Genomic DNA, 111604 nt, shown 5'->3' with positions numbered 1-111604 from the left:
CATGCTACGTTTTTCCGCAGGGAGCAGGTCTTTATCGCTCACATCCCTAAACTCTACGGGATATATGCAACCTGAATACGGAGCACCTGATGGTCACCACACATGTTTTTATCGCGGTCAGTCTTGATGGTTATATCGCCCGACAGGATGGCGACATCGAGTGGTTGTTGCAGCGCGATGACCCGACAGAAGATCATGGCTATGCAGCATTTATCGCGGACAAAGATTGGATCGTTATGGGGCGGGGCAGCTATGAGAAGGTGCTGACCTTTGACGAATGGCCTTATGACCGACCCGTGCTGGTGCTCTCCCGACAGCTAAGCGATACTCACGTGCCCGAGAAGCTGGAGGGCAAAGTGCAGTTCTCATGCCGCACGCCAGGGGAGGTGCTTACTGACCTGGCGGCGCAGAACGCGCATCGCGTCTATATCGATGGCGGGCAGGTAATACAGTCGTTCCTGCGCGAAGGTCTGGTCGCCGATATCGTTATCACTACCGTTCCTGTCCTGCTCGGTTCGGGAAAACCGTTGTTCGGAGCCCTGAATGGGGATATAGAGTTGACTCTGTTATCAAGCCGCAGCTTCCCTTCGGGTCTGGTGCAGTCGCACTATCGGCTGACGTCATAAACCGCCTGTAAACTTAGCGGCGACCTCCGCTAAAGCGAGAGTACCGCCCGCTGCCAGCGGTACTGTTTTACTTCAACGACCTTGCCTCAGCTCACTGAAAAGGCGTGCATCATTCAGCGTCAACGCATGGCCATATATAGTGATTATCAACGCCTTCAGTTCGCTCAAACATGAACCCTAGAGCGCGGTAGAAATCATTCGCCGGGCTTGCTTTCAACGCGATCAGTCGGATAGCTTTCCCTGGATGTCTGGCTTTTTGCTGTATGCGCTGCACCACCTCTTTTCCCACGCCCTTACCCTGAAATTGATTTTTGATATAGAAGTGATCCAGATAGAGGTACGTCGGGAAATCCCGCAGCACGTAAAATCCCACGATCTCATGCTGGTAGCAGATGATGAACGTCTCTTTATCCGTAAATGTCGAAAGGAAGCGTTCGCGTGCTCTGATGGGATCGAATCTGTTGATCGCCTCAAGACTCGGGCGCATTGCCTCAACGCGGAGTTCAGCCAGCATTGACGCCTCATCAGCAAGAGCAGGGCGAATATGGAGATTTAAAGGCAAAGTAACCTCGCATAGCGTTGGTGGTTTTCTACACAGAATAACACTCTCTTACCAGACACCAGACACCAGACACCAGACACCAGACACCAGACACCAGACACCAGACACCAGCGCAGCACAGCACAGCGTGAGAATTCGCTCGTGGTTGGGCAATCAACAATAATGCCCTCACAGCGCAGTGCTAAAGCTGTTGCTTAACAAACAGTTATCTCCGGTTAATACCCGAATCGGCTGGTTCAGACAGAGAACCAGCCGGTGGGATAGTGCTCGCAGATAAACTCCACGAAAGCCTTAACTTTGGGGCTCTGAAGGCGACGGGCGGTGTGCAGCACCCAGAGTTCAGTCAATGTATCGGCTTCTCCCCAGCACACCAGCTCACCTTTTTCCAGTTGCTGGCTGACAATGGATTGCGGAAGCATCGCCGCGCCGACACCTGCCAGCACGGCATCGCGCACGGTCAGCAGGGAAGAGAGGCGCATCACCGGTTGCGGCGCGAAACGACGCTCTCCGCTCTGAACGGTCCAGAGCTCGCCGTCCGAATAAGTTGACATCACAATTGCCGGGATCGCAGGCGCGCTTTGCGCATCGCTGAGCGGCATCTCAAGCGCGGGAACCGCCACCAGCGCCAGTCTGTCTCTGGCAAACTGTCTGCCAACCAGCGTGCTGTTTTTGTGCGGATTAATACGGATCGCGACATCAAAATGCTCATCCACCAGGTCGCTGATTCGATTTTCAGAAATCACTTCAACGTAAATGCGAGGATAGCGGCGGCGAAACTCAGCCAGAAGCTGTCCGAGAGCGAGTTGTGAAAAGAGCAGTGGGGCCGCAATACGCAGCCATCCCGCAGGAGTTGCCGACGCTTCCCGCGCGGATTCGACCGCTTCATCAATGTCACGGATTGCGCCAACGGTGCGTGACAAAAGGCGTTCACCCGCCTCAGTGATGTGCAACCTCTGCCCTCCGCGTTCAATAAGACGCACACCGAGCGCCTCTTCAAGATCCGTCAGCCTGCGTGACAGGGTTGCTTTGGGCTTTCCGCTGGCGCGACTGGCCGCGCCGATCCCGCCCGAGGCAGCGATGAGGTGGAAATCTTTAAGGGCATTAATATCCATGGGGTGTCTCATTTATGGAACGAAACATCTAAAAAATAGCATCTTCAAAGCGAAAATGGATCGAGATAGTGTTTGTTTACACCAACCAAACACCACGGAGTAAATACCATGACCATCCTGATCACCGGAGCTACCGGTCGCGTCGGCCGCCATATTGTTAACCAGCTTCTTCGCCGCGGCGCCGATTTCCGCGTGCTGACCCGTGACCCCGCAAAGGCCGGTTTTGCCGAAAATGTGGAGGTTGTGAAAGGCGATATGCTGGATATCGACGCCTTGCGCGCCGCCTTCAGCGGCATCAAGACGCTGTTTTTACTGAATGCGGTCACGAGCGACGAATATACCCAGACGATGATTACCCTCAACATTGCCCGCGAGTGCGGCGTTGAACGTGTGGTTTACCTCTCTGTCTTTGGCGCCGATGTTGCCGTCAATGTGCCGCACTTCGCCGTGAAATATGGGGCCGAGCGCATGCTTAACGCGATGGACTTTAGCGCCACGATCCTGCGGCCAACCTACTTTATCGACAACGAGGCCATGATTAAGGATGTGGTCATGAACCACGGTGTTTATCCGATGCCGATCGGCGGGATTGGCCTGGCAATGGTCGACACCCGCGATATCGCTGAAGTGGCGGCCATTGAACTGATACGACGCGATCGGGCGAGCGAAAAACTGCCTGTCGAGACGATTAATCTTGTCGGCCCCGATACGCTGACCGGCGAGAGCGCCGCCGCCGTATGGAGCGAGGTGCTGGGCCGCGAGATTATTTACGGCGGAGATAATCCGGGTGCATTTGAAGCCAGCATGGCGGAATTTATGCCGAAATGGATGGCCTACGAAATGCGCCTGATGGCTGAGCGCTACGTCAGCCACGGCATGCTTCCGCAGGATGGCGACAGAGAGCGACTGGTCACGCTTCTTGGCCGCCCGCTGCATACTTACCGCGACGTCGTGACGGCACTTGCCGCGCAATAAAATACCCTTCTCGCACGCGGGCGTGGGCTTAAGGAAAAGCCTGCTCCTTGCTTAACGCCGGGGAACGCATTTGCGGGATCTTCTGGCGTCTGAAAACGCCTGGTGGAACGCCCACATAGTGCGTGAATGCCACGTTAAAGGCGCTCGCTGACTGATAGCCGACGTGAAAGGCAATTTGTTCAATTTTCTCTTTGCTGCTGATCAGCGCTTTTTTCGCTAACGACATGCGCCAGAAGAGAAGATATTGCCCCGGCGGCATCCCGACTGTCTCACTGAAAGCGGCAAAAAAAGCCGAGCGGGACATGGCGGCGTGGCGGGCGAGCTGGGCGATTTGCCACTCAACGCCCGGTTTTTCATGGATCAGATGCAGCGCGACGGCGATCTTTTCATGTTGCAGCCCTTTCAGGATGCCCGCCGTTTTCGGCAGATCATCATTACTGCGTAACGACTCGACCAGCAGCAGCTGTAAAAGCCGCATTAATACCTCGTCGCGCCCTGGTCGCCGGGCCCGGCTTTCATCCAGCAGAAGTTCAAGCAAGGTGGCGAAACGCCGTTGCCCTTTAATCAGGATCTCATTTGGCAGCAAAGAGACGATGAGTTGCTTATCCGGCGTATCGAATTCACAGTGGCCGACAGACATGATCAGATCGGCGGGCCCGCTGGTTGCGCCAATCCGCACATGGCCTTCGCTGATAATCGTTGGCGTTGTGATGTCAGTTGAGCCAGCTCCGCCCGCGTTGGTGTTCTCGAAAACGTACGCGGCGGGTATCAGAATAAAATCACCGGCAACCAGCAACGTTGGACCTTTGCCGTTAACAGTGATCAGGCATTCGCCTTCCAGCACGGCGCAGTAAAAGGCCTCTCCGCCAGATTCCCGAACAATACGCCACTGGCCGCGCCCTTCAACGAGTTTTGAATGCGATGGCCTGGGGTTGAGCAGGGCAACAATATCGGTTATCGGATCTGACATTGGACGCTCTCTAAAGTTTACGGGACGTTTGATTATATATTGTCCGGCTGGTGGCCGCTATGATCGCTGCTCTTGCCACCAAAGAGGATCACATATGTCTACTGTACTGATTACCGGTTGCTCTTCAGGTTTTGGTCTTGCCGCAGCAAAACTTTTTTTACAGCAGGGCTGGGATGTGATTGCCACCATGAGAACGCCTGACCCGACCTGTTTGCCTGCAAGCGATAAACTGACGATCCTGCCGCTCGATATTACTTCCGCGCAGAGCATTAACCATGTCGTGAAAGCGGCGGGCGCGATTGATGTTCTGGTGAACAATGCGGGTTTTGGCGCACCTGTACCGGTCGAACTTACGCCGCTTGCCACCGCGCAGCAGTTAATGAACACCAATGTGCTGGGGACGCTGTCATTAACCCAGGCGTTTCTGCCGCTGATGAGAGAGAAAAAATCAGGGGTGATCATTAACGTCTCTTCATCCGTAACGACCCGGGCGATGCCGCTGATTGGCCTTTATCGCGCCAGTAAAGCGGCGCTGAATGCATGGAGCGAGTCACTTGCCATTGAAGTCAGGCCTTTTGGTATTCGTGTTCACGTGGTGTTACCGGGGCGCTCCCCGGAAACGAAGTTTGGCGAGAATGCGCGCGCCTATTTTGCAGGCATCGATGATCCCGCCTATGGGCAAATGGTGCAGGAGTTTATCCAGCGTGTGGGCGATAGCAACGCGCCCGTGACGCATGCGGATGATGTCGCGAATGCCATTTTCGCGGTTGCGCGGGATGCCAGTGCGCCGCTCTATACTGCGGCGGGTGAAGATGCCCAAATGATGCTGAAAGAGGCACAGCATCGTTCCCCCTTCACTTACTAATTGCGCCGAACGAGAACTGCAAAAAAGTCACAGAGGGGATATTCCCCTCTGAGCTTTAGCAAAGTGCGATGGCTGCCGTTTTCCATCTCTTAACCGCATATCAGGCTGGCGAGGATGTTTTGTCTGGCAGCGACAATTAGCTTTTTGATCCCGGAAAAGAGGCCGCGCGGCGTGTACCAGGCGTGGATGCGTGAAGTAACGACGCCTCAGCGACTCCGCTGGTTATTCGCTCAGCCGAGTGGTTTGCTAATTATGTTCTGGCCCCTGTGCTGGTCGAACTGACGCGCCGCCATCCAGCGATTGTGCCGGAAATTATCGCCAGCTACCGCTTACTTAATCTGTCGCGCCGTGATGCCGACATCGCATTTCGCATTGTTCCCCGAACCGGATATTGTTCAGCGCCGGTTGATGAGTATGCCCTACGCGCTGTATGGCACGCCGGAAATCGCGCATCTCGCGGAGCACGACCCGGCCGCAGTGGGGCTTATTCTTATGAATACGGCACAATCCCACTTTTCTGACGTTGCCTGGCTGCTCGACAGATTTCCGCAGTCACGGCGTGTATTTACCAGCACCAGCCGGGCCGTTCAGGCGCAGATGTGCCAGCGGGGAATGGGGATTGCTGTTTTGCCGCGGCCTCTTGGCGATGCCATCCCCGGATTGCAGTGCATTCACATGCCGGAACCGCCGCCATCCAAAGATATCTGGGTGGGGTATCACTATGATCTGCGCCATATGGATCGCCTGCGGGTCATGCTGGATATCGTCGATGCCTTGCTGGCGGATCCCGCCCCGTCCGCAACGTAAGCCTGCTCTTCTGCAGATGCGCCAACTAACCGGTTTTATCCGGGGCCGGGGCAGATGCTTTTGGATCTTCACTGTATTGAGTGCCGCCCCGTTCGCTGAACCGGGGCGGAACGAATGCCTGTTTATTGTCTGTGCGGAGCCATAAGCGGGCGGGAAGCGTGTTGAACAACGATCAGAAACGATATGTCACCAGCAGGCTTCCTGTGGGCGATGTGTTTCGTTGCACAATCGGGCTATTGCGCGCATCACCCGTCAACTGCGTTACGCCTGCAGCGGCAACCACGCTCCAGTCCTGGTTGAATTTGTGGGTCCAGGTAAGATTCGTTGACCAGGCATAAATTCCCGATCCGGCATCATATTGAGTAAACCCCGAGGCGGCCGACTGGGATGCACTGACACCGTAGTAAGTCTGCATGTACTTTTCCGTTCCCCAACTGCCGGTCAGCGCCAGCGTCACGGAGTTGCTCGATGAGACATAGAGCGGGCTATTGATGCCGAAATGCAGGGCCGCGCCATTGCTTCGCTGCGAAACCGGCACCTCGGCCTGCAATTGCACATTAAGCCAGTTGGTCACCCCGTACCCCACGCCAAGCACACCAAGAGCCGAGCCTTTGACGTCGCCCATACCGCGCAGGTAGTCGCTGCCGTCGCTTAGCGAGTCGCTGTCCGCATCGCGATCCTTGCGGCCTGCGCGATAGCTCAGCGCCGCGTTGTAATCGAACTTGCCGAGGTTGTTGCCGTAGCCGATGCCCCGCGTGGTGCTGACGAAGAAACCATTTGCCATTGTGTAATCAAGTACCAGGGCCGTTGTGACGCGGCTTTTATCCGCGCCAGAATAGCGTGGCGTAACATTCGCGCCGCCTCCCAGGGTCAACGCATTGCCCGGATCCTGTTCTGCCGCCAGTATCGGGGTGGCCAGTAACGCCAGGACCGCGCCCGGCAACATTTTTTTCAGGCTGCGCCCCGAAAGTGGAAGGGGGAACTTATGACGCAGTTTGATGTTTCTCATTAAAGAATTCCTTGTGGATTCAAATGATTACGATACAAGCGGGTGTTAAACGCCAGAACGCTCATTTTGCATGCACCCCCTAAAGTTCTCGTGAGCCAAAAATGAAGAAAGGATGAAGCAAGTACAGGTGCTGCAAAGCTGATAGATTTCCTGCTACCGTTTTTTTCTTCAGACGTTCTTCATTCACTGTTGATACCGTAACCATTGTGAAAATTCTCCTAATCGAAGACGACCTGGATCTCGGCAATGGCGTGCGTATTGCTCTTGCAGATCAAGGATTTGATGTCATATGGGTTCGCCGCAAAGAGGATGCGCTGCATCAGCTTGATGCCTGCGTGCCTGAACTTGTGTTACTCGACCTCGGTTTACCCGACGGTGATGGCATGAGCCTGATGGCGCGCTTGCGTCAGCAGCTCAAGGGCATCCCCATCATCATCCTGACGGCGCGTGGCACACTGCACGATCGCCTCTCCGGGCTGGACGCCGGTGCCGACGACTATCTTGTCAAACCGTTTGTTCTCGCCGAGTTGCTGGCCAGAGTGAGAGCGCTTGCGCGCCGCAGTTACGGTTTTGAGAACGAGGCGATAGAGATTCGCGGATTATCGCTTCATGTGCCGACGCGACGCGTGACCGTGAATGCACGGCATGTTGAGTTGACGGCAAGTGAATACGCGCTGCTTGAAACGTTGATGTTGCGCACCGATCGCGTGCTGACCCGCAGTTTTCTGGAAGAACGGATCTTTGGCGCAAAAGAAAATATGAGTAATGCGCTCGATGTGCATATGGGGAATTTGCGTCGCAAAATCGGCGACGGCTATGTGCGAACGGTGAGGGGCGTTGGGTATGTCATTGATACCGTCCCGATCCTGAAGGGGGCAGGTTGATGCGAAATTTTTGGCGCCATCTGAGAACCCCAACGTTCGTACGGCGCATTATGGTAGCTCAAATGCTACTGCTCACACTGCTCTGGTGTCTTTTTCTGACTTACGTTTTGTGGGAGGACTTGCGTAGCCCGCCGATATTAACGGGCAGCAAGACTTACGAAACCATTTTTACTGTCGTTGAGAGTATGGAGGATCGCCCGCAGGAGCGAACGCATGTGCTGGCTGCGCTCAGTAAAGCGGTGCGGGAAGATTACGGTGGCGGTGAAGATCCAGAACTCTCCATCAGCCTTATCGTGCGCAAGAACAAAGCGATAATTTATGCCTCTGATGGCGCACCGACCGGGGTGACAAACACCCGCGATGGGAAAATTGAGCGAGTTCAGAGCGAAGGGCGCGCCTGGACCAGCCGTACCCTGACGTCCGCGAACTCCGACACGGAGGTCACACTCATCACCCCTGCCGGAGGCTGGAACTTCTTTATCTACCTGAATTCGCGTGGCTACTACGTCATGCCGCTACTGGTATGCATTCCTTTTCTTTTGTTTCCCGCGTGGTTGTCCATCCGCATTGCGATGCGCCCGTGGAATCGGGTGGTCAATGAAATTTCCCTACGCACGCCGGACGATCTCTCGCCCTTAAAAGCCGTGCCAAAGCACAGGGAGCTTCGCCAGATGGTCGACGCTGTGAACGGATTTCTTGCCAGGGTGCGGGAAAGTACGGAACGGGAACGCGTTTTCATTGCCGATGCCGCCCACGAGCTGCGCACCCCGCTGGCTGCAATGCGAATCAATGTTGAGGCTTTGCAGTCCTATGTCAGCAGTGACAGTCAAAAAGAGTTACTGGCAGGGATTATTCGCAGCAATAGCCGTGCGGCTCGTCTCGTCAATCAGTTGCTGCTGATGATGCACAGCGAAGCGCGCATTGACACGGTTATGGAGCCTGTGCCGCTGACGACGCTTATACAAGAGCGAATGGCCGGGCTGTCGCCGCTCGCGGCTGAGCGCAGGATAGAGCTTGAATTCTACGCTGAAGATGAAATCTGGATAACAGGTGTCCGCGAACGGTTGATGTCGCTTATCGATAACCTTATTGAAAATGCCGTGAAGTACAGCCCTGAGGGCGGACGGGTCGAGGTGGAGTTACGATCCCTAAATAATTCCACGCAGTTACGTGTTTCAGATGCCGGGCCAGGCATTCCCGTTGAATTGCGGGAGCGCGTGTTCGACCGGTTTTTTCGCGATCCTAATCAGATGCAAAGCGGGAGTGGGCTGGGGCTTGCCATCGTCAAAGCGGTTGCGCAGCAACACAACAGCAGCGTAAGTCTCACTACGTCTGCAGAAGGCGGACTGATGGTTACGGTTGATTTCCCACACCACAAGTCCGCCTGAACGGAAACGCAACGCTGATCCCGACCCGGCGGAGGGCATCTACCTGAACCATGGAGTTAAAAGTGAAATACGTTGCCCTGGCAGGCCTGTTGTGTTCCCTCGCACTCAGTGGGTGCGCCATAACCGTCAGCGAACTTAAAAGCAGCCAGTCCTCTTTTGACGGCAGTTTCATAAGCCACGCAGGGGCTTCTGATGCCTATCGAACCATCAGGCACATGGCAAGGCAGTGCCTCGAATATGAGGCATATTCAGGAAATCCGGTTATCGTATTAAGCGAGTTTGACGTTGAGCGCAAAAAAGGGGAGATCAATCAAAAACTCCTTTCACAAGGGTTATTGATTAATAACACGTTAATTGAGATCGAAAGCCGGAATGGCGACAACGCGCAGGTCAGCCTTTACACCACCAAGAACCTCCTGAGCGCGGGCATCCGCTCGCCAAAGATAAGTGATATTAAGCGCTGGGCTGGCGGCGATAAAACGTGCTAGCACGACACTCGCGTCTCACTCAGCACTACCGTGAAGTGCCCCGGATTGTATGACTTGCGCCACATTGATTAACACACCGCAAATTGCGTAATACCTTCGTCAGGAGGGGAACTACTGCGAACCTCCGCTTCTGGTGATGAGCGGAGATGCCTGCTCATGGCCGACTGCCTGGTGCCTGAAACGTACGTTGGAAACCATCACGCGATTAAATAGAGGATCTCGGTTCCAGGAACGGATACTCATATTCTATCGCTGAAATTAATGATTATGGGCTAAGATAGTGAGATCCGGGATATAGTGGGCCGTAAGCCTTCCCACCAGGAAGTAAAGGATAAAAATTAATGTCTTTTAAATTCTATGAAAAATACCCATCTTTAGATATTTCTCAGGCCTTTTGCGCGCGAATCGATCCCGAAATACGACTGAGTTCGGAATTACTCAAAAGCTTTTATTATTTGCTGTGGTTTCCCGGATATTTTGGATTCAACTGGGATGCATTAAACGATTGTTTATGTGATTTTAGCTGGATTGATAGTAAAAAATAGTCATCATTCATGAGAAAATCCCGGAATTACCTGATGAGGAAAAAGTGATTTATCTCGATATTCTTAACCATGCCATTTTATCCTGGAAAGAGGATAACACTCATGATTTTGAAGTTTATTTTAAGCAGGAAGACAAAAAGAATATCGAAGAGTTGCTTGCGCTTGCAAGGAATAATAAAGAGTCCAAAGGATAATTCAAACATGCCAAAGCTCTCTCCGTTTCAGCTTTAGCGCCGACGTCGTGCTGTATGCCCCAGGTAAAAAGATATTTACCCGTATTCTGGCGCATTACGCTTCGGGTTCCCCTGAATGTCGCAATAAGTCATCGCACATGGTTTGTAACTCATTGATTAGTCTTGATACATGGAAACCATCGCAAACGGCATGATGTACCTGGACGGCGAGAGGTAACAGTATTTTTTCACCTTGTTGGTAATATTTTCCAATCGTGAACATGGGGGCGAAAAAGTTCTGCATATTTGCAATATTAATATTAAAGCCGGTAAAACTTACCCAGGGGTTTGCAGATACAAAAAATACGTTTTCCCGAGACTCTTCTTTAGGCAGATAGGAGAGGTTATTGCCATAGCGTGCGACGTCTTCTGAATAAATATCCAGGAAGTGATGAATATTACCATCGTAGTGACTCCATAATGACGAAAAAGTCTCTGTTTCATCATGGAAAATCGTATAGCATGGGTGAATATCATTCCAGATGACAAGCTCATTGTCTTTTATAGCCATACGAAATTCTGTATGCTTGTTTACTATTTTAGCAATGAGAAAAATTAAAGTAGGATAAATTTTCCAGCCAACCGCCTTTATATGTTTTAACAACGCGGTAATATCTAATTGTACAGTTTGACTAAATGTACACTGAGCAAAGGTCTGAAATGCCTCAAAATGCTCCTTCCTTGCCCAACGAGATAGGTCGACAGTTGTATATTCTGGAGTTGTTTTTTTCATTTTTAGCCTTTGGTCACCAATAATGAATAATGTTTTTCCGGTAGCCTAAGATTTTTCTATAAATTAATCAAGTGCATAGGCCAGGAATCTTCCTGGTAGCGAACGAAATTATTAAGAGTGAGTGTATCTATCTTCATACGGGAAGAAACAGTACGTAAATTTTCCACTATCCAAATAATGAAAGTGGATTGTGCAATATGCAGTATTTTCGTAACGACAAAAAGTCGCCGAATATCCGCTCCTCGCTCAATAGTGCCTGTCATGCTGTAAGCATCCCGGTAAAACGAACCATTCACTTTCAGAGATCTTCCGACATACTGATTATGTCCTCTGAGGAGATCGCCATGCGTAAAGCCCGATTCACCGAACACCAGATCATTGCCGTTCTGAAGTCCGTCGAAGCCGGACGTACCGTCAGGGATGTCTGCCGCGAAGCTGGTATCTCTGAGGCCTCGTATTACAACTGGAAAGCGAAGTTTGGCGGTATGGAAGCGTCTGATATCAAGAAGATGAAAGACCTGGAGGATGAGAACCGGCGATTAAAACAGATGTTTGCGGACCTGAGTCTCGAGTGCCGTGCACTGAAAGACGTTATTGAAAAAAAGCTTTAAAACCAGCGATAAAGCAGGAGCTCGTCAGCTATCTGACGGCACAATTCGCCATGAGCATCCGCCAGGCCTGCAGGACATTATCGCTGAGCAGGACGGTCTATGTTTACCAGCCCGATACCCGGCGCGATGAACCAGTGATCCAGCTGCTGACTGAGCTGGCAGAGCGCTACCCGCGATATGGTTTTAAGAAGTTGTTCCAGTTGCTGCGCAGGCAGGGTAACACCTGGAATCATAAACGTGTTCACCGGATTTATTGCCTGCTGAAACTGAATTTTCGCCGTAAGGGAAAACAGCGCCTGCCGGTGCGTAATCCTGCTCCGCTGGCGACGCCAGAGGCGATGAACCAGAGCTGGTCCATCGATTTTATGCACGATGCGCTGGTGTGCGGCAGACGCTTCCGGACCTTCAACGTAGTGGATGATTTTAACCGCGAAGCACTGGCGATCGAAATTGACCTGAATATCCCGGCGCAACGGGTGGTCAGAGTACTGGACAGGATAGTGGCGAACCGGGGGTATCCGCTGAAACTGCGGATGGACAACGGCCCGGAACTGGTTTCGCTGACACTTGCGCAGTGGGCTGAAGAGCATAGTGTGGCACTGGAATTTATCAAGCCGGGTAAGCCGACGCAGAATGCGTTTATCGAACGGTTCAACCGGACGTACCGGACAGAAATCCTGGATTTTTACCTGTTCAGAACGCTGAATGAAGCAAGGGAAATCACGGAAAGCTGGCTGAATGAATACAACAGCGAGCGTCCCCATGAATCCCAGAATAACCTGACGCCGGAGGAATACCGGCTGATGGCTGAAAAACCGGAACTCTCAAAAAGTGCGTGGAACTAAAACGGGTGCGCTTACAATGCCTGCTCAGGGAGCAGGCTTAGCGGGGCATTTTCGTGATACTGGCGAAGTGAGCGGATCGCTGCCATAACGCCCTACGTCTGCCGGCAGATCTCACGGTGGCACCAGTCACCACGAGATATTTACTGCTGCTGTTTGTGAAGCTCACGCTGTGCAAGCTGTAAGGTGATTGTTTCGATACGCTCGGCCATTTCCCGGGTCATTTCGGTCAACTGAGTATTTTGTTTTAGCAATTCCAGCAGTTGTGCCGACTGCTCCTCGGCGAGGATCTGGCGTTTCGTCATTGCGTCGTCCAGATCTTCGCGGTGTTGTGCATCCGCCAGCGCATGAGCCTGATCTCGCTCCGCCTGCCGGGTTTGCGCCAGCAGGATCAGCGGCGCGGCATAAGCAGCCTGAATGCTGAACGCAAGGTTGAGGAGAATAAAAGGATAGGGATCAAACTTCACGACACCTGCCACGTTCAGAATAATCCAAACGATCACAACGATAGTCTGTCCAATCAGAAATATCGGCGTACCGAAAAAACGAGCGAACGCTTCTGCTTTCAACGCAAACCACTCGTCGCCAAAAGTATGCGTAATGCCTTTCAGGGGGCGATATAACCGAAATTTTTTATCTGTGTGCATATCATAAACTTCCTGCTGGGGGAGGTTGCCAGAATCGCCGAAACTTATTTCATCATTGGGCACTAAAGCCCAAGCGTACAAAAATATACGTTACGGATGTTATACGTCAGGTAAAGCGCCTGCATAAAGCCTATCAACCGGCTCACTCCATCCACATTATCCCATCGCCAACTGGATGGTTCGCGGCCGGCAAGATCGCCCGGAACACCACGAACAATTATTGATGCTCCTCAATGATTAACATGCGCCAGCAACGGTGGGATAAACGGCGAACTCCCGTTTTTCACTCAGAGCGCATATCATCTCTTCCGGCGCTGCCCGCTTCGTGACAGAAACGGATATTAGCGATCCGGGACTTTTAAGCCTGAAAGCAGCGCCAGGGCCCAAAATCAGCTTTGTTATTATGGAATTAACACTTACTCATCAAGGTATATGACATGTCGTTTAAGGTACGTGAAGCTAACGCTAAGGATTACGATGCATGGTTAAGGCTCTGGAACGGATATTTGCAATTTTCTGGCAGTACGCTGAGCGATGACGTTACCTCATCGACCTGGCGTCGGGTGCTGTCTCCAGACTCTGATGTCATCTGCCGGCTTGCGGAAGCCGAACAGGGCGTGGTTGGTTTTGCGATGTGCGTGTTGCATGAGGGAACATGGGTAACACAGCCTCATTGTTACCTTGAAGATCTTTTTGTTGATGAAACTATGCGCGGCCTTGGCGCGGGAAAAGCGCTGATTGAGGCGATATGTGAGGAAGCCCGGACGAAGTCATGGTCGAAAGTCTATTGGGTTACCAGAGAGTCCAATCCGGCCCGGGCACTGTATGATAAGCTTGCCGTGCTGGATAATTTTGTCCGCTATACCGTCAAGTTGTAAATACAGGATTACCTGAACCCAAATTACAACTTCGGGCAAATCGCCGTCCGATGATATTTTCGTGGGCGGCCTTGTGCCAGAGGCGAAAGTCGCTAATCCCCTTGTACTCTTCACCAGTTTGTCGCGCCGTTTATTTATTAAAAATGGCACTAACGGAAAGATGTCATTCAGTCTCCTCATGTATATCTCCATCACACATATCCATTAAGAAAAGGAGGCATGAAGATGCTGAGAGGTAAGATAGCGGTTATTACCGGTGGCGGCGGGGGATTTGGCCGGGCGCTGTGCGTGTGGCTGGCGCGAGAGGGCGTCGAGGTGAATTTTTGCGCGCGGCGGGCTGATGATATGCAAAAAACCTGCAGCATCATTACTGCCGAAGGCGGCATTGCAGAAGGGTATCTCTGTGATTTAACCCGACCTGAGTCCCTTTCTTCGTTTTCTTCACCGTTATTAACTTCAGACAAGCCCATCGACATTTTAATTCTCAATGCCGCTCAGTGGTTGTCAGGGACACTGGACGATCAGCCTGACACAGAAATTATCACTACCATCAGTTCAGGACTTACGGGGTCGATTTTACTGACGCAGGCATTGCTGCCTGGATTAAGACGTTCAGACAGTGCTGATATCGTCTCCATTATATCTTCATGCGCGATCCCGCATTTTACGGATTCAATTGCGCATCCCGCTTTTTTTGCCAGCAAGCATGGGCTTAGCGGGTTTACAACGAAACTGTCACAGCAGTTATCTGAAGAAAATATACGCGTAACCGGGCTGTACCCACCGGATTTCGAACTGACCGGGTTAGATATGGCTGTCGATAATTACTCCGCAATGGGGGAACGTTTACTGACTGGGCGATCGATCTGGGAAACGATTCGTTTTGTACTGACTCAACCGCGCAGTTGCCATATCAGTAGCATCTACTTTCAGGGGCCAACGCGCGAAGATCTTAGTAGCCGGGGCTGAGCCCGCTGATGCTAAACAGAACGGCCACCGTTCACTAAAGGCCGTTTATGTAAAGTAGAGATGCTTCAGTGACTGCAAATCACTTGTCCGTAGTCGCCGTATAAAGTTAAGGTAATAGCATGTAATTATCACTTGCGGCCATAATTCTGATGCGTAGATCTACGGATTATGTTCTTAAAGAGCAACCGCTTTTTCGCGACAAACGTTTTATTTTTCTGGGCGAATCCATACATGGTGTGTCGGAATATACTCAATTAAGAAAGGATATAGCGGAGCGCTATTTTAAAAATTCGGCTGTATTAATTTTTGAAGCGGATAGTAAAGGGATGTTATTTTCGCATCAACATAATGAATCTGCCATTTGCCGACTTCAAAACTTCCCCAGGATATTACGTACGCAGGAAACCTTAAATTTACTGACATGGGCAATATCAAGGCAAATTCCTTGCCTTGGAATAGACGCTATTCCTCGTCGACCTTTAACTGCCTTCCCCCCGGAATGGCAACCCATTCAACAACGAGAAAGGGATGAATATTTCAGGGCCCGATCGGGAAGACATTTTTTTGCATGGCGTGACTTCCGCATGGCTGAAAATTTGATCAACTTCACTTCAGCGTATCCAGAACACCGGATGTTAATTATGCTTCACAATCTTCATATAAAACGGCGCGGTAGCCTTGAGAAGGCAGAATTACAGTTAAAATCCGTCCGAGAATATTTTGAGGATGCATTTCCCTTACAAAGTCATTCTATTGCTCAGCTTGCCCAACGCGGTAGTGCTTTACACAATGATTTAACGCTATTTAATTTTCAAATTACCGATCCACTCTCGGTCGAACTTTTATCCGGTGCGGCGGCATACACTTTGCTTACAGCGCAACAAATACCGGATGTCAGCACTGCCTGGCATCATGCTTTCGAACGTGAAACCGTCACACCCAAAAATCAGTATGAGGGGTGTTTTATCTTTAAAGAGGTGCATCCCCCGATAATTATTTCATTATAAAATTCAGAAGATTATGTATAACCTCGCTTCGCCAGCACCGGATTTCAGGCTTTAGCTAGCGGCTTCATGCGAAAACTGATACCCATACGATTAATGGCATTCATAGTGGCAATAACAATGGTCAGTTCAACCAGATCTTTTTCACCGAATACAGAAAGCGCGGCGGAATAGGCTTTATCGCAAGCGTGTGTTTCACTGATACGGGTAATTTCTTCTGCCCATGCGAGCGCCGCTTGCTCTGTTTCCGAGAATAAATAGGTCGCTTCGCGCCAGACAGGCACCAGAACTATCTTTTCGATGGACATACCAGCCTTGATAAGGTCGCGAGTATGTATATCAATGCAGTGCGCACAACCGTTAATCTGTGAAACGCTTAAAAAAATTAAGTGAATAAGATCAGTGGGTAAATTTGTCCCGGTAGTAGCGTAATGATGGAGCGCTCCGATAGCCTTTCCACCTTCAGCAGAAACCTGAAACCAGTTTGGACGCTTCATACCTATCTCTCCTTTTGAAATTGTTGAGTCACGCTCTGTTTATTATTCCGATGTCATAAAGCGCCATTACGACGAATTTGAACCGGCACGTCTGTTCAGACGTTGTGATATTAGCTATTCATGACATAAATAAAAGAGACAAATATTGTGTAAAATGGTAGGACATGCAGCGCGGGAATTTCTGCCAGTTAAACAGAGAAAACAGTCCGTTGAAGATGATTCCCGGGAATGATAAAACGCACGATTAATATCCGCTCCCCACTCATGACAGACGTTCAATCCGACGCGTTCGACGCCTGCGTGCCCGTAGAGTGCGCCTCCAGCTCATCTGCGTTTTAAAAACAGCTAGTGGTTCGTTATCACTCACGGACGGCTTTTTTCTTTTTCGAAAGTTCTTTCTGAGAAAAGGGTTGACGAGGTAGAACGATCGTTCTACCTTTATCGCATGAACAAGAAAACGACCGATACCCGAGAAAAAATCCTGTCTACCGCAGAGCAATTGATCTATCAAAACGGTATTCATGCCACCGGCATGGATCTTCTGGTCAAGACCTCAGGCGTAGCAAGGAAAAGTATTTATCGCTATTTCGCGACCAAGGATGACGTGGCAGCCGCCGCGTTGAATGAGCGTGATGAACGCTGGATGCACTGGTTCAGAACCGAATCTGATAAAGGCGATACCCCTCAGGATCGCATTTTGAATATGTTCACTGTCCTCAGGGGCTGGTTTGAATCAGAAGGCTTTCGTGGTTGTGCATTTATCAACACAGCCGGAGAAGTGGGAGACCCTGACGATCCCGTTCGCCAGATAGCAAAGCTGCATAAACAAAAATTGCTGGATTACACGCTCGAACTCACTGAGCAATTAAATATCGGGCAACCTGTCGCGCTGGCCAGACAGCTACTGATTCTGCTGGAGGGCGCTATCACCATGTCGTACGTAATGGGCGATTGCAGCGCCGCCGATAGCGCAAAGGACGTGGCGAAAATCTTGCTGGAACAGGCCTCTTCATAACGCCTGCGTATCAAAAAATGATTTCTACTCATATATCCGAATTTACAGGAGGCTTCACCATGTCCGAAACGCAAACCCGCCCGCCACTTCCGCCGTTCACTCGCGAGTCAGCGATTGAAAAAGTGCGTCTCGCTGAAGATGGCTGGAACAGTCGCGATGCTGAAAAAGTTTCACTGGCGTACTCACTGGATACCAAATGGCGTAACCGCGCCGAGTTTGCCAATAATCGTGAAGAGGCCAAAGCATTCCTGGCCCGTAAATGGAAAAAGGAACTTGAGTATCGTCTCATTAAAGAGTTATGGGCGTTTGACGGCAACCGTATCGCGGTCCGGTACGCTTACGAATGGCGTGATGACTCAGGCAACTGGTTCCGCTCTTACGGCAACGAAAACTGGGAATTTGAAGCCGATGGCCTGATGAAACGCCGCTTCGCCTGTATCAATGACATGCCTATCAAAGAGAGTGAACGCAAATTCCACTGGCCGCTGGGACGTCGTCCGGATGATCATCCGGGGTTGTCGGAACTGGGTCTGTAAATTTGTCGCTAAGCCCCCGGATACTGTGGTAGCCAGGGGCTTTTTCTCAACGCAAAGATAACGCCAGATGTTCATTAACATCAGGAGCCGGTTCCGTTGAGGTGAATGTCGTCATGCGTTTGACTGAGCGTAACGCGACGCAAGTTTGTCGAGAAAGATGAATAAGTTTCTGTTCATTTCGCTGTAATCCGTCGCCCGTAGTTCGTCTGCTGACTGAACGAAACGATATTCAGCGGCCCGGCGTAAATCGTTTTCGGAATGAGCAATCAACAGTTCGACGACCTCCGGTGTCAGTTCCATATGGCACTGAAACCCGTAAACCCGATCAGAATACGCGACGATCTGGCGTGGACATCCCTCGCTCCAGGCGATAATTACCGCCTCAGGCGTAAGCCCCGGCATATCGTTATGCCAGTGACCTACGTTAAGGGTATTGCCGAAGTGAGAGAACATCTCGTTCAGCGCTCCCTTCTCAGTCATAAAAATGGGAAACGTGCCAATCTCTTTTTCCGGACTGTGAGCAAAAGGGGCACCCAATGCTTCGCCAATCAGTTGAGCGCCCAGGCAGACACCGATGACGGCTTTACCTGTGTTCACCGCCGAGGCAATCAGCGCCTGCTCAGCGTGAGAGTCAAAATGCGCGCACTCTTCCACACTGACGGAGGGATCCTGGGGGCCGCCCATGACCACCAGCAGATCGATGTCCCGTGCATCTGCGGGAAGTTTTTGACCGGCATAAACGCGGGAAAAGGTGATCTGATGGCCGCGATGCGCGGCCCAGGTTTCGTAAGCGCCGGGCGCTTCGAAACGTTCATGAACAATGAAATGTACTCGCACAGATGTATGCTCCTGTAATACGGGTCATAAAGTTAATTAAGCGCACGTTACCCGCCAACACTATCGCGCGGGTAAGATCAGCCAGGTCATGGTAAACAAGAGGTTCTCATCTGAAATGCCAGTCAGCATTGATAAAAAGCCAAGACATGATGAGGCGACGGGATGGTCAGGCACGGCCATTTCTTACCGCCGTGGAGAGGTCGATCGCCCGCATTACCATCTTGAAGGGCAGCTATTATTTGCTACCAGGGGCGTTATGCTTGTTGAAGCCGCTGACAGACAGTGGGTTATTCCCCCTCAACGCGCCCTCTGGATCCCCCCGTTTATGGTTCACTCTTATAGCGTTCTGTCAGATACGGAATTACGGGCGGTCTATGTCAGCAGTAGCCTGATTGCGGCCTGTACAAACTTCAGCAGGAACAGCCAGGTTCATACCATTAGCGCGACGCCACTGGTGAAAGAACTCATAAATGGCCTTTTTACGGGTGAATATAACGCGCCGATAAAGCGAAAAATGGCGCTTTTACTGCTGGAGATCCTCAGCGAGACCCCCTCCGGGGGCGCAGAACTTCCCATGCCGCGTGATGCGCGTTTATTTCGTGCCGCAAGAGAGCTGGTGTTCAGTCATCGCTGGAGCGCGTCACTGATTGACCTGGCTGACATTGCGAACATGTCGGAACGGACTTTTTCTCGCCAGTTTTTACGGGACACCGGGTTCAGCTTCCGGACATGGAAACAGCGAGCCAGAATATACGCATCCTTAGATCTCCTCGCTGATAACATCCCCGTGAAACAGATCGCCTACCAGCTCGGTTTCTCATGCCCGGCGGCGTTTTCTGCGGCGTTCCGTTCAGTAATGGGGACAACGCCCGGCGAGTTTTAACCAGGCTGCGGCGGGGAAGAGCAATAACAACCAATTATGAATGCCGGTATCAGTCAAAGTAAGGTTTTAACATTTCTTCGGTCCAGTTCATAAACGCTCTTACACGCTGCGACAAGTTGCGCCGGTGAGCGACAACAAAAAACGCAGTGAGCGGCGCGGGGCGAAACTGGGGCAACACTTCAACCAGTGCGCCACTTTTTATATGGGGTAAAAGTGAGGAATAACCTCCCTGAATTAAACCTAACCCCGCCAGCCCCGCCTCATGATAAGCCGGTACGCTGTTGACTCTTATGGTGCCTGGTAACATCACTGAGTGGTAACCCTCGCCTGCCGGATATTCCCATCCGTCAGGTTTCGAACCAAAGTTGCGCATATAGTGAACCATCCTGTGTCCCTGGCTGAGAAGATCATCAATCGTCTGCGGAACACCGAAGCGATCAAGATAGCGCGGACTGGCTGCGTTGATCATGCGCAGATGCCCCAATGGCCGTGCAATAAGCGTTTCATCAACAACGGGGCCGAGGCGCACAACGCAGTCAAATCCTTCCTGAACCAGATCGACACGTCGGTCAGTACTCGAAAGCTCGATTTCCAGTTCAGGATGTGCTTCCAGCAGCTGTGGCAGAGCAGGGATCACCACGCTTTGTGCCAGTACCGCTGGCATATCAACGCGAATCCTCCCTCTTAATGACTGATCGCCGTGAGAGAACATGGATTTCAGTTCCTCAGCCTCCGAGAGAAAGTCGCGGGCGCGCGAATAAAAAACCCGCCCGTCTTCTGTCAACTGTACCGTCCGCGTTGTCCGGTGCAGTAGCGTAGCGCCAATTTCCTGCTCGAGTTCACGGACCACCAGTGAAGCGCGTCCTTTCTGGATGCCCAGACTTTCGGCTGCCTGCGTAAAACTCTTCATTTCCGCCACGCGCGCAAAAATGATCAGTGGCTCCAGATTTTTCATTGTTCACCTTTTGGGTAACAGTACGTTATTTTTTCCGCTATTTATGGCCATGTTAATACTTAATAGACTGCTTTCACACCGCGTAATCGCACAACGCTGTCTGGATGCATTGAAGATCAATCATCCCCTGAAAAGGCTTTTACGTTCTCACCTGTCTATGTACTTACGCTGGCATATCCAGCCGCTAACGAAGGATAAAACCCATGAATAAAGGTTATCTCATCGCTCATGTAACCGTTTCAGACCCCGTTGCCTACGCTGAATATGCCAGAGCGGCGGCGGCGGCCATGCAGAATTTCGATCCGAAGATCATTGCCTGGTCCGGGCAGTACGAAAATCTTGAAGGAGAGTCGCATGAACGGCATGTCGTTTTTGAGTTCGATTCTTTTGCGGAAGCTAAACGCTTTTATGAAAGTCCGGAATACCAGGCCGCAAGAACACTACGTTCAGGGGCTGCCAGCGGAACGTTTGTACTGGTTGAAGGCACCGGGCTTTAACGCGCCGGGTTTCAGGTCCGTGAGTTCATGGATAGAGGCAACGCGCCCCTTAAACAAGGGGGAGGTTAATCCCCCGGTATCCTGATAAACAGGATGGCAGGCTGCCGCGAACATAACCGCAGTCTCCGCGCGGCCGGTGACGCTTCGTTCAGTTCATCGGCACGCTTGCATATGACACCGACTGTGATGGCAAGCCGCTCTTGCTGTCACCGGCTCTCCCGCAGCCAGGAATCCTCCTTCTGCACAAGGCGCACGGGATTATTGCCCTGGCAATGGGCGTCAGCGCTGTTTATTCCGCTGGCCCATGCATGCTGATTAGCGGGTTCTGATTAACCTCCCTCAAACCATCTTTTGAGGGGGAACATTCACATAAATCTGTCTGCGCCACCTGATGCTTCAATGGTCTGCCCGGTAACAAACTGATTCCTTTCGGAGAGCAGAAAGGCGGCAATTGCCGCGATATCTTCAGGCAGCCCAAAGCGGCCTACCGGCGTTTTCTCTTTTCCCAGTAATGCCATGACGTAGTCGTCAGTTTTATCAGCCAGTTCAGGGCGGCGATGGCGGACATTCGGCAGCATATTCTGCGCCCAGTTATCCGTCGCGACAGCACCTACGCCAATCGCATTAACCAGAATGCCATCCGCCGCCACGCTCAGAGCAAGGCTTCGGGTCAGGTTGTTAATAGCGGCGCTCAGTGCATGTGAGACGGTAAGTTGCGGGTTTGGGTAGATGCCGCCAATAGAGGAAATAGTGACAATTCGCCCCCAGTTTCGTTTTTGCATTCCGGGTAACACAGCTTTGCAAAAGCGTCGCATGGCGGAAAATTTTGTCTCGGTCATTAACTGCCAGTCCTCTTCGGTGGTGGTTAATAGCGTGCCTGCATGGGCTTTTCCGGCATTATTCACCAGCAGATCAACGTGCCCAAAACCCTTTTCCGCTTGTTCAACGACCCGCGAAGGCAGGCCGGGATCGGTCACATCCCCGGCAACCGGCAGCGCCGAAACACCATACTTATCGGCGATCTTTTTCGCCGCCAGGATAAGTTCCGGTTCTTGTCTGGAAACCATAACGACATGCACACCATTTGCAGCCAGCTCTTCACAAATACTGAAACCAATCCCGGTTCGCGCTCCGGTTACCAGAGCCACTTTACCTGTCAGTTTTAAATCCATTTTGTTACTCCTCACACTCAGCACCGTTAACAACATGAGAACCATTACTAACTCATCCCGATCTCAGACGCTTGTGCCACATAATTCAGATGTCTGAAAAAAACGCGCCAAGCGTTGGGCGCCGCCTCTGCTTATGCTGCAAAAAAGCGTGAATGTAGAGCGAGGTGTAGTCAGTGCGTACGGAGAACCAGGCGCTTTCATCAGCCAGAATTCTGATGCTGGCGATTATTTGCTGTATTGTGGTCGCGAATATTTATTTTAATCAATCTGTCCTGAACCCGATCGCGGCGACCTTTCCCCATGAATGGGCCGCTGTTTCGTTGATCCCCATGGCCACCCAGTTAGGCTATGCGGCGGGTTTATTCCTGCTGATCCCATTAGGTGATTATATTGAGCGTCAGCGGCTTATCCTGCGTCAGGCGCAGGTGCTCTTCCTCGCGCTGATCGGCATGATGTTAGCCCCAACGGCGACTGTGCTGGTGTGCTTCTCTTTCCTGACGGGGATGGCGGCAACCGTTGCGTTGCCCAACAAATCGTGCCGCTTGCTGCCTCTCTGTCGAAAGTGTCTTCGCGGGGAAAAACGGTAGGCACCGTGATGAGCGGTGTTCTCGCTGGCATTCTTGCTGGCCGGGCTATCGGAGGCCTTATCGATCAGTATTTCGGCTGGCGTGGCGTCTTTTTTTCCGGCGCGGTCATGACATTGCTGGCGCTATTTTTTCATCGCGCGCGTTTTGCCTTCTCAGTCATTGCCGACACCCACGTTTCACTATCCGGCGGTGTTACGTTCATTAGGTGAACTGTGGAAAAGCGAGCCGCCGGTGCGAGATGCAACACTGACACAAGCCATGCTGTTTGCCTCTTTCAGCATGCTGTGGACCGTGCTCCCTTTCTGGTTAGCGCATCGCTACGGTTATGGGGCAGGGGTAACCGGAACCCTGGCCGCTCTGGGATTAATCGGTATTTTGTGTGCGCCTCTGGCAGGCAGTTTCAGCGATCGTCAGGGACCATTCCGGATGGTGGTTTTGGGTGTGTTACTCATGCTGTTTGCCTGGGGTGCTCTCTGGGCCTGGAACAGCATGGCGGGTTTGGTGGTGGGCATTTTACTACTGGATGCAGGTGAGCAATGTGTACTGATAGCGAACCAGCACACAATTTATGCTTTGCGCCCGGATGCCAGAAACCGTCTTAATACACTCTTTATGAGCATCATGTTTCTGGGCGGAGCAGGCGGTTCACTGGCTGCCGCCTGGGTTTGGGAGATCACGCATAGCTGGGCCTGATCTCTTCAGCGGGTGCCGGGCTGGTGATGATGGGGATGTTAATGGCGGTCAGGCGTCAACCTGGTGCATCGTTCCTGGCGGGAAAAACGCTCAAGTTATCCGGTCTTATGCCGTTAGTTATATCGATGTACGATTTCACATCAATAAGCGCGCGTATCTATTCCGCCGTGTTCCGGATTGTGGGGTACTACGGAAAAAAGCGGTATGGACTCACCGGGGATCCACTTTACATCTCAGGTCTTGGGGAAACGGATTTTATGATTATCACGACATCCACAGCGAAATACACACAGACGCAAAGCACCTCTGAGGATATTTCAAAAACCACTCTCCCCCAGCCTGTACAGACGTCAGCGAAGACGCCGGCGGCATCAGGGCAAACGACTCTCAGCGGTATGGGGCTGCTGATGTCCCGTCTGTTCGGCGATACGGACAGCAACCCACCTGTACAAACTCAACTGACGAAAGACAAGATGGGCATGTCTTCGGTTAATTTTCTGACAAATAATGACCGCAATACGCTGGCCGGGTTATATGCGCAGGCAAAGCAACAGGGAACGGATCTGCGCTATGTGGACGATCTCGCCCGCGATTTAGGGGATTACCGTATGTTTAATGGCGTGATGGCAAACCTTAATGACGGGAATATGTATGACACCGGCGGGCACGTACTGACTTACAAATTTATTGCAGAAGATGAGGCAACAGCCTCACGTATCCTCAACGGGGGGAAACTATCTGGCTCCGCGCTGGATGAAGGTTTTTTACGCTATGAACTGGACCCGGGATACTCTCCGACGCATTTGGCAAACTTTAACTTTATTGAAAGCATCGTCAATCAGTCCGGCAAAAATACCGCTGGCATGGAGCAGGTTTCCGACGCACAGTTTTCGGTTTATCAGCAAAAAGGGAATCAAAACTTTATTGTTGAGGCGGCCAGTGAAGTGACGTTGAAAACGCCGGAGCCTGATTTTGGCAGTATAAATGGTAAGTTCTTTGTAACCGCAACCGGACTGAAACATGGCTTTCGTCTGGAAGGCGGGAAAGTGGTGCAGCATCCCGTAAATTTGTTCGAGAACCTGGCAAAAACGCCAAAAACCTTACTGGAATATTTTTTGAAAGCAGATGAGGCTGATAAAAAGACCACCGGTGTTTCACATCCGCTTTTCAATTTCTTTTACGCTGCTGACCCCTTCGGAGAAAATCAGCAATAACAGGTGGTTACTCAGTTGCTGAGCGGGGGAGTGGCGACGTTTATTACTGTTGAACCGGTTTTTGATTGGGTATTAACGATTACCGGCATGCCCGACTTTCCGTTCTGAGAACGGAATAAAAAAATAAAACCGGCAACAGTAATGAGCAATTTAGCATGGTAATTTGAGGGCCAGCCAAATACGGCGGTAATCGCGAATAGAAAAATTATCTCTTCTGGGGAAGGGATAGTTTTGTTTCTGATGATAATGAAGATGGGGTATGGCAATTTCATACATCAATCGGCCGCTTACTGAAGCAGCTGCCGTTCTGATGAGCCTGCAAAATATCGTTATTCTGGATCGCCATGTCATCGTTTTAGCTGCTCTTTCGTTAGAAAGCTGACTGCTTCACTCTGCCTGGGGGGGAATAACGTCGTGATAAATCTCTACGTTTCTATCCGCCGTTGCGCGAGTGCATGTTTTGCCGCGTTTGATGCCCATTCATCGGATTGGTCCTGATGTTCAATCTCTGCTTCGGTTATCGGCGTTACACGGATCAGCGGAACTGAACCGAAGGGCAGCCCCTCAATCCGACGACCATCACGGCTGAGAACGATACGGGTCATTGGCTGATAATCGTCCGTAAGAGAGCAGAACAGAATGGCTTCATATTTTTCAACATCGGCGGCAATCGCATAGCCATTGGCAACGAGATCTCCCAGGTTCATTAACAGATGCGCCCAGTCATCCCTCTGATGGCCGGTAATATCTGAAACATCCAGCTCCATGAAGAGTTCGCATTCTACGCCGTTTTCTGCGGCTGCAACGCCAGCCCATGGCGTCGAGAGGCCATCGGTAGCCAGCGTTAATTTGCTGCTGCTCTTAATGCTGAGCACCCGGCGATGGGGCCCGAACCATTTCGTCTGGTTGTGAATGTTTGCATCCCCGCGTTCAGCAATAAAACCATCCGACACCTCGCCATACTTCTTCCAGAATGCTCGCCTTGCGACAGCGGCAGCCTCATACACCGGACTCTGAGGGCCTCGCGGCACAATGGCCTCATCGAAAATTATGTCAACCGTAACGCGACCCCGCATTAACGGTATTTTAGATTTACTCCAGCGAACAATAACCTTATTAAAGGGCTGTATCCGTGATGCTTCGAGTTTCTCGACAACCTTCTGAACCTTCTGAAAGGCGTGGTCACCAGCAGTAATGTGACTTCCGTCGGCATACCTGTAGCCTCCGGTTTGCGAGGCGACTCCAGCCTGCTCCGTGATAAAGACCCATTCACCGTTAACAGCGCCAGCAGGTGCCTTGTCTAAGGCCGGGCGTAAGTCCTTTGCCGCATCAGAGTTTGAATATGCCGTCATGTCTGTCCTTCAGTTTCATGCCTTATGTATCTTGCCACCGTGCCTGATAAAAAAGTACGAATGAACATGTTGCTGTCCGTACCGTTCAGTTTCATCAGAAAGTACGCATCTTGATGAAAATAATATAGATATCATCAAAATAAATCCCTCTACGGGAAATAACGCATGACGTTGATATTACCTTTTATAGAAACAAGTGGGGAACATTAAAAAATGTGAACGACAGAACGTTTTTTTCTAAAACCTCATTTTGACCAATGAAATGCGCGTTTATATGAAACCATGGCACGATTTAAATTAAAGAATTTCAAATAAATGTCGTTATTACACCTAATTCAACCAGAACGGGTGCTGCTATTATGACATGGAAAAATACTCAGGGCCGAATAGGCCTGTTACTTATAAGCTTTTTCGTTATCTTATTGATAGTTACCTATATTGTTATCAAACAATTCGTTTCCCCGCAGATTATTGAAACCGAGACCAAAAATATTCAGGCGACGGTTGAATTACAAAGTAACGCGATTAAAGAGCAGATGAACCGTGTTAAGGCTCAGCAACGCTCCATCACTGAACTGGTTGTCGGTCTGCAAAGTGAGCAAATCGACGCATTATTACCGCGTCTGGTTAACCAATATGGCGATTTAAACGTATTCGGCGGCGGGATTTGGCCGCTTCCCGGCCAGCGAGATCCGGCTCGGGACAAATTCAGTACCTTCTATGCCCGCGACGCAAGCGGCAACCTGCAGGTCAACACCGTATGGAACCAGCCGGAGTCGGCAAAATACTGGGAACAACCCTGGTATAAAGACGGCATGAATGCGCCGAAAGGCGAGTGTGCGTGGGCGAAAGCTTATCAGGATGCGGCCAGCCCGCAGCCCCGAACGAACTGTGCTATGGCGATCTGGAAAGACGGTAAAGCCTGGGGCGTGGCGACCATCGACGTGACGCTGGGCTTCTTTAACCAGCTGGCTGTTGAGATGGGCAAAGCGGTAAACGGCAGCGTACTGATTGTTGAAGCGGACGGCAAAATCGTCGGGAACGGCTCTTCCGTACAGGATAAACCCGCGCTGTCAAACGTTCGCGATCTCGGTATTCCGGCGGCGGCACCGTTAGTTAGCCTGTTGGGCCAGGGTAAAACAACGGAAGTGCGCGGGAGCTATGACGGTGAAGATGGCGCGCATTCCCTGTTCGTTCTGCCCATCAGCGGCAGTCCATGGTTCATGGCGGTTGATATTCCGAGCAGCCACCTGGTGAGTATGTCTGACGCCATCATGACCAAGCTCACCATCGTACAGGCGATTATCGGCATCCTTATCGTCTTTATCATGATGATTATTGTGCGCAATATTTTCCATAATGTGACGTTGCTCAATCGTAATATTGAAGCGTTATCCAGCGGCGGCGCGGATTTAACGCAGCGTCTTGCGCAAAGTAAGAGCCCGGAATTCAACGCCATTATCAACAACTTCAATAAGTTTATTTCGTTCCTTAATGAGCTGATGCAGCAGGTAGGGAATAGCTCGATGGCGATCTCATCGGCTTCGCGCCAGATTGCCAGCGGTAACCTGAACCTCTCTTCGCGCACCGAAGATCAATCGGCCTCGATCGTGGAAACGGCAGCGTCCATGGAAGAACTGACCAGCACCGTGCGCCTTAACGCAGAGAACGCGTTGCAGGCGAACAAGCTGGCGGAAGAGGCTTCGGCGGTGGCGAAACAAGGAGCCAGTGTGGTTAACAACGTTGTCTCCACAATGAATAGCATCAATGAGTCCTCCTCTAAAGTGGTGGAAATCATCAGTGTGATTGACGGCATCGCCTTCCAGACCAATATTCTCGCGCTTAACGCAGCAGTGGAGGCGGCAAGGGCGGGCGAGCACGGACGCGGGTTCGCTGTGGTGGCCGGTGAAGTTCGTTCGCTGGCGCAGCGCAGTGCCCGCTCCGCTCAGGAGATCAAAAAACTGATTGAAGAGTCGGTGAGCAGCATTGAGCAGGGCAGCGGGCTGGTTCGTCAGGCGGGTACCACGATGGACGGCCTGATGGAGAAAGTCGAAAGCGTGGGCGTGCTGATCTCAGAAATCAGCTCTTCCAGCGATGAACAAAGTCGCGGGATTGCGCAGATCAACATCGCCATCAACCAGCTCGATAGCGCAACGCAGCAGAATGCGGCGCTGGTGGAAGAGGTGGCGGCGGCCGCGCAGTCCATGGAAGAACAAACCGTCCAACTCGAAAACGTGGTTGGCAGCTTCAAGCTCTGACATCCAAAATAGCCGACTCGGCAGAGTCGGCTTTCTTATCTTTTGTGCCTGTCACTTAGCCTTTCCGCCAGGGTCCGCTTCGCATTTCCCTCTGAATCGCCACAGATTCAGTAGCCATATTTCAGTTGTGCAGGTAATGACCAACGGCAGCGCTGTGCCAGCAGCGGAAGTTTAACATTCAAGTAGAAACAGGAGACATATTAAAATTAATAAGTTAAAATAGCCTTAAGTAGCAAGGCTAGGTTTTACCTTTTGACACCTACAAAAATATAATAATGAATAAAACTTATTACTTTGAAAATAAATATAGGAAATGGTCCATTATAGCCATGATGTGCATCATTATGGGTGGATGGTTCTGGTATATGTTGTGGGCATCAAGCATCTCCAATAATACGATTTTACAAAAGTCGGTGCCTGAATGGATAACATATATTTCTTTTGGCGCATTGATTGGAAGTTTTTCTCTTATACGCGCTTTCTATCTTCGCACTTTTAACAAAACATTAAAGTATCTTTGTAATGCATTCTTTGGCGGTTTTTGCCTAGGGTTTGTATTGAGCTTAAACTGTTACGATGTCTATGTTTATCTCTTCCCAGACAAAATCATTAGCTATGAATCTGAATATGAGGTTGTCTTCCCAGGGCCATCGAGAGGTAAGTATGGGCATTGTGAAGCAGGTATCTGGTTAAAAGATTTGAACACCACCAGATGGATACAGCTTTGTACAAACAAAGAATTTCTGCGCAACCACCGTAAGCAAGGAATGACAGGTGTATGGGTAACAGCTCGTGTAAATAAAATAGGAACTTACATCGTGAAATACGAATTTATTTATATATAATTGAATCAACCTGAAGCTATTACAATCGATTTGACCTGCTCCCGGTTGATTATCAGATGCCAATGTTAGTCTTGGTTCCCGGTTTTTATGACAATCGCGAGCTTCCGCTCCTCGCTCGTCGCAGATATGGCTATGCCATGGTTTGCCGCTTCGTGCCAGAAACGATACTTAGATCCGCTCACGAATGCGTGAACAATGTGTGATTAACGCAGCCCTGGCCGATTAAAGTGGTACGCACAGCCTCAATAAGCGGGGTATGAGGTTCGTGGCCTAAGAAAGCGGTCAGTTTTGCATTGTCCATCTGTATTGCCTGTTCCCATAAATAGCGCATCTCCAGCATTTCATACAGTGTGGTGTTGAACGGTGCCATCGCCGTGATGAGCCACCAGGGAAATGATTTTACCTTTGCGTTAACACCCGCAAGCTGTGCGACACGCTGTATGGCTCCGGTCATCGCCGTACCATCGGCGTCCCAGTGTCCCCGCATATGAAAGCAGGCAAAAGGGTCGAGTTGATCCCGACGTGCCAACAGCGCAGCCAGAGTGTCGGCGACATCCGGCAAGTAGGCCCACTGATGGCCTGTCCCGGCTTTGCCAGGGTTTTTAATTATCCGCGGGAGGTGCCCCGGTTTGATCAATCCCTGCGAAAACCAGTTGTTGCCTGCGTCAGGGCCAAAGAAGTCACCGGCCCGCAGAATCAGCACCTTTCCGCCACGCTGCGCGTAAGCGAACAAAGCCTTCTCCATTTGCACCCGTATTGCCCCTTTTCTGGTGACAGGATTTTGGGGAGAGTCTTCGCGCAGAAGTGGAAAGGCGTCCGGGCCGTAGTTATAAACGGTGCCCGGGAGAACGATTAATGCACCATTTCGCTCTGCGGCATTGATTGTGTTCTGTAGCATGGGCAAAACCAGTTGTTCCCAGTTTCGATAACCTGGTGGATTAACAGCATGAACAATCACATCACACTCTGACGCGGCACTCGCAACCTGCTCAGCATTCAGCGCATCACCCTTTATCCACGTCATACTCTCGTGATCTTCATTCTGCGGGGCATTGCGGCGCAACGCATGAACGTCCCATTTTTCGCGGATGAGTTTACGGGCGATTTCACCACCGATTCCGCCTGTTGCGCCCAGTATGAGTACCTTGTTATTGCTGTTCATTGTCTTACCTCTTCCGGATATCTGTTGACATCGTAGTGCCTGTGCAAGCTAAATGTAATTGCATGGCATCAGATAGCAGGTATGCATTTTTGTATGAACATAAATATTCCATGGGAATGGTATCGAACCTTCCTGGCAGTGATGAAAGAAGGTTCCCTGTCGGGAGCGGCACGCATGCTTTCCATCACCCAGCCCACAGCGGGGCGTCACGTAGCGGCACTGGAATCCGCCCTTGGTCTGGTTTTGTTTACACGTTCTCAGACTGGCCTGCAGGCCACGGATGCGGCGGTAGCGATTCTGGGACATGCGCAAGCGATGGAAAACACAGCCAGTATGATTGAGCGTTCGGCTGCCAGCTTCAGTGCCCACTCCGCCGGGTTACATGGCGTGGTTCGCGTATCTGCGAGCGAAATTATCGGCACCGAAGTGCTGCCCCCCCTGATTGCACAAATTAAAGAAGATTATCCTCAACTTACCATTGAACTGGTGTTGTCTAACCGAATACAGGATTTATTGAACCGGGAAGCGGATATTGCGGTACGCATGAGCACACCGGTGCAGGAACAACTGATTGCGCGTCGGTTGGGCTGTATTGAAATTGGTCTGTATGCCTCGCCGTCCTATCTGGCACGCCACGCCGCACCGGAAAGTATTGACGAGTTGTTCACCCATACGCTTGTGGGCTTTGATAAAACGACGCCCTTTATTTTACAGGCACTGAAACACTTTCCTCAGTTAAATCGTGAACGCTTTACCGTGCGCACTGACAGTGATGTCGCGCAACTGCACCTTATCCGCGCAGGCGCGGGCATAGGGATGTGTCAGGTTCAACTGGCCGGTTTCCCTGTTCCGTTAGAGAGGTTGATGCCTGATTTCTTTGCGTTTCATCTCGACACCTGGCTGGTGATGCATGAGGACTTGCGGCACAGTAAGGCCTGTAAAACGGTGTTCGATATTCTCGCAGCAGGCTTACAGGCTTATATCAACAACGTAGGGACATGAAGACGGCCACCTCAACGGCAGCAGGTGACGGAATATCTGGGCAGGTAGGCAGAAATCGCATGTAAATACCCGCGACCTCAATTTGTCAGAAATGTCATTACTGTGAACCTTTTCAGAAGGCAGAATGTCTGCTCCTCGCGCATTGCTGCCGTTCAGATGGATCTGATCGCTGACCAGATGGCTTACGAATGGGGATGCCGTTCACTGAACAATTCTGCAGGCGCTGAGACAGTGAGTTGGCGTTGAAGAGACTGGTGGTGAAGCGCGACGTTAAGGGCTGGTGAAAAAAAATGCCGCTGGCGCGGCGTTATAATCATTTCTGGTTGCGCAATCAGCTGGATCGTAAATTTTCGATTGCGCTGTCACTGAGCGTGAGCACCGATTTAACGCTGAGGCTTATTCTGTCAATAATGGCCTGCCGGGGGCCAAGCCGCCACGCTTCACTATCCATACCTGCTGAACGATGAAGCGGGGCACTCTCCTCGGTCATGATCCGGTGAAACTCTTTCCCGGTGCCGGGTTTGAGAGTGTATAGCAAAAATTCCACTGCTTTCATTTTCGATATCCTTTCTATTTTTTCTTCATTGCGAACTAGTGCGCTCTGGGGCCGTAAAACCAGACTGGCACGGATTTCATCCTGAGCATTTCCTGCGTGCCAACGTGGATACTGCGGTTCATGCCGCGTTGATTATCGCCGCTGGCAGCTAATTTAAAAATGTTTAAGCATATGATCCAGAAACGCACGTACCGCCGGATTGGAACGACGACTTTCGTGCCAGACAGCCGAAATATTACGCCGCGCTACCGTAAAATCTGCGAGTACGGGAACTAACTTTTTATCCCTGACCAGGGATGACACCATAAAATTCGACGCCATACCTATTCCGGCCCCGGCAGTCATTGCGGCTATGACGGCTTCGCTGGCATCAACAATCACCGTTGACGAAGGCACAATTTCAATCTCCCGCTCACCGACACGGAACGGCCAGCGAAAAAGTTGCCCTGTATTTTGGTAACGCAGATTAATCGTTTGGTGGCTGATTAAGTCATCAGGATGTTGCGGTGGAGCGCAACCGGCTAAATATTCAGGCGAGGCATAGCACCCTATCTGATACGGCGGGAGGCGACGCGCCAGCAGGTTTGAATCCGCGAGATCGCCAATCCGAATGGCAATATCAATATTCTCATCAACGATGTTTACCACCTGGTCGCTTAACCGTAAATCAATCGTCACTTTTGGGTGAAGCGCGCAAAATTGCGCAAGCACGGGGGCGATCATGTGGATACCCACCGGTAACGATGCCGCAATCCGCAATGTACCTGCCGGTTCCGCGCGCGCGCGTTTTGCCACCTGTTCGATCTCCTCGGCATCCCGTAGCAATCGCAGCGCACGTTCATGCAGCTCGCGGCCTTCGGCCGTTAACACGAGCGAGCGTGTCGTTCGGGTGAATAACGTGACGCCGAGATGCTTCTCCAGCCGTTGAATACTTTTGCTGATGGCGGAAGGTGAAACGGAGAGCGCACGGGCAGCGGCACTGTAACTGCCCAGAGCGCCGGCACGAGCGAATGCGATGAGACCCGTGAGTCTTTCAAAACCTATTTGTTCCTTCATGGCACAATTAAAGCGAAATACAGCCACATTATCAATCGTGAATATTAGCCGTATGCTCTGTCACCTGAGTGTTTTTTAGCGTGAGACGGTAATGACTGAGATGATGAAAGCTGTACAGCTACATGCGTTTGGTGGGCCAGATAACCTGCGTTATGAAGACGTTCCCCGGCCCCGGGTGGGAAACGACGAGGTTCTGGTTCATGTGCAAGCGGCCAGCCTTAACCCGCCAGACTGGTATCTGCGTGACGGGTATCGGGCACTTCCGCGTGAATGGTGGCCCGAACCCACTTTCCCGCTTATTTTGGGAACGGACATCGCAGGTGTTGTCGCGGCGGTCGGTAAATATGTTACCGGGTTCAGCATCGGGGATGAGGTCTATTCGATGGTGCGTTTTCCTGAAAAGGTGATGGAGGGCAGTGGCGCTTACGCAGAATATGTCAGTGTTCCTTCGTCGGAACTGGCGCTGAAACCGCAGGGAATTGGGCATGTTCAGGCTGCCGGTGCCCCGATGTCACTGCTCACGGCCTGGCAGTTTCTTATCGAAACCGGGCATGACGCGCCGAATCCTTTCCAGTCTTTTCCACATAAAGCCGTTCCATTAAAAGGGCGAACCGTGTTGGTCAATGGTGCCGGCGGCGGCGTGGGACACCTTGCTGTTCAGCTTGCCCGCTGGAAAGGTGCGCAGGTCATCGCCGTGGCTTCCTCCCACAATGAAGCGCTTTTACGCGAGCTGGGGGCAGACGAGTTTATCGACTACACCAAAACCGCAGCCGAGAACGCAGTAAAAAATGTTGATCTCGTTTTTGATGCGGTAGGTGGCGCAACTATGGCGCGCTTTCTGCGCTGTATCAGACCTGGCGGCGCACTCTTTCTGGTTAATCCTTTGGGCTTTTCCGCACATCATGAAGCCGCGCAAAAAGCGGTGACGGTGTCATCCACGCAAGTGCGCTCCAGCGGTGCGCAATTAGCGCAAGCAGGCCGTCTTCTGGAAGAAGGTGTGGTTCGGGTGGTGATTGATAGCACCTATCCGCTCGCAATGGCATCTGCTGCCCACCAGCGCGCAGCAATGGGAAGGATTCAGGGCAAAATTGTGCTGACAAACTTTTGATAATCACGATCCCCGATCGGCCAGCCATGGCGATCGGGAATAGCAGATAAAAGGCGACGATATGCTCATCATTTGTGGCTATGTGAAGATCAACCCCTCTGATTTATCGCTTTTTATGGCCGATATGAAAGTGCTTGCTCAAACCGTGCGAAAACGTGCAGGAAACCTCTCGTATGACGTGGCCGTAGAGGATCACCTGGCGGGAAACGTGCTCATATTGGAACGCTGGAAAGATCAGGATGCGCTGACCGCGCATCTGGCCGCTCCCCACACCCGGGCATTTATCACCCGGTGGCAGCAACGAATGACCGCCGAAATCCTGAAATATGATGCGCTTAACGAAAGAGGGCTACTGGATAGGGAATGACAATGTAGGGGCGAGGATATTTGACGAGCGGTTGTTCCAAAACGTTGCCGTTTTTTTGTGCGGGCAGGTTTATCGCAGGCTCGTCATCTGTCCAGCTGGCTGCGCCAGTTGTCGACCCCCTGGTCGGGGCTTCTCATCCCCCTGGTGGAGTGCGACAGGCGAAAAAAAAGCCCGCATTTGCATGCGAGCTCTTCTTTGAATGATGGCGGTGAGGGGGGGATTGATTCGCTGCGCTCACCCTGCGGGCAGCCCATTCACGGCGTTCATGGTCTGTCCAGCTGGCTGCGCCAGTTGTCGACCCCCGGTCGGGGCTTCTCATCCCCCTTGGGGGAGTGCGATATGAGAAAAAAAAGTCCGCATTTGCCTGCGAGCTCTTCTTTGAATGATGGCGGTGAGGGGGGGATTGATTCGCTGCGCTCACCCTGCGGGCAGCCCATTCACTGCGTTCATGGTCTGTCCAACTGGCTGCGCCAGTTGTCGACCCCCGGTCGGGGCTTCTCATCCCTCCTGGGGAGTGCGATATGCGAAAAAAAAGCCCGCATTTGCCTGCGAGCTCTTCTTTGAATGATGGCGGTGAGGGGGATTGATTCGCTGCGCTCACCCTACGGGCAGCCCATTCACGGCGTTCATGGTCTGTCCAACTGGCTGCGCCAGTTGTCGACCCCGGTCGGGGCTTCTCATCCCCCCTAGTGGAGTGCGACAGGCGAAAAAAAAGCCCGCATTTGCCTGCGAGCTCTTCTTTGAATGATGGCGGTGAGGGGGGGATTCGAACCCCCGATACGTTGCCGTATACACACTTTCCAGGCGTGCTCCTTCAGCCACTCGGACACCTCACCACATTGTCTTCCCGGTGTTACCGGGACGGGCGCTAATGTAGGGAAAACCCGGAACGCCGTCAATCCTCTTTTTCAATAAATTAGCGCGTTTAGACAAACTTCAAACAACCTGCTTCTTAAACGTTCTGAAATCGCTTTTTTTCTCGGCACGGCACTTTATCCGCGTGGTATGAGAGAAATTTGTTATGCTGAGCGGCCTTCGCGAAAAAGCATAATTGTTCCGGAAAATAACCGGATACATCACATCAGGTTCTGGAGTTGATATGGAAATTATCTTTTATCACCCCTCATTCAATAACAATGACTGGATCCACGCATTGCGGCAGGCGCTGCCACAGGCAAATATCCGTGCGTGGACGCCGGACGATAATGCCCATGCCGATTATGCGCTGGTCTGGCATCCACCGGTTGCGATGCTCAAAGGCCGACAATTAAAAGGCGTGTTTGCACTGGGGGCGGGAGTTGACTCGATTCTTAGCCAGTTGCAGGCTCATCCTGAGATGCTTCCCGAGTCTATTCCGCTGTTTCGCCTGGAGGATACCGGCATGGGGCTGCAAATGCAGGAGTATGCCGTGAGCCAGGTGCTGCACTGGTTCAGGCGCTTTGATGATTACCAGGCGCTAAAACTGCAGGCGAAATGGCAACCGCTGGATGAATACGAACGTGAAGACTTCACCATTGGCATCCTCGGCGCGGGTGTGCTCGGCACGAAAGTAGCCGAAAGTCTGCTTCAGTGGGGGTTCCCGCTGCGTAGCTGGAGTCGCAGCCGTAAAAACATGCCCGGCGTGACCAGCTTTGCGGGTGGCGAGGAGTTGCCCGACTTTCTTCATGGCACACGAGTGTTGATCAATCTGCTGCCGAATACCCCAGAAACGGCTGGCATTATTAACTCTGCGTTGCTCAATCAGCTGGCTGACAACAGCTATGTGATAAATCTTGCGCGCGGTGTGCATGTTGTCGAGCGTGATTTGCTTGCTGCTCTGGAGAGCGGCAAGCTGAAAGGCGCCATGCTTGATGTTTTTAGCCAGGAGCCACTCCCATCTGATAATCCGTTGTGGGCGCATCCACGTGTGGCGATGACGCCGCATATGGCGGCGACGACACGCCGCAGTGAAGCCGTGGCTTTTATTGCGCAGGCTATTCAGGCTATTGAGCGGGGCGAAGCGGTGAGCGGGCAGGTAGACAGAGCTCGTGGTTATTGACAGACGCCCGGCATCGCCGGGTTTTGTCATTAAACTCGCGAACGATAACTGCTATCCTTTGCAGAAATAACTACAGGAGTGAGTCATGTATCCCGTTGACCTGCATATGCATACCGTCGCCAGCACCCACGCTTACAGTACGCTTCACGATTATATTGCCGAGGCAAAACGCAAAGGGATTAAGCTCTTTGCCATTACCGACCACGGGCCGGATATGGCGGATGCGCCGCACTACTGGCACTTTGTGAATATGCGCATCTGGCCACGGCTGGTCGATGGCGTGGGTATTTTGCGCGGTATCGAAGCCAATATTAAAAACACCGAGGGTGAAATCGACTGCACCGGACCGATGTTGACGTCGCTGGATCTGATCATTGCAGGTTTCCATGAGCCGGTGTTTCCGCCGCAGGATAAAGCCACCCATACTCAGGCCATGATTGCGACTATCGCCAGCGGCAATGTCCATATTATTAGCCATCCCGGTAACCCGAAATTTGACATTGATATTCCGGCCGTTGCCGCTGCCGCCGCGAAATATGGCGTTGCGCTTGAAATTAACAATTCATCGTTTGTCCATTCGCGCAAAGGCAGCGAGGCGAATTGCCGCGCCGTGGCTGCCGCCGTGCGTGATGCCGGCGGCTGGGTGGCGCTGGGATCGGATTCTCACACCGCGTTTACGCTGGGCGATTTCAGTGAGTGCCGTAAGGTGCTGGATGACGTCGGTTTCCCGGAAGATCGTATTTTGAATGTCTCGCCGCGTCGTCTGCTGGATTTCCTCGAATCCCGCGGCATGGCGCCAATTCCCGAATTTGCAGAACTTTAATACTGACTGGAACAACTGAATGAACGAATTTTCAATTCTCTGCCGTGTACTGGGCTCGCTGTTTTACCGCCAGCCGCAAGATCCTCTGCTGGTACCGCTCTATACCATGATCCGGGAGGGGAAACTGGCGGAAAGCTGGCCGCTGGAGCAGGATGAGCTGCTTGAACGGTTGCAGAAAAACTGCGATGCGCAGGCATTGGCGGCCGATTACAACGCGCTGTTTGTCGGGGAAGAGTGCCGCGTCTCGCCTTATCGCAGTGCCTGGGTGGAAGGTGCTACGGAAGCGGAAGTGCGTTCATTTTTGTCCAGCCGCGGCATGCCGTTAACCGATGCGCCAGCCGATCACATCGGCACGTTGCTGCTGGCGGCATCATGGCTGGAAGATCAGGCCGCAGAAGACGAAAGCGAAGCGCAGGAGACCTTATTCGCCGATTATATCCTGCCCTGGTGCGGCACCTTCTTTGGCAAAGTTGAAGCCCATGCGACAACGCCGTTCTGGCGCACCATGGCGCCACTGACACGCGATGCAATTGCCGCGATGTGGGATGAGTTGCAGGAAGAGTCAGAAGATTAATTGTGATTTTAATCACAATTAAAATGCAACTGAGATAGTTGGTTTTCAAATAGTGTGCGTATTGTCGCATATCCGGGGCGTGCATCTGCTATGATGCGCGCCATGAACATTCTCCTTTCTATCGCAATTACGACAGGCATTCTCTCCGGCATCTGGGGCTGGGTGGCTGTCGCTTTCGGTTTATTAAGCTGGGCCGGTTTTCTCGGCTGCACCGCCTATTTCGCGTGTCCGCAGGGCGGTGTGAAAGGGCTGCTTATTTCCGCCTGTACGGTGATGAGTGGCGTGGCCTGGGCGCAGGTCATGATTCATGGCGCAGCCCTGGCTCCGCATCTGGAGATCGTCGGCTATCTGATGACCGGTGTGGTGGCGTTTTTGATGTGTCTGCAGGCCCGGAACGTGCTGCTCTCTTTTGTACCGGGGACATTCATTGGTGCCTGCGCGACGTTTGCCGGGCAGGGCGACTGGCGTCTGGTTATCCCGTCGCTGGCGGTGGGGTTAGTGTTTGGCTATGCCATGAAAAACAGCGGGCTGTGGCTGGCTTCCCGCCGCGCGCAGCCGCTGCTCAAAGAGCAAGAAAAGGCGTGACCGCAAGTCACGTCTTTCTTTTTCAGGACTCCGGCGGCACCGCCATTTCGCGGTATTTAGCCAGCACAGGATTATGGCGATCGGCGCCTTGTTGCAAATCCCACAGTCCCCGATCAATCCCGTCATTGATCAGCAAAATCACCCCCGTTTCAATCGCTGACATCAGGCAGAGCATGACCGGTTCGTTGGCGGTATAGCCAACTTCTCCTTCCAGCAACCGCTGGTAGTCGATAAAGCGAAATACCCCAGCCTGTACTTCATAGGAGAGGATGGTTTTGCTGGTGTTGACCGACGAGAGAATTTCCCCGGTCGTGACATTAATCACCCGCAAATTCACCGCAATTTGATCCAACTGATATTGTGTGTCTCCGCCGATGCCGAAATAACGCGCACCAATGCCGCCGGATTTTACATTGCTCTCGTAGCCAATAATGGACCCTTCAATCATGATATTCGCGGCAGTCAGCGAGGGAAGAGGAACGCGATTGTTGATGGCAACAGTCCCGTTTTCTTGCGCGGCGCGAATGATTTTTCGTTCATTTAGCAGATTCTGCAAACCCTGGCGTTCCAGCGGGACAAACCAGCGCGAATCTTTCAGCGCCGTCACCAGCATTGCGGTCGCGCTTTGCGGGACGGCGGTAGAAAAGTTACTTGCCGGGTAGGGTTTAAATTGCCCGGTTTCATCCTGGATGTTATACACCGAGACGAAAATTTTCCCGCTTGGCATCGGCAGATGCGTCAGGTCCTGGTAACTTTGCGCCCGCGGCAACAGCGTCGGCTTAGCGGCTTGTTTTGGCGGCGCAGTGAGGCAACCGCTTAATAAACACACGGCGAATAAAATAAATAGACGCGACATAGTTGTTGTCCTGTTAGACAGTGGCTTAAAAGTCCGTTGAACCGCTTTGCAATCCCGACACCTGAATCGTAGATGTCTTGCCGGTTTTTCTGTCGGTGACGTTTAATTGCAGTTGTCCGTCTTTGTTGGAAATATCCACGATAAAATCGCTGGTCACCATTCGCCCGGGTTTACCGGTATTAATATTGGTAAGTAATCCGCCCAATATTTGTGATTGTATTGCCTGGGTGAAATTATCCAGCGCGGAAGTGGTTCCCACGCCGTAATCCTTATAGCTGGGATCGGTATAAGAATTTTGTGCCTGGGCGCTATTTAATAAAAATGCACCGTTATTAGGATTACCGCCGAAATTAGGATTACGAAACTGGAATGTCATGGTTCCCGCCCAGCATGCAGGCGCGATAAGCAACAGCGCAAGCAGGGTATATATGCTTCGCATAATAGCCTCCGGAGATTTAACGTGTTTTAGAATTCATCACTCGCCATATCGCCAACGCTCAGCAGCGCCTGGTTTATTTGCAGGTGATCGATCGCTTGCTGGGTTTGCGCCAACGCGATTTCAACATTTTTTTCAAAGTCGCGATGCGTCGGGAAAAGAAACGTCTGGTATACGACACTCTGATTGACGATTATCGTTATCCAGCTTCCCCAACGGGCGCTAGGTCGTTCATTGATAGTTAAATTCCCTTTCCAGTTACTTTCCCATTTATCACTAAATGCACGATAAAAATCGTGTCCGACAGACGATACAGTGTGATCGGCTAACAGCCCGGGAACTTCGACTTCAACAGCCGATACGTTTATGCAGGCGATCAGCAAAGTGGCAGTTGCCAGACGATACCCATAGCGTTTCATAGCACTAACGCCTGAGATTATCGTTAGCCCAGGAGACGGCTTGCGTGCGGTTTTTTACCGCTATCTTCCTGAAAAGATTATAAAGATGCGTTTTAACTGTGTTTTCACTAATGAACAGTGAACGGGCTATTTCAATATTTGATGCGCCGATACGCAGCTTATTAAGGATCTCTTTTTCCCGGTGGGTGAGCAGTGCAGACTCAGTGCTGTAGTAACGATAATTCCCGGCATGAGTGATGAGATAACTCGCCAGTTTTTGCGAGAAATAGCACTCACCACGTTGTACGCCTTGTAAGCCATCGACCAGCTGACTTCTGTCCTCGGAAATGTAAAAGACGCCCGTAATATTCGGCCAGTTTTCTACATCCTGGAATGGGTAATCAAGAGGGGTATTCATCAGCAATAGCTTAATATCACCATTTCGTTGTGACAGGATATTCTGCCATTGCTGAATCAGTTTTTTATCCGCATCCATCATGTCGAATAAGACGATGCTCAATGCGGGAATATCATCGAGAGGCCGTTGAATATTATGGAGCTTTCCGGGCAAAGAGAGCGCAAATTTTAAATGCTGGAGAAGCGCCGTTGCCTGTAATGAAGGTTTGGTTATTAATAATAAGACTGAAATAGCTGAACTATGGACTTCACTAAACATGATGAAACCCCGCGTATTTGTTTTTTGTTCATCAACTTCAACACCCCGGTTATTCACCGGGGAAACCAGATGTACTGTCGGATGCGCTATGCTGTGTTCAGGAATAAGTGATCAGCCCGTGCAAGGGAGAAATAATACAAAGTAATGAGTGCTGCGAATTCAATCTAACGCTTGCAAACCTTAAAGCAAGTGTGAATCATGTAACAGAATGTAAAATTAAATATTGAAATGTTATTTTGATGTTCAGGAAAGCAGATATGCAAAGGCAAAAGCAGGGCGGGTTACAAAAGAATATTATGCGATATTTTATATTAAGAACAATGACCTGACTTTTGTTGGCTTCAGGTTCGCCTTATTTTCACGTTTTGCTCTGGCCACGTATCCTGGGCATTGACGCTTATAATGCCGGGGTAATTATTTAAGAAAAATCATCTGATGCTATCTCTGCTGCAAACGGGGAATAATTATACTTCATGCTTTAGAATGACAAGGCTAATGAAAATCCAACTTGCTGGTGAGATATTTTCTTTTTATCCACGGCATACTCAGTTTTGCAACCAGGTATTAACAAATAAGTTTGGTGGTGACAGCATGAAGAACAAAATAGCCTTTATGATGTTAACCCTGCTGGGAATTCCGTGCCTTGTAACAGCAGCCGGATATGACCTGGCAAACCCGGAATATAATCTGGCGATTAATGAGTTAAGCCAGGCGCCTTATAATCAATCAGCCAATATTGATCAACATGGTGCGAGTAATAATGCGCATATTGATCAACGAGGTTCGAAATTATTAGGTGTTATTTCGCAAAATGGCGGGAACAATTCAGCGCAAATTAATCAGTCCGGAAGTTATAACCTTGCTTATATCGATCAGGCCGGGAGTGCCAACGATGCGAGTATTACGCAGGGGGCTTATGGTAATAGCGCGGTTATTATTCAGAAAGGCTCGGGCAACCGGGCAAATATCACGCAGTACGGTACGCAAAAAACGGCAGTAGTGGTGCAACGACAGTCGCAAATGGCTATTCGCGTTATTCAACGTTGAAAGTCTTGCGGCTTTAATCTCAATCCAACGGGGGTTTACCATGAAACTTTTCCAAGTGGCAGCATTCGCAGCGATCGTTGTTTCAGCAGGCGCATTTGCAGGTAGTGTCCCGCAGTATGGCAATGGCGGCGGTCATGGCGGTGGCAGCAATGGTCCAAATTCTGAACTGAGCATTTATCAATATGGCAGCGCCAACGCCGCCCTTGCTCTGCAAAGCGATGCACGTGAATCTGACCTGACTATCCATCAGTATGGTTCCGCCAACGCCGCCGATGTGGGCCAGGGTTCAGATGCCAGCTCTATCGATCTGGTCCAGAACGGGGCGCAAAACAATGCCACTATCGATCAGTGGAATGGCCGCAACTCTGATATTTTTGTGAGCCAGTATGGTGTGGGTAACGGCGCGCTGGTTAACCAGACTGCATCGGGCTCGAGTGTCACTGTTCAGCAAACCGGTTACGGTAACCACGCTACCGCGAATCAGTACTGATCCCCCGGGCAGGAATAAACAGGGCTGCGGCCCTGTTTTTTTTGGAGGCGCTATGCATACCTTATTATTGCTGGCGGCATTATCCAGCCAGATCACGTTCAATACCACCCGCGAGGGCGACAATTACACCATTACTCCGCTGGTGCAGGTTACGCAGGATTGTGTTTGCCAGGTGCAGATTATTACCGAGCGCGAAGGTGCTGCGGGGGTGAGCCAAAGCCGGCAACGAAACACAATGACTCTCCCGGCGAATCAAACAACCGCAATTTCGCGCATTCATTTGAATATTTCCGCGCACGATAACGTCAAAATTCTCGTCACGGTATCTGATGGTCAGTCGCTCCATCTCTCCCGGCAGTGGCCCGCCGAATAATAATTTACTTAATCCAGGATACGGCGAACATATTCCTCATCTGAATGCTAATTTTAATTAAGGAACGCGCTAACGGTGCCGATATTTAACTTACCAATAGCCGAAGCTCAACCGCCAGGGATGAGTGATTTACGAGGTGTTTATGCGTCTGTTTCAAGCGTTCGTGTTCCCTGTTGCCTGCTTTTTTATGATGTCATCCGCCTATGCCGGAACCCAGCAGGCAGGAGGGGCGATCCATTTTCGTGGTGCCATCGTTGAAGGCGGCTGCGAAACTCGCACTCAGAACCAAAATCTGCAGCTTTCGTGTTTGCAAAACAATAAAATGCAGACCCGGCAAATCCATGTCAACGAGGCAACCGGGCAATCACTCTCTTCGCAGGTTGCGCAAGTCCAGATGCGCTATCTCGATGCGCAGCAATCCCGCGCCGAGGTTACCATCACCTATAACTGATGATTTTGAATATGTTGCCCTTGCTATTTCCGGATACACTTAACGGTGTTAACGGGTTACTGGCCGGATAGGGGGCAAAAATGCAACCACGTATGCAGGTGCTTCAGGGGGATATCACCACGCTTGAAGTGGATGTGATTGTGAATGCAGCAAACTCATCATTGCTTGGCGGCGGCGGTGTGGATGGCGCGATTCATCGTGCCGCCGGGCCTGCTTTGCTCGATGCGTGCCGGCAGGTACGTCAGCAGCAGGGCGAGTGTCCGCCAGGCCATGCGGTGATCACGGCGGCAGGAAATTTAAAGGCGAAAGCGGTGATCCATACCGTTGGGCCGGTCTGGCGTGGCGGAGAAGAGAATGAAGCGCGCTTACTGGAGGATGCATACCGCAATAGCCTTCAACTGGCGGAAGCCAATAGTTACACGAGCATTGCTTTTCCCGCTATCAGTACCGGCGTGTATGGTTACCCAAAAGCCGCGGCGGCCGAAATCGCCGTTAATACCGTCGCTGCGCACCTTATACGCCGGCCTCAACTCCAGCAGGTGATCTTTGTTTGTTTCGATGACGAAATGACGCAGCTTTACCAGCGCTTACTGACTCAGCACATCCAATAAGGTGCGGCTGCTCTGCGGGCAGGGCAGCCGGAAACCTTATCTGGCGTGAGCATGACGCTTCGCGTCGTTTTGCTGCGGCTTGCCGGAAAAAAGGAAGCGTAGCAGCGGAATGCGCAGATGGATTTCATACAGCAGCACCGCAATGCCAATGACGAAGACCAGTCCGGCAAGAAAACCAAGGAGATTGGACTGGATATGCGGTGTGATCCACGCGCCAAATAGCAACGTCAGCGGATGGTGTACCAGATAGATAAACAGGGATGCGTTCACGAAATAACTCACACGCGCTGACTGGAAGTTCAGCAATTTATGGCCCAATGAAAAGACGACATTGACCATCCACAGCCCCAGCAGCATGGTGATAACCGCCTCGGTTTCGTACATCCAGCCATCACCACTGCCATAGCGCTGGTTAAGCAAATAAGCACCAAAGGCCAGCGCTGAGCCGAGCATGCACCATGGCGAAGGCGTGGTGAAAAGTGATTTCAGGCGCGAGTTAATGAATGCCAGTGCACCAAGAATGAAGAACGGAATGTAGAATAACGTCTGCATGACCGCAAAATTAAACAGCGCGTCACGTAATATATCCGGATAGATCATCAACACAATTCGACGCAACGCAGCCCATGCGATACCTAACAGCAGGAACCAAAGCGACAGTTTCGCCAGCGAAATATTACCAGCCAGCCGGTTAGCGCTATTTTTTAGTTTTTTAAACAGCACCATGCTGATCGTTGTTAATACCACAAGGACTAATAAAAACCATAAATGGGAGATGAGTTCCCATGACAGCGTGTTGAATTTGTCATAAGTCGATAGGGTGTGCCATTCGGCTGTTTTATCTTTCACATATTGCAACATAATAAATTGCGGCAGCGTCAGCAGCGGGATCGCGGTGAGCATTGGAATGCCGACGCGCTCAACGCGCAGCTTCCACCAGCGCTTAAGCGGATAGCGCAAATACAACATGTATGAAAAATAACCGGAAATGACAAAAAACACCTGCATACGGAACGCATGTATGGCGTCATTGAACAGCGTTAGCCACCATGAAGGGTAGGCGCTGTTCACGTGCCACATATGGCTGGAGTAGATCAGCGAAATATGAAACGGGATCCCAAGCAGCATCAACCACGCGCGTATGGAATCAAGGAAATATTCTCGTTGTGCGGGGGTTTTGGTCATATCACTCCGTACATTCTCAGACTTTTCGTCTTATCCATAAGACAAATAATGATTACATTCGCAACCAACCCTACACTATGACCGATAACCTGTCTCCAGGATAAGCCTGCAAAACGATAAAGGGTTAGTTTCATTTGCTTATTCAATGAGCCTGCATGGAGAACAATGCGGGGATTCAGTTGTCGGATAGCCTGAGTTTCCATTAAAATGGATCGGATCGATTTAAGCACACAAAGGGGGAAGTGCTTAGTTATTATGAAACCTAAATTACGAATGATGAAAATGCGTTGGGTAGGTGCTGCTGTTCTGTTGTCACTTTATACGTCATCAGGCTGGGCCTTTTCTATTGATGATGTCGCAAAACAGGCACAATCACTGGCCGGTAAAGGCTACGAAGCACCCAAGACCAATTTGCCCTCTGTGTTCCGTGAGATGAAATACGCGGACTATCAGCAGATCCAGTTTAACCATGAAAAAGCCTACTGGAACGCGATCAACACCCCATTTAAGCTTGAGTTTTATCACCAGGGTATGTACTTCGACACGCCAGTGACCATCAACGAAGTGACTACCACTGCCGTACGTAAAATCAAATACAGCCCGGATTACTTCAATTTCGGCAACGTCCAGCACGATAAAGACACGGTCAAAGACCTCGGTTTCGCCGGTTTCAAAGTTCTGTACCCCATCAATAATAAAGATAAAAACGATGAAATCGTCAGCATGCTGGGCGCAAGCTACTTCCGCGTGATTGGTGCGGGGCAGGTGTATGGCCTTTCCGCTCGCGGTCTCGCCATTGACACCGCACTGCCATCTGGCGAAGAGTTCCCGCGTTTTCGTGAGTTCTGGATTGAGCGTCCAAAACCAACTGACAAACGCCTGACCATTTACGCGCTGCTGGACTCACCGCGTGCAACCGGCGCATACCGTTTTGTGATTATTCCAGGCCGCGACACCGTGGTGGATGTGCAGTCCAAAGTTTACCTGCGCGACAAAGTGGGCAAACTCGGTGTTGCGCCGCTGACCAGTATGTTCCTGTTTGGGCCGACGCAACCCTCTCCTGCGACCAACTATCGCCCGGAATTGCATGATTCTAACGGGTTATCGATGCTGGCAGGCAACGGCGAGTGGATTTGGCGTCCACTGAATAACCCGAAACATCTTGCTGTGAGCAGCTATGCGATGGAAAACCCGCAGGGCTTTGGTCTGCTGCAGCGTGGTCGTCAGTTCTCCCGTTTTGAAGATATCGATGACCGCTACGATCTGCGCCCGAGCGCGTGGGTAACGCCGAAAGGCGAGTGGGGCAAAGGCAAAGTCGAACTGGTTGAAATCCCGACCAACGATGAAACTAACGATAACATCGTCGCTTACTGGACCCCGGATCAACTGCCGGATCCGGGTAAAGAGATGAACTTCAAATACACCATCACCTTTAGCCGTGACGAAGACAAGCTGCATGCGCCAGACAATGCGTGGGTATTGCAGACGCGTCGCTCCACAGGGGATGTGAAACAGTCAAATCTTATCCGTCAACCTGACGGGACTATCGCGTTTGTGGTGGATTTCACCGGCCAGGATATGAAAAAACTGCCGAAGGATACCCCAGTAACCGCGCAAGCCAGCATTGGCGATAACGGTGAGATTGTGGAAAACACCGTTCGCTATAATCCGGTTACGCAAGGTTGGCGTTTGATGTTGCGCGTGAAAGTCAAAGATCCGAAGAAAACCACGGATATGCGCGCGGCGCTGGTCAACGCCGACCAGAACCTGAGTGAAACCTGGAGCTATCAGCTACCTGCCAATGAATAAGACAACTGAGTATATCGACATGCTGCCGCTTTCCGCATCGGAAAAAGCGGCGCTGCCGACAGAGAGCATTCGCAGCGTGCATGAGGCGCTGGATAAAGAGCATACGAGCTGGACGCGTGAAGATGATACGCCGCTGGGTTCTGTGAAAGCACGTCTGGAACATAGCTGGCCGGATTCGCTCGCTGAAGGGCAATTGATCAAAGACGATGAAGGGCGTGCACAGCTTCAGGCGATGCCGAAAGCCAAACGCTCTTCGATGTTCCCCGATCCGTGGCGCACGAACCCGATTGGCCGTTTTTGGGATCGTCTGCGCGGGCGCGAAGTTGCGCCCCGTTACCTTGCGCGTTTGACCAAAGAGGAGCAAGCACACGAGCAGAAATGGCGTACCGTTGGTTCTATCCGCCGCTACATCCTGCTGGTGCTGACGCTGGCGCAAACCGTCGTCGCCACCTGGTATATGAAAACCATTCTGCCTTATCAGGGCTGGGCGCTTATCAACCCAACGGATATGGCGGGCCAGGATCTGTGGGTTTCCTTTATGCAGCTCCTGCCGTATGTGCTGCAAACCGGTATCTTGATCCTGTTCGCGGTGCTGTTCTGCTGGGTTTCCGCCGGGTTCTGGACTGCGTTGATGGGCTTCCTGCAACTGTTGATTGGCCGCGATAAATACAGCATTTCGGCCTCGACGGTGGGCGATGAACCGCTAAACCCGGAACATCGCACGGCGCTGATTATGCCTATCTGTAACGAAGACGTGGATCGCGTGTTCGCGGGCTTGCGCGCAACCTGGGAATCTGTGAAAGCCACTGGCAACGCGGCGCACTTCGACGTCTATATTCTGAGCGACAGCTACAACCCGGATATCTGCGTAGCCGAGCAGAAAGCCTGGATGGAATTGATTGCGGAAGTGCAGGGCGAAGGGCAGATTTTCTACCGTCGCCGCCGCCGTCGCGTAAAACGCAAAAGCGGTAATATCGATGACTTCTGCCGCCGCTGGGGCAGCCAGTACAGCTACATGGTGGTGCTGGATGCGGACTCCGTGATGAGCGGCGAGTGTCTGACCGGGCTGGTACGCCTGATGGAAGCGAATCCGAACGCCGGGATCATCCAGTCGTCACCGAAAGCGTCCGGGATGGATACGCTCTATGCGCGTTGTCAGCAGTTTGCGACCCGCGTTTACGGTCCGTTGTTCACTGCGGGCTTGCACTTCTGGCAGTTGGGTGAATCCCACTACTGGGGGCATAACGCGATTATCCGCGTGAAACCGTTTATTGAGCACTGCGCGCTGGCGCCGCTCCCGGGTGAAGGTTCGTTTGCCGGTTCGATTCTGTCCCACGACTTTGTCGAAGCCGCGCTGATGCGCCGTGCCGGTTGGGGGGTGTGGATTGCTTACGATCTGCCTGGCTCATATGAAGAGCTGCCGCCGAACCTGCTAGATGAGCTGAAGCGCGACCGCCGCTGGTGTCACGGCAACCTGATGAACTTCCGCCTGTTCCTGGTAAAAGGTATGCACCCGGTTCACCGCGCAGTGTTCCTCACCGGTGTGATGTCCTATCTCTCCGCGCCGCTGTGGTTTATGTTCCTTGCGCTTTCCACGGCCTTGCAGGTGGTGCATGCGCTGACGGAGCCGCAATACTTCCTGCAGCCGCGCCAGTTGTTCCCGGTGTGGCCGCAGTGGCGTCCGGAGCTGGCTATTGCGCTTTTCGCTTCGACAATGGTCCTGCTGTTCCTGCCGAAGCTACTGAGTATCATCCTGGTGTGGTGCAAGGGGCCGAAAGAGTACGGTGGTTTCATTCGCGTAACGATTTCCCTGCTGCTGGAAGTGCTGTTCTCGGTGCTGCTTGCGCCGGTGCGTATGCTGTTCCACACCGTGTTTGTGGTCAGCGCGTTCCTTGGCTGGGAAGTGGTATGGAACTCGCCGCAGCGTGACGATGACTCCACGCCGTGGGGTGAAGCCTTTATGCGCCACGGTTCTCAGCTGCTGCTGGGGCTGGTATGGGCAGTAGGGATGGCATGGCTTGATCTCCGCTTCCTGTTCTGGCTGGCACCGATTGTCTTCTCGCTGATCCTGTCGCCGTTCGTGTCGGTTATCTCCAGCCGGTCTACCGTCGGACTGCGTACCAAACGCTGGAAACTGTTCCTCATCCCGGAAGAGTATTCTCCGCCGCAGGTGCTGGTGAACACGGATAAATATCTGGAGCTGAACCGCTCGCGCAGCCTGGATGATGGCTTTATGCATGCGGTGTTTAACCCGTCATTCAACGCGCTGGCAACGGCGATGGCAACGGCTCGCCACCGCGCAAGCCACGTGCTGGAAATTGCCCGCGATCGCCATGTTGAGCAGGCGCTGAATGAAACACCAGAGAAGCTGAACCGCGACCGTCGCCTGGTGCTGCTGAGCGACCCGGTCACACTAGCGCGTATGCACTATCGCTTGTGGGCGGCGCCCGAGAAATATCTGTCATGGGCGAGCTACTATGAAACGCTGAAGCTTAACCCGCTGGCGTTGAAGGCAAAGTAAGCCGACATTAAGGAAAATACCGGCCTGAGAGCCGGTATTTTTTTATCTGTATCAGATAAGAAGAGGTTGTCTGTGAGAGTAATTTTGGTAGTCGTCATGGCGTATCTGCTAAGCGGTTGCGGCAGCATCGTCAGCCGGACAATTCCTGGCCAGGGACACGGTAATCAGTATTACCCCGGCGTTAAGTGGGATGTCCGCGACTCCGCGTGGCGCTACATTACCGTACTTGATTTACCTTTCTCACTGGTGTTTGACACACTTTTGTTACCGCTGGATGCTCATCACGGCCCTTACGAGTAATCAGCGCTCGTCCCACTCGTCAGCGGCTGTCTGTCCCTCTTCGGTATCCAGCGGCGGTTCCAGCTGGAATTCACCCTCGTCCCATTCATGCAGCGTATTCTCTTCCTGCCACTCCTGGCTTATCTCGATCTCATCGAAATCGCCGTCAAAGACACTTTGTGCGGCTTCACCGCTGAAAAGAGGCAAGCATTCGCCAGGCTCTTCTTCATCCGCAAAAAACTCAGCACGCCACGCGATATCGCCATCCTGAAGAACATACTTTTGCACATTGAATTGCTGCACGCTGATTTCTTCTTCATCAAGATCCGGGTTGTCGGCAATAAATAATTCCCGCGCGGCATCAATTGCTTCCGACAGTGTTGAGTAATACTCCAGTTCAGTTTCGGCCATATCATCGCTCCTGAGATAACAGTAAAAAAGGTATGCACAAACCTATAGACGCTGGCTTTGCGAGCGTCAAATTTGTCATAAATAAATCAGCGATTTCATGGCATAACGAGAAAGGTGTCGCGCTGAATAACAGTACATCTGCGGGAGCCGTGACGAATGTTTGTGACTGCGTTTTATGTTTAACGTGTTGCAAAATAAAGATGGTCAGTCATGCCAGTTATCCCGCTTTTCAGCTTTAATTAATTCGGGAAATAAGCACGAAACAGCGTCGCTTTTTATGTGCGAGTCAGCATGGATGTGAGGTAAATATCTATTATATCGGGTGGGCGATCACGCTTTACGCGACTCCTGGCGTTGAACGCTGCGGGTTGCCTCGGTTCTGGCCCGGCGGGCAGGGCGCTGCAAACTGCACCATGAATAAATGGCATTAAACAGAACGACGCCCGCCGTCACGCAAAACACCGCACGAAAACCATAGCTGGCCGAGACCGCCGCACCCATCAGCGGGCCGGTAACATTACCAATATCGCGAAATGACTGGTTGTAACTGAATATACGTCCGGCAATTTGACTGGTGGAGTTGTAGACCAGCAACGTTTGCACCGCAGGGAGCAAGGCGCCGTCTGCAGCGCCGAGCAGGAAGCGCAAAATGCCCAGTTGCCATGGCGTTTGCACCATTGACATTGGCAGCAGTAGCAAGACGGAGATTATCAATGCCGCGACGAGGATTTTCTCCGGGCCGATTTTGTCGCCCAATTTACCCAGACGAGGTGCGCTAAGCAGTGCCGCGACGCCAGGCACGGAGGCAATCATGCCGCTGATAAAGGCAATGTTGCTGACATTGCCGGCAAGATCGCGCACATAGAGTGTCAGAATCGGCGCAATAGAGCCCGTCGCTACCTGGATAATCATGGTGGTGATGAACAGGCTCAACACCAGTTTGGGGCTTTTTAGCGAGGCGAAAACCTCTTTGAAGTGCAACATCTCGCGTTTTGCCACCGGAGTGAAATTTTCGCGGATGCAAAGTAGTGTGAGCAGAAAACAGATAAAAAGCACAGAAGCGGTAATAAAAAAGACCATCCGCAAACCCCAGCTATCGGCCAGCAAACCACCGGCCAGCGGGCCAAGCAGCGCGCCGCTGACGCCTCCCGTTGAGAGCGTCCCCAGCGCCCAGCCGCTTTTATTGCGCGGCATTTGCGTGGCGATCAGGGCATTGGCGTTGGGGATAAAACCGCCCAGCAAACCGAGAAGCGCCCGCAGCACAAGGAGCTGCCAGACATTTTGTGCTATGCCCATTAACGCCATAACAATCGCCATGCCGAGCGCGGAACGCAGTAGCATGATTTTGCGTCCTTTACGGTCGGCAAGACCGCCCCAGAAGGGAGAAGCGATGGCAGAGAACAGGAAGGTGATGCTAAAGACTAAACCGGACCACATATTGAGCGCACCGGGATCGGTGATGCCAAGCTGCTCGACATAGAGGGGGATAAAGGGCATCACCAGGCTAAACGCCGCGCCAGTGAGAAAACAGCCAAACCAGGCAACGGTGAGATTGCGCTTCCAGTTTATTGGGGCATCAGAGTGAGACATAACCGTCCATAACAGCACACATTAATAATAGTCGATAGTAAGCATGCTAATTATGCGCCCGGGTTATGATTGCCGCAATGCGCTGACGCAGGTTTGTATGACAAAAAAAGAGCCTGCATTTGCAGGCTCTTTATCGATTCAGTAGCGAGAGGGGACGCCTTCCGGGCGCGTTTTGAAGCGGCGATGCAGCCACATATATTGCTCTGGCGCCATCATAATGCAGCGCTCAACCACTTTGTTCATCCATGCTGCGGTGGTTTCTGCGTCATCGAGCGGAGGAGAGCATTCCGGTTCGAGAATAATCAGTTCATACCCTTTACCGTCCGGTTTACGGCGTGGAACAAAAGGAACGATACAGGCCTGGGACATGCGGGCCAGCATCCAGGTTCCTGACGTGGAAGCCGCATCTTTAACGGCAAAGAAAGGGGCGAAAACGCTGGCGCGCGGGCCGTAGTCATGATCGGGCGCATACCAAACGACATCACCCGCTTTCAGGGCGCGGATCATGCCTTTGAGATCTTTACGGTCGATCATGCTTTTATTAGAACGCATGCGGCCCCAGGTTTGCAGCAGGTCAATAACCGGGTTGTCGTTCGGGCGATAGACACCGATACCTGGCTCGTTCAGACCAAACATGCGGGCACCGATCTCCAGCGTTAAAAAATGGACGCCGATCAGCAAAATTCCTCGCCCCTGCGCCTGCACGCTTCTGACATGTTCAAAATCGATAACGTCCATCCAGCGTGACATCCGGCGATCGGACCAGAACCAGGCCATGCCGGTTTCCATTAAACCCATGCCAACCGACTCAAAATTTTTTGCGACCATTTTCTGCCGCTCTGTTTCGCTCATGTGCGGAAAGCAGAGTTCGAGATTGCGCTGCGCAATACGCGCGCGACGTTTCATCAGGCGCTGCGCCAGGTGACCAATGCCACAGCCGAGGCGGTAAATCACGGGATAGGGGAGTTGAACAACTAACCACAGCATGCCGACCCCGAACCAGAGAGCCCAGTAGCGCGGGTGCAGCAGCGATGCCGTAAACTTGGGTAAATGCGTCATGACTGTCCTGTTTGAAGCAACAATTCCCTGTATTCTCGCATTTTTTCGGAATTAACCAAAACCATGGCGCACAGAATGCCTGTTTTGTCAGGAATTGTTGCGTCGTAATCGTTAGAATGAGAGAAAATGTAGCGCAAAATGTGTGGATGTAAATTATCAGTATTTGCTTTATGATGCCGCCGTTTTTTCACCCCTAACTTTGCAGGACACGTACACCATGCCAGTGTTACACAACCGCATCTCCAATGATGAACTGAAGGCGCGGATGCTCGCGGAAACGGAACCGCGCGTTACCGTCTCGTTCTATAAATATTTCTCGATTATTAATCCGCAAGCCACGCGCGACGCGCTCTACCAGGCTTTTAGCCAGTTGAACGTGTTTGGCCGTATTTACCTTGCCCATGAAGGCATCAATGCGCAAATCAGCGTGCCACAAAGTAAATTCGATACCTTTCGCCAGACGCTTTATGCCTTCGATCCGGCGCTCGACGACCTGCGTTTAAATATCGCGATTGATGATGACGGTAAATCCTTCTGGGTGCTGCGCATGAAAGTCCGCGACAGGATTGTTGCCGACGGTATCGAAGATGAGAGTTTTGACGCCAGCGATGTGGGGGATTATCTGAAAGCGGCGGAAGTGAATGCCATGCTCGACGATCCTGATGCGGTGTTCATTGATATGCGCAATCACTACGAATACGAAGTCGGACATTTCGCTGGTGCGCTGGAGATCCCGGCGGATACGTTCCGCGAGCAGCTACCGAAAGCGGTCGAAATGATGCAGGAACATAAAGATAAGAAAATCGTTATGTACTGCACCGGCGGTATCCGCTGCGAGAAAGCGAGCGCCTGGATGAAGCATAACGGCTTCACTAAAGTGTGGCATATCGAAGGCGGCATTATTGAATATGCGCGCCGCGCGCGCGAACAGGGCTTGCCGGTGCGTTTTATCGGTAAAAACTTTGTATTTGATGAGCGTATGGGCGAGCGCATTTCCGATGACGTTATTGCTCATTGCCATCAGTGCGGCACTCCCTGCGATTCCCATACCAATTGTCGCAATGACGGCTGCCATTTGCTGTTTATTCAGTGTCCGGCCTGCGCTGAGAAATTTAACGGTTGCTGCAGTGAGCTGTGCAAAGAAGAGAGCGAACTGCCGGAAGAAGAGCAGCGTAAACGTCGCGCCGGGCGGGAGAATGGCAACAAAATCTTTAACAAATCCCGTGGTCGTCTGAATACCAAACTGGGCATTCCGGATCCGGAATAAACCCTGGGGAGAGGGTTGCCCCTCTCCCGCAATCTTACTTCTGACGCACACCTTCCACGGAAATAATCAGTTCAACGTCCTGTGACGCCGGGCCCAGATCGGTGGTGATATTAAAATCTTTCAGTTTAATTTTGCCGGAAGCTTCAAAGCCTGCGCGCACGCCGCCCCACGGATCATCGCCCTGCCCCATCAGTTTCGCCGCCAGCACTACCGGTTTGGTGACGCCATTCAGCGTCAGATTGCCGGTAATATCCAGCCCGTCACCCGCTTTTTTCACCTCGGTTGAAGTAAAGATTGCCTGCGGGAATTTGGCGACATTCAGGAATTCAGCACTGCGTAAGTGTTTATCTCGCTCGGCGTGGTTGGTATCGACACTGTTAGTGTTAATGGTCACGTTCACTTTGTCTGAAGCCGGGTTGGCTTCGTCGAAGCTAAACGTCCCGTCGAAATCTTTAAACGTGCCATAGAGCCAGCTATAGCCGAGGTGCTGGATACGAAAATTAACGAAGGCGTGTTGACCCTCTTTATCAATTTTGTAATCCGCAGCGATAGCAGAACCCGTGGTGAACAGCAGCGAAGCGAGAGCGAGTCCCGGCAGGATTTTCTTCATATTATGCTCCAGAGTCAGGCGACGATTTCCCCAGCATGCGCTTGAGAGTGACGTCTTTATCGATGAAATGGTGTTTAATCGCGGCAAGGCCATGTAATACGGACAGCACAACCACTGTCCATGCCAGCCAGAGGTGAATATTTCCGGCAAGGTCGGCTTGCGATCCGGCATCGGCAAGCGTTGCGGGGATCTCGAATAGGCCGAAAACGCTGATGGGTTTACCGTCGGCCGTGGAGATCAGATAGCCGCTGAAAAGAATGCCGAACAACAGCAAATAGAGCGCGATATGAACAAGCACGGCGCTGATATGCGTAAGACGTGAATAGCTGGCGAGCGGCTTTGGCGGCGGGGAAAGAAAACGCCACACTACCCGGAACACGAGGCCGAACATGAGCAAAATGCCGATGCTCTTATGGAGCTCAGGCGCTTTATGATACCAGCCGTCGTAATAGCTCAGTGTTACCATCCACAGACCCAACGCGAACATACCATAAACCACAATGGCCACCAGCCAGTGCAGAACAATAGAAACGGCGCCGTAGCGCTCAGGTGAATTGCGTAATGGCATAATTGTTAATCTGGGTTAATAACTGGTTAAATTAAAATGGCGGGAGAGAAACAATATTGCAACTCAAAATTACGCGATTGAATCGTTATTTTTTCTATATCATCGTTTTTGAATGACTTTGCTGGATAACATTCAGCACATTAGGTGGGCTGTGGTGTAAGTTCTCAATTTATTAAGGTTTTGTTGCGGAGAGGGTGTTTAAATATTTTGCCCTGAAAATATATTTTTATAAGTATATGTCAGTTTTTGTCAGGGTTTATCAAGATACCCATACGATATAGATAATATCGATCAGTGCGATAAGTAACCACAGCGCAATATAAAGCATCAAATGTTCACGCACGTTATTTATTAAGTAATGAAACAGACGGTGCATATTCTCTCCGTAAAAAGGCGATAAGCGACCCCGAACGAGGCCGCTGAAAGGTTACCCGGTAAAACGGGAAAGTGAGAAAGGTTGTAAATCAAAATGCGAACGTTTGCCGTGGGCAAATTCACAGGCAATTTCGCCCAGCACTGGCGCAAATTTGAAACCGTGTCCGCTAAGACCAGTGACAATCAGCGTGTCCGGGGATCCCGGCAGCGTATCAATAATAAAGTCTTCATCCGGTGAGTTATCGTAGGTGCAGGATGCACCGTACAAGCACCCACCGATGCCGGGCAGAAACTGGCGCAGGAAAGCGAAACATTCGGAGCCATCTCCCGGCTCTTCGCCAAACGGCTTACGCTGCTGCGCGTCGCTGATAAGCTGCCCGCCGTTGTGACGGCCGATTTTTAATTCATTGTCTTCCGCCGGGAAGCCGTAATACTGGTCGCCATTGGGCATTTCACCGGTAAACGCCGGAAATTTGTTTTTGGTGCTGTAACGGCCATCGGCCTGGAACCACGCAAAAACTTTGCGGACCGGTTGTATCGGCAATTCAGGCAGCAGTTTTTGCACCCACGTCCCCGCGCTGACAAGAACTTTTTTGCCGTGGAATGTCCCTTCCCGGGTATCGATGCTGATACCGTCTTCATGATGATGTAGCGCGGTGACCGGGCAATTGAAGAGCTGAGCGCAGCCCGCCTCTTTGGCAAGACGGATCCAGGTCTTTACCGCCAGTTCGCTACGCAGCACACCGGAGTCGGCTTCAAACAGGCCGATGTAATCGTCGGGTACGCGGATTTCCGGCCAGCGAGCCATCAGTGACGGGGCATCGAGTTTTTCGACGGCTAGCTGCCACTGCGCTGCGCTTTGCGCGACGTTAGCCAAAAAAGTGGAATCAGCCGGACCAATATTGATAACGCCTGTACGGTCAAATACCGCTTCGCCGCTTTCCGCTGCCAGTTGCTCCCACAACTGCTGCGCGCGCAATACCAGCGGAACATATTTTTCGCCTTCGCCGTAAGCGTGGCGAATTAAACGCGTATCACCGTGGTGGCTGCCTTCCTGATGAGGCGGCAGGTGAGCGTCGGTCATCAGCACATTCAGCCCGCTTTGCGTGGCGTAATAGCCTGCCGCTGCGCCGACAGAGCCGCTGCCAATAATAATGAGATCGTATTTCATGGTGGTGTTCTCCAGGCAAATGCGTGTTCAGGAGGGTAATTAACCTGGGAACGTTATACAAGGACAGAAATAAGAAAGGCACCACAAGGGTGCCTGTTGAGTCTATATAGCGCATTATCACTAATGCCTGCGATACTCATCTTCCTGGTAGTCGCCCGATTCAATCTTGGCAATGCCCGCTTCGAGTATCGATATAAACTGGCGGGCAACATCGGTCGTTAACCACAACGTCTGGCCGACTTCGGTCTCTTCCTGAGCGGCTCTGTTTGGGGTCTGGTAGTGTAACCGGAGCATCAGTGCGTCGTAGCTATCCACGGTGCTGATGTCCCATCCGACCAGTGGATGGGTCTGGATGACTTCATTATTCTTTACCATCATAACCCCCTTTATTGGCGTGTTTAATTCGACAACGACTCTTGAGGTTCAATGCGTGTTTTATTTGAAGCTTTTTCAGTATACCAACAAGTGGGGTTGTAGATCGAATAATTAAACACTCTGCAACATGTTTTTTCGGCCGTTAGATTTTTTTGAATAAGAAAACGGGCTCTTAACCATATATTTTTATTAAAAAAGATCTGCACCAGGATTGCGCTTAAAAAAACAACAAAAAAAGCCGGGGCGACCCGGCAATAAGCACAAACTTAAAGAGAAATTAGTCGGTGATAAACCAGTCGTCGGCGCTTTCCCAGGTTTCCTGCAAAATTTCAGTTATGCGATCTTTATCTTCTTTTGCGCCGCCTAAAACCGAAAGATTATTTGCTGCGGCATAGCGAACCGTAATTTTGTTTTCGCGATCGGGGTAACAATTGTTCAGACGACGAGATAACTCGCCCGCCAGTGCATCAACAGCACCAGGCGGTAAGGGTGTGGTTTTGGCGATAGTCACTTCAATGCGCATAATAGCCCCCTGTGTAATTTACTGTATGTTTATACAGTTAAGCGAAAAATATTACAACAGGGAGCGATAATTTTTTTATTTAACGCGCCAGCGCACGGTTTCACCGGCGAGGAACGGCACCAGTGAATCTTCCGGCAGCGCAATCGTCTCTGGCACCAGGCTCTCTTCACGCACCAGCTCAACAAACGTTTCGTTCACCGGTAAGCCATAGAAACGTGGCCCGTTGACGGAACAGAACGCTTCAAAGTGCTGGAGGGCGTTCATCTCTTCGAACACGGTTGCATAACTGCCAAGCGCGGTGGGGGCGTTGAAACAACCGGCGCAGCCGCAGCTGGCCTCTTTACGATGACGCGCATGCGGCGCAGAGTCCGTACCGAGAAACGCGCGCGTAAAGCCGCTGGCAACCAGTTCGCGCAGCGCCTGCTGGTGAATATTACGCTTCAGGATCGGCAGGCAATAAAGATGCGGGCGCACGCCACCGACCAGCATATGGTTACGGTTAAACATCAAGTGCTGAGGGGTAATGGTCGCGGCCAGCAGCTCATTGCCATCGCGCACATAGTCTGCGGCATCTTTGGTCGTAATATGCTCAAACACCACTTTCAGCCCCGGCAGGCGCTGGCGTAACGGTTCCATGACCGTTTCGATAAACCGCGCTTCGCGATCGAAAATATCAATATCCGCGTGCGTCACTTCACCATGCACCAGCAGCGGCATGCCCAGTTTCTCCATCCGTTCCAGAACCGGCATAATCGCATCTATGCTGGTAACACCATGGCTGGAGTTGGTCGTGGCATTCGCCGGATAGAGTTTCGCTGCCGTAAATACCTGCTCGTTAAAGCCGCGTTCGACTTCATCGGCGCTCAGGCTGTCGGTCAGATAGCAGGTCATTAATGGCGTAAAATCATGCCCGGCGGGCACAGCGTCAAGAATACGCTGGCGGTAGGCGATAGCCGCATCCACAGTGGTGACAGGAGGAGCAAGGTTCGGCATGACAATGGCGCGGGCGTAAGTTTCGCTGGTCCACGGCACCACGGTTTTTAGCATTTCGCCATCACGTAAATGGACATGCCAGTCGTCAGGACGGCGGATTTTCAAAACCTGGGGTTGGGTCATTGGAGTGCTCCGGCTGGTGAGAAACAGGTGTTTTTTGCCGGGCACTAAGAATAAGCGGAAACGTTTTCGTTTGCATCCTTTTCCTGAAAAAAAGGGCGCTCGCGGCGCCCTGTTATTTAGTCGGTGAGGGGGATAATAATTTCGCCCGGTTTCACCTCAATCCCTTTGGCATATTTTTTCGCCAGCGCCTCGCCTTTGCTGTTGTCTTCTTTCAGCACATAAGCAGGGCGTTGGTTAAAGTAATTGCGCAGCGACTGATTAAGATAAGGCATCAACGTTTGTAACACGGTCTGCATTTTTTCCGGTGTCACGGTGGCGTTAACCACTTCCATCTCTTGCAGGTAAATCGCGCCTTTTTCTTTATCAAACACCGGCAACGCTTTGAGTTTCAATTTGATGATGGCTTTCTGGTTGCCAAATAGCGAGGTCATATCCAGATTCGCATCGCCGGTCAGCGTGACTTTATTGGGTTCTTCGCGACCGATTTCACTGGCCAGGTTATTCAGCACAATATGGGCATCCGCAACGCCGGGCACGCCAATGTCTTTGGCGAAGTCGTTACGCTTCTGTAGCGCCTGGTTAATCTCCTGTTCGCTGATAGAATATTGGGTCAGTTGATTGCACCCCACCAGCACGCCGCTCAACAGTAATGCTGCGGCAAAAATAATTCTCTTCATGAATTCCTCAACGTGATCGCCATGCTACGACGCAGGGGCGTAGCATGCGACACACACTAAATAAAGGCCAGCGGAAAAAGCTGAAAGGCATGACGGAAGCGGGCGAGCTTCCGTCATGGGCGGTTAAATAGCCATTGATGACAGCAAGTTAATTTGTGTCTGTTTCGCCATATTGTCGCGGTACGCTGCAACGCGGCTTGGCCAGTTGATACCGCTTACCAGCGTCAGATTACGCAGCAGCGGGAAGAGATGAATATCATCATCGGAGAGTTCTCCGTTCACCGCGTTGGGCTGCACAATCAATTTATCCAGCACACGTAAATCGTCGCTGATATTTTTCGCTAATCCTGTGGAATGGCTGAGGTGCTCGGCAAAATCGCCAATGGCGGCCTCTTTTTTGGCCACAAATCCGGCGCGCGCCTGCGGCGTAGAAAATTCGTCAAACGCCGATTTCGCAAAGCGGGGGATCAATAACTTATTAACGTAACCATTAACCTTGCGCAGCCACTCTTCGATTTTCGGGTTTTGCGTGCCGGTAAGCAACGGTTTGCCATCGAGCTTATCGACATAGTGAACAATATCCATGCTTTCCGGCAGATAGCGGCTGTCGTCTTTTTGCAGGATCGGCACCATTTTCTGGCCAATCATTTTCGTCGGTGTGGCTTCGTCATCATTGAGCAGGATCTTGAGTTCGACGGGGATGTTCTTGAGGCCGAAAATCATGCGGGCTTTAATGCAGAACGGGCAGTGATCGTAAATGTAGAGTTTCACGTTTCTCCTCCATACTGGCTTATCCATCAATTACCAGTATGGAAGAGGGAAAACCGGCGTGCAAATCAGGCGCCGGGCTCGAGCATGGTCGGGCGAATACGTTTGTGGCTAAATTGCCACAGTAGCGCCATGGAGGTGATCATCCCGATAACGCCAAGCATCATCCACGGCAACTCTGGCTGGTTAAATGCTTTCCCGGCGTCAAACAGCCAGCCGCCACCGGCATAACCAAGCGCGCCACCGAAGGCCAGCCCAAGACGGCTGAACCCCATATAGCTGCCGCGTGCACGGGCATCGGCCAGCTGTGCGCTTAACGTTTCCCGCGCGGGTTCGGCAATTATGGAGCCAATATAGAAGGTGCAAATCAGCGTGAAGAGCTGCTGCAGCGTACCGACCATCCCCACCGGCAGGAGGCTGAAGGACATCACCAGCAGACCCGCCATCAGTCGATGCTCAAGACGAAAGCGTTTTTCACTCCAGCGAGCAATGGGATAAAGCAGCGTCAGCGACAGACAGGCTTCAATGGCATACATCCACTTCACTGCCGCCGGTGAGCCGGCAATGTCGTTAACCATAATCGGCAGCATCAACATGACCTGCACCGCCAGCATGTAATAACCGGTAAGGGTCAGCACGTAAGTCACAAAGCGCTTGTCACGCAGCACGCGCGTCAGACCTTCGCGCACCGGTGCTTTCACCGTTGAGAGTTTCCAGGCAGGTAGCAGCCAGGCGTTAAATGCGGCACATAAAATAAACATCAGCGCCCCGGCCGCACATACCAGACGAAAGTCATATTGCAGCAGCCAGCTGCCGAGCAGCGCGCCAATAACGGCGCCCGCGCTGTCCTGCATCATTAACAGCGAGAAAAAACGGCTGCGCTGATTAGGGCGCACCAGTTTCACCACCAGCGCGGAGCGCGGCGGATCAAACAGCGTGCCGCCCAGCCCGGAAAGAATACAGGAAAGCCACAGCAGCCAGGGTTCATGCGCCACCGCCATCGCGGCAAAACCGCCCGCGCGCATCAGCATGCCGGTGACAATCAACGGCTTGGCGCCGAAGCGGTCGGCAATCGCACCGCCGAAAATCCCCAACCCTTGTTGAATAAACTGACGCAAACCGAGCGCAATGCCGACCATTAACGCAGCCCAGCCAAGCTGGTCAACAAAGCGGATAGAAATCAGTGGGAAGACAACGAAAAAGCCGAGAACAACCAGCATATTATCGACAAGCAGGAAATATTTACCCAGGCTCCTTGCCTGCGATATGCGCGCCATTTCCCCTCCGGGAAATAAGAAAGATAAGACCTTCTTATTCTGCGGTTTCGCCGGGCCTTTTCCCATCTTCGTGGTGACAATATTTTTTTATCAACATCTGCCTTTGATTGAGACTTTTCATCGAAAATGGTGTTTGACGCAGAAAATGCCATGTTGCTGTTTTCCCACAGCCCCGGAGCAACTGTATAGTAAAGGGAAGGGGTTAAAAGAGTCGTAAAACGGAAGGAGTGGTAATGCATGTTTGGCTATCGCAGTAACGTGCCGAAAGTACGCTTAGTAACAGACCGCCTGGTGGTTCGCCTGGTGCATGAGCGCGACGCCTGGCGGCTGGCGGATTATTACGCCGAAAACCGCCAGTTTTTAAAACCCTGGGAACCCGTGCGCGATGAAAGTCATTGTTATCCTTCCGGTTGGCAGGCGCGCCTGAGCATGATCAATGAATTTCATAAACAGGGTTCTGCGTTCTACTTTGCGCTGCTCGATCCGGAAGAGAAAGAGATAATTGGCGTGGCGAATTTCTCAAACGTGGTGCGCGGCTCTTTTCATGCCTGTTATCTGGGGTATTCCGTCGGCCAGAAATGGCAGGGGCAGGGGCTGATGTTCGAAGCGCTCACCACCGCCATTCGCTATATGCAACGCACGCAACATATGCATCGCATTATGGCGAACTACATGCCGCACAATAAACGCAGCGGTGATTTGCTGGCGAGGCTTGGCTTTGAAAAAGAGGGCTATGCCAAATCGTATCTGTTAATTGACGGGCAATGGCGCGATCACGTGCTTACCGCATTAACCACGCAGGAATGGACCCCCGGTCGCTAAGGAGTTTTGATGAAGTATCAATTAACCGCCGTCGAGGCGAGGGTGATTGGTTGTTTACTGGAAAAACAGGTGACGACGCCGGAGCAATACCCGCTCTCCATTAATGGTGTTGTCACTGCCTGTAATCAAAAAACCAACCGTGAACCGGTGATGAACCTTGCTGAACACGAGGTGCAAACGGTGCTGGATGAACTGGTCAAGCGCCATTATCTGCGCACGGTAAGCGGTTTTGGTAACCGGGTGACAAAATATGAGCAGCGTTTTTGTAATTCGGAATTTGGCGATCTCAAACTTAGTTCTGCCGAAGTGGCGCTGATCACTACGCTGTTACTGCGCGGGCCGCAAACGCCGGGCGAGTTGCGCACCCGCGGCGAACGGATGCATCAGTTCAGCGATATGGCTGAAGTGGAAAATGCGTTAGAACATCTGGCAACGCGTGAAGACGGGCCGTATGTGGTGCGTCTGCCGAGAGAGCCGGGCAAACGCGAAAGCCGCTTTATGCATCTTTTCAGCGGCGATGTGCAGACGCTGGTGGATGTTGTGGAAGCCGTCAGCCCGCCGGATGCGTCTCTGGCAGCGCGTGTCGATGCGCTGGAAGCGGAAGTGGCTGAACTGAAGCAGCGTCTCGATTCGCTGCTCGCACATCTGGGAGATTAACAGTGACAACTTTACGTATCGGTGTGGTAGGGCTTGGCGGCATAGCGCAAAAGGCCTGGTTGCCGGTGTTAGGCGCAGCAACAGACTGGACGCTGACGGCGGCCTGGTCGCCAACGCGGGAAAAGGCGCTACGCGTGTGCGAAACCTGGCGCATTCCGTATGCCGACTCGGTGGCTTCCCTGGCGGCACAATGCGATGCGGTTTTTGTCCATACTTCCACGGCTTCACACTATGCGGTCGTCAGTGAGTTGCTCAATCTCGGTGTACACGTTTGTGTCGATAAACCGCTGGCGGAAAACTTACAGGATGCGGAGCGGCTTATTGAGCTGGCCGCACGTAAAAAACTGACGCTGATGGTCGGGTTTAACCGCCGTTACTCCCCGCTTTACCGCGAGCTAAAACAGCAGATGCCGCAGGCCGCTTCGTTGCGTATGGATAAACACCGTACTGACAGCGTCGGGCCGCATGATTTACGCTTCACCCTGCTGGATGACTACCTGCACGTTGTGGATACCGCGCTATGGCTGGCGGGCGGTGCCGCGCAATTAAAAAGCGGGACGCTGCTGACCAATGACGACGGCGCTATGATTTATGCCGAGCACCATTTCAGTGTTGAACACCTGCAAATTACCACCAGCATGCATCGCCGGGCGGGCAGCCAGCGGGAATGGGTTCAGGCGGTGACGGACGGCGGCTTATTCGACATAACCGACATGCGCGAGTGGCGCGAAGAACGCGGGCAGGGCGTTGTCGCCCGTCCGGTGGCGGGCTGGCAGAGTGTGCTGGAGCAGCGCGGTTTCGCCGGATGCGCCCGCCATTTCATTGAATGCGTGCAAAATCAGACAGTTCCGGAAACCGCAGGTGAGCAAGCGATCCTCGCCCAGCGCGTGGTAGACAAGCTCTGGCGCGAGGCGATGAGTGAATAATGCCCGGTAACATCTGGCGATAGTAATTCGCCTTTTTCCCTGTAGACTAAGCGCTTCGCTGTACATCAACGCCTGCATTGCAGGCGTTGTGTCTTATGGAAACCAGAATGAACCTATTAAAATCGCTGGCGGCTGTCAGCTCCATGACGATGTTTTCCCGCGTGCTGGGTTTTGCGCGTGACGCCATTGTGGCAAGGGTGTTTGGTGCGGGAATGGCGACCGACGCCTTTTTCGTGGCGTTCAAACTGCCAAATTTATTGCGCCGCATTTTTGCAGAGGGGGCGTTTTCTCAGGCCTTTGTGCCGATCCTCGCCGAGTACAAAAGCAAACAGGGTGAAGATGCGACGCGGGTGTTTGTCTCCTATGTCTGCGGGTTGCTGACGCTGGCGCTGGCCATCGTCACCGTGGCCGGGATGCTGGCGGCACCGTGGGTGATCCTCGTCACCGCACCGGGTTTTGCCGATACGGCGGATAAATTCAACTTAACCTCGCAACTGCTGCGCATTACCTTCCCTTACATTCTGCTGATCTCGCTGGCGTCGCTGGCCGGGGCGATCCTCAATACCTGGAATCGCTTTTCGGTGCCGGCGTTTGCGCCGACATTCTTAAACATCAGCATGATTGGCTTTGCGCTGTTTGCTGCTCCCTATTTCCACCCGCCGGTACTGGCGCTGGCCTGGGCTGTTACGGTCGGCGGTGTGCTGCAACTGGTGTATCAGCTGCCGCACCTGAAGAAGATCGGCATGCTGGTGCTGCCGCGCATCAGCTTCCACGATGCCGGGGCGATGCGGGTTATCAAACAGATGGGGCCGGCCATTCTGGGGGTTTCGGTCAGCCAGATCTCACTTATCATCAACACCATTTTCGCCTCGTTTCTGGTTTCCGGTTCCGTGTCGTGGATGTATTACGCTGACCGCCTGATGGAGTTTCCCTCCGGCGTGCTTGGCGTGGCGCTTGGCACTATCCTGTTACCGTCGTTGTCGAAAAGTTTCGCCAGCGGGAACCACGACGAATATTGCCGCCTGATGGATTGGGGGCTGCGGCTCTGCTTTCTGCTGGCGTTGCCCAGCGCCGTAGCGCTCGGCATCCTGGCGAAACCGTTGACCGTTTCGCTGTTCCAGTACGGTAAATTCACCGCGTTTGATGCATCAATGACCCAGCGCGCGCTCATCGCCTACTCGGTAGGGCTGATGGGGCTTATCGTGGTTAAAGTGCTGGCGCCGGGCTTCTACTCGCGACAGAACATTAAAACGCCGGTGAAGATTGCCATTGTCACGCTGGTGATGACGCAATTAATGAACCTTGCGTTTATCGGGCCGCTGAAACACGCCGGGTTGTCTTTGTCGATTGGTCTGGCGGCCTGTCTGAACGCCGGGCTGCTCTACTGGCAGCTGCGTAAGCAGCAGATCTTTATGCCGCAGCCGGGCTGGGCAAGTTTCCTGCTGCGTCTGGTGGTTGCGGTGCTGGTGATGGCAGCGGCATTAGTGGGCATGCTGTATGTCATGCCGGAGTGGTCAACTGGCACTATGCCTTATCGCCTGCTGCGGCTGATGGCTGTCGTGCTGGTCGGGGTGATGGCCTATTTCGCCACGCTTGCGCTGCTGGGCTTTAAAGTGAAAGAGTTCGCGCGGCGGACTACGGTGTAAGTCTGTTCAGCGAAGTGAAAGCGGGAAAACAGAAAAGCAAATTGCCAGGGAATTATCCCTGGCAAAGAAGACGGGTCTTATTAAATCGAGATTTTCTTTCCGCCACGGCTGGCGGAAGCGGTATAGCCATTCGCGCCGTACAGGCTCGGTTCCTGATGCGGCTTTAGCAGTTCCAGCGCTTGCTGGTTACGCGCAATTTGTCCTTCCAGCAGCCATCCATTGTGCTGGTTAAGGTCGCGCAAATGCTGCGTTTTCTGCGTAATGGTTTGCCAGCGATCGGCGATGTCGTCGTTCGCGCTATGCTGCGCTTTTTGTGCCGAACGACGCTGTTGCTCCAGGTAATCCAGTGTCGCGAGCAATGAGCTTTTTTCTTCCGTGATACGCTGCAGTGCGCTGCTTTGAATGTTACCTACGGAAAGCTGTTTTTGCTCAGCATCCATCACGTCTTTAAGAGCGCTCAGGATAACTGTCATTTGATCAAGAATGTCTGACAGTCGATTCATACTGTTATTTACTCTGCAAGTAACTCTTCGCTTCATCAATCAGGGCATCGGCGATTTTGCCGGTGTCCATCTTCAGTTCACCATTACGGATCGCGGTTTTCAGCTGTTCCACGCGTTCCATATTGATGTCATTCGCGCCAGCCTGCATCAGCTTGGTCTGCGCGCCGCTGAGGGTCACGCTGGTGCTGTTTGCCGTAGCCGCTTTTTCCAGACGCGTTTTCTGCGTTTGGGTCTCGTTAGTTTCGCGCTGTTGAACGGAACTAACCGGTTTTAAAGACGATGTGCGATCAATGCTCATAGTGTTGTCCTCATCGAGGTATCCCGGCGTTTCGGGCCTGATATCTTTAGTCGTTGCTTAATTATCGGCAGGCGACATGAATTCTTTAAAAAGATTATAGGTTAATCAGAATATTCCCATCAGCGTTCACTGTACCGCTGACAATCTGCCCTGAAGCCATGCGCACACGGGCGTTTTGCGCCACCGCCGCATTGTTCAGTGCCTGACCTTCGCCGTTCACACTAAAGCCATCGCCCGACGCCACGACCTGTACACGCTGACCCGCTTTAACCCGCCACGCCTGGCGCAACATTGACAGTTGAATCGCCTGGCCTGGAGTAAGATCGCGCAAACTGACCGCATCCTGCGCCTGGGTAATATCCAGCATCGTTCTCGGCGGCAACTGATCGAGGCGGCCGCGTTTTAGCGTCACGCTGCCGGGCTGCAACAGGCTGCCACGGGCAACGGACTGCGCTGCCACCACATAGTTACCGGTCGCCTGAACCTCCACCTGCAAATAGCGCTTAACACCTGCGCAATTCGCCAGCACGTTCAGGTTCCCCCACAGTTTAGCGTTCCCGAGCACGCTCAGCGCTGGCTGCTCGCAACTGGGTAACAGATTTTGCGGGGTGCGTATATTTACCACTACCTCGTCGCTAAAGCCAGCAAGACGTTGAGCAAAAAATGACGTCAGCTGTGATTGCAAGTCAGCGGCCTGAGCAAAGGCGCTTAAAAACAGTAAGGTCGCGGCTAAACCGCCTTTCAACGTGTTCATCGCAGACTCCTGCCTGTTGAGTGGTTGAGGGGATTTTAACCGCATGGTCAACCTATCAACGCAATAAATAGCGACGCATTTTGCCCTTATTCCAGCGATAAGTTTGTCAGCGGAGATTTAAGCTGTTGGCTAAATAATTGTCATCAGTGGGGGAGCCATGCTCGATAAACTTGATGCCGCACTTCGTTTCCAGCAAGAAGCGCTGAACCTGAGCGCCCAGCGTCAGGAAATTCTGGCGGCAAACATCGCCAACGCCGATACCCCGGGGTTTCAGGCGCGCGATATTGATTTCGCCAGCGAATTGAAAAAAGTCATGGAGCGTGGGCGTGCTGAAGGCAGCGGCGTTGCGTTGACCATGACCTCTTCGCGTCATATCCCGGCGCAGGCGATGAGCGGACCGTCTACCGATTTGCTGTACCGCATTCCGGATCAGCCCTCGCTGGATGGCAACACCGTGGATATGGATCGTGAACGTACGCAGTTTGCTGACAACAGCGTTAAATACCAGACCGGCCTGACCGTGCTGGGTGGGCAGATCAAAAGCATGATGAGTGTTCTGCAACAGGGGAACTAATTAAATGGCATTACTGAATATCTTTGATGTCGCAGGCTCCGCGCTGACCGCGCAGTCCAAACGTTTGAACGTGGCCGCCAGTAACATGGCGAACGCCGACAGCGTGACCGGACCTGATGGTCAGCCGTATCGCGCCAAGCAGGTTGTATTCCAGGTGGATGCTGCGCCCGGGCAAGCGACCGGCGGTGTAAAAGTTGCTGATGTGATTGAAAGCCAGGCGCCGGACAAACTGGTTTACGAACCAGGTAACCCGCTGGCTGATGCGAATGGCTACGTCAAAATGCCCAATGTTGATGTGGTCGGCGAAATGGTGAACACCATGTCTGCGTCCCGCAGCTACCAGGCGAACGTTGAAGTGCTTAATACCGTTAAGAGCATGATGCTCAAAACCCTCACGCTCGGACAGTAAAGGAGACGCGCATGTCTATCGCCGTAAGAGTGGATGACCCGACAAATAACGGTGTCTCCTCGACCAGTAACAACACCAGCGCAACCGGAACAAACAGTGCATCCGACCTGCAAGGCAGCTTTTTAACGCTGCTGGTCGCGCAACTGAAAAACCAGGACCCGACTAACCCGCTGCAGAACAACGAACTGACCACTCAGCTGGCGCAAATCAGCACCGTGAGCGGGATTGAAAAACTGAACACCACCCTCGGTTCGATTTCCGGACAGATCGACAACAGCCAGTCGCTGCAGGCGACAAACCTGATTGGCCATGGCGTGATGATCCCGGGACAGACCGTTCTGGTGGGCAAAGAAACCTCAACGCCGTTTGGCGTGGAACTGACGCAAGCCGCCGATAAAGTGACCGCTACCGTGACCAGCAAAGACGGTACCGTGGTGCGCACTATCGATATTGGCTCGCTGACTGCCGGTGTCCACACCTTCAGTTGGGACGGCAAGATGACGGATGGAACAGCGGCACCTGATGGCTCTTATAAAGTCTCTATCGCCGCCAGCTCTGGCGCAACACAGCTGGTTGCCCAGCCGCTGCAGTTTGCACTGGTGCAAGGTGTTACCCGCGGCAGCAACGGTAGCACACTGGATTTAGGTACTTACGGTACCACCACACTCGACGAAGTACGGCAGATTATCTAAGCCAAAACACTTATCAGGAGTAAGTCATGGCCTTTTCACAAGCGGTCAGCGGCCTAGATGCTGCGGCCACCAACCTCGATGTCATTGGTAACAACATTGCCAACTCCGCCACCTATGGCTTTAAATCCGGCTCTGCGTCCTTCGCCGATATGTTTGCCGGTTCTAAAGTGGGTCTGGGCGTAAAAGTTGCCGGTATCACTCAGGACTTTACCGACGGTACAACGACCAACACCGGTCGTGGTCTGGACGTTGCGATTAGCCAGAATGGTTTCTTCCGCATGGTAGATACCAACGGTTCTGTTTATTACAGCCGTAACGGCCAGTTCAAGCTGGACGAGAACCGCAACCTGGTCAACATGCAGGGTATGCAACTGACGGGTTATCCGGTTGCGGGTACCCCGCCGGTAGTACAGACCGGTGCCAACCCGACGACCATTAACATCCCAACGACCGTGATGTCGGCGCGTGCCACCACCACGGCGACGATGCCGATGAACCTGAACTCGACGGCGACCATTCCGACGACGACACCGTTCGATCCGACTAACTCGGATACCTACAACAAAAAAACCACGGTAACGTCTTACGACAGCCTGGGTAACGAACATGCGGTTGACTGCTATTTCGTTAAAACCGCCGCTAACACCTGGGATGTCTACACCAAAGACTCCAGCATTTCCGGCTCTTCTTATGAAAAAGCCGCGCAGATGTCGTTCAGCTCCAACGGTACGCTCACTTCCGTGACTAACTACACGGAAGTGCTGCCAGCCACCACGCCGCGTACCTGGAACCTGAACGCCACGCCGAACGCACAGCCGCAGATCAATATCGCGCTGGCCAGCCTCAATGGTTCTGCTGCCAGCACTTACTCGCTGAGCTTCCTGAACTCCATGCAGCAGAACACCGGCAGCAGCGGTGCAGCCTCTGTTGATCAGGATGGTTACCCGCCAGGATCACTGGTGAGCTACGCCATCAACGATGACGGCACCGTGGTGGGCAGCTACTCCAACGAGAAAACTCAGGTACTGGGTCAGATCGTGCTGGCGAACTTTGCTAACAACGAAGGCCTGAAATCCGAAGGGGACAACGTCTGGTCTGCGACCACCGCTTCCGGCGTTGCTATCGTGGGTACAGCGGGTTCCGGCAACTTCGGTAAGCTGACCAACGGCGCACTGGAAGCATCAAACGTGAATCTGAGTAAAGAACTGGTGAACATGATTGTCGCGCAGCGTAACTATCAGTCGAACGCGCAGACTATCAAAACCCAGGATCAGATCCTTAACACGCTGGTTAACCTGCGTTAATCGTCTGACGGGATGGCTTAATGGATCACGCAATATACACCGCGATGGGCGCCGCCAGCCAGACGCTGAATCAGCAGGCTGTCACCGCCAGCAACCTCGCGAATGCGTCCACGCCAGGCTTTCGCGCGCAGCTCAATGCGCTGCGCGCGGTACCGGTAGAAGGGCTTTCACTGCCTACCCGTACGCTGGTAGTGGCTTCTACGCCTGGCGCCGATATGACGCCAGGGCAACTTGACTACACCTCGCGTCCGCTGGACGTGGCGTTGCAGCAGGACGGTTGGCTGGCAGTACAGACGGCGGACGGCTCTGAAGGGTATACCCGTAACGGTAATATCCAGGTGAGTTCAACCGGCCAGTTGACCATTCAGGGGCATCCGGTGATTGGCGACGGCGGCCCGATTTCGGTACCGGAAGGTTCGCAAATTAGTATCGCGGCTGACGGTACGATTTCATCGCTGAACCCTGGCGATCCGGCGAATACTATCGCGCCGGTCGGCAAGCTGAAGCTGGTGAAAGCGAACGCGCAGGAAGTGGTGCGCGGTGATGACGGGCTGTTCCGTCTGAGCCAGAACGCACAAGCGACCCGTGGTACGACATTGCAGGACGACCCGTCTATTCGCGTGATGTCAGGTGTGCTGGAGGGCAGTAACGTCAAGCCGGTTGCCGCAATGACCGACATGATCGCCAGCGCCCGTCGTTTCGAGATGCAGATGAAAATTATCAGCAGCGTCGACGATAACGCCCAGCGCGCCAACCAATTGCTGTCAATGGGCTAATTAAACAGGACTACTTATGATCAGTTCATTATGGATCGCAAAAACCGGCCTCGACGCCCAACAAACCAATATGGATGTCATCGCCAACAACCTGGCGAACGTCAGTACCAATGGTTTTAAGCGCCAGCGCGCGGTATTTGAAGATCTGCTGTACCAGACGATTCGTCAGCCTGGCGCACAGTCTTCAGCGCAGACAACGCTACCTTCGGGTTTGCAGATCGGTACCGGTGTTCGTCCGGTGGCCACCGAGCGTCTGCACAGCCAGGGCAACCTGTCTCAGACCAACAACAGTAAAGATGTGGCGATCAAGGGGCAGGGTTTCTTTGAAGTGCTGCTGCCGGACGGCACCTCGGCGTATACCCGCGATGGTTCCTTCCAGGTCGACCAGAACGGTCAACTGGTAACGGCGGGTGGTTTCCAGGTGCAGCCTGCGATCACCATTCCGGCGAACACCCTGAGCATCACCATTGGCCGCGACGGCGTGGTTAGCGTGACGCAGCAGGGTAACGCCGCGCCGGTTCAGGTTGGCCAGTTAAACCTGACCACCTTTATGAACGACACCGGTCTGGAAAGTCTTGGTGAAAACCTGTACGCAGAAACGCAGTCGTCTGGCGCGCCAAACTCCACGACGCCGGGGCTGAACGGTGCGGGGATGCTGTATCAGGGGTATGTGGAAACCTCGAACGTAAACGTGGCGGAAGAGCTGGTGAATATGATCCAGGTTCAGCGCGCTTACGAAATAAACAGTAAGGCAGTATCGACCACCGATCAGATGCTGCAAAAACTGACGCAACTCTAAGGCGTTATCCGGTGCGGTAACTGCCGCACCGGAACCCTGATTTTGAAGATGAATGCAATGCAAAAATACGCCGTGCGCAGCTATCCGATTATGGCTTTAGTGGCATTAACCCTGACGGGATGTGCCTGGGTTCCATCAACGCCGTTGGTTCAGGGGGCGACCACCGCTCAACCGGTTCCGGGACCGGTGCCGATGGTAAATGGATCGATTTATCAGACTGCGCAGCCGATCAACTACGGCTATCAGCCACTGTTTGAAGACCGTCGTCCGCGTAACGTGGGCGATACATTGACGATCGTACTGCAAGAGAACGTCAGTGCCAGTAAGAGCTCGTCGGCAAATGCCAGCCGTGACAGCAAGGCCAGTTTCGGCATGGATACCACGCCGCGATACCTGGAAGGTCTGTTTGGTAATGCCCGCGCCGATCTCTCTGCTTCCGGCGGTAATACCTTTAACGGCAAAGGTGGCGCCAATGCCAGCAATACCTTTAGCGGCACGCTGACCGTGACGGTCGATCAGGTGCTGATCAATGGCAATTTACATGTGGTGGGTGAAAAACAGATAGCCATCAACCAGGGCACTGAATTCATCCGCTTCTCGGGTGTCGTGAACCCACGCACCATCAGCGGCAGCAACACGGTTCCGTCCACACAGGTGGCGGACGCGCGCATCGAGTATGTCGGCAACGGCTATATCAACGAAGCGCAGAACATGGGCTGGCTGCAACGTTTCTTCCTCAACTTATCGCCGATGTAACCGGGGTGAATTATGTTTAAGTATTTGACTGGTATCGTGTTAGCGCTGGTGGCGACCTTCGCCCAGGCTGACCGTATCCGGGATCTCACCAGTGTACAGGGCGTACGTGAAAACTCCTTAATTGGTTATGGCCTGGTCGTGGGGCTCGATGGTACAGGTGACCAGACGACCCAGACGCCATTTACCACCCAAACCTTAAACAACATGTTGTCGCAGATGGGGATCACGGTTCCTGCTGGCACCAACATGCAGCTGAAAAACGTGGCGGCGGTGATGGTCACCGCCCAGTTCCCGGCGTTTGCACGCCAGGGACAGACCATTGATGTCGTGGTCTCCTCAATGGGTAACGCAAAAAGCCTGCGCGGCGGTACGCTGCTGATGACGCCGCTGAAGGGCGTTGACAGCCAGGTATATGCGCTGGCGCAGGGTAACATTCTGGTCGGCGGTGCAGGTGCTTCCGCAGGTGGCAGCAGTGTGCAGGTCAACCAGCTTAACGGCGGGCGTATCACTAACGGTGCGGTCATCGAACGTGAACTGCCGACCCAGTTTGGCGCAGGTAACACCATTAACCTGCAGCTGAACCAGGAAGATTTCAGCATGGCGCAGCAAATTGCCGACACCATCAACCGTAACCGTGGTTACGGCAGCGCGACCGCGCTGGATGCGCGTACCGTGCAGATCCGCGTTTCTAACGGCGGCAGCTCGCAAGTCCGTTTGCTGGCCGACATCCAGAATATGGAAGTCGGCGTTACGCAGCAGGACGCGAAAGTCATTATTAACTCCCGTACCGGCTCGGTGGTGATGAACCGCGAAGTGGCGCTGGATAACTGTGCTGTCGCGCAGGGCAACCTCTCGGTAACGGTCAATCAGCAGGCCAACGTGAGCCAGCCGAATACGCCATTTGGCGGCGGTCAGACGGTGGTGACACCGCAAACACAAATTGATATGCGCCAGAGTGGCGGTTCGCTGCAAAGCGTCCGTTCCAGCGCCAACCTGAACAGCGTGGTCCGTGCGCTTAACGCGCTCGGTGCTTCCCCGATGGAGCTGATGTCCATCCTTCAGGCGATGCAAAGCGCAGGCTGCCTGCGTGCGAAACTGGAGATCATCTAATGTTGACTGACAGCCGGTTGTTGACAAGCGCGGCATGGGACGCGCAATCACTGAATGAACTGAAGGCGCAAACCCGTCAGGATCCTGGCGCGAACCTGCGCCCGGTTGCCCGCCAGATGGAAGGGATGTTCGTGCAGATGATGCTGAAAAGCATGCGCGAAGCGTTACCGAAAGACGGGATTTTCAGCAGTGATTCAACGCGGCTGTACACCAGCATGTATGACCAGCAAATTGCACAGCAGATGACCGCAGGCAAAGGCCTTGGCCTGGCCGATATGATGGTTAAACAGATGGCTGGCGATCAGGCACCTGTTGAGCCTGCCGATCAGATGCAGCAGGTGCCGATGAAGTTCCCGCTGGAAACCGTGACGTCCTATCAAAACCAGGCACTGACACAACTGGTGCGCAAAGCGATGCCAAAAGTGCCGGAAGATGGCGACGAGCCGTTAACCGGTGACAGCAAAGACTTCCTTGCCCAGCTTTCACTGCCGGCGCGTCTTGCCAGTGAGCAGAGCGGTGTTCCGCATCACCTGATCCTCGCGCAGGCCGCGCTGGAATCCGGCTGGGGCCAGCGCCAGATCCCGCGTGAAAACGGTGAGCCGAGCTTTAACATTTTTGGTGTTAAAGCCACGCCAGGCTGGAAAGGGCCGACCACAGAAATCACGACGACAGAATATGAAAACGGCGAAGCGGTGAAGGTGAAAGCCAAGTTCCGCGTCTACAGCTCGTACCTTGAAGCGCTCTCCGATTATGTGGGCATGCTGACGCGTAATAAACGCTACTCGGCGGTGACCACGGCGGCGACGGCGGAGCAGGGCGCGCAGGCGTTGCAGAACGCCGGTTATGCGACCGATCCAAACTACGCCCGTAAGCTGACCAGCATGATCCAACAGCTTAAATCGATGGGTGAAAAGGTCAGTAAAGCCTACAGCACGGATATCCAAAATCTGTTCTGAAATATCTCAAGTTTTGCCCTGGGTTGCCGATAATCGTCAACAGGACTCATGTCTGAAAGTGTATAAGGAACCTCCATGTCCAGTTTGATTAACAGCGCCATGAGTGGGCTCAACGCAGCCCAGGCCGCGCTTAATACCGCCAGTAATAACATTGCCAGTTATAACGTAGCGGGTTATACCCGTCAGACGACGGTGCTCACCTCAGGCAACAGTACCCTGACCGGTGGCGGCTGGGTGGGTAACGGTGTACTCGTTACCGGTGTTCAGCGTGAGTATGACGCCTTTATTACTAATCAGCTGCGTGCAGCGGAAAACCAGAACAGCGGTTTGACCACGCGTTACCAGCAGATGTCAAAAATTGACGATGTACTGTCGGATACCACTAACTCGCTGTCGACCAGCCTGCAGAGCTTCTTTTCCAGCTTGCAAACACTGGTAAGTAACGCTTCTGACCCGTCATCCCGTCAGGCGATGCTGGGTAAAGCGGACGGTCTGGTTAACCAGTTCAAAGTGGCCGACCAGTACCTGCGTGACCAGGATAAACAGGTAAACCTGTCTATCTCTTCAAGCGTTGATCAGATCAACAACTACTCCACGCAGATTGCCAAACTTAACGACCAGATTTCTCGTCTGACCGCGGTTGGCGGCGGTGCGTCGCCGAATGACCTGCTCGATCAGCGCGACCAGCTGGTTAGCGAACTGAACAAAATTGTCGGTGTTGAAGTCAGCGTCCAGGATGGCAACACCTACAACATCAGCATGGGTGATGGCTACTCTCTGGTGCAGGGCAGCGATGCGCGCCAGTTGGCGGCCGTCCAGTCCAGCGCCGATCCGGCACGTACTGCCGTGGCGTATGTTGACAAAACCGCAGGCAATATTGAGATCCCGGAAAAACTGATTACCACCGGTTCGCTGGGCGGTTTGCTGTCGTTCCGTTCGCAGGATCTTGACCAGGCGCGTAATACGCTTGGACAACTGGCACTGTCGTTTGCTGATTCATTCAACAAGCAACACACGCAGGGTTACGATGCGAGTGGTAATCAGGGTGGCCAGTTCTTTACCATTGGCGCGCCATCAACCACCAGTAATTCCAAAAACACCGGTGATGCGGTACTGACCGCAGCGGTCAGCGACAGCTCGGCGGTACAGGCGACGGATTATAAAGTGGCCTACGACGGGACTAACTGGAAAGTTACCCGACTGTCCAACAATACCACGACCACCGTGACGCCAGATCCCTCCGATGGCACGCTGAATTTCGACGGTCTGAAAGTTAGCATCAGCGCCACCACTGGCCCTAAAGCCAACGACAGTTTTACCGTTCGCCCGGTGAGCAATGCGATTGTGAATATGAGCGTGGCGATTACCGATGAGTCGAAAATCGCCATGGCTTCCGTCGCCGGTTCTGGTGCGAGCGATAACCGCAACGGCCAGGCGATGCTGAATCTGCAAAGCGCGAAAGTCGTCGGCGGCAACAAAACGTTTAACGACGCGTATGCCACACTGGTCAGCGATGTAGGCAACAAAACCTCGACGCTGAAAACCAGCTCCACCACGCAGACGAACGTGGTGACGCAGTTGACCAAGCAGCAGCAGTCGATCTCCGGGGTTAACCTCGATGAAGAGTACGGTAACCTGCAGCGTTATCAACAATATTACCTGGCGAACGCTCAGGTTTTACAAACTGCAAGCACGCTGTTTGATGCGCTGCTCGGCATTCGCTAAGTAAGGGGTGAAAAATGCGTATCAGTACTCAAATGATGTACGAACAAAGCATGCGCGGCGTGACCAACTCGCAGAGCGCGTGGTTGGGTTACGGCGAGCAAATGGCGACCGGGCAGAAAGTTAACCGCCCGTCGGACGATCCCATTGCCGCTTCTCAGGCGGTGGTGATTTCGCAGGCGCAGGCGCAAAACACTCAGTATGAGACGGCGCGTACTTTCGCCAAGCAGAAAGTGTCGCTGGAAGAGAGCGTATTGCAGCAGGTGACGACGGCGATCACTGGCGCACAGGGCACCATTGTGAAAGCGGGCAACGGTTCGCTGAGTGATGATGACCGTGCTTCGCTGGCAACTGAACTGCAGGGCTACCGCGATCAGCTGCTGAACCTGGCGAACAGTACCGACGGTAACGGTCGCTATATCTTTGGCGGCTATAAAACGGAAAGCGCGCCGTATGATGCCACGGGCACATATAGCGGTGGTAACCAGGCAATTTCCCAGCAGGTTGACGCCTCGCGTACCATGGTTATTGCGCATACGGGCAATGAAGTATTCAACCATATCAGCAGCAACGCCACGCCAGAACCGGTTGATCCGGCCACCGGCCTGCCGGGCACTTCGGAAACCGATCTGTTCAAAATGCTCGATACGGCGATTACCGCACTGAAAACCCCGGTAGCGGGCAATGAAACCGCCAAGGCGGCAGCGCAGGCAGTAGTGGATAAAACCAGCCGTGGTCTGGGTAACTCCCTGAACAACGTGTCGACTGTCCGTGCTGAACTGGGTACGCAGTTGAACGAACTGGACACCCTCGATGCGCTGGGCGATGACCGTACTGTGGCGCTGAAACAGCAGAAGAGTGATTTGATTGACGTGGACTGGAACTCGGTGATTTCGTCTTACACCATGCAACAAGCCGCGCTGCAGGCGTCTTACAAAGCGTTCACCGATATGCAGGGTCTGTCGTTGTTCCAGATGAATAAGTAATGTTTTCATTTTGAGCATGTCTGGAAACTGGGCATGTTCGCTATGCCCGCTCCATCACCCCGGAGCGGGCTTTTTTTTATCCTACGCTTTCTGCGCCGCTTGCTGGATTTGACGGGCGTCGAACAGACGGATCAGCAGAGCAACCAGACCGGAAACCGTTGCCAGCATTACCACACCCTGCCAGGACGCAACGGAGTAAAGTTTGCTGCCCAGCGCAGAGCCCAGCGCCATACCAATGAACACACCAGTAAACAGCAGCGCATTCAGACGACCACGCGCTTGCGGTTCAAGACCGTACACGAGGTTCTGGTGAGCCACCAGACTGGATTGCAGACCCAGGTCGAAACCCACCGCCGAGAGGGCAATCAGTGCCAGCCGGCCATGCGGCGGCAGTACCGGCAGCAGGAACATCAGGGCGAAGGATACCGTCACCAGACCCGCACCTAACTGTGTGACTTTTTCTGCGCCAACTTTATCCGCCAGACCACCCGCCAGCGGTGCCGCTAACGCACCCGCCGCACCGGCGATGCCGAACGTACCCGCGACCGCGCTGCCTAACTGATATTTTTCCAGCAGCATCAACGCAAGGGTTGACCAGAAAGCGCTAAAAGCGATGGATAAAAAACCCTGGGCGAAAGCGGCGCGGCGCAGTGCCGGATAGCGTTGCCACAGGTGCGCCATCGATTTCATCAGCGCCGGGTAGCTCAGCGTGGAGTGGGTTGCGAAACGCGGCAGCACCGACCACATCAGCACGCCAATCAACGCAATGCTGACTGCGGCAAGTTGATACATGATACGCCAGCCGAATGCCGCGCCGACAAAGCCGCTGACGGTACGGGAAAGCAGGATCCCGAGCAGCAAACCGGTCATTACCGTGCCGACCATTTTCCCCTGTTTGCCTTCCGGCGCGAGAATTGCTGCCGCCGGGACAATATCCTGTGCCATTGTTGCGGCCATGCCCAGTAACAGGCTGACGACCAGTAATGAAGGTAGATGGCTGGTCAGGCTACAGGCCAGTAACAGCAGCGCCAGTGCAGCACTTTTAACCAGGATCAGACGGCGGCGGTCGTGGCGGTCGCCCAGCGGCAGCAGGAACAAAATACCCAGCGCATAACCGGCCTGTGTGAGTGTCGGCACCAGCCCCATACCGTTGACGGTTAAGTGCAGGTCGCTGCCCATTAATGGCAGCAGCGGTTGTGAATAATAGATAGCCGCGACGCTGAATCCGGCGCCGAGCGCGAGGGCAAAAATGACCCAGCCAACAACATCGGACGAAAGAGAATGACGGTTCATAGCAGGTTCCCCAGGAACGTTAGGTGTAAATAACGAAGTGAGGCCATTTTTACGCAGCAGAGCATGGCGCGGTAGCCAGCGGAGTGGTAAAACGATTATACGTGAAACGTATAGGTAAAATAATAATGAAACGGCAAGAGCGTATAGATAGGGTGGATTTGATGCGGACGTATATCCGTATCGTGGAGGCCGGGTCGCTGTCGGCGGCGGCGCGCCAGCTGGAGACGACGCAGGCGACGGTCAGCCGCCGGTTGCAGTCGCTGGAGTCGCTGCTTGGCGTCAAGCTGCTCTTGCGCACCACCCATGCAATGAAGCTGACGGATGATGGCGAACGCTGCTATCAGCATGCAAAGCGCGTTGCGGATGCCTGGGTAGCGCTGGAAGATGAGCTGAGCCAGTCCGACGACGAGCCGGTCGGGATTTTGCGCGTACGCGCACCGCATGCCTTTGGTCAGGAACAACTGCTCGGTCCGCTGACTCAGTTTCTTGAACGTCACCAGCAACTCTCTGTTGAATGGATGCTCAATGACAAGAATGTCGATTTTCTCAGTGCCAATATCGATTGCGCTATTCGCGTTGGGGCAGAAGTGGACCCGGCAACGGTATCGGTACTGCTGGCAGAAGTACCCCGATCTATCGTGGCGTCACCCGCGTTGCTGGCGCGTTTTCCCGCTGTCGACACACCGCAGCAGCTCTCCTCGCTGCCGTGGATTGCGCTCAGCACGTTCTACCAGCATGAAATTCATCTGAGTCATCTGCAAAGTGGCGATACAGAACAGGTGGCGATTGCACCCCGGCTCTATACCGACAGCCTGTATGCGGCCCGCAATACCGCCATTGGCGGGCTTGGCGTGACGCTGATTTCCAGTTGGGCGGTGGAAGAGGAGTTGCGCAGTGGCAAGCTGGTAGCGCTGTTGCCGCAGTGGCAGGCCGCGCCGCTGCCGGTTCATCTGGTTTATCCGTGGGCGCGCTATTATCCCGCGCGGTTGCGGAAATTTTTACAACTGATGCGTGAAGTGATGCCGGGGCTTGGCGGTATGCGCCATCCGGTGCGACAGACATAAAAAAAGCCGACCCGGGGGTCGGCTTTTGACTGCCAGGGAATTACTCAGCAGCTGGCGGTTTCGTCGCCGGAGCGGTTGCCGCGTGTGTGGCGCTGTGACCACCCGCAGAACCTTTACCTTCAAAGACGAAGTTCGGGCGTACCCAGTCACTGTGACGCGGCGCTTCCGGCACATAGGCAGGCGCTGGCGCTTTGGTCATTGGCGCGGTAGCCACTTTTTTAGCCGCGGGAGCAACATGTGCTACCACCGGCGCTTTCACCTGCTCGGCAACAACTGGCGCAGCCGCTTCTTCGGACGCGTCCTGTACAACTTCCGGGTCTGGCGTTTCTGCTACCGGTGCGACTTCCTGTTGTGCGGGTTCGGCTTCTTCTGCCACTTCCTGCGCAACGGGACGATCTTCCTCAGCAATCAGCTGCGGTTGTTCATCCACCGGCGTGTCGATCACTTCCGGGTGGGTGGTTTCAACGGCAACCGTCTGCGGTGCTTCAACAGCGGCTTGCGGTTCAACCACTGCCGGCTCGGCATTTTCAACCGTCGCCTGCGGCTCAACAACTTCCGCTTGCGGATGCGCAACCAGTTGCACTTCAGCCATAGCCGGAGCGATCTCCTGCTCAGGGGCTGCATTGTTTTCAACGGCCAGTTCCTGAGTCTGCTGCTCTTCCTGCGCGCGCGGCACCGGATAACGGATCCACACTTTACCGGACGCCATTTCCGGTGAGGCACAGGCTACGGTCAACGGCATTGGAGATTGCAGCGGGTAACGTTCATCACGGTAGCGACGGCGACGCTGACCACTCACGCGCAGGTGGCGCGGGGAACGGCGTGAACGGCGCGGCATCGCGTTTTCGCGTGCTTCAGCGTTTTCATCCTGTTCCTGTACCGGCGCGGTTTCAACCACCGCTGGCAGGTCGACTTTCGCCAGCTGCGTGTTTTGCGCTGCGGTGTCCTGGACAGTGATTTCTTCAACGCGGTTTTCTACGTTGTTGTCACCGCCAATACGGACTTTCTGGCTGAGTTGACGCTGTTTACGACGCGGCATGACCTGTACGCGCTCTTCCTGTTCAGTTTCCTGAGCAGGTTGCTCATCGCGGTTCAGCTCTTTGACATCCTGCTGCGCCTGGCGTTTATCATCATTACGGCGACGGTTGCGCTCACGGCGAGGTTGCTGCTGCTCGTCACGAGATTTCGCTTTCTCTGTTTCATCAACAGCGACTGGCTGGCGAGATTCACGGGCTTCGGCGTTTTGCTGCGATTTTTCGCGGCGGTTACGACGATTCTCTTCGCGACCTTCGCGGTTATCACGGCTTTCGCGCGCTTCGTTGCCTTCGCTGCGGTTGTCACGGCGGTCATTACGATCGCGACGGTTGCTCTGGCGTGATTTACGACGATCCTGCTGACGCTCTTGTTTCTCGCCTTTTTTCTCTTCTTTCACTTCAACCGGCGCCGGGGCAGCTTCACCCGCGAACAAGCCTTTCAGGGCTGAGAAGAAACGACCCAGCAAACCTGGGGCGGCAACTTGTGTTGCGGCAGGTTGCGCCTGGCTTGCTGCTGTGGCTGGCGCTTGTGGTGCTGGCGGAACGTCCGGCATAACGAAGGTAGCCAGTGCAGGTTGTTCAGGTAACTTACGTTCGGCGTACTCTTCTTCAGACGGCAGGGCCATCTCTTCTTCGTGCAGTTTCGGCAGCAGGTAGCTCAGCGTTGGCGTCTCTTCGCCTTTACGCACGCGCAGTACGGAGTAGTGCGGCGTTTCCATCTGGTCGTTTGGCACGATCACGCAGCGTACGCCGCCCTGACGGGCTTCGATAGCGCTTACCGCGGCGCGTTTTTCGTTTAACAGGTATGACGCGACCGGAACCGGTACAATCGCATGCACTTCCTGGGTGTTTTCTTTCAGCGCTTCTTCTTCAATCAGACGCAGAATCGACAGCGACAGGGATTCGTTATCACGAATGGTGCCGGTACCGCTACAACGCGGGCAGACATGATGGCTGGACTCGCCCAACGACGGGCTCAGGCGCTGGCGGGACATCTCCAGCAGGCCGAAGCGGGAAATATGGCTAATCTGAATACGCGCACGATCCTGACGTACTGCTTCACGCAGACGGTTTTCCACCGCGCGCTGGTGGCGCACCGGGGTCATATCAATAAAGTCGATAACGATCAGGCCACCCAGGTCACGCAGACGCAGCTGGCGTGCGATCTCATCCGCCGCTTCCAGGTTTGTGTTAAAGGCGGTCTCTTCAATATCGCCACCGCGCGTTGCGCGTGCGGAGTTGATATCAATGGCGGTCAGCGCTTCGGTGGAGTCAATAACGATAGAGCCACCGGACGGCAGACGGACTTCACGCTGGAATGCGGATTCAATCTGCGACTCAATCTGGTAATGACTGAACAGCGGGATTTCCCCGGTGTACAGTTTAATTTTGCTGCTGAAATCCGGACGGCCCAGCGCAGCGATATGCTGGCGAGCCAGCTCAAGCACTTTCGGGTTATCGATGAGGATTTCGCCGATATCCTGACGCAGATAGTCACGGAAGGCGCGCACAATCACGTTGCTTTCCTGATGGATCAGGAACGGAGCAGGGCGGCTTTCGGCGGCTTTCTGGATAGCTTCCCAGTGTTTCAGACGGAAGCTCAAATCCCACTGCAGCGCTTCGGCGGATTTGCCCACGCCTGCGGTGCGTACGATAAGACCCATACCATCCGGTAATTCCAGGCTGGAGAGTGCTTCTTTCAGCTCGGTGCGATCGTCGCCTTCAATACGGCGAGAAATGCCGCCCGCACGCGGGTTGTTCGGCATCAGCACCAGGTAGCTGCCTGCAAGGCTGATAAAAGTGGTCAGTGCCGCGCCTTTGTTGCCGCGCTCTTCTTTATCAATCTGAACGATGACTTCCTGACCTTCACGCAGTACGTCTTTGATGTTCGGACGTCCATGTGCGTTGTAATTAGCTGGGAAGTATTCGCGGGCGATCTCTTTGAGGGGGAGGAAACCGTGACGCTCGGCACCGTAATCAACAAATGCGGCTTCAAGGCTGGGTTCAATGCGGGTGATTTTACCTTTGTAGATGTTCGCTTTTTTCTGCTCGTGTCCCGGGCTTTCGATATCCAGGTCGTACAGGCGTTGTCCATCAACAAGTGCGACACGCAACTCTTCTTGCTGAGTTGCGTTTATTAACATTCTTTTCATCGTAACTTACTCATTATTCTTACATTGACGACTAAGCTGCGGGCAAGATAACGCCTTTCCGGGGGAGAACCGATGGCCTCGAGACTATTCGCGTCGCCAACCTCACGGTTGTCGCTCGCTAAAGAGGCGCAGTGTGTCGGTTGCCTGTGTTTCCTGTGGAAAACACAGCGCAATTATCAGGGGAACAGCCTGGGAAAAACTCTCCAGAGAAGATTCCATCTACCGGTAAGGACTGCAACCCGCAGCCCGCTAACTGCCTGAAAGTTCAATACGTCTTACGCCATTGCTGCGTGTATGATCGGACAGGCAAAACTGGTCATTCCGCTCATTTACTTGTTTTAACAAGATTCAACACGGAAAACCGCAACATTATTCCTTGCGAACCCTGTTATAGCAAGCTGACTTTTACCATTTATCACCCGGTTACTCACAGTTTTTTCACCTTTGCCCGGAGATTGGTTTAATAACCGCCGAATCAACTGAGTAAAACGAAGTTGCCGAGTCAATTGTAAATATAAGCATAGAAAAATGAGTGGCGCTATTCAGCGTGGCTATTTAGAATCGCCTCCCATGAAAACTGAGACACCATCCGTAAAATTTGTTGCTATTACCGCTGATGAAGCGGGGCAACGTATCGATAATTTTCTGCGTACCCAGCTCAAAGGGGTACCTAAAAGCATGATTTACCGCATCCTGCGTAAGGGTGAAGTGCGGGTAAATAAAAAACGTGTAAAACCGGAATATAAACTGGAAGCGGGGGATGAAATCCGCATTCCGCCGGTACGTGTGGCAGAAAAAGAAGAAGAGGCGGTTTCTCCGCATTTGCAAAAAGTTGCCCAGCTAACCGACGTTATTCTCTATGAAGACGATCATATCCTGGTGCTGAACAAACCCTCAGGCACGGCGGTACACGGCGGTAGCGGGCTGAGTTTTGGCGTGATTGAAGGTTTGCGCGCGTTGCGCCCGGAAGCTCGCTTTCTTGAACTGGTTCACCGTTTAGATCGTGACACCTCCGGCGTTTTGCTGGTGGCAAAAAAACGTTCCGCGCTGCGTTCGCTGCATGAGCAGCTGCGCGGTAAAGATATGCAGAAGGATTATCTGGCGCTGGTCCGCGGCCAGTGGCAGTCGCATGTCAAAGTGGTGCAGGCACCTTTGCTGAAAAATATTCTGCAAAGTGGCGAGCGGATAGTACGGGTGAACAGCGAAGGCAAGCCTTCAGAAACACGTTTTAAAGTTGAAGAGCGCTATGAATTCGCGACGCTGGTGCGTTGCAGCCCGGTGACCGGACGTACGCATCAGATTCGTGTACATACTCAACATGCCGGCCACCCGATTGCTTTTGACGATCGCTATGGCGATCGCGAGTTTGATAAGCAACTGGCTCCAACCGGGCTGTCACGACTGTTCCTGCACGCTGCGGCACTCAAGTTCACGCATCCCCATACGGGCGAAACATTGCGTATAGAAGCGCCACTTGATGATGCACTCAAACATTGTCTGCAAGTGTTACGCAACGCTAAGTGATCTTTTCCCCCTCGCGTCTGCGAGGGGAAAACGGGGTTGGCTTACGGCTTCAGCCATTTGTCCAGCCACGGAAACACTTCATTTTGCTGTTCCTGATAAAAGACATGTCCCAGTTCCGGCCAGCTTTTCGTCACCAGTTTGTCGTCTGCCTGCTGCGAAGACCACACCCGATGCACTTTGTCAAAAGCGTCTTTTACCGCCTCTGCCGGAAAAAGTTTGTCTTTGCCACCGCTGAAAATCAGCATCGGCTTCGGCGCGGCAATGCTGGCGATATCCGGAATGTCCATGCGGGCGGGCATCCCCGGATGCAACATATAGAACGCGGATTGACCGCGTAACACGTTATTGCCGGGTTGCATCAGGCCGTTATAGGTTCCAAACCACGAAATCACCGCTGTAGCAGCGACTTTTTCGCTCAGCGCCGCCAGTTGCCAGGCGCGAAAACCACCCATTGAGAAACCCAGTACGCCAACGCGTTTACTGTCCACTCCGGGATGCGTGGCGATAAAATCGACCGTGCGCATATCCTCATAGGCTACTTCGCCTGCCAGCGAGCGTCCCAGATTGTAGTAGTTGCTGGCCAGCGCCTGTTGTTGTTCATAAACCATCGGGCCGCGATCGCCCCATCCGGGACTGTCGATAGCGATAACCGCGTAACCCCGGCTCGCCAGTTCATCGCCAATAAATTTACCGCTGAAAAATTTATCAGCCCATGCTTGCGCACTGGCGAGTTGCTCCGCGTTACCCCACGGGCGGATCAGCTTCTCTTTGCCGATATCAAACTTCGAGCCATGATCGTGCAACAGAACGATGGCAGGGTGCGGGCCGGGTGTTTTCGGCATCAATAACAGGGCGGAAATGCGGTTATCGTCCGTAATGTTCAGCGATAATTTTTCAGCGGTATAGCTGCCGCGATCTTCTTTCGCTATCGAGTGAGGAGAAAAGGGTTTCGTGGCGTCCGGGGTGAGCAGGGCGCGGCGAAATAGCTGGCGGCTATGCGATTGCCACTGGTGGAAATCTTTAAAATTGCCTGATAACCACGAATCGGGATAACGCATCTGCGCTTTCAGCGTTTGCCAGCTTGCCGGAAGATTGCCCTCAACGACGCCCTCTGTTTGCCACTTATCTTGCGCATAAACATTGCCAGACGCCAGCAGGGCAAACATCAGCGGCAACGTACGTAAAATCTTCATCACCTCTCCTTAAATTAAAACGGCGTTTTAATATTGGTGATGAATGTAACGTTTGCCTAAAAACGAAACTGTGATCGCGAAAGCATTAGCTTAACAACGGGTTACAATGTTCACGCCGGAGCATCTGGCACAGCGCAATTAGCGGCAAACCCACTAATGTATTAGGGTCACGTCCTTCCAGGCGTTCAAACAATGCAATACCCAGTCCTTCGCTTTTGAAGCTACCGGCACAGTTCAACGGGCGCTCTTTGCGGACATAGTCGTCGATTTCCTGTTCACTTAAGCGGCGAAAATGGACGTCGAAAGGCTCACATTCCGTTTGCACATGACCGGTTGCGGAATTAAACAGCGCCAGGCCAGTATAAAAAGTCACAATATTGCCGCTGGCTTTCATCAATTGCTGGCGGGCATTCTCTTCTGTGTGCGGTTTGCCGGTAATTTCGCCATCAAGTACGCACACCTGATCGGAACCAATAATCAAATGTTGAGGGTATTTTTGCGCCAGTGATTGCGCCTTTTCCTGCGCCAGTCTTAGCACTAAATGGCGAGGCGCTTCGCCTGCACGCGGTGTTTCGTCTGTCTGCGGTGCGGCGCATTCGAAGGGTAAACCGAGTTTTTCGAGCAGGGCGCGGCGGTAGGGCGAAGTGGAAGCGAGGATAATTTGCGACATATTTTTTTCACCAAATATGGCTTAACAATGACAGGCATTTTAAACTGTAGGCCGCAATGTGTGCGAATTATTGGCAAAAGGCAACCGCAGGCTGCCTTTTTCTTTGACTCTATGACGTTACAAAGTTAATATGCGCGCCCTATGCAAAAGGTAAAATTACCCCTGACTCTTGATCCGGTTCGCACGGCTCAAAAACGCCTTGATTACGAGGGTATCTATACTCCCGACCAGGCGGAGCGCGTCGCTGAATCTGTAGTCAGCGTAGACAGTGATGTGGAATGCTCCATGTCGTTCGTTATCGATAACCAACGCCTTGCCGTGTTAAACGGCGATGCAAAGGTAACGGTATCGCTCGAATGCCAGCGTTGTGGGAAACCGTTCATTCATCAGGTCTACACCACGTATTGTTTTAGTCCTGTGCGTTCAGACGAACAGGCTGAAGCACTGCCGGAAGCGTATGAGCCGATTGAGGTTAACGAATTCGGTGAAATCGATCTGCTGGCGCTGGTCGAGGATGAAATCATTCTCTCCCTGCCGGTAGTTCCGGTGCATGATTCTGAACACTGTGAAGTGTCCGAGGCGGACATGGTCTTTGGGGAACTGCCTGATGAAGCGCAGAAACCAAATCCATTTGCCGTATTAGCCAGCTTAAAGCGTAAGTAATTAAGGAGTAAGGTCCATGGCCGTACAACAGAATAAACCAACCCGTTCCAAACGTGGCATGCGTCGTTCCCATGACGCGCTGACCGCAGTCACCAGCCTGTCTGTAGACAAAACTTCTGGTGAAACCCACCTGCGTCACCACGTTACCGCCGACGGTTTCTACCGCGGTCGCAAGGTTATCACTAAGTAATCACGCGCAAGCGTGATGAAGCTTAGTGAGGATTTCCCCGCGTAAGCGGGGATAGACCGAACCAGGCTGCGACGATACCTTGACACGTCTAACCCTGGCGTTAGATGTCATGGGGGGAGATTTTGGCCCATCCGTGACAGTGCCTGCAGCTTTGCAGGCACTGAACTCTAATTCTCAACTCAACCTTCTTTTAGTCGGCGATCCCGACGCTATCACGCCATTACTTGCCAAAGCTGATTTCGAGCAACGCTCGCGCTTGCTTATTGTTCCTGCCCAGTCAGTTATTGCCAGTGATGCGCGCGCAGCGCAGGCTATTCGTAGCAGCCGTGGTACTTCTATGCGCATGGCGCTGGAGTTAGTCAAAGAAGGTCGCGCCCAGGCCTGCGTGAGTGCGGGAAATACCGGTGCGCTAATGGGGCTGGCGAAAATGCTGCTCAAACCGCTTGACGGAATTGAGCGTCCGGCGCTGGTGACCGTGTTGCCTCATCAACAGAAAGGTAAGACCGTTGTACTGGATCTGGGCGCAAACGTCGATTGTGACAGCACGATGCTGGCGCAATTTGCCGTGATGGGCGCGGTGATGGCCGAAGAGATCCTCGGTATTGCCAACCCACGTGTGGCACTACTGAATATTGGTGAAGAAGAGACCAAAGGGCACGATAGCATCCGCGATGCTGCGGCATTATTACGCTCCATGTCCTCAATGAACTACATTGGTTATCTTGAAGCGAACGAATTATTGACCGGCAAAACGGATGTGCTGGTGTGTGACGGTTTTACCGGAAACGTCACATTAAAAACAATGGAAGGTGTTGTCAGAATGTTTCTTTCACTGCTGAAATCGCAGGGGGAAGGGAAAAAAAGGTCGTGGTGGCTGATTTTATTAAAGCGTTGGTTACAAAAAAGCCTGACAAGGCGATTCAGTCACCTCAACCCCGACCAGTATAATGGCGCCTGTCTGTTAGGATTGCGCGGCACTGTGATTAAGAGTCATGGTGCGGCGAATCAGCGCGCATTTTGCGTGGCAATTGAGCAGGCAGTGCAGGCGGTGCAGCGGCAGGTTCCACAACGGATCGCCGCTCGCCTGGAATCTGTGTATGCACACTCGTCTTCGTCTGCAACGGATGGCGAAAACCAGAGCGTGTGTATATTACCCAAGAGTGACTGAGCGTACATGTATACGAAGATTATTGGTACCGGCAGTTATCTGCCTGAGCAGGTTCGGACAAACGCCGATTTAGAAAAAATGGTGGAAACCTCTGACGAGTGGATTGTCAGCCGTACAGGGATCCGTGAGCGCCGCATCGCCGCTGCAAACGAAACGGTTTCGACCATGGGCTATGAAGCCGCTAAACGTGCGCTTGAGATGGCGGGCATCAATAACGATCAGATAGGCTTGATCATTGTTGCTACTACCTCTGCAACGCATGCCTTCCCGAGTGCAGCCTGCCAAATCCAGAACATGCTGGAAATCAAAGGCTGCCCGGCGTTTGACGTTGCTGCTGCGTGTGCGGGCTTCACCTATGCGCTGAGCATCGCCGATCAGTATGTTAAATCTGGTGCGGTGAAACATGCGTTGGTCATTGGTTCTGATGCGCTCGCGCGGACATTAGATCCGGACGACCGCGGTACGATTATTCTGTTTGGTGATGGTGCAGGCGCTGTTGTGCTGGGCACTTCCGAAGAGCCTGGCATCATCTCCACACATATGCACGCAGACGGGAGCTACGGCGAGCTGCTGACGCTGCCTAACCTTGATCGTGTGCATCCGGAGAACCCGACCTATCTGACGATGGCGGGTAACGAAGTATTCAAAGTTGCGGTGACAGAGCTGGCGCGTATTGTTGATGAAACATTAACAGCCAATAATCTTGAGCGCAGCGAGCTGGACTGGCTGGTGCCGCATCAGGCTAACTTGCGTATCATCAGCGCGACAGCGAAGAAGCTCGGCATGTCGATGGATAGTGTTGTTGTTACGCTGGATCGCCATGGCAACACCTCCGCAGCTTCCGTTCCCAGCGCGCTTGATGAAGCGGTACGCGACGGACGCATTAAGCCGGGGCAACTTGTCCTGCTGGAAGCGTTTGGTGGCGGGTTCACCTGGGGCTCGGCGCTGGTTCGTTTCTGAGTATAAGGATAAAAAAATGACGCAATTTGCTTTTGTGTTCCCGGGACAAGGCTCCCAAACCGTCGGTATGTTAGCTGATATGGCTGCGGCTTATCCGGTGATTGAAGAGACATTCGCAGAGGCATCAGCTGTTCTGGGTTATGATCTCTGGTCTCTGGTGCAACAAGGCCCGACGGAAGAACTGAACAAAACCTGGCAGACACAACCGGCGCTGCTGGCCGCTTCTGTCGCGCTGTGGCGCGTCTGGCAGCAGCAGGGTGGTAAAACCCCTGCGCTGATGGCGGGGCATAGCCTGGGCGAATACTCCGCATTAGTGTGTGCGGGTGTTATCGCGTTTGCTGATGCGGTTCGTTTGGTTGAACTACGTGGGAAATTCATGCAGGAAGCCGTGCCGGCGGGTACTGGCGCGATGTCTGCCATTATCGGCCTGGATGATGCTTCCATTGCCAAAGCATGTGAAGAATCGGCACTAGGGCAAGTTGTCTCTCCGGTGAACTATAATTCGCCAGGCCAGGTGGTTATTGCTGGTCATAAAGAAGCCGTTGAACGTGCAGGTGCTGCTTGCAAGGCTGCAGGTGCCAAGCGTGCGCTGCCGCTGCCGGTTAGCGTACCGTCGCACTGTGCGCTGATGAAGCCTGCCGCAGAAAAACTGGCCGCTGAATTAAAGAACATTACTTTTAACGCGCCGCAGATCCCGGTTGTAAATAACGTGGATGTGAAGTGCGAAACGACGCCAGAAGCGATTCGTGATGCGCTGGTGCGCCAGCTGTACAGCCCCGTGCAATGGACGAAGAGCGTTGAATTGATGGCATCGCAGGGCATTGAACATCTGTATGAAGTTGGCCCGGGTAAAGTCCTCACCGGCCTGACTAAACGTATTGTTGACACCCTGACTGCATCTGCGCTCAACGAGCCGGTTGCCGTGTCAGAGGCACTTGCGCAATAAAAGAGGAAGACCATGAGTTTTGAAGGAAAAATCGCACTGGTAACCGGTGCAAGCCGCGGTATTGGTCGCGCTATTGCTGAAACCCTCGTTGCCCGTGGCGCGAAAGTTATCGGTACGGCGACCAGCGAGAGTGGCGCGCAGGCGATTAGCGACTATTTAGGTGCGAACGGCAAAGGTCTGGTGTTGAATGTGACCGATGCTGCATCTATCGAATCTGTTCTGGAAAACATTCGCGCAGAATTTGGCGAGGTTGATATTCTGGTAAATAATGCCGGGATCACCCGTGATAACCTGTTGATGCGCATGAAAGAGGATGAGTGGAACGATATTCTCGACACCAATCTTTCATCTGTTTTCCGTCTGTCAAAAGCGGTAATGCGCGCTATGATGAAAAAGCGTCATGGGCGTATTATCACTATCGGTTCTGTGGTTGGTACCATGGGAAATGCTGGTCAGGCCAACTACGCTGCGGCGAAAGCGGGTCTTATCGGTTTCAGTAAATCGCTGGCGCGTGAAGTTGCGTCACGCGGTATTACTGTAAACGTTGTTGCTCCGGGTTTTATTGAAACGGACATGACGCGTGCGCTGTCTGATGATCAGCGTGCGGGTATTCTGGCGCAGGTTCCTGCGGGTCGCCTTGGCGGTGCTCAGGAAATCGCCAGTGCGGTTGCATTTTTAGCCTCTGACGAGGCGGGTTACATCACTGGTGAAACCCTGCACGTCAATGGCGGAATGTATATGGTTTAACCACGATGAAAATTATTTGCGTTATTAGGGCGAAAGGCCTCAAAATAGCGTAAAATCGTGGTAAGAACTGCCGGGATTTAGTTGCAAATTTTTCAACATTTTATACACTACGAAAACCATCGCGAAAGCGAGTTTTGATAGGAAATTTAAGAGTATGAGCACTATCGAAGAACGCGTTAAGAAAATTATCGGCGAACAGCTGGGCGTTAAGCAGGAAGAAGTTACCAACAATGCTTCCTTCGTTGAAGACCTGGGCGCTGATTCTCTTGACACCGTTGAGCTGGTAATGGCTCTGGAAGAAGAGTTTGATACTGAGATTCCGGACGAAGAAGCTGAGAAGATCACCACCGTTCAGGCTGCCATTGATTACATCAACGGCCACCAGGCGTAAGTGAACATCTCCAGGCGGTCACTCGACCGCCTGAGTTTTATCTGTAGTTATCCCACGAATCTCTTTTTTATACCCTCCCTGGAGGACAAACGTGTCTAAGCGTCGTGTAGTTGTGACCGGACTTGGCATGTTGTCTCCTGTCGGCAATACCGTAGAGTCTACCTGGAAAGCTCTCCTTGCCGGTCAGAGTGGCATCAGCCTGATCGACCATTTCGATACTAGCGCCTATGCAACCAAATTTGCTGGCTTAGTAAAGGATTTTAACTGTGAAGACATCATCTCGCGTAAAGAACAGCGCAAGATGGATGACTTCATTCAATATGGAATTGTGGCTGGCGTTCAGGCCATGCAGGATTCCGGCCTTGAAGTCACAGAAGAGAACGCATCCCGTATTGGCGCAGCGATTGGTTCTGGTATCGGCGGTCTCGGCCTGATCGAAGAAAACCATAGCTCCCTCGTCAAGGGTGGGCCGCGTAAAATCAGCCCGTTCTTTGTACCTTCAACGATTGTCAACATGGTGGCAGGTCATCTGACTATCATGTTCGGTCTGCAAGGCCCGAGTATTTCCATCGCGACAGCGTGTACCTCAGGTGTGCATAACATCGGTCATGCGGCACGTATCATTGCCTACGGCGATGCTGATGCCATGCTGGCAGGCGGCGCGGAAAAAGCGAGTACGCCGTTAGGCGTCGGTGGCTTTGGCGCAGCGCGCGCGCTGTCTACCCGCAACGATAATCCGCAGGCGGCAAGCCGTCCGTGGGATAAAGAGCGTGACGGCTTCGTTCTCGGCGATGGCGCTGGCATCATCATGCTGGAAGAGTATGAGCATGCGAAAAAGCGCGGCGCGAAAATTTATGCTGAAATCGTCGGCTTTGGTATGAGCAGCGATGCTTATCACATGACGTCTCCGCCGGAAAACGGTGCGGGTGCCGCGAAGGCGATGGTTAATGCACTGCGTGATGCCGGCATCACCGCGGGCCAGATTGGCTATGTTAATGCGCACGGTACGTCTACGCCGGCGGGAGATATGGCAGAAGCGCAGGCCGTGAAATCGGTCTTTGGCGACGCGGCTCGCACAGTAATGGTCAGTTCGACCAAATCGATGACCGGCCACCTGCTGGGTGCGGCAGGCGCAGTAGAATCTATTTACTCGATCCTCGCCCTGCGCGATCAGGCTGTTCCGCCGACCATCAACCTGGATAACCCGGATGAAGGGTGCGATCTGGATTTTGTGCCGCATGTTGCACGCCAGGTGAGCGGTATGGAGTACACCCTGTGTAACTCCTTCGGTTTCGGTGGCACCAACGGCTCGTTGATCTTCAAGAAAGTCTGATCATTTCGCTGTATACTGGAGGCCCGCTTGTCGGGCCTTTTCTATTCGGGTTTATCCCCTTGTCCTGCGCTTTTCATCCTGCCAAACTGTCCGCCCAGACGCATAAGGAGCCCTCTATGTTCTTGATTAATGGTAAAGAGCAGCAATGGCTTGCCGCGAATGATCGGGCGACGCAATTTGGCGATGGCTGTTTTACCACCGCGCGTGTCCTTGACGGGCAAATCCAGTTTCCCGACGCGCATCTCCAGCGCCTGCGTCTTGCCTGTAAACGGCTCCGGATCCCTTATCTCGACTGGGACATACTGGCGCGGGAAATGGCACATCTCGCGAAAGAGAAAGAAGAGGGTGTGGTGAAAGTTATTCTCAGCCGTGGCACTGGCGGACGAGGCTATAGCGCAGCGGGTTGTGATACGCCGACGAGAATAGTGTCAGTATCAGCAAGCCCTGCCCATTACGCTCGGTGGCGGCAGGAAGGGGTAACCCTGGCGTTGAGTGATATTCGCCTCGGGCGTAACCCAATGCTTGCCGGGATCAAACACCTTAACCGCCTGGAGCAGGTATTGATTCGCACCGGGCTTGAGCAGACCTCTGCTGATGAAGCGCTGGTGCTGGATAGCGAAGGCTGGCTGGTTGAATGTTGTGCCGCCAATATCTTCTGGCGGCAGGGTTCGACGGTCTTCACGCCGCGCGTTGATCAGGCCGGTGTTGATGGCATCATGCGTCAATATTGTTTGCGCCAGCTGAAAACTTCCGCTTTTGAGGTTGTCGAAGTCAATGCGCGGCATGATGTGCTGATGCTGGCCGACGAAGTCATTATTTGTAACGCGTTGATGCCAGTTGTCCCGGTTCGCCAGTGGGCGGAACAGCACTGGTCAGCGCGCGATTTGTACCACTTTTTAGCCCCCTTGTGTGAGCGCATAAATCCGTCATGAAGAAAATGTTACGCGTAGTTCTCCTCCTGTTGGCTTTGCTGGTTATCGCGGCGGGAGCCGGCGTCTGGAAGGTTCGCCAGTTAGCGGACAGCCAGATCCTGATTAAAGATGAAACCATTTTCACGCTGCCTGCCGGAACCGGCCGTGTGGCGTTGGGTGAATTGCTGTATCGCGAAAAGGTAATTAATCGCCCGCGCGTGTTTCAGTGGCTGCTGCGACTGGAACCGGATCTTTCACATTTCAAAGCCGGTACCTACCGTTTTACACCGAAGATGACCGTGCGCGAGATGTTGCAGTTACTGGCGAGTGGTAAAGAAGCGCAGTTTCCGCTACGGCTGGTCGAAGGTATGCGCCTGAGCGATTACCTCAAACAGCTGCGCGACGCGCCCTACATCAAACACACCCTGAAAGACGACGACTACGCGACGGTGGCGCAAGCCCTGAAACTGGAGCATCCGCAGTGGGTGGAAGGCTGGTTCTGGCCCGATACCTGGATGTACACCGCTAACACCACGGACGTTGCGTTGCTCAAGCGTGCGCATCAGAAAATGTCGCGTGCGGTAGAGCAAGCCTGGGAAGGGCGTATGGAGGGGCTACCGTATAAAGATCAGAACCAGCTGGTAACCATGGCGTCGATTGTCGAAAAAGAGACGGCTGTTGCCAGCGAGCGCGATCAGGTGGCCTCCGTCTTTATTAACCGCCTGCGCATCGGGATGCGGCTGCAGACCGATCCGACGGTTATCTACGGGTTGGGCGCGCGTTATAATGGTAAGCTGTCGCGCGCCGATCTGGAAACGCCGACCGACTATAACACCTATGTAATTAGCGGTTTGCCGCCGGGCCCTATTGCTACACCCGGTGAGGCCTCGCTGAAAGCGGCGGCGCATCCGGCGAAGACGCCGTATCTCTATTTTGTCGCGGATGGTAAAGGCGGGCATACATTTAATACCAATCTCGCCAGCCATAACCGGGCAGTGCAGGACTACCTGAAAGTACTTAAGGAAAAAAATGGGCAGTAAATACATCGTTATCGAAGGGCTTGAAGGCGCAGGGAAAACCACGGCGCGCGATGTCATCGTTGAGACGCTGAAAGAGCTTGGCGTCGGTGAAATGGTGTTTACGCGGGAACCGGGCGGTACGCTGCTGGCGGAAAAATTGCGCAGCCTGGTGCTGGATATTCGTTCCGTTGGTGATGAAGTTATTACCGATAAAGCCGAAGTTCTGATGTTTTACGCAGCCCGGGTTCAACTGGTCGAAACCGTCATTAAACCCGCACTGGCGCGTGGTTGCTGGGTAATCGGCGATCGCCATGACCTCTCAACGCAGGCGTACCAGGGCGGCGGACGAGGCATTGATCAGACCATGCTGGCCACGCTGCGCGATGTCGTACTGGGAGATTTTCGCCCGGACTTGACGCTCTATCTGGATGTTACGCCGGAAGTTGGCCTGAAACGTGCGCGTGCGCGTGGCGAGCTGGATCGTATTGAGCAAGAGTCGCTGGATTTCTTTAATCGTACCCGCGCGCGCTACCTTGAACTGGCTGCGCAAGATGACCGCATTCGCACCGTTGATGCTACTCAACCGCTGGATAACGTGATTGCCGACATCCGCCAGACGGTAACAGCCTGGGTGCAGGAGCAGGGCGCATGAAATGGTATCCGTGGCTGCGTCCCGATTTTGAGCAACTGGTTGCCAGTTATCAGAGCGGTCGTGGGCACCACGCGTTGCTGATCCACGCCCTGCCAGGGATGGGCGAAGATGCGTTGATTTACGCCATCAGCCGTTTCTTGTTATGCCAGACACCTGAAGGCCATAAAAGCTGCGGCCACTGCCGCGGCTGTCAGCTTATGCAGGCTGGAACGCATCCTGATTACTATGCACTGGCACCGGAAAAAGGAAAATCCGCGCTGGGCATTGATGCGGTGCGTGAAGTGAGCGAAAAGCTTTACGAACATGCGCGGCTGGGCGGCGCGAAAGTGGTGTGGATCCAGGATGCCGCGTTATTGACCGACGCCGCCGCCAACGCATTGCTGAAGACGCTGGAAGAGCCGCCCGCGCGCACCTGGTTCTTCCTCGGCTGTCGGGAGCCGGCAAGATTATTAGCGACTTTGCGCAGCCGCTGCCGCTTGCACCACCTTGCGCCTCCCGCAGAAAACTACGCCTGTAGCTGGCTTGCTCGGGAAGTTACCGCCTCGCAAGAGACGATTCTGACCGCACTACGTTTGTGCGCCGGTTCGCCTGGCGCGGCAGAAGCGCTGCTTCAGACCGATGTCTGGGCGCAACGGCAGTTGCTTTGTCAGGCGACAGACGCGGCGCTAAATAGCGGTGACTGGCTGGCGATGCTCCCGACACTGAACCACGACAAAGTGGCTGAGCGTTTACAGTGGCTCTCTGCGTTGCTGCTTGATGCGTTAAAAATGCAGCAAGGGGCGACATTGCTCAGCAATGTTGATGCCTTAGGGCTGGTCGAAAAGCTGGCGCGCCAGGTGCAAGCGCCAACGCTGCACGCGTTACTGCATGCTATTTTTACCTGTCGTGAACAGTTGCTTAGTGTGGTCGGGGTTAACCGCGAGTTGCTGCTGACCGATCTATTGTTAACGCTGGAACGTTACCAGCAAACGGGCGTAACGCTTCCTGTCTCCCATCTGTAAGAGAAGATTATGTTTTTAGTTGATTCGCACTGCCATCTTGATGGCCTGGATTACCACTCTTTGCACAAAGACGTTGATGACGTGCTGGCGAAAGCTGCCGCGCGCGACGTGAAGTTTTGTCTGGCGGTGGCTACGACGTTACCGGGTTACCGCGCGATGCGTGAGCTGGTGGGGGAGCGCCCGAATGTGGTCTTTTCCTGCGGAGTGCACCCGCTGAATCAGGATGAAGAGTACGATGTCGACACGCTGCGCCAACTGGCGGCGGAAGAGGGCGTCGTGGCGATGGGAGAAACCGGGCTGGACTATTTTTATACGCCGGAAACGAAGCCGCGCCAGCAGGAATCCTTCCGTAACCACATCCGTATTGGCCGTGAACTGAACAAGCCGGTGATCGTCCATACGCGCGATGCGCGAGAAGACACGCTTGCGATTTTGCAGGAAGAGCGCGTGACGGATTGCGGTGGTGTGTTGCACTGCTTTACTGAAGATCGCGAAACGGCAGGTAAGCTGCTGGATATGGGCTTTTACATCTCGTTTTCTGGTATCGTCACCTTCCGCAACGCGGAGCAGTTGCGTGATGCGGCACGTTACATTCCGCTCGATCGCTTACTGGTCGAAACCGATTCGCCTTATCTCGCCCCGGTGCCGCATCGTGGCAAAGAGAACCAGCCAGCAATGACGCGCGATGTGGCGGAATATATGGCGGTGCTGAAAGGCGTTTCTGTCGAAGAGCTTGCGCAACAAACGACACAGAACTTTGCCCGTTTGTTCCATGTTGACCCATCCCGCCTGCAATCTGCCTGATCTGTCAGCTTATTTTAGTACTCGTAATTAATAAACGATCGGAGTAAAGTTCACCGCCATAAAAAAGGCGGTGGCGATCGTTTTTCATACGGAAGCCGATACCTTTTGTAAATCAGTGTGAGTTTCGTAACTGGCGCTAGCTGAAACGTGATAGCCGTCAAACAAACTTTTACTGATTTATTTTACTCTGTGTAATAAATAAAGGGCGCTTAGATGCCCTTCCCACGGCGCGGTTCTCCCCCCTCGCCAATGCGTGAAAGCGTAGAAAAAAGCACTAATACTCAGGAGCACTCTCAATTATGTTTAAGAATGCATTTGCTAACCTGCAGAAGGTCGGTAAATCGCTGATGCTGCCAGTATCCGTACTGCCTATCGCAGGTATCCTGCTGGGCGTCGGTTCTGCAAACTTCAGCTGGCTGCCAGAAGTGGTTTCCCACGTTATGGCCGAAGCGGGCGGTTCCGTTTTTGCTAACATGCCGTTGATCTTCGCTATCGGTGTTGCGCTTGGCTTCACCAATAACGACGGCGTTTCGGCTCTGGCCTCCGTTGTTGCCTACGGCATCATGGTGAAAACCATGGCAGTGGTTGCGCCTCTGGTTCTGCATTTACCTGCTGAAGAAATTGCCGCAAAACACCTGGCTGATACCGGTGTGCTTGGCGGTATTATCTCCGGCGCGATTGCCGCGTATATGTTTAACCGCTTCTATCGCATCAAGCTGCCTGAGTATCTGGGCTTCTTCGCTGGTAAACGTTTCGTGCCGATCATCTCCGGTCTGGCAGCGATTTTCACCGGCGTGATCCTCTCCTTCATTTGGCCGCCGATCGGTACTGCGATTCAGACCTTCTCCCAGTGGGCCGCTTACCAGAATCCGGTTGTGGCGTTCGGTATCTACGGCTTCATTGAACGTTGCCTGGTGCCGTTTGGTCTGCACCATATCTGGAACGTACCTTTCCAGATGCAGATTGGCGAGTTCACCAACGCAGCAGGTCAGGTGTTCCACGGCGATATCCCGCGTTATATGGCGGGTGACCCGACTGCGGGTAAACTGTCTGGCGGCTTCCTGTTCAAAATGTACGGTCTGCCGGCTGCTGCTATCGCTATCTGGCACTCCGCAAAACCGGAAAACCGCGCGAAAGTGGGCGGTATCATGATCTCCGCAGCGCTGACCTCGTTCCTGACCGGTATCACCGAGCCGATCGAGTTCTCCTTCATGTTCGTTGCGCCGATCCTGTACGTTATCCACGCGATTCTGGCTGGCCTGGCATTCCCGATCTGTATCCTGCTGGGTATGCGTGACGGTACGTCGTTCTCTCACGGTCTGATTGACTTCATCGTGCTGAGCGGCAACAGCAGCAAACTGTGGCTGTTCCCGGTTATCGGTGCATGCTACGCGGTGGTTTACTACACCATCTTCCGCGTGCTGATCAAAGCGCTGGATCTGAAAACCCCGGGTCGTGAAGACACCACGGAAGAGAGCAAAGCTGGCGTTACCAGCGAAATGGCTCCGGCTCTGGTTACGGCGTTCGGCGGTAAAGAGAACATCACCAACCTGGATGCGTGCATCACGCGTCTGCGTGTCAGCGTGGCTGACGTAGCGAAAGTGGATCAGGCTGGCCTGAAGAAACTGGGTGCTGCGGGTGTGGTTGTTGCCGGTTCCGGTGTGCAGGCAATTTTCGGTACTAAATCCGATAACCTGAAAACCGAAATGGATGAGTACATCCGTAACAACTAAGCCATAGTCTGGGGAGACTGAGGGAGCCTGATGGCTCCCTTTTTTATTGTCCACTGAAAACTATGTGCTGTGGATCTGGCCAGCAACAGGTTGGTCTACGGATTTAAATTTCACCGGGCAGGCAGAGTCTTTTCCAGAATGTCGGCATACCCTGCCAGGCGCAATCAATGTTGCCTTTTCTAACGCTGAATTTTTACTGTACTGAAAAGAAAGAGTGACAAAACCCGTCGCTGCCCACAGACCGTGTGCCATTCCCCCTCCGCTCTGGCAAGTTGGCTGTCATGCGACTCACAGACGCGCATCACAAACTCACACCACATTCAGCGTTAAATGCGCAAGGATAAGTACAGCGGAAACATCTGCTATAAGCGATCGCGGGAGAACTGGGGGCGGGCAGTTATCGGTAATGGCCGTTTTTCGGGAGCAGGAAAACAGAATAAAAAAGCCCGCCTGGAGGACGGCGGGCTTAGTGGCACGTGGCTGCGATTATCAGAAGCTGTAGCTGGCGCTTACAGAGAAGTTACGCGGCGCACCGTACACACCGTAAGTGCCCAGATAGTCGTAATACTCTTTATCGAACACATTGTTCAGATTGGCCTGGACAGCGAAGTTTTTAGTTGCCTGGTAACGGGTGAACAGATCCACCACCGTATAACCGCTTTGCGTAATGCGCATGTCTCCATTCGGGCCTTTGATCTCCTGCCAGGTTTTATTCTGCCAGCGTGCACCGCCGCCAACGGAAAACTCTGGCAGCATCGGCAGCTGGTAGCGCGTGAATAATTTCATCGTGGTGCGCGCCTGTTCCGGGTTAACGGCTACACCGTCACCATCGTCAGCCATAAAACGGCTGGCACCAAAGGTGAGCTGCAAGTTGTCGGTGAGAGCACCGTTGAGCTCAAATTCGACGCCTTTGCTTACCGTGCCGTTGACGGATTTATACGCGGTCTGGCCGCCGGAATTTGGAATGTACTCGCCGGTCGATACGGCAACGTGATCCTGCTCGGTACGGAATACCGCCAGGGTCGCCGTCAGACGTGTGTTATACCAGTCACCTTTGATGCCAGCTTCATAGCTTTTACCGGTGGTAGGTTCAAGAAATTCGCTGTTGATATCGCGCTGACTGGACGGCTCGAAAATAGAGGTGTAGCTGCCATAAACAGACCAGGTGTCATCAATGTCATAAATCAGGCCTGCGTATGGCGTGACGTCATCGGACTTGCTGTTACGGATCTCGTCCGGCTTACGCTCAAGATTATATTTTGCACGCCATTCGGTATAACGCGCGCCGAGGATCAAGTGCAGCGGATCGGCCAAAGAGATACGGGTTGCCGCATACAGCGATTTCTGGCGGATCACATCGCGCTGGTAGAGCGCCCAGTCAGACCAGCTCGGGTCGGCCAGCGTGTTGCCGTTATATTTATGAATATTGCCGACATCCATCAGGCCGGAATTGTCATTAACCGGATATGAGTTGTCATAATTGTTGCGCTGGCGGCTGTAGCTACCACCGAACATCACTTCGTGCTGGCGGCCAAACAACTCGTAACCACCACGAACAAACGCATCAATAGCGTCTTGTTTACGCTCGCCACGGTTCCAGCCGCCCCATGCGCCTTGCCACTGTGAGGCATCATACAGACCGGTGGTCTTATCCGGGTAACCGTCGATATACATCAGCTTGCTGTCGAAGTTGGTTTCCGCATGCATGGCGTTAACTTTCGCTTCCCAGCCGTTGTCAAAACGCTGGGTCAGGTTGGCGAAAATTTTTGAAGAGTCGACATTGGAGTAAGCCCAGTCAGCAGCGGTATTGAAACCGCGGCGGAAATGCGTGCGGCTGCCATCACTGTATAGCGACGGGAAACCGCCCCAGGTCGGGCTGTCTTCTTCACTTTCCTGATAGTCATAGCCGAGAGAAAGGGTTGTGGAATCAGTAATATCTGCATCTACTACACCGGTAATGAATTTTTTGCGGTAGTGGTTACGTTCCACCCAGGAATCTTTATCCTGGTAACCAGTGATAACCCGGCCGCGCACGTTGCCCGATTCGCTCAGCGGTGCTTGCAGATCCAGCACATAGCGCTGATCGTTCCAGCTACCGTAAGTCGCGGTGGCGGTTCCTTTGAATTCTTTGCTGTCGGCATGTTTACGCACCATGTTGACATAAGCAGAGGGATTACCTGTTCCACTCATCAGGCCGGCCGCGCCGCGCACCACTTCAATCTTGTCATAAATTGCCGTGTCGCCTGCGGTATCACCAAAATTCCAGCGGTTATCAAGGAATGTCGGCATATCTTCATACGCAAAGTTACTGACGAAAAAGCCGCGGGCGAAAAAGTTCGTACGGTGGCTGTCAATGCGCGATGCGCTGACGCCAATTGTGTTATCCAGCACTTGTTCGATCGTATTTAACTGCTGATCCTGCATACGCTGCTGGCTGACTACACTCACAGATTGTGGAATATCTCGCGGGACCAGTAACAGCTTGGTGCCAGTGGTGGTGGTTTTTACGCTGTAGTCTTGCGCCTGGCTGTCAGAGGTACTTAATGCTGCGCCATCAACCACAACCGTATCTTCAGATGCTGCGGCGATCTCTGCCGCAAACGCAGCAGAAGGGACTAAAGCCATTGCAATGCAGGCGGCAAGCAGAGACGGTGTGGCGGCTAACGGACGCACTTCGTCCCTGGCGTGATGAGTGAAAGACATGCATAAACCCTTAATGGTGCGTTAGAGGGAAAGCCTTACAGCGATACGTTGTCGCGTCAGGCGGGTTTTGTAATTCGTCTGATAATAATCGCGCATGAAAATGCAAATGCGAAATATACGCATTCACTATATGAATGTAAACAGATGTAATATTCACCATTGAAATATCATTTCACCGCAGCGCGCCTTAAACGCGGGCGATTGCGTGCCAGCAAAGCCGGAAAGGTGAAAGAAAAACAGCGTTTTGGTTGAAACAACAAGAGAATCTCGATCATACTCTAGGGCACGTAATTGACGACGGCTGCGGGCTGGCTCCGCGAACATAAAAGGAAAACGTCATGGCCGAAGAAACCATTTTCAGTAAAATCATTCGCCGCGAAATTCCCTCGGATATTGTTTATCAGGACGAACTGGTTACCGCTTTTCGCGATATCTCTCCGCAAGCTCCAACCCATGTTTTGATTGTGCCAAACATTCTGATCCCAACCGTGAACGACGTGACCGAAGCGCACGAGCAGGCGCTGGGGCGCATGGTGACGGTTGCGGCGAAAATTGCTCGCGATGAAGGGATTGCTGAAGACGGTTACCGTTTGATCATGAACTGTAATCGTCATGGCGGGCAGGAGGTTTATCATATTCATATGCACCTGCTCGGCGGGCGCGTACTGGGGCCGATGCTGGCTCATAAAGGTCTTTAATATGACGAACGGGCGTGTCGCGTTATGGCTGGCAGCGCTGGTACTGATGGGGTGCAGTTCACGTCCTACGATCCCGGTCGCCGACGACCAGACGTTAGTGATGGAATCGAGCATTCTGGCCTCCGGGATTATTGCGCAGCCGCCGACGTTAAGTACGCAGGAACTCCAGCCTTCCGCGTCTTCACGGTTGTTTAATGAACGGCAGCAGCCCGTTACCGTGCATTATCGTTTTTTCTGGTATGACGCCAGAGGTCTGGAAATGCACCCGCTGGAAGCGCCGCGAACCGTCACGATCCCGGGAAATTCGGGCGTGACGGTGTATGGCAGCGCCAACTATTTGGGTGCGCACAGCGTCAGACTTTATCTTTACCTGTAAGGGGTGACTCTTGATTAAAACTATTGGACGCTACGCGCTACTGACAACCCTGGCCGTGCTGCTTGCGGGTTGTATTAGCGATCAGCAACCCGCGCCGGTTGATCAGGCGGGTGGTGCAGGCACGCCGCAACAACCCACGCCGGTAGAGCCGCAACAACCGGTGCCGGAAGTGCCTTCTGTCCCGACGCTGCCGCAGCAGCAACCGGGGCCAATTGAGCATCAGGATCAAACGGGGCAGCCCGCGCCGCGCGAGCGTCATTTTGACTGGAATGGCGCCGTTCAGCCGATGGTCGGTAAAATGTTGCAGGCCAGCGGTGCGAACGCAGGCAGCGTGCTGTTAGTGGATAGCGTTAATAACCGAACCAACGGTTCCATTAACACGAGCGAAGCAACGGGTGTGGTGCGCAACGCGTTAGCGAATAACGGTAAATTTACGCTTGTTACCGAGCAGCAACTGGCGGTCGCGAAGCAACAGCTGGGGCTCTCTCCACAGGACAGCCTCGGTACACGCAGTAAAGCCATCGGTATCGCCCGTAACGTCGGGGCGCAGTATGTGCTCTACTCCAACGCGACCGGGAATGTCAACGCACCGGCGCTGCAAATGCAATTGATGCTGGTACAAACCGGCGAAATTATCTGGTCGGGTAAAGGTGCGGTTCAGCAACAATAAACAGACGCGTGACGAGGTGTTGTCACGCTACTTTCCGACCTATACTCCCGTCGCCAGCCAGAATACCGGCCTCAGCGGCGGGAGTTGTCTTATTCGCGATGGACGGCATACGCTGGTGCTGCGAAAACGGCACCAGGCGACATCATCGCCTTTTCTGCGTCAGTATCGCTTACTCCGCCGCTTGCCGGCTTCTATTGCTCCACGCCCGCGCTTATTCACCGGCGAGTGGATGGCGGTCGATTATATACCCGGCGAGGTCTGCGCTGTGCTGCCGCAGGCCAGTGTGCTGGTGCCGTTACTGTACGATTTACACCGCCAGCCGCTGTTTGGCTGGCGGATAACATTATTGCCGCTGCTTGAAGGTTACTGGCAGCAGAGTGCGCGTTCGCGGCGGACGCCGTTCTGGCTGCGCCAGTTAAAGCAGTTGCGCCAGCAAAAAGAGCCTGTGCCGCTACGGCTGGCACCGTTACATATGGATGTCCACGCCGGAAACCTGGTGCAGAGTGCCAGGGGGTTGCGGCTGATCGACTGGGAATATGCGGGCGATGGCGATGTCGCGCTGGAATTGGCGGCGATATGGACGAAAAACGAGGCAGAGCGGCAGGAACTGGTGAATCGCTATGCGCATCAGTCTGCCATTAATCCCGCTTTGCTGTGGCGCCAGGTCCGGCGCTGGCGTCCGTGGGTTTTGATGCTGATGGCTGGCTGGTATGAGTGCCGCTGGCAGCAAACGGGCGATCAACAATTTATTACGCTGGCGAATGAAATATGGCGTCAGCTAGCGAAAAAAGAACAAGAGAGGTAAATGTGGGCCCAGTGATGTTGGATGTGGAAGGGTACGAACTGGATGCGGAAGAGCGCGAGATTCTGGCGCACCCGCTGGTTGGTGGCCTGATCCTCTTTACCCGTAATTATCACGATCCCGAGCAATTACGGGAGCTGGTGCGCCAGATCCGCAGCGCTTCGCATCATCGTCTGGTGGTGGCGGTCGATCAGGAAGGCGGGCGCGTACAGCGTTTTCGCGACGGCTTTACTCGCTTACCCGCCGCACAATCTTTTGCTGCTTTGCATGGGCTGGAAGAGGGCGGACGCCTGGCTCAGGAGGCGGGTTGGCTAATGGCCAGCGAAATGATCGCCATGGATATCGACATCAGTTTTGCCCCGGTGCTGGATATTGGGCATATCAGCGCGGCGATTGGCGAGCGTTCGTATCATGAAGACCCGGTGAAAGCGCTGGCTATGGCGATGCGCTTTATCGACGGGATGCACAGCGCAGGGATGAAAACCACCGGTAAACACTTTCCCGGTCACGGGGCGGTTACGGCCGATTCCCATAAAGAAACACCACGCGACCCGCGGCCACAAGGCGAGATCCGCGCGCATGATATGATGATTTTCCGCAACCTGATTGAGCAAAACAAACTCGATGCGATTATGCCCGCGCACGTTATCTATCCTGACGCCGATCCGCGTCCGGCCAGCGGCTCGCCATATTGGCTGAAAACCGTATTACGCGGCGAGCTGGGTTTTGACGGCGTGATTTTTTCGGATGATTTGTCAATGGAAGGCGCAGCTATCATGGGAAGTTATGCTGAACGTGGCCAGGCATCGCTGGATGCCGGTTGCGATATGATCCTGGTCTGTAATAATCGTAAAGGCGCAGTAAGCGTGTTGGATAACCTGTCGCCGATCAATGCACAACGTGTTACGCATTTGTATCATAAAGGTTCATATTCTCGTCAGGAGTTGATGAGTTCAGCGCGCTGGAAGGCGGCTCATAACGAACTGGAGCAGCTGCATGCGCGCTGGCAGGAGCACAAAGAGGCCCGTTAATTCCTGCGGACGCGATGTCGAAGTGGTGAGGATACCATGATTATCTATTTACACGGTTTTGACTCAAACAGCCCCGGCAACCATGAAAAAGTGTTGCAGCTGCAGTTTATTGATCCGGATGTACGTCTGATTAGCTACAGTACGCGGCACCCGAAGCATGATATGCAGCATCTGCTGAAAGAAGTGGATAAAATGTTGCAGCTCAATATCGACGAGCGTCCACTGATTTGCGGTGTCGGCCTTGGCGGTTACTGGGCCGAGCGCATCGGTTTCCTGTGCGATATCCGTCAGGTGATCCTCAATCCTAACCTGTTTCCTTACGAGAACATGGAAGGGAAAATTGATCGCCCGGAAGAGTACCAGGATATTGCCACCAAATGCGTTTCCAACTTTCGTGAGAAAAATCGCGATCGCTGCCTGGTTATCCTCTCGCGCCAGGACGAAGCACTGAACAGCCAGCGCTCAGCCGAGGAGTTGCACCCCTATTACGAAATTGTCTGGGACGAAGAACAGTCGCATAAATTCAAGAATATCTCCCCGCATCTCCAGCGCATTAAGGCCTTCAAAACCCTCGGTTAATTCCTATTCCGGCAGGTTATCTAACCTGCCGGCGTTATTTTTATTTCTGCCTTTCGCCGGGCATTATTTTGCCTGTCGACTACACTTGCTCATCTTTTAAGCATCAAAACTTGATGCATATCAATTTTGGTATGACCATTGAACCGTTCGTGTTATTCTCAGCGTCAATATCAGGTTGTAAGTGCGTAACTTGTTGTTAAATAAAGGCTATTTTTATAACTTTTAATTAACAATTGGTTAATATTTTAGGGGGTCACGTTGACTACACCATTGAAGAAAATTGTGATTGTAGGCGGTGGTGCTGGTGGTCTGGAACTGGCGACGCAGTTAGGTAAAAAGCTTGGCCGCGGCAAAAAAGCGAAAATCACGCTTGTCGATCGTAACCACAGCCATTTGTGGAAACCGTTGCTGCATGAAGTAGCGACGGGTTCGCTGGATGAAGGGGTTGATGCGCTGAGCTACCTGGCGCACGCGCGTAATCACCATTTTCAGTTCCAGCTCGGTTCTGTCGTTGATATTAATCGCGAAAACAAAACCATTACGCTTGCTGAACTGCGCGATGAGAAGGGCGAATTGCTGGTTCCGGAACGTAAACTGGCTTATGACACGCTGGTGATGGCGCTCGGCAGCACGTCGAACGACTTCAACACGCCTGGCGTGAAAGAGCACTGCATTTTCCTCGACAACCCACACCAGGCGCGCCGTTTCCACCAGGAAATGCTCAATCTGTTCCTGAAATATTCAGCGAACCTTGGCGCCAACGGCAAAGTCAACATTGCGATTGTTGGCGGCGGGGCAACCGGTGTTGAACTCTCTGCGGAGCTGCACAACGCGGTGAAACAGCTGCACAGTTATGGTTATAAAGGTCTGACAAACGAAGCGCTGAACGTGACGCTGGTGGAAGCCGGCGAACGCATTCTGCCTGCGCTGCCGCCACGGATTTCCGGTGCTGCGCATAACGAGTTGACCAAAATGGGCGTGCGCGTACTGACCCAAACGATGGTGACCAGCGCTGATGAAGGTGGTCTGCACACGAAAGAGGGCGAATACATCAACGCCGATCTGATGGTGTGGGCGGCGGGTATCAAAGCGCCGGACTTTATGAAAGAGATTGGCGGTCTGGAAACCAACCGTATTAACCAGCTGGTGGTCGAACCAACATTGCAAACCACCCGCGATGCGGATATTTACGCGATTGGCGATTGCGCGTCGTGTGCCCGACCGGAAGGTGGTTTTGTACCGCCGCGTGCGCAGGCCGCTCACCAGATGGCAAGCCTTGCTTTGCATAACATTCTGGCGCAGATCAAAGGTAAGCCGCTGAAACCGTATGTCTATAAAGATCATGGCTCACTGGTTTCCCTGTCCAATTTCTCAACCGTTGGCAGCCTGATGGGCAACCTGATGCGCGGTTCGATGATGGTTGAAGGCCGTATTGCACGCTTTGTGTACATCTCGCTGTACCGTATGCATCAGGTCGCGCTGCATGGTTATTTCAAAACCGGCCTGATGATGCTGGTCGGCAGTATTAACCGGGTGATCCGCCCGCGTCTCAAATTGCACTAACGCTGTTCTGCTCCCTGCGGCTTTATCTGCCCGGGGAGCAGCATATCCCTCTAGTGATGGCGTCAAACCGCTCGGATAACTCTGAATGTCGTCATTTTGCTGCCCACTATCCCTCTTTTTACGTTCTTTCTGATTGGCTTCCTTGCTTGCGAAGTTGCAAAATTGTTACCAATAGCAAACAGGGAGAGAATCCTGATGAACAAATCAATGTTAGCGGGTATCGGTATTGGCGTGGCCGCTGCACTGGGCGTTGCCGCAGTTGCCAGCCTGAACGTGTTTGAGCGCGGTCCTCAGTACGCGCAAGTGGTTTCTGCGACGCCAATCAAGGAAACGGTTAAAACGCCACGTCAGGAGTGTCGAAATGTGACAGTGACGCATCGTCGTCCCGTACAAGATGAAAACCGGATTACCGGTTCTGTACTCGGTGCGGTAGCGGGTGGCGTGCTGGGGCACCAGTTTGGTGGCGGTCGCGGTAAAGATGTCGCCACAGTCGTTGGTGCATTAGGCGGCGGTTACGCCGGTAATCAGATTCAGGGTGGGATGCAAGAAAGGGATACCTACACCACGACCCAGCAACGTTGCAGCACTGTGTATGACAAGTCAGAAAAAATGCTCGGCTATGACGTGACGTATAAAATTGGTGACCAGCAGGGAAAAATCCGTATGGATAAAGATCCCGGTACGCAAATTCCGCTGGATGGCAATGGTCAACTCGTTTTGAATAACAAAGCGTAAAACAGAAGTACTCTGCATGTTGGCTCCTCATCGCTCAGGCTGAGGAGCCTTTTTTCATTAAAAAAGCCTCACATTTCTGCAAGGCTTTAATCAGTCAAATAAAGTCGTGTTGGCGAACCAGCAGCAGGCCTGTTATCACAATTGAAATAAATGCAAACAGTACTGAACCACCCAACAAAACCCACAGACCAAATAATAATGTTATTACTATTAACACTTTAATGAATGGTAATAGCAAAATCATCTCCATTTTCCTTCTGCATGTGTTAAGTAAAGGTAAATACCCTTTATCCTCGGAAGTCGTTCAATACAGCACTTAGGGTGAGAGCAAAGGAAAGCAAGTACATAGCTGCATCATCATGATGCTCATTATTTGTATCATCCGGACTAATCATTAGCCGCGCAATAATCACAATTAAGAATAGCAAAGCGGGGGAAAACGCTGATAGATTTTACCTATTATTGAAATGTGATATCTCTATCACAGAGGTGAGATGAGACGGTTTCCCGTCTCATTTTTTTTCAGGCTTTGATCAAATCCGGCCACAGCCGCAGAGTGGTTTGAATGATTTGCAGCAGTTTTTCACAACTCGCGCCTTCACGCGCGCTGATCGACATGCCCTGCAAGATACATCCTAAAAACTGCGCTAGTGCGAGCGTGTCAACCGTCTGCGGAATTTCGCCGCGCAGCTGGCGAGCGGTGAGAAACTGACGCAGCGTCTCTTCCTGCTGTGCGTGTCGCGATTTTATGGTGTTCGCAATGGCCTGTGACGATGCCGCCAGCGTCGCCGAGGTGTTGATCATAAAGCACCCGGCGGGCGTATCCGTACTGGTAAAGCACTTCGCCACGGCGGTGAAGTAATCCCGCAGCGCGCTTTCCACAGATTTTTCTTCGCACAACAACTGCGCTTCGTGCTGGCGCGCGAAACGGGTGATGTAACGATCGAGGACGGCGCGAAACAGCCCCTCTTTGTTAGTGAACTCGGCATACAGCGTCGGCGCTTTCGCCCCGGTCGCTTCGACGAGATCGGATAATGATGTGGCTTCGTAACCATGTTGCCAAAATAGCGTCATGGCTTTGTCGAGCGCCGCTTCCCTGTCGAACACTTTCGGTCGGCCACGGCTTTTTTTGGTGCAACTGCTGACTTCACTGGTCATATCGCCGCCTAACCTTTGTTAGTTTGTTGAATGACCATTATAAAAATATTCCCGACAGATAACCAGCAGCAAATTAGCACATATCGATAAATCATATCGTTATGAATTTTAAATAAATTTCATTTTATTTAATGATCGTTATAAAAACCATTGACGCCTGATGCAGATCACATCTACGATTTGTGTATCGATCGTTAATTAAATGTTTAACGGCATCCTTCATCTGCATCCAGGAATGACATCATGAAAAATATCACTGCGCTGTTTACTGCTGCTGTACTGAGTTCTCTCTCTTTTGCCAGTTTCGCTGCTGTTGAAGTGCAATCTGCTCCGACAGGCCAGCAGGAAGTGGCGACCGTTGGTGTACGTGCGAACTCCAACCTTGCCTCCGTAGAAGATCAACTGGCACAGAAAGCCGATGAGATGGGCGCAAAGTCGTTTCGCATCACCTCAGTAACCGGCTCTGACAACCTGCACGGCACTGCTGTTCTTTACAAATAAGCGCAACACATTACGCCACGGTGATAAAAAAGGCCCCGCGAATTATCGCAGGGCCTTTTTTTACGCCAGCAGGGCAGTTACATCACCTGCGGGTCGTTTTCAATGTGGCGGGTGACATCGACCGGCATCCCGGAACGTACTTCCATCGCATGGCTCATCACTGTTGCATCGCTGCGCGCATCATCTTTGAACGCTTGCATCGCAGCGTTCAGCACGATGGGTAATGTTTTGGGATCATCGTTAATCGATTTCGATAGCGGCTGATGCACTTCCACCAGCCATCTGCCATCAGGCTCAACTGACGCTTTGATCGGCGTATTGATGATATTCACTGGCGTACCCGGGGAAACCTGGGCGAACAGGTTAGAGATGTCTTTATCCCGCAGGCGAATGCAGCCGGAGCTAACGCGCATACCGATACCGAAATCGGCGTTAGTACCGTGCAGCAAATAGACGCCACCAAACGCGGCAAGGCGAATGGCATGGTGGCCCATCGGGTTATCTGGCCCGGCAGGCATCACCGCTGGCAGATCTATTCCCTGCGCTTTATAGCGCGCACGAATATTCGCGGTCGGTGTCCAGGTGGGGTTCGCGCGTTTATCGGAAACCGTGGTGACCATGGTGGGCGTCAGCGTGTCGCCACCCAGTTGGCCAATGCCGATCGGGTAAACCGTGACTTCGTTTTTACCCGGCGGATAGTAATAGAGGCGCAGTTCGGCGAGGTTGATCACAATGCCTTTGCGCGGCACATCGGGCAGCAGCGTTTGCAGCGGAATGGTCAGTACACTGCCCGCGCGCGGGACATACGGATCGATACCGGGGTTGGCCTGCAAAAGCGCAAGAAATCCTACATTGTATTTCTTGGCAATCGCCTCCAGTGAACCGCCGTCGTTCTGCACGACATGAAAACGGTTCTCGCCAACGAGGTTACTGCCGGAAGGGGGTAAAGGCCAAGTGTTAGCGTGTGCGGGGAGGGCGAGAGTGACAGTGGCGGCGGCGGCCAGCAGCGCGAGCCAGTGAACGAAACGCGACATTTTTATCATTACCATAATCCATGTAAATCATAAGGTTATTGCTATAAAGCTGTGTGATGGAATTATGGTAGGTCAGCGTGTAGGGAAATCCTGGAGTATTGCAAAATATTTGTAAATGTTGAGGAAAGTAAAGGTGCCGGTGCCGGGTCATGCGACCCGGCGTAACGCATTTTGTCAGGCTACCGCGTTTTCGGCGAGCTGCTGCATAAAGTTACGAACCCAATCCATCCGCACTTTGCGCTCGCTGAGATCCTGCATAAATTTCAGCCGCGTTGGGCCATCGAGGCGGAAATGCTGCGGTTGTTTCTGCAGCAAGCCAATCAGCCACGCCGGGTTGACATGATTTTTCGCGTTGAACTCAATCATGCCGCCTTTTTCGTTGCCTTCCAGCTTGCGGATCCCCAGTTTTTGCGCCTGCTGGCGCAAGCGGGCAATATCCAGCAGGTTACGCGCTGCATCCGGCAACAGGCCGAAACGGTCAATCAGCTCAACTTTAATCTCCTCCAGCGCATTTTCATCTTTAGCGCTGGCGATGCGTTTATAGAATGACAAGCGCGTGTTGACGTCAGGAATAAAGTCATCCGGCAGCAGCGACGGCATACGTAATTCCACTTCGGTTTGCTGGCTGGTGAGATCTTCCAGCGACGGCTCGCGGCCCGCTTTCAGCGCATCGACTGCATTTTCCAGCAGTTCCATATAGAGCGAAAAGCCGATGGTTTCCATCTGACCACTCTGGTCTTCGCCCAGCAGTTCTCCCGCGCCGCGGATCTCCAGGTCATGCGTTGCCAGCGCGAAGCCCGCGCCTAAATCTTCCAGCGAGGCGATGGCCTCCAGGCGTTTTTGCGCATCGGTAGTCATCGCTTTGGGATGCGGCGTCAGCAGCCAGGCGTAGGCCTGGTGGTGCGAGCGCCCGACTCGCCCGCGCAGCTGGTGGAG

121 protein-coding genes, 1 tRNA gene and 1 pseudogene (1 of these 123 cut by a window edge) are annotated in these 111604 nt (G+C 52.9%); 79 read left to right on the top strand and 44 right to left on the bottom strand.

Annotated features, from left to right (window positions below; translation table 11 throughout):
* Positions 1–89: 89 nt before the first annotated feature.
* Positions 90–626, top strand: a complete 537-nt coding sequence (locus AAIG26_RS11760) for a dihydrofolate reductase family protein (RefSeq protein WP_343179875.1) — start codon at positions 90–92, stop codon at positions 624–626.
* 109 nt (positions 627–735) lie between these two features.
* On the opposite strand, the gene AAIG26_RS11755 is transcribed toward AAIG26_RS11760, so the two are convergent.
* Together AAIG26_RS11755 and AAIG26_RS11750 are read right to left on the bottom strand one after the other, a co-directional pair.
* Positions 736–1140 carry a GNAT family N-acetyltransferase gene (locus AAIG26_RS11755; RefSeq protein ID WP_343179873.1) on the bottom strand — a complete coding sequence of 135 codons (405 nt, stop codon included), beginning with the start codon at positions 1138–1140 and terminating at the stop codon, positions 736–738.
* Positions 1141–1424: 284 nt separating this feature from the next.
* Positions 1425–2300, bottom strand: a complete 876-nt coding sequence (locus AAIG26_RS11750) for a LysR family transcriptional regulator (protein ID WP_343179872.1) — start codon at positions 2298–2300, stop codon at positions 1425–1427.
* Between the two features lie 108 nt (positions 2301–2408).
* Between AAIG26_RS11750 and AAIG26_RS11745 the strand changes: the two genes are divergently transcribed.
* Positions 2409–3275 (top strand): NmrA family NAD(P)-binding protein, encoded by an 867-nt coding sequence (locus tag AAIG26_RS11745; protein ID WP_343179870.1) that lies wholly within the window; start codon positions 2409–2411, stop codon positions 3273–3275.
* Between the two features lie 28 nt (positions 3276–3303).
* On the opposite strand, the gene AAIG26_RS11740 is transcribed toward AAIG26_RS11745, so the two are convergent.
* A complete protein-coding gene (locus tag AAIG26_RS11740; protein ID WP_343179868.1) occupies positions 3304–4245 on the bottom strand; it encodes an AraC family transcriptional regulator in 942 nt (313 codons plus the stop codon).
* Positions 4246–4339: 94 nt separating this feature from the next.
* On the opposite strand from AAIG26_RS11740, the gene AAIG26_RS11735 reads away from it, so the two are divergent.
* Positions 4340–5110, top strand: a complete 771-nt coding sequence (locus tag AAIG26_RS11735) for an SDR family oxidoreductase (RefSeq protein WP_160270783.1) — start codon at positions 4340–4342, stop codon at positions 5108–5110.
* A 230-nt stretch (positions 5111–5340) separates the two neighbouring features.
* Positions 5341–5917: pseudogene (locus AAIG26_RS11730) on the top strand (LysR substrate-binding domain-containing protein); the annotation flags it as partial.
* Between the two features lie 172 nt (positions 5918–6089).
* On the opposite strand, the gene AAIG26_RS11725 reads toward AAIG26_RS11730, so the two are convergent.
* Positions 6090–6926 carry a MipA/OmpV family protein gene (locus AAIG26_RS11725; protein ID WP_045506958.1) on the bottom strand — a complete coding sequence of 279 codons (837 nt, stop codon included), beginning with the start codon at positions 6924–6926 and terminating at the stop codon, positions 6090–6092.
* 206 nt (positions 6927–7132) lie between these two features.
* Between AAIG26_RS11725 and AAIG26_RS11720 the strand changes: the two genes are divergently transcribed.
* From AAIG26_RS11720 to AAIG26_RS11705, 4 genes are all read left to right on the top strand, one after another.
* Positions 7133–7810, top strand: coding sequence for a response regulator transcription factor (locus AAIG26_RS11720; RefSeq protein WP_343179866.1), 678 nt, complete (start codon positions 7133–7135; stop codon positions 7808–7810).
* Positions 7810–9198 carry an ATP-binding protein gene (locus AAIG26_RS11715; protein WP_343179865.1) on the top strand — a complete coding sequence of 463 codons (1389 nt, stop codon included), beginning with the start codon at positions 7810–7812 and terminating at the stop codon, positions 9196–9198. Before AAIG26_RS11720 ends, AAIG26_RS11715 begins: the two co-directional genes overlap by 1 nt.
* A 50-nt stretch (positions 9199–9248) precedes the next feature.
* On the top strand, positions 9249–9686 hold the full coding sequence (locus tag AAIG26_RS11710; RefSeq protein WP_343179864.1) for a hypothetical protein: 438 nt from the start codon (positions 9249–9251) through the stop codon (positions 9684–9686).
* Between the two features lie 589 nt (positions 9687–10275).
* Entirely contained in the window at positions 10276–10425 is a 150-nt protein-coding gene (locus AAIG26_RS11705) for a hypothetical protein (RefSeq protein ID WP_343179863.1), read from the top strand.
* A gap of 94 nt (positions 10426–10519) precedes the next feature.
* On the opposite strand, the gene catA is transcribed toward AAIG26_RS11705, so the two are convergent.
* Complete coding sequence (gene catA / locus AAIG26_RS11700) at positions 10520–11197, bottom strand: type A chloramphenicol O-acetyltransferase (RefSeq protein WP_343179862.1); 678 nt, start codon at positions 11195–11197, stop codon at positions 10520–10522.
* Positions 11198–11541: 344 nt separating this feature from the next.
* Between catA and AAIG26_RS11695 the strand changes: the two genes are divergently transcribed.
* Positions 11542–12653, top strand: a protein-coding gene (locus AAIG26_RS11695; protein WP_343179861.1) for an IS3 family transposase whose coding sequence is annotated in 2 segments (ribosomal slippage) — positions 11542–11794 and positions 11794–12653 — 1113 coding nt in all. Because the reading frame shifts where the segments join, the coding sequence is not laid out codon by codon here.
* A 140-nt stretch (positions 12654–12793) separates the two neighbouring features.
* Here AAIG26_RS11695 and AAIG26_RS11690 read toward each other — a convergent pair.
* Entirely contained in the window at positions 12794–13297 is a 504-nt protein-coding gene (locus tag AAIG26_RS11690; protein WP_097407517.1) for a DUF1003 domain-containing protein, read from the bottom strand.
* A gap of 437 nt (positions 13298–13734) precedes the next feature.
* Here AAIG26_RS11690 and AAIG26_RS11685 point away from each other — a divergent pair, with 437 nt between their 5' ends.
* The 3 genes from AAIG26_RS11685 to AAIG26_RS11675 all read left to right on the top strand — a co-directional run bounded on the left by AAIG26_RS11685 (position 13735) and on the right by AAIG26_RS11675 (position 16151).
* Positions 13735–14175, top strand: a complete 441-nt coding sequence (locus AAIG26_RS11685) for a GNAT family N-acetyltransferase (protein ID WP_045506974.1) — start codon at positions 13735–13737, stop codon at positions 14173–14175.
* Between the two features lie 219 nt (positions 14176–14394).
* Positions 14395–15144 (top strand): SDR family oxidoreductase, encoded by a 750-nt coding sequence (locus AAIG26_RS11680; protein ID WP_343182135.1) that lies wholly within the window; start codon positions 14395–14397, stop codon positions 15142–15144.
* Positions 15145–15293: 149 nt separating this feature from the next.
* Positions 15294–16151: a hypothetical protein gene (locus AAIG26_RS11675; protein ID WP_343179859.1), complete on the top strand. Its 858-nt coding sequence runs from the start codon at positions 15294–15296 to the stop codon at positions 16149–16151.
* Between the two features lie 44 nt (positions 16152–16195).
* Here the strand turns inward: AAIG26_RS11675 and AAIG26_RS11670 are convergent, their stop codons facing one another.
* Positions 16196–16645, bottom strand: coding sequence for a carboxymuconolactone decarboxylase family protein (locus AAIG26_RS11670; protein WP_343179858.1), 450 nt, complete (start codon positions 16643–16645; stop codon positions 16196–16198).
* Between the two features lie 445 nt (positions 16646–17090).
* Here AAIG26_RS11670 and AAIG26_RS11665 point away from each other — a divergent pair, with 445 nt between their 5' ends.
* Positions 17091–17660, top strand: coding sequence for a TetR family transcriptional regulator (locus tag AAIG26_RS11665; RefSeq protein WP_020457379.1), 570 nt, complete (start codon positions 17091–17093; stop codon positions 17658–17660).
* 59 nt (positions 17661–17719) lie between these two features.
* Positions 17720–18196 carry a nuclear transport factor 2 family protein gene (locus tag AAIG26_RS11660; protein WP_017456351.1) on the top strand — a complete coding sequence of 159 codons (477 nt, stop codon included), beginning with the start codon at positions 17720–17722 and terminating at the stop codon, positions 18194–18196.
* 111 nt (positions 18197–18307) lie between these two features.
* Here AAIG26_RS11660 and AAIG26_RS11655 read toward each other — a convergent pair whose 3' ends face one another.
* Entirely contained in the window at positions 18308–19033 is a 726-nt protein-coding gene (locus AAIG26_RS11655) for a type 1 glutamine amidotransferase (RefSeq protein WP_343179857.1), read from the bottom strand.
* A 115-nt stretch (positions 19034–19148) separates the two neighbouring features.
* Here AAIG26_RS11655 and AAIG26_RS11650 point away from each other — a divergent pair, with 115 nt between their 5' ends.
* On the top strand, positions 19149–19916 hold the full coding sequence (locus AAIG26_RS11650) for a helix-turn-helix transcriptional regulator (RefSeq protein WP_343179856.1): 768 nt from the start codon (positions 19149–19151) through the stop codon (positions 19914–19916).
* Positions 19917–19965: 49 nt separating this feature from the next.
* Here the strand turns inward: AAIG26_RS11650 and AAIG26_RS11645 are convergent, their stop codons facing one another.
* A complete protein-coding gene (locus tag AAIG26_RS11645; RefSeq protein ID WP_343179855.1) occupies positions 19966–20871 on the bottom strand; it encodes a LysR family transcriptional regulator in 906 nt (301 codons plus the stop codon).
* Between the two features lie 203 nt (positions 20872–21074).
* On the opposite strand from AAIG26_RS11645, the gene AAIG26_RS11640 reads away from it, so the two are divergent.
* Positions 21075–21368, top strand: a complete 294-nt coding sequence (locus tag AAIG26_RS11640; RefSeq protein ID WP_343179854.1) for a DUF1330 domain-containing protein — start codon at positions 21075–21077, stop codon at positions 21366–21368.
* A 365-nt stretch (positions 21369–21733) separates the two neighbouring features.
* Here AAIG26_RS11640 and AAIG26_RS11635 read toward each other — a convergent pair whose 3' ends face one another.
* Positions 21734–22540: an SDR family oxidoreductase gene (locus tag AAIG26_RS11635; RefSeq protein ID WP_045506997.1), complete on the bottom strand. Its 807-nt coding sequence runs from the start codon at positions 22538–22540 to the stop codon at positions 21734–21736.
* A 173-nt stretch (positions 22541–22713) separates the two neighbouring features.
* Between AAIG26_RS11635 and AAIG26_RS11630 the strand changes: the two genes are divergently transcribed.
* From AAIG26_RS11630 to AAIG26_RS11610, 5 genes are all read left to right on the top strand, one after another.
* Positions 22714–23127, top strand: a complete 414-nt coding sequence (locus tag AAIG26_RS11630; RefSeq protein ID WP_343179853.1) for a hypothetical protein — start codon at positions 22714–22716, stop codon at positions 23125–23127.
* Between the two features lie 8 nt (positions 23128–23135).
* On the top strand, positions 23136–23336 hold the full coding sequence (locus AAIG26_RS11625; protein WP_343180327.1) for a hypothetical protein: 201 nt from the start codon (positions 23136–23138) through the stop codon (positions 23334–23336).
* Entirely contained in the window at positions 23317–23820 is a 504-nt protein-coding gene (locus AAIG26_RS11620) for an MFS transporter (RefSeq protein WP_343182134.1), read from the top strand. Before AAIG26_RS11625 ends, AAIG26_RS11620 begins: the two co-directional genes overlap by 20 nt.
* A gap of 26 nt (positions 23821–23846) precedes the next feature.
* Positions 23847–25034, top strand: coding sequence for a hypothetical protein (locus AAIG26_RS11615; RefSeq protein ID WP_343179851.1), 1188 nt, complete (start codon positions 23847–23849; stop codon positions 25032–25034).
* 259 nt (positions 25035–25293) lie between these two features.
* Positions 25294–25416, top strand: coding sequence for a hypothetical protein (locus tag AAIG26_RS11610; protein ID WP_343179850.1), 123 nt, complete (start codon positions 25294–25296; stop codon positions 25414–25416).
* A gap of 43 nt (positions 25417–25459) precedes the next feature.
* On the opposite strand, the gene AAIG26_RS11605 is transcribed toward AAIG26_RS11610, so the two are convergent.
* Positions 25460–26386, bottom strand: a complete 927-nt coding sequence (locus tag AAIG26_RS11605; protein WP_343179849.1) for a hypothetical protein — start codon at positions 26384–26386, stop codon at positions 25460–25462.
* A 359-nt stretch (positions 26387–26745) separates the two neighbouring features.
* Here AAIG26_RS11605 and AAIG26_RS11600 point away from each other — a divergent pair, with 359 nt between their 5' ends.
* Together AAIG26_RS11600 and AAIG26_RS11595 are read left to right on the top strand one after the other, a co-directional pair.
* Positions 26746–28644: a methyl-accepting chemotaxis protein gene (locus tag AAIG26_RS11600; RefSeq protein ID WP_020457388.1), complete on the top strand. Its 1899-nt coding sequence runs from the start codon at positions 26746–26748 to the stop codon at positions 28642–28644.
* A gap of 275 nt (positions 28645–28919) precedes the next feature.
* Positions 28920–29489, top strand: a complete 570-nt coding sequence (locus tag AAIG26_RS11595; protein ID WP_343179848.1) for a hypothetical protein — start codon at positions 28920–28922, stop codon at positions 29487–29489.
* 178 nt (positions 29490–29667) lie between these two features.
* Here AAIG26_RS11595 and AAIG26_RS11590 read toward each other — a convergent pair whose 3' ends face one another.
* On the bottom strand, positions 29668–30651 hold the full coding sequence (locus AAIG26_RS11590) for an NAD-dependent epimerase/dehydratase family protein (RefSeq protein WP_343179847.1): 984 nt from the start codon (positions 30649–30651) through the stop codon (positions 29668–29670).
* 93 nt (positions 30652–30744) lie between these two features.
* Here AAIG26_RS11590 and AAIG26_RS11585 point away from each other — a divergent pair, with 93 nt between their 5' ends.
* On the top strand, positions 30745–31653 hold the full coding sequence (locus tag AAIG26_RS11585) for a LysR family transcriptional regulator (protein WP_343179846.1): 909 nt from the start codon (positions 30745–30747) through the stop codon (positions 31651–31653).
* A 331-nt stretch (positions 31654–31984) separates the two neighbouring features.
* On the opposite strand, the gene AAIG26_RS11580 is transcribed toward AAIG26_RS11585, so the two are convergent.
* Both AAIG26_RS11580 and AAIG26_RS11575 read right to left on the bottom strand, forming a co-directional pair.
* On the bottom strand, positions 31985–32209 hold the full coding sequence (locus AAIG26_RS11580) for a hypothetical protein (protein ID WP_343179845.1): 225 nt from the start codon (positions 32207–32209) through the stop codon (positions 31985–31987).
* 153 nt (positions 32210–32362) lie between these two features.
* Positions 32363–33265 carry a LysR family transcriptional regulator gene (locus tag AAIG26_RS11575; RefSeq protein WP_343180326.1) on the bottom strand — a complete coding sequence of 301 codons (903 nt, stop codon included), beginning with the start codon at positions 33263–33265 and terminating at the stop codon, positions 32363–32365.
* A 91-nt stretch (positions 33266–33356) separates the two neighbouring features.
* Here AAIG26_RS11575 and AAIG26_RS11570 point away from each other — a divergent pair, with 91 nt between their 5' ends.
* Together AAIG26_RS11570 and AAIG26_RS11565 are read left to right on the top strand one after the other, a co-directional pair.
* Positions 33357–34373: an NADP-dependent oxidoreductase gene (locus AAIG26_RS11570; protein WP_343179844.1), complete on the top strand. Its 1017-nt coding sequence runs from the start codon at positions 33357–33359 to the stop codon at positions 34371–34373.
* A 61-nt stretch (positions 34374–34434) separates the two neighbouring features.
* On the top strand, positions 34435–34740 hold the full coding sequence (locus AAIG26_RS11565) for a putative quinol monooxygenase (protein WP_045507023.1): 306 nt from the start codon (positions 34435–34437) through the stop codon (positions 34738–34740).
* Positions 34741–35488: 748 nt separating this feature from the next.
* Here the strand turns inward: AAIG26_RS11565 and AAIG26_RS11560 are convergent.
* Positions 35489–35576: transfer RNA gene (locus AAIG26_RS11560), tRNA-Ser, on the bottom strand.
* 263 nt (positions 35577–35839) lie between these two features.
* Here AAIG26_RS11560 and ghrA point away from each other — a divergent pair.
* The 4 genes from ghrA to AAIG26_RS11540 all read left to right on the top strand — a co-directional run bounded on the left by ghrA (position 35840) and on the right by AAIG26_RS11540 (position 38760).
* A complete protein-coding gene (gene ghrA / locus AAIG26_RS11555; protein WP_343179842.1) occupies positions 35840–36778 on the top strand; it encodes a glyoxylate/hydroxypyruvate reductase GhrA in 939 nt (312 codons plus the stop codon).
* Between the two features lie 85 nt (positions 36779–36863).
* Positions 36864–37601, top strand: coding sequence for a phosphatase (locus tag AAIG26_RS11550; RefSeq protein ID WP_020457399.1), 738 nt, complete (start codon positions 36864–36866; stop codon positions 37599–37601).
* Positions 37602–37620: 19 nt separating this feature from the next.
* Positions 37621–38175, top strand: a complete 555-nt coding sequence (locus AAIG26_RS11545) for a molecular chaperone (protein WP_020457400.1) — start codon at positions 37621–37623, stop codon at positions 38173–38175.
* Between the two features lie 102 nt (positions 38176–38277).
* The gene (locus AAIG26_RS11540) at positions 38278–38760 is read left to right on the top strand and encodes a DUF1097 domain-containing protein (protein WP_202819292.1); all 483 of its coding nucleotides are present in this window, start codon (positions 38278–38280) and stop codon (positions 38758–38760) included.
* A gap of 22 nt (positions 38761–38782) precedes the next feature.
* Here AAIG26_RS11540 and csgG read toward each other — a convergent pair whose 3' ends face one another.
* Genes csgG through csgD form a run of 4 tightly spaced genes read right to left on the bottom strand, consistent with a single transcriptional unit; the run spans position 38783 to position 41126 of the window.
* Positions 38783–39616, bottom strand: a complete 834-nt coding sequence (csgG, locus tag AAIG26_RS11535; protein ID WP_020457402.1) for a curli production assembly/transport protein CsgG — start codon at positions 39614–39616, stop codon at positions 38783–38785.
* A gap of 25 nt (positions 39617–39641) precedes the next feature.
* Entirely contained in the window at positions 39642–40055 is a 414-nt protein-coding gene (csgF, locus tag AAIG26_RS11530) for a curli production assembly/transport protein CsgF (RefSeq protein ID WP_343179840.1), read from the bottom strand.
* Positions 40056–40081: 26 nt separating this feature from the next.
* On the bottom strand, positions 40082–40471 hold the full coding sequence (gene csgE / locus AAIG26_RS11525) for a curli production assembly/transport protein CsgE (RefSeq protein WP_343179839.1): 390 nt from the start codon (positions 40469–40471) through the stop codon (positions 40082–40084).
* Between the two features lie 4 nt (positions 40472–40475).
* A complete protein-coding gene (gene csgD / locus AAIG26_RS11520; RefSeq protein ID WP_020457405.1) occupies positions 40476–41126 on the bottom strand; it encodes a biofilm master transcriptional regulator CsgD in 651 nt (216 codons plus the stop codon).
* 591 nt (positions 41127–41717) lie between these two features.
* Between csgD and csgB the strand changes: the two genes are divergently transcribed.
* The 5 genes from csgB to ymdB all read left to right on the top strand — a co-directional run bounded on the left by csgB (position 41718) and on the right by ymdB (position 44098).
* The gene (csgB, locus tag AAIG26_RS11515) at positions 41718–42173 is read left to right on the top strand and encodes a curli minor subunit CsgB (RefSeq protein WP_174240605.1); all 456 of its coding nucleotides are present in this window, start codon (positions 41718–41720) and stop codon (positions 42171–42173) included.
* Positions 42174–42213: 40 nt separating this feature from the next.
* The gene (gene csgA / locus AAIG26_RS11510) at positions 42214–42663 is read left to right on the top strand and encodes a curli major subunit CsgA (protein WP_343179838.1); all 450 of its coding nucleotides are present in this window, start codon (positions 42214–42216) and stop codon (positions 42661–42663) included.
* Between the two features lie 52 nt (positions 42664–42715).
* Positions 42716–43036 (top strand): curli assembly chaperone CsgC, encoded by a 321-nt coding sequence (gene csgC, locus AAIG26_RS11505; RefSeq protein ID WP_020457407.1) that lies wholly within the window; start codon positions 42716–42718, stop codon positions 43034–43036.
* Between the two features lie 142 nt (positions 43037–43178).
* Positions 43179–43487: a hypothetical protein gene (locus AAIG26_RS11500; RefSeq protein ID WP_343179836.1), complete on the top strand. Its 309-nt coding sequence runs from the start codon at positions 43179–43181 to the stop codon at positions 43485–43487.
* A gap of 80 nt (positions 43488–43567) precedes the next feature.
* Positions 43568–44098: an O-acetyl-ADP-ribose deacetylase gene (gene ymdB, locus AAIG26_RS11495; protein ID WP_044489619.1), complete on the top strand. Its 531-nt coding sequence runs from the start codon at positions 43568–43570 to the stop codon at positions 44096–44098.
* 36 nt (positions 44099–44134) lie between these two features.
* On the opposite strand, the gene mdoC is transcribed toward ymdB, so the two are convergent.
* Positions 44135–45283 (bottom strand): glucans biosynthesis protein MdoC, encoded by a 1149-nt coding sequence (gene mdoC / locus AAIG26_RS11490; protein WP_020457410.1) that lies wholly within the window; start codon positions 45281–45283, stop codon positions 44135–44137.
* Positions 45284–45556: 273 nt separating this feature from the next.
* On the opposite strand from mdoC, the gene mdoG reads away from it, so the two are divergent.
* The 3 genes from mdoG (at position 45557) to AAIG26_RS11475 (ending at position 49913) form a co-directional block, all read left to right on the top strand.
* Positions 45557–47092 carry a glucans biosynthesis protein MdoG gene (gene mdoG / locus AAIG26_RS11485; RefSeq protein ID WP_343180325.1) on the top strand — a complete coding sequence of 512 codons (1536 nt, stop codon included), beginning with the start codon at positions 45557–45559 and terminating at the stop codon, positions 47090–47092.
* Positions 47085–49613 (top strand): glucans biosynthesis glucosyltransferase MdoH, encoded by a 2529-nt coding sequence (gene mdoH, locus AAIG26_RS11480; RefSeq protein ID WP_045507036.1) that lies wholly within the window; start codon positions 47085–47087, stop codon positions 49611–49613. Before mdoG ends, mdoH begins: the two co-directional genes overlap by 8 nt.
* Positions 49614–49685: 72 nt before the next feature.
* Positions 49686–49913 carry a YceK/YidQ family lipoprotein gene (locus AAIG26_RS11475; RefSeq protein WP_160270752.1) on the top strand — a complete coding sequence of 76 codons (228 nt, stop codon included), beginning with the start codon at positions 49686–49688 and terminating at the stop codon, positions 49911–49913.
* On the opposite strand, the gene AAIG26_RS11470 is transcribed toward AAIG26_RS11475, so the two are convergent.
* The 3 genes from AAIG26_RS11470 to AAIG26_RS11460 all read right to left on the bottom strand — a co-directional run bounded on the left by AAIG26_RS11470 (position 49914) and on the right by AAIG26_RS11460 (position 52952).
* Positions 49914–50303, bottom strand: coding sequence for a MysB family protein (locus tag AAIG26_RS11470; protein ID WP_020457413.1), 390 nt, complete (start codon positions 50301–50303; stop codon positions 49914–49916).
* A 330-nt stretch (positions 50304–50633) separates the two neighbouring features.
* Entirely contained in the window at positions 50634–51893 is a 1260-nt protein-coding gene (gene mdtG / locus AAIG26_RS11465; RefSeq protein ID WP_343179834.1) for a multidrug efflux MFS transporter MdtG, read from the bottom strand.
* A 138-nt stretch (positions 51894–52031) separates the two neighbouring features.
* On the bottom strand, positions 52032–52952 hold the full coding sequence (locus AAIG26_RS11460; protein ID WP_020457415.1) for a Kdo(2)-lipid IV(A) acyltransferase: 921 nt from the start codon (positions 52950–52952) through the stop codon (positions 52032–52034).
* A gap of 217 nt (positions 52953–53169) precedes the next feature.
* Between AAIG26_RS11460 and AAIG26_RS11455 the strand changes: the two genes are divergently transcribed.
* The gene (locus tag AAIG26_RS11455; protein ID WP_343179833.1) at positions 53170–54219 is read left to right on the top strand and encodes a rhodanese-related sulfurtransferase; all 1050 of its coding nucleotides are present in this window, start codon (positions 53170–53172) and stop codon (positions 54217–54219) included.
* A 34-nt stretch (positions 54220–54253) separates the two neighbouring features.
* Here the strand turns inward: AAIG26_RS11455 and AAIG26_RS11450 are convergent, their stop codons facing one another.
* From AAIG26_RS11450 to mdtH, 10 genes are all read right to left on the bottom strand, one after another.
* Complete coding sequence (locus AAIG26_RS11450; protein WP_343179832.1) at positions 54254–54829, bottom strand: YceI family protein; 576 nt, start codon at positions 54827–54829, stop codon at positions 54254–54256.
* Position 54830: 1 nt separating this feature from the next.
* On the bottom strand, positions 54831–55397 hold the full coding sequence (locus tag AAIG26_RS11445; protein ID WP_269231239.1) for a cytochrome b: 567 nt from the start codon (positions 55395–55397) through the stop codon (positions 54831–54833).
* Between the two features lie 259 nt (positions 55398–55656).
* Positions 55657–55773, bottom strand: a complete 117-nt coding sequence (locus AAIG26_RS11440) for a YceO family protein (RefSeq protein ID WP_343179831.1) — start codon at positions 55771–55773, stop codon at positions 55657–55659.
* A gap of 51 nt (positions 55774–55824) precedes the next feature.
* The gene (gene solA / locus AAIG26_RS11435) at positions 55825–56943 is read right to left on the bottom strand and encodes an N-methyl-L-tryptophan oxidase (RefSeq protein WP_313626469.1); all 1119 of its coding nucleotides are present in this window, start codon (positions 56941–56943) and stop codon (positions 55825–55827) included.
* Between the two features lie 120 nt (positions 56944–57063).
* Positions 57064–57318 carry a biofilm formation regulator BssS gene (gene bssS, locus AAIG26_RS11430; RefSeq protein ID WP_017456389.1) on the bottom strand — a complete coding sequence of 85 codons (255 nt, stop codon included), beginning with the start codon at positions 57316–57318 and terminating at the stop codon, positions 57064–57066.
* A 277-nt stretch (positions 57319–57595) separates the two neighbouring features.
* Complete coding sequence (dinI, locus tag AAIG26_RS11425; RefSeq protein WP_017456390.1) at positions 57596–57841, bottom strand: DNA damage-inducible protein I; 246 nt, start codon at positions 57839–57841, stop codon at positions 57596–57598.
* Between the two features lie 75 nt (positions 57842–57916).
* A complete protein-coding gene (gene pyrC, locus AAIG26_RS11420; protein WP_343179829.1) occupies positions 57917–58957 on the bottom strand; it encodes a dihydroorotase in 1041 nt (346 codons plus the stop codon).
* 116 nt (positions 58958–59073) lie between these two features.
* Entirely contained in the window at positions 59074–59634 is a 561-nt protein-coding gene (locus AAIG26_RS11415) for a lipoprotein (protein ID WP_343179827.1), read from the bottom strand.
* Between the two features lie 123 nt (positions 59635–59757).
* Positions 59758–60405, bottom strand: a complete 648-nt coding sequence (grxB, locus tag AAIG26_RS11410) for a glutaredoxin 2 (protein ID WP_160270742.1) — start codon at positions 60403–60405, stop codon at positions 59758–59760.
* Between the two features lie 65 nt (positions 60406–60470).
* Complete coding sequence (mdtH, locus tag AAIG26_RS11405; protein WP_017456394.1) at positions 60471–61679, bottom strand: multidrug efflux MFS transporter MdtH; 1209 nt, start codon at positions 61677–61679, stop codon at positions 60471–60473.
* A 237-nt stretch (positions 61680–61916) separates the two neighbouring features.
* On the opposite strand from mdtH, the gene rimJ reads away from it, so the two are divergent.
* From rimJ to murJ, 4 genes are all read left to right on the top strand, one after another.
* Complete coding sequence (gene rimJ, locus AAIG26_RS11400; RefSeq protein WP_020457425.1) at positions 61917–62501, top strand: ribosomal protein S5-alanine N-acetyltransferase; 585 nt, start codon at positions 61917–61919, stop codon at positions 62499–62501.
* 9 nt (positions 62502–62510) lie between these two features.
* Positions 62511–63158 carry a YceH family protein gene (locus AAIG26_RS11395; protein WP_020457426.1) on the top strand — a complete coding sequence of 216 codons (648 nt, stop codon included), beginning with the start codon at positions 62511–62513 and terminating at the stop codon, positions 63156–63158.
* 2 nt (positions 63159–63160) lie between these two features.
* Positions 63161–64084, top strand: a complete 924-nt coding sequence (locus AAIG26_RS11390; RefSeq protein WP_343179825.1) for a Gfo/Idh/MocA family oxidoreductase — start codon at positions 63161–63163, stop codon at positions 64082–64084.
* Between the two features lie 107 nt (positions 64085–64191).
* On the top strand, positions 64192–65730 hold the full coding sequence (gene murJ, locus AAIG26_RS11385) for a murein biosynthesis integral membrane protein MurJ (protein ID WP_343179824.1): 1539 nt from the start codon (positions 64192–64194) through the stop codon (positions 65728–65730).
* 80 nt (positions 65731–65810) lie between these two features.
* Here murJ and flgN read toward each other — a convergent pair whose 3' ends face one another.
* The 3 genes from flgN to flgA form a co-directional block, all read right to left on the bottom strand.
* Positions 65811–66233: a flagella biosynthesis chaperone FlgN gene (gene flgN, locus AAIG26_RS11380; RefSeq protein WP_020457429.1), complete on the bottom strand. Its 423-nt coding sequence runs from the start codon at positions 66231–66233 to the stop codon at positions 65811–65813.
* Between the two features lie 4 nt (positions 66234–66237).
* Complete coding sequence (flgM, locus tag AAIG26_RS11375; RefSeq protein ID WP_017456400.1) at positions 66238–66531, bottom strand: flagellar biosynthesis anti-sigma factor FlgM; 294 nt, start codon at positions 66529–66531, stop codon at positions 66238–66240.
* Between the two features lie 94 nt (positions 66532–66625).
* Positions 66626–67285, bottom strand: coding sequence for a flagellar basal body P-ring formation chaperone FlgA (flgA, locus tag AAIG26_RS11370; RefSeq protein ID WP_045507063.1), 660 nt, complete (start codon positions 67283–67285; stop codon positions 66626–66628).
* Positions 67286–67442: 157 nt separating this feature from the next.
* On the opposite strand from flgA, the gene flgB reads away from it, so the two are divergent.
* From flgB to flgL, 11 genes are all read left to right on the top strand, one after another.
* Positions 67443–67859 carry a flagellar basal body rod protein FlgB gene (gene flgB / locus AAIG26_RS11365; protein WP_017456402.1) on the top strand — a complete coding sequence of 139 codons (417 nt, stop codon included), beginning with the start codon at positions 67443–67445 and terminating at the stop codon, positions 67857–67859.
* Between the two features lie 4 nt (positions 67860–67863).
* Positions 67864–68268, top strand: a complete 405-nt coding sequence (gene flgC, locus AAIG26_RS11360) for a flagellar basal body rod protein FlgC (protein WP_020457431.1) — start codon at positions 67864–67866, stop codon at positions 68266–68268.
* Between the two features lie 11 nt (positions 68269–68279).
* Entirely contained in the window at positions 68280–68960 is a 681-nt protein-coding gene (gene flgD, locus AAIG26_RS11355; protein WP_020457432.1) for a flagellar hook assembly protein FlgD, read from the top strand.
* 26 nt (positions 68961–68986) lie between these two features.
* Complete coding sequence (flgE, locus tag AAIG26_RS11350; RefSeq protein WP_343179822.1) at positions 68987–70264, top strand: flagellar hook protein FlgE; 1278 nt, start codon at positions 68987–68989, stop codon at positions 70262–70264.
* A gap of 20 nt (positions 70265–70284) precedes the next feature.
* The gene (locus tag AAIG26_RS11345; protein WP_020457433.1) at positions 70285–71040 is read left to right on the top strand and encodes a flagellar basal body rod protein FlgF; all 756 of its coding nucleotides are present in this window, start codon (positions 70285–70287) and stop codon (positions 71038–71040) included.
* A 16-nt stretch (positions 71041–71056) separates the two neighbouring features.
* The gene (gene flgG, locus AAIG26_RS11340; RefSeq protein WP_020457434.1) at positions 71057–71839 is read left to right on the top strand and encodes a flagellar basal-body rod protein FlgG; all 783 of its coding nucleotides are present in this window, start codon (positions 71057–71059) and stop codon (positions 71837–71839) included.
* Between the two features lie 57 nt (positions 71840–71896).
* Positions 71897–72595, top strand: a complete 699-nt coding sequence (flgH, locus tag AAIG26_RS11335; protein WP_020457435.1) for a flagellar basal body L-ring protein FlgH — start codon at positions 71897–71899, stop codon at positions 72593–72595.
* A 12-nt stretch (positions 72596–72607) separates the two neighbouring features.
* Positions 72608–73705 (top strand): flagellar basal body P-ring protein FlgI, encoded by a 1098-nt coding sequence (locus AAIG26_RS11330; RefSeq protein ID WP_020457436.1) that lies wholly within the window; start codon positions 72608–72610, stop codon positions 73703–73705.
* Positions 73705–74661, top strand: coding sequence for a flagellar assembly peptidoglycan hydrolase FlgJ (gene flgJ, locus AAIG26_RS11325; RefSeq protein WP_017456410.1), 957 nt, complete (start codon positions 73705–73707; stop codon positions 74659–74661). Before AAIG26_RS11330 ends, flgJ begins: the two co-directional genes overlap by 1 nt.
* A gap of 75 nt (positions 74662–74736) precedes the next feature.
* Complete coding sequence (flgK, locus tag AAIG26_RS11320; protein ID WP_020457437.1) at positions 74737–76386, top strand: flagellar hook-associated protein FlgK; 1650 nt, start codon at positions 74737–74739, stop codon at positions 76384–76386.
* A 14-nt stretch (positions 76387–76400) separates the two neighbouring features.
* Positions 76401–77369 (top strand): flagellar hook-associated protein FlgL, encoded by a 969-nt coding sequence (gene flgL, locus AAIG26_RS11315; RefSeq protein WP_313626464.1) that lies wholly within the window; start codon positions 76401–76403, stop codon positions 77367–77369.
* Between the two features lie 81 nt (positions 77370–77450).
* Here the strand turns inward: flgL and AAIG26_RS11310 are convergent, their stop codons facing one another.
* A complete protein-coding gene (locus AAIG26_RS11310) occupies positions 77451–78662 on the bottom strand; it encodes an MFS transporter (protein ID WP_343179821.1) in 1212 nt (403 codons plus the stop codon).
* A gap of 125 nt (positions 78663–78787) precedes the next feature.
* On the opposite strand from AAIG26_RS11310, the gene AAIG26_RS11305 reads away from it, so the two are divergent.
* Positions 78788–79726: a LysR family transcriptional regulator gene (locus AAIG26_RS11305; RefSeq protein ID WP_343179820.1), complete on the top strand. Its 939-nt coding sequence runs from the start codon at positions 78788–78790 to the stop codon at positions 79724–79726.
* 40 nt (positions 79727–79766) lie between these two features.
* On the opposite strand, the gene rne is transcribed toward AAIG26_RS11305, so the two are convergent.
* Positions 79767–82913 carry a ribonuclease E gene (gene rne / locus AAIG26_RS11300; RefSeq protein ID WP_343179819.1) on the bottom strand — a complete coding sequence of 1049 codons (3147 nt, stop codon included), beginning with the start codon at positions 82911–82913 and terminating at the stop codon, positions 79767–79769.
* A 570-nt stretch (positions 82914–83483) separates the two neighbouring features.
* On the opposite strand from rne, the gene rluC reads away from it, so the two are divergent.
* Positions 83484–84437: a 23S rRNA pseudouridine(955/2504/2580) synthase RluC gene (gene rluC, locus AAIG26_RS11295; protein ID WP_020457442.1), complete on the top strand. Its 954-nt coding sequence runs from the start codon at positions 83484–83486 to the stop codon at positions 84435–84437.
* Positions 84438–84478: 41 nt separating this feature from the next.
* On the opposite strand, the gene AAIG26_RS11290 is transcribed toward rluC, so the two are convergent.
* Entirely contained in the window at positions 84479–85630 is a 1152-nt protein-coding gene (locus tag AAIG26_RS11290; protein ID WP_343179818.1) for an alpha/beta fold hydrolase, read from the bottom strand.
* 85 nt (positions 85631–85715) lie between these two features.
* The gene (locus tag AAIG26_RS11285; RefSeq protein ID WP_020457444.1) at positions 85716–86300 is read right to left on the bottom strand and encodes a nucleoside triphosphate pyrophosphatase; all 585 of its coding nucleotides are present in this window, start codon (positions 86298–86300) and stop codon (positions 85716–85718) included.
* A gap of 141 nt (positions 86301–86441) precedes the next feature.
* Between AAIG26_RS11285 and yceD the strand changes: the two genes are divergently transcribed.
* The 14 genes from yceD (at position 86442) to ptsG (ending at position 98818) form a co-directional block, all read left to right on the top strand.
* Positions 86442–86963 carry a 23S rRNA accumulation protein YceD gene (yceD, locus tag AAIG26_RS11280; protein ID WP_343179817.1) on the top strand — a complete coding sequence of 174 codons (522 nt, stop codon included), beginning with the start codon at positions 86442–86444 and terminating at the stop codon, positions 86961–86963.
* Between the two features lie 16 nt (positions 86964–86979).
* The gene (rpmF, locus tag AAIG26_RS11275) at positions 86980–87153 is read left to right on the top strand and encodes a 50S ribosomal protein L32 (protein WP_020457446.1); all 174 of its coding nucleotides are present in this window, start codon (positions 86980–86982) and stop codon (positions 87151–87153) included.
* 79 nt (positions 87154–87232) lie between these two features.
* Positions 87233–88321, top strand: coding sequence for a phosphate acyltransferase PlsX (plsX, locus tag AAIG26_RS11270; protein WP_322553612.1), 1089 nt, complete (start codon positions 87233–87235; stop codon positions 88319–88321).
* Positions 88322–88327: 6 nt separating this feature from the next.
* Entirely contained in the window at positions 88328–89281 is a 954-nt protein-coding gene (locus AAIG26_RS11265) for a beta-ketoacyl-ACP synthase III (protein WP_097407552.1), read from the top strand.
* A 16-nt stretch (positions 89282–89297) separates the two neighbouring features.
* Positions 89298–90227 (top strand): ACP S-malonyltransferase, encoded by a 930-nt coding sequence (gene fabD, locus AAIG26_RS11260; RefSeq protein ID WP_045507087.1) that lies wholly within the window; start codon positions 89298–89300, stop codon positions 90225–90227.
* 12 nt (positions 90228–90239) lie between these two features.
* Positions 90240–90974 carry a 3-oxoacyl-ACP reductase FabG gene (fabG, locus tag AAIG26_RS11255; protein ID WP_020457450.1) on the top strand — a complete coding sequence of 245 codons (735 nt, stop codon included), beginning with the start codon at positions 90240–90242 and terminating at the stop codon, positions 90972–90974.
* A gap of 154 nt (positions 90975–91128) precedes the next feature.
* Positions 91129–91365 carry an acyl carrier protein gene (gene acpP / locus AAIG26_RS11250; protein ID WP_000103754.1) on the top strand — a complete coding sequence of 79 codons (237 nt, stop codon included), beginning with the start codon at positions 91129–91131 and terminating at the stop codon, positions 91363–91365.
* Between the two features lie 91 nt (positions 91366–91456).
* Positions 91457–92698: a beta-ketoacyl-ACP synthase II gene (gene fabF, locus AAIG26_RS11245; protein WP_343179815.1), complete on the top strand. Its 1242-nt coding sequence runs from the start codon at positions 91457–91459 to the stop codon at positions 92696–92698.
* 116 nt (positions 92699–92814) lie between these two features.
* The gene (pabC, locus tag AAIG26_RS11240; RefSeq protein WP_343179813.1) at positions 92815–93630 is read left to right on the top strand and encodes an aminodeoxychorismate lyase; all 816 of its coding nucleotides are present in this window, start codon (positions 92815–92817) and stop codon (positions 93628–93630) included.
* Complete coding sequence (gene yceG / locus AAIG26_RS11235) at positions 93627–94649, top strand: cell division protein YceG (RefSeq protein ID WP_343179812.1); 1023 nt, start codon at positions 93627–93629, stop codon at positions 94647–94649. The genes pabC and yceG overlap by 4 nt, the downstream gene beginning before the upstream one ends.
* Positions 94639–95280, top strand: coding sequence for a dTMP kinase (gene tmk / locus AAIG26_RS11230; RefSeq protein WP_313626456.1), 642 nt, complete (start codon positions 94639–94641; stop codon positions 95278–95280). The genes yceG and tmk overlap by 11 nt, the downstream gene beginning before the upstream one ends.
* Positions 95277–96281: a DNA polymerase III subunit delta' gene (gene holB, locus AAIG26_RS11225; RefSeq protein WP_313626455.1), complete on the top strand. Its 1005-nt coding sequence runs from the start codon at positions 95277–95279 to the stop codon at positions 96279–96281. The genes tmk and holB overlap by 4 nt, the downstream gene beginning before the upstream one ends.
* Positions 96282–96290: 9 nt before the next feature.
* Positions 96291–97085: a metal-dependent hydrolase gene (locus AAIG26_RS11220; RefSeq protein WP_020457457.1), complete on the top strand. Its 795-nt coding sequence runs from the start codon at positions 96291–96293 to the stop codon at positions 97083–97085.
* A gap of 299 nt (positions 97086–97384) precedes the next feature.
* Positions 97385–98818: a PTS glucose transporter subunit IIBC gene (ptsG, locus tag AAIG26_RS11215; protein ID WP_017456430.1), complete on the top strand. Its 1434-nt coding sequence runs from the start codon at positions 97385–97387 to the stop codon at positions 98816–98818.
* Between the two features lie 489 nt (positions 98819–99307).
* Here ptsG and fhuE read toward each other — a convergent pair whose 3' ends face one another.
* Positions 99308–101521 carry a ferric-rhodotorulic acid/ferric-coprogen receptor FhuE gene (gene fhuE, locus AAIG26_RS11210; RefSeq protein WP_343179811.1) on the bottom strand — a complete coding sequence of 738 codons (2214 nt, stop codon included), beginning with the start codon at positions 101519–101521 and terminating at the stop codon, positions 99308–99310.
* A 338-nt stretch (positions 101522–101859) separates the two neighbouring features.
* Between fhuE and hinT the strand changes: the two genes are divergently transcribed.
* From hinT to AAIG26_RS11170, 8 genes are all read left to right on the top strand, one after another.
* Positions 101860–102219 carry a purine nucleoside phosphoramidase gene (gene hinT, locus AAIG26_RS11205; RefSeq protein WP_343179810.1) on the top strand — a complete coding sequence of 120 codons (360 nt, stop codon included), beginning with the start codon at positions 101860–101862 and terminating at the stop codon, positions 102217–102219.
* Position 102220: 1 nt separating this feature from the next.
* A complete protein-coding gene (locus AAIG26_RS11200) occupies positions 102221–102595 on the top strand; it encodes a YcfL family protein (protein ID WP_020457460.1) in 375 nt (124 codons plus the stop codon).
* Positions 102596–102605: 10 nt separating this feature from the next.
* Entirely contained in the window at positions 102606–103265 is a 660-nt protein-coding gene (gene lpoB / locus AAIG26_RS11195; RefSeq protein ID WP_097407879.1) for a penicillin-binding protein activator LpoB, read from the top strand.
* A complete protein-coding gene (gene thiK / locus AAIG26_RS11190) occupies positions 103246–104070 on the top strand; it encodes a thiamine kinase (protein ID WP_343179809.1) in 825 nt (274 codons plus the stop codon). The genes lpoB and thiK overlap by 20 nt, the downstream gene beginning before the upstream one ends.
* A gap of 2 nt (positions 104071–104072) precedes the next feature.
* Positions 104073–105098, top strand: coding sequence for a beta-N-acetylhexosaminidase (gene nagZ / locus AAIG26_RS11185; RefSeq protein ID WP_343179808.1), 1026 nt, complete (start codon positions 104073–104075; stop codon positions 105096–105098).
* Positions 105099–105134: 36 nt separating this feature from the next.
* On the top strand, positions 105135–105677 hold the full coding sequence (gene ycfP, locus AAIG26_RS11180) for an alpha/beta hydrolase YcfP (protein ID WP_020457464.1): 543 nt from the start codon (positions 105135–105137) through the stop codon (positions 105675–105677).
* A 258-nt stretch (positions 105678–105935) separates the two neighbouring features.
* Positions 105936–107240 carry an NAD(P)/FAD-dependent oxidoreductase gene (locus AAIG26_RS11175; RefSeq protein ID WP_044489625.1) on the top strand — a complete coding sequence of 435 codons (1305 nt, stop codon included), beginning with the start codon at positions 105936–105938 and terminating at the stop codon, positions 107238–107240.
* Positions 107241–107435: 195 nt separating this feature from the next.
* The gene (locus AAIG26_RS11170; RefSeq protein WP_020457466.1) at positions 107436–107975 is read left to right on the top strand and encodes a glycine zipper 2TM domain-containing protein; all 540 of its coding nucleotides are present in this window, start codon (positions 107436–107438) and stop codon (positions 107973–107975) included.
* Between the two features lie 522 nt (positions 107976–108497).
* Here AAIG26_RS11170 and AAIG26_RS11165 read toward each other — a convergent pair.
* Positions 108498–109133: a TetR/AcrR family transcriptional regulator gene (locus tag AAIG26_RS11165; protein WP_097407886.1), complete on the bottom strand. Its 636-nt coding sequence runs from the start codon at positions 109131–109133 to the stop codon at positions 108498–108500.
* Between the two features lie 243 nt (positions 109134–109376).
* Here AAIG26_RS11165 and AAIG26_RS11160 point away from each other — a divergent pair, with 243 nt between their 5' ends.
* Positions 109377–109634 carry a DUF1471 domain-containing protein gene (locus tag AAIG26_RS11160; RefSeq protein WP_269231218.1) on the top strand — a complete coding sequence of 86 codons (258 nt, stop codon included), beginning with the start codon at positions 109377–109379 and terminating at the stop codon, positions 109632–109634.
* 77 nt (positions 109635–109711) lie between these two features.
* Here the strand turns inward: AAIG26_RS11160 and AAIG26_RS11155 are convergent, their stop codons facing one another.
* On the bottom strand, positions 109712–110677 hold the full coding sequence (locus AAIG26_RS11155; RefSeq protein ID WP_343179806.1) for a L,D-transpeptidase family protein: 966 nt from the start codon (positions 110675–110677) through the stop codon (positions 109712–109714).
* 165 nt (positions 110678–110842) lie between these two features.
* On the bottom strand, positions 110843–111604 hold the end of the coding sequence (gene mfd / locus AAIG26_RS11150) for a transcription-repair coupling factor (RefSeq protein WP_097407889.1). The gene runs 2685 nt beyond the window's last position; only the last 762 of its 3447 coding nucleotides appear in the window; its start codon lies beyond the right edge, outside the window; it ends in the stop codon at positions 110843–110845.

This window comes from Kosakonia sp. PSU_27 (assembly GCF_039409795.1).
Taxonomy (GTDB): domain Bacteria; phylum Pseudomonadota; class Gammaproteobacteria; order Enterobacterales; family Enterobacteriaceae; genus Kosakonia.
The sequence above is the reverse complement of the archived record's forward strand: the minus strand, read 5'-3'. Positions and strand labels throughout refer to the sequence as shown.

What these genes read in the sequence shown, in the direction of transcription:
- AAIG26_RS11575 (WP_343180326.1), bottom strand. Translation starts at nt 33,265, where the DNA reads ATGAAGGAACAAATAGGTTTTGAAAGACTCACGGGTCTCATCGCATTC.
- AAIG26_RS11455 (WP_343179833.1), top strand. Translation starts at nt 53,170, where the DNA reads ATGCCAGTGTTACACAACCGCATCTCCAATGATGAACTGAAGGCGCGG.
- mdoG (WP_343180325.1), top strand. Translation starts at nt 45,557, where the DNA reads ATGATGAAAATGCGTTGGGTAGGTGCTGCTGTTCTGTTGTCACTTTAT.
- AAIG26_RS11690 (WP_097407517.1), bottom strand. Translation starts at nt 13,297, where the DNA reads ATGCACACAGATAAAAAATTTCGGTTATATCGCCCCCTGAAAGGCATT.
- murJ (WP_343179824.1), top strand. Translation starts at nt 64,192, where the DNA reads ATGAACCTATTAAAATCGCTGGCGGCTGTCAGCTCCATGACGATGTTT.
- flgE (WP_343179822.1), top strand. Translation starts at nt 68,987, where the DNA reads ATGGCCTTTTCACAAGCGGTCAGCGGCCTAGATGCTGCGGCCACCAAC.
- AAIG26_RS11750 (WP_343179872.1), bottom strand. Translation starts at nt 2,300, where the DNA reads ATGGATATTAATGCCCTTAAAGATTTCCACCTCATCGCTGCCTCGGGC.
- AAIG26_RS11415 (WP_343179827.1), bottom strand. Translation starts at nt 59,634, where the DNA reads ATGAAGAGAATTATTTTTGCCGCAGCATTACTGTTGAGCGGCGTGCTG.
- AAIG26_RS11540 (WP_202819292.1), top strand. Translation starts at nt 38,278, where the DNA reads ATGAACATTCTCCTTTCTATCGCAATTACGACAGGCATTCTCTCCGGC.
- yceD (WP_343179817.1), top strand. Translation starts at nt 86,442, where the DNA reads ATGCAAAAGGTAAAATTACCCCTGACTCTTGATCCGGTTCGCACGGCT.
- ycfP (WP_020457464.1), top strand. Translation starts at nt 105,135, where the DNA reads ATGATTATCTATTTACACGGTTTTGACTCAAACAGCCCCGGCAACCAT.
- hinT (WP_343179810.1), top strand. Translation starts at nt 101,860, where the DNA reads ATGGCCGAAGAAACCATTTTCAGTAAAATCATTCGCCGCGAAATTCCC.
- csgG (WP_020457402.1), bottom strand. Translation starts at nt 39,616, where the DNA reads ATGTCGCGTCTATTTATTTTATTCGCCGTGTGTTTATTAAGCGGTTGC.
- AAIG26_RS11650 (WP_343179856.1), top strand. Translation starts at nt 19,149, where the DNA reads ATGCCAGTCAGCATTGATAAAAAGCCAAGACATGATGAGGCGACGGGA.
- AAIG26_RS11605 (WP_343179849.1), bottom strand. Translation starts at nt 26,386, where the DNA reads ATGACGGCATATTCAAACTCTGATGCGGCAAAGGACTTACGCCCGGCC.
- mdoH (WP_045507036.1), top strand. Translation starts at nt 47,085, where the DNA reads ATGAATAAGACAACTGAGTATATCGACATGCTGCCGCTTTCCGCATCG.
- flgD (WP_020457432.1), top strand. Translation starts at nt 68,280, where the DNA reads ATGTCTATCGCCGTAAGAGTGGATGACCCGACAAATAACGGTGTCTCC.
- flgB (WP_017456402.1), top strand. Translation starts at nt 67,443, where the DNA reads ATGCTCGATAAACTTGATGCCGCACTTCGTTTCCAGCAAGAAGCGCTG.
- AAIG26_RS11200 (WP_020457460.1), top strand. Translation starts at nt 102,221, where the DNA reads ATGACGAACGGGCGTGTCGCGTTATGGCTGGCAGCGCTGGTACTGATG.
- dinI (WP_017456390.1), bottom strand. Translation starts at nt 57,841, where the DNA reads ATGCGCATTGAAGTGACTATCGCCAAAACCACACCCTTACCGCCTGGT.
- ghrA (WP_343179842.1), top strand. Translation starts at nt 35,840, where the DNA reads ATGGAAATTATCTTTTATCACCCCTCATTCAATAACAATGACTGGATC.
- AAIG26_RS11310 (WP_343179821.1), bottom strand. Translation starts at nt 78,662, where the DNA reads ATGAACCGTCATTCTCTTTCGTCCGATGTTGTTGGCTGGGTCATTTTT.
- fabG (WP_020457450.1), top strand. Translation starts at nt 90,240, where the DNA reads ATGAGTTTTGAAGGAAAAATCGCACTGGTAACCGGTGCAAGCCGCGGT.
- flgL (WP_313626464.1), top strand. Translation starts at nt 76,401, where the DNA reads ATGCGTATCAGTACTCAAATGATGTACGAACAAAGCATGCGCGGCGTG.
- csgC (WP_020457407.1), top strand. Translation starts at nt 42,716, where the DNA reads ATGCATACCTTATTATTGCTGGCGGCATTATCCAGCCAGATCACGTTC.
- rimJ (WP_020457425.1), top strand. Translation starts at nt 61,917, where the DNA reads ATGTTTGGCTATCGCAGTAACGTGCCGAAAGTACGCTTAGTAACAGAC.
- rpmF (WP_020457446.1), top strand. Translation starts at nt 86,980, where the DNA reads ATGGCCGTACAACAGAATAAACCAACCCGTTCCAAACGTGGCATGCGT.
- flgN (WP_020457429.1), bottom strand. Translation starts at nt 66,233, where the DNA reads ATGAATCGACTGTCAGACATTCTTGATCAAATGACAGTTATCCTGAGC.
- AAIG26_RS11595 (WP_343179848.1), top strand. Translation starts at nt 28,920, where the DNA reads ATGAATAAAACTTATTACTTTGAAAATAAATATAGGAAATGGTCCATT.
- AAIG26_RS11305 (WP_343179820.1), top strand. Translation starts at nt 78,788, where the DNA reads ATGAAACGGCAAGAGCGTATAGATAGGGTGGATTTGATGCGGACGTAT.
- AAIG26_RS11745 (WP_343179870.1), top strand. Translation starts at nt 2,409, where the DNA reads ATGACCATCCTGATCACCGGAGCTACCGGTCGCGTCGGCCGCCATATT.
- fhuE (WP_343179811.1), bottom strand. Translation starts at nt 101,521, where the DNA reads ATGTCTTTCACTCATCACGCCAGGGACGAAGTGCGTCCGTTAGCCGCC.
- AAIG26_RS11715 (WP_343179865.1), top strand. Translation starts at nt 7,810, where the DNA reads ATGCGAAATTTTTGGCGCCATCTGAGAACCCCAACGTTCGTACGGCGC.
- AAIG26_RS11570 (WP_343179844.1), top strand. Translation starts at nt 33,357, where the DNA reads ATGACTGAGATGATGAAAGCTGTACAGCTACATGCGTTTGGTGGGCCA.
- AAIG26_RS11290 (WP_343179818.1), bottom strand. Translation starts at nt 85,630, where the DNA reads ATGAAGATTTTACGTACGTTGCCGCTGATGTTTGCCCTGCTGGCGTCT.
- AAIG26_RS11545 (WP_020457400.1), top strand. Translation starts at nt 37,621, where the DNA reads ATGAACGAATTTTCAATTCTCTGCCGTGTACTGGGCTCGCTGTTTTAC.
- csgD (WP_020457405.1), bottom strand. Translation starts at nt 41,126, where the DNA reads ATGTTTAGTGAAGTCCATAGTTCAGCTATTTCAGTCTTATTATTAATA.
- AAIG26_RS11675 (WP_343179859.1), top strand. Translation starts at nt 15,294, where the DNA reads ATGCGTAGATCTACGGATTATGTTCTTAAAGAGCAACCGCTTTTTCGC.
- AAIG26_RS11680 (WP_343182135.1), top strand. Translation starts at nt 14,395, where the DNA reads ATGAAGATGCTGAGAGGTAAGATAGCGGTTATTACCGGTGGCGGCGGG.
- AAIG26_RS11440 (WP_343179831.1), bottom strand. Translation starts at nt 55,773, where the DNA reads ATGCACCGTCTGTTTCATTACTTAATAAATAACGTGCGTGAACATTTG.
- AAIG26_RS11590 (WP_343179847.1), bottom strand. Translation starts at nt 30,651, where the DNA reads ATGAACAGCAATAACAAGGTACTCATACTGGGCGCAACAGGCGGAATC.
- csgF (WP_343179840.1), bottom strand. Translation starts at nt 40,055, where the DNA reads ATGCGAAGCATATATACCCTGCTTGCGCTGTTGCTTATCGCGCCTGCA.
- AAIG26_RS11610 (WP_343179850.1), top strand. Translation starts at nt 25,294, where the DNA reads ATGGCAATTTCATACATCAATCGGCCGCTTACTGAAGCAGCTGCCGTT.
- AAIG26_RS11445 (WP_269231239.1), bottom strand. Translation starts at nt 55,397, where the DNA reads ATGCCATTACGCAATTCACCTGAGCGCTACGGCGCCGTTTCTATTGTT.
- flgG (WP_020457434.1), top strand. Translation starts at nt 71,057, where the DNA reads ATGATCAGTTCATTATGGATCGCAAAAACCGGCCTCGACGCCCAACAA.
- AAIG26_RS11460 (WP_020457415.1), bottom strand. Translation starts at nt 52,952, where the DNA reads ATGACGCATTTACCCAAGTTTACGGCATCGCTGCTGCACCCGCGCTAC.
- AAIG26_RS11500 (WP_343179836.1), top strand. Translation starts at nt 43,179, where the DNA reads ATGCGTCTGTTTCAAGCGTTCGTGTTCCCTGTTGCCTGCTTTTTTATG.
- AAIG26_RS11470 (WP_020457413.1), bottom strand. Translation starts at nt 50,303, where the DNA reads ATGGCCGAAACTGAACTGGAGTATTACTCAACACTGTCGGAAGCAATT.
- solA (WP_313626469.1), bottom strand. Translation starts at nt 56,943, where the DNA reads ATGAAATACGATCTCATTATTATTGGCAGCGGCTCTGTCGGCGCAGCG.
- AAIG26_RS11710 (WP_343179864.1), top strand. Translation starts at nt 9,249, where the DNA reads ATGGAGTTAAAAGTGAAATACGTTGCCCTGGCAGGCCTGTTGTGTTCC.
- AAIG26_RS11615 (WP_343179851.1), top strand. Translation starts at nt 23,847, where the DNA reads ATGATGGGGATGTTAATGGCGGTCAGGCGTCAACCTGGTGCATCGTTC.
- flgM (WP_017456400.1), bottom strand. Translation starts at nt 66,531, where the DNA reads ATGAGCATTGATCGCACATCGTCTTTAAAACCGGTTAGTTCCGTTCAA.
- AAIG26_RS11155 (WP_343179806.1), bottom strand. Translation starts at nt 110,677, where the DNA reads ATGATAAAAATGTCGCGTTTCGTTCACTGGCTCGCGCTGCTGGCCGCC.
- AAIG26_RS11580 (WP_343179845.1), bottom strand. Translation starts at nt 32,209, where the DNA reads ATGAAAGCAGTGGAATTTTTGCTATACACTCTCAAACCCGGCACCGGG.
- AAIG26_RS11685 (WP_045506974.1), top strand. Translation starts at nt 13,735, where the DNA reads ATGTCGTTTAAGGTACGTGAAGCTAACGCTAAGGATTACGATGCATGG.
- flgK (WP_020457437.1), top strand. Translation starts at nt 74,737, where the DNA reads ATGTCCAGTTTGATTAACAGCGCCATGAGTGGGCTCAACGCAGCCCAG.
- pabC (WP_343179813.1), top strand. Translation starts at nt 92,815, where the DNA reads ATGTTCTTGATTAATGGTAAAGAGCAGCAATGGCTTGCCGCGAATGAT.
- AAIG26_RS11755 (WP_343179873.1), bottom strand. Translation starts at nt 1,140, where the DNA reads ATGCTGGCTGAACTCCGCGTTGAGGCAATGCGCCCGAGTCTTGAGGCG.
- AAIG26_RS11625 (WP_343180327.1), top strand. Translation starts at nt 23,136, where the DNA reads ATGAGCGGTGTTCTCGCTGGCATTCTTGCTGGCCGGGCTATCGGAGGC.
- AAIG26_RS11395 (WP_020457426.1), top strand. Translation starts at nt 62,511, where the DNA reads ATGAAGTATCAATTAACCGCCGTCGAGGCGAGGGTGATTGGTTGTTTA.
- AAIG26_RS11725 (WP_045506958.1), bottom strand. Translation starts at nt 6,926, where the DNA reads ATGAGAAACATCAAACTGCGTCATAAGTTCCCCCTTCCACTTTCGGGG.
- rne (WP_343179819.1), bottom strand. Translation starts at nt 82,913, where the DNA reads ATGAAAAGAATGTTAATAAACGCAACTCAGCAAGAAGAGTTGCGTGTC.
- AAIG26_RS11165 (WP_097407886.1), bottom strand. Translation starts at nt 109,133, where the DNA reads ATGACCAGTGAAGTCAGCAGTTGCACCAAAAAAAGCCGTGGCCGACCG.
- AAIG26_RS11330 (WP_020457436.1), top strand. Translation starts at nt 72,608, where the DNA reads ATGTTTAAGTATTTGACTGGTATCGTGTTAGCGCTGGTGGCGACCTTC.
- AAIG26_RS11345 (WP_020457433.1), top strand. Translation starts at nt 70,285, where the DNA reads ATGGATCACGCAATATACACCGCGATGGGCGCCGCCAGCCAGACGCTG.
- AAIG26_RS11550 (WP_020457399.1), top strand. Translation starts at nt 36,864, where the DNA reads ATGTATCCCGTTGACCTGCATATGCATACCGTCGCCAGCACCCACGCT.
- AAIG26_RS11670 (WP_343179858.1), bottom strand. Translation starts at nt 16,645, where the DNA reads ATGAAGCGTCCAAACTGGTTTCAGGTTTCTGCTGAAGGTGGAAAGGCT.
- AAIG26_RS11665 (WP_020457379.1), top strand. Translation starts at nt 17,091, where the DNA reads ATGAACAAGAAAACGACCGATACCCGAGAAAAAATCCTGTCTACCGCA.
- AAIG26_RS11660 (WP_017456351.1), top strand. Translation starts at nt 17,720, where the DNA reads ATGTCCGAAACGCAAACCCGCCCGCCACTTCCGCCGTTCACTCGCGAG.
- AAIG26_RS11450 (WP_343179832.1), bottom strand. Translation starts at nt 54,829, where the DNA reads ATGAAGAAAATCCTGCCGGGACTCGCTCTCGCTTCGCTGCTGTTCACC.
- mdoC (WP_020457410.1), bottom strand. Translation starts at nt 45,283, where the DNA reads ATGACCAAAACCCCCGCACAACGAGAATATTTCCTTGATTCCATACGC.
- pyrC (WP_343179829.1), bottom strand. Translation starts at nt 58,957, where the DNA reads ATGACCCAACCCCAGGTTTTGAAAATCCGCCGTCCTGACGACTGGCAT.
- ymdB (WP_044489619.1), top strand. Translation starts at nt 43,568, where the DNA reads ATGCAACCACGTATGCAGGTGCTTCAGGGGGATATCACCACGCTTGAA.
- csgB (WP_174240605.1), top strand. Translation starts at nt 41,718, where the DNA reads ATGAAGAACAAAATAGCCTTTATGATGTTAACCCTGCTGGGAATTCCG.
- AAIG26_RS11285 (WP_020457444.1), bottom strand. Translation starts at nt 86,300, where the DNA reads ATGTCGCAAATTATCCTCGCTTCCACTTCGCCCTACCGCCGCGCCCTG.
- AAIG26_RS11220 (WP_020457457.1), top strand. Translation starts at nt 96,291, where the DNA reads ATGTTTTTAGTTGATTCGCACTGCCATCTTGATGGCCTGGATTACCAC.
- AAIG26_RS11170 (WP_020457466.1), top strand. Translation starts at nt 107,436, where the DNA reads ATGAACAAATCAATGTTAGCGGGTATCGGTATTGGCGTGGCCGCTGCA.
- AAIG26_RS11740 (WP_343179868.1), bottom strand. Translation starts at nt 4,245, where the DNA reads ATGTCAGATCCGATAACCGATATTGTTGCCCTGCTCAACCCCAGGCCA.
- AAIG26_RS11760 (WP_343179875.1), top strand. Translation starts at nt 90, where the DNA reads ATGGTCACCACACATGTTTTTATCGCGGTCAGTCTTGATGGTTATATC.
- AAIG26_RS11265 (WP_097407552.1), top strand. Translation starts at nt 88,328, where the DNA reads ATGTATACGAAGATTATTGGTACCGGCAGTTATCTGCCTGAGCAGGTT.
- flgH (WP_020457435.1), top strand. Translation starts at nt 71,897, where the DNA reads ATGCAAAAATACGCCGTGCGCAGCTATCCGATTATGGCTTTAGTGGCA.
- AAIG26_RS11565 (WP_045507023.1), top strand. Translation starts at nt 34,435, where the DNA reads ATGCTCATCATTTGTGGCTATGTGAAGATCAACCCCTCTGATTTATCG.
- AAIG26_RS11635 (WP_045506997.1), bottom strand. Translation starts at nt 22,540, where the DNA reads ATGGATTTAAAACTGACAGGTAAAGTGGCTCTGGTAACCGGAGCGCGA.
- AAIG26_RS11645 (WP_343179855.1), bottom strand. Translation starts at nt 20,871, where the DNA reads ATGAAAAATCTGGAGCCACTGATCATTTTTGCGCGCGTGGCGGAAATG.
- catA (WP_343179862.1), bottom strand. Translation starts at nt 11,197, where the DNA reads ATGAAAAAAACAACTCCAGAATATACAACTGTCGACCTATCTCGTTGG.
- AAIG26_RS11600 (WP_020457388.1), top strand. Translation starts at nt 26,746, where the DNA reads ATGACATGGAAAAATACTCAGGGCCGAATAGGCCTGTTACTTATAAGC.
- AAIG26_RS11160 (WP_269231218.1), top strand. Translation starts at nt 109,377, where the DNA reads ATGAAAAATATCACTGCGCTGTTTACTGCTGCTGTACTGAGTTCTCTC.
- yceG (WP_343179812.1), top strand. Translation starts at nt 93,627, where the DNA reads ATGAAGAAAATGTTACGCGTAGTTCTCCTCCTGTTGGCTTTGCTGGTT.
- csgA (WP_343179838.1), top strand. Translation starts at nt 42,214, where the DNA reads ATGAAACTTTTCCAAGTGGCAGCATTCGCAGCGATCGTTGTTTCAGCA.
- acpP (WP_000103754.1), top strand. Translation starts at nt 91,129, where the DNA reads ATGAGCACTATCGAAGAACGCGTTAAGAAAATTATCGGCGAACAGCTG.
- ptsG (WP_017456430.1), top strand. Translation starts at nt 97,385, where the DNA reads ATGTTTAAGAATGCATTTGCTAACCTGCAGAAGGTCGGTAAATCGCTG.
- AAIG26_RS11585 (WP_343179846.1), top strand. Translation starts at nt 30,745, where the DNA reads ATGAACATAAATATTCCATGGGAATGGTATCGAACCTTCCTGGCAGTG.
- csgE (WP_343179839.1), bottom strand. Translation starts at nt 40,471, where the DNA reads ATGAAACGCTATGGGTATCGTCTGGCAACTGCCACTTTGCTGATCGCC.
- flgJ (WP_017456410.1), top strand. Translation starts at nt 73,705, where the DNA reads ATGTTGACTGACAGCCGGTTGTTGACAAGCGCGGCATGGGACGCGCAA.
- bssS (WP_017456389.1), bottom strand. Translation starts at nt 57,318, where the DNA reads ATGGTAAAGAATAATGAAGTCATCCAGACCCATCCACTGGTCGGATGG.
- flgC (WP_020457431.1), top strand. Translation starts at nt 67,864, where the DNA reads ATGGCATTACTGAATATCTTTGATGTCGCAGGCTCCGCGCTGACCGCG.
- mdtH (WP_017456394.1), bottom strand. Translation starts at nt 61,679, where the DNA reads ATGGCGCGCATATCGCAGGCAAGGAGCCTGGGTAAATATTTCCTGCTT.
- holB (WP_313626455.1), top strand. Translation starts at nt 95,277, where the DNA reads ATGAAATGGTATCCGTGGCTGCGTCCCGATTTTGAGCAACTGGTTGCC.
- fabD (WP_045507087.1), top strand. Translation starts at nt 89,298, where the DNA reads ATGACGCAATTTGCTTTTGTGTTCCCGGGACAAGGCTCCCAAACCGTC.
- mdtG (WP_343179834.1), bottom strand. Translation starts at nt 51,893, where the DNA reads ATGTCTCACTCTGATGCCCCAATAAACTGGAAGCGCAATCTCACCGTT.
- tmk (WP_313626456.1), top strand. Translation starts at nt 94,639, where the DNA reads ATGGGCAGTAAATACATCGTTATCGAAGGGCTTGAAGGCGCAGGGAAA.
- flgA (WP_045507063.1), bottom strand. Translation starts at nt 67,285, where the DNA reads ATGAACACGTTGAAAGGCGGTTTAGCCGCGACCTTACTGTTTTTAAGC.
- rluC (WP_020457442.1), top strand. Translation starts at nt 83,484, where the DNA reads ATGAAAACTGAGACACCATCCGTAAAATTTGTTGCTATTACCGCTGAT.
- AAIG26_RS11735 (WP_160270783.1), top strand. Translation starts at nt 4,340, where the DNA reads ATGTCTACTGTACTGATTACCGGTTGCTCTTCAGGTTTTGGTCTTGCC.
- AAIG26_RS11640 (WP_343179854.1), top strand. Translation starts at nt 21,075, where the DNA reads ATGAATAAAGGTTATCTCATCGCTCATGTAACCGTTTCAGACCCCGTT.